This is a genomic window from Candidatus Tenderia electrophaga (assembly GCA_001447805.1).
Classification (GTDB): domain Bacteria; phylum Pseudomonadota; class Gammaproteobacteria; order Tenderiales; family Tenderiaceae; genus Tenderia; species Tenderia electrophaga.
Window position 1 is genome coordinate 3,509,618 of the sequence record CP013099.1, and the last position, 115,343, is coordinate 3,624,960.

The 115,343-nt window shown below is 60.9% G+C and carries 113 protein-coding genes, 1 tRNA gene and 2 pseudogenes (2 of these 116 running past the window's edge); 88 read left to right on the forward strand and 28 right to left on the reverse strand.

Annotation, left to right across the window (positions count from 1 at the left end):
• The 6 genes from hslU to Tel_16070 form a co-directional block, all read left to right on the forward strand.
• Positions 1–726, forward strand: the 3' portion of a protein-coding gene (gene hslU / locus Tel_16045) for an ATP-dependent protease ATP-binding subunit HslU (protein ID ALP54539.1). Its footprint begins 603 nt before the window's first position; 726 of the gene's 1,329 nt are visible here — the last part of the coding sequence; its start codon lies off the left edge, out of view; the stop codon is at positions 724–726.
• Between the two features lie 186 nt (positions 727–912).
• On the forward strand, positions 913–1,314 hold the full coding sequence (locus Tel_16050; GenBank protein ID ALP54540.1) for a 1-(5-phosphoribosyl)-5-[(5-phosphoribosylamino)methylideneamino] imidazole-4-carboxamide isomerase: 402 nt from the start codon (positions 913–915) through the stop codon (positions 1,312–1,314).
• The gene (gene ubiE / locus Tel_16055) at positions 1,311–2,066 is read left to right on the forward strand and encodes a ubiquinone biosynthesis methyltransferase UbiE (protein ALP54541.1); all 756 of its coding nucleotides are present in this window, start codon (positions 1,311–1,313) and stop codon (positions 2,064–2,066) included. Before Tel_16050 ends, ubiE begins: the two co-directional genes overlap by 4 nt.
• A 2-nt stretch (positions 2,067–2,068) precedes the next feature.
• On the forward strand, positions 2,069–2,686 hold the full coding sequence (locus Tel_16060; protein ID ALP54542.1) for a hypothetical protein: 618 nt from the start codon (positions 2,069–2,071) through the stop codon (positions 2,684–2,686).
• Positions 2,687–2,694: 8 nt separating this feature from the next.
• Positions 2,695–4,359 (forward strand): ubiquinone biosynthesis protein UbiB, encoded by a 1,665-nt coding sequence (locus tag Tel_16065; protein ALP54543.1) that lies wholly within the window; start codon positions 2,695–2,697, stop codon positions 4,357–4,359.
• A gap of 81 nt (positions 4,360–4,440) precedes the next feature.
• Complete coding sequence (locus Tel_16070; protein ID ALP54544.1) at positions 4,441–5,274, forward strand: hypothetical protein; 834 nt, start codon at positions 4,441–4,443, stop codon at positions 5,272–5,274.
• Between the two features lie 92 nt (positions 5,275–5,366).
• Here Tel_16070 and Tel_16075 read toward each other — a convergent pair whose 3' ends face one another.
• The 6 genes and pseudogenes from Tel_16075 to Tel_16100 form a co-directional block, all read right to left on the reverse strand.
• Positions 5,367–5,924, reverse strand: a complete 558-nt coding sequence (locus tag Tel_16075; GenBank protein ALP54545.1) for a 4-methyl-5(B-hydroxyethyl)-thiazole monophosphate biosynthesis protein — start codon at positions 5,922–5,924, stop codon at positions 5,367–5,369.
• A gap of 13 nt (positions 5,925–5,937) precedes the next feature.
• Positions 5,938–6,519, reverse strand: coding sequence for a hypothetical protein (locus Tel_16080; protein ALP54546.1), 582 nt, complete (start codon positions 6,517–6,519; stop codon positions 5,938–5,940).
• A gap of 414 nt (positions 6,520–6,933) precedes the next feature.
• Positions 6,934–7,641, reverse strand: a pseudogene (locus Tel_16085) (hypothetical protein).
• Positions 7,642–7,701: 60 nt separating this feature from the next.
• On the reverse strand, positions 7,702–9,033 hold the full coding sequence (locus tag Tel_16090; protein ALP54547.1) for a peptidase S41: 1,332 nt from the start codon (positions 9,031–9,033) through the stop codon (positions 7,702–7,704).
• A 154-nt stretch (positions 9,034–9,187) separates the two neighbouring features.
• On the reverse strand, positions 9,188–10,318 hold the full coding sequence (locus Tel_16095) for a hypothetical protein (GenBank protein ALP54548.1): 1,131 nt from the start codon (positions 10,316–10,318) through the stop codon (positions 9,188–9,190).
• Positions 10,319–10,386: 68 nt separating this feature from the next.
• On the reverse strand, positions 10,387–11,949 hold the full coding sequence (locus Tel_16100) for a 2,3-bisphosphoglycerate-independent phosphoglycerate mutase (protein ID ALP54549.1): 1,563 nt from the start codon (positions 11,947–11,949) through the stop codon (positions 10,387–10,389).
• Positions 11,950–12,195: 246 nt separating this feature from the next.
• On the opposite strand from Tel_16100, the gene Tel_16105 reads away from it, so the two are divergent.
• From Tel_16105 to Tel_16135, 7 genes are all read left to right on the forward strand, one after another.
• Complete coding sequence (locus tag Tel_16105; protein ID ALP54902.1) at positions 12,196–12,513, forward strand: ArsR family transcriptional regulator; 318 nt, start codon at positions 12,196–12,198, stop codon at positions 12,511–12,513.
• A gap of 69 nt (positions 12,514–12,582) precedes the next feature.
• Positions 12,583–13,008 (forward strand): hypothetical protein, encoded by a 426-nt coding sequence (locus Tel_16110; protein ID ALP54550.1) that lies wholly within the window; start codon positions 12,583–12,585, stop codon positions 13,006–13,008.
• Between the two features lie 26 nt (positions 13,009–13,034).
• Positions 13,035–13,505, forward strand: a complete 471-nt coding sequence (locus tag Tel_16115) for a preprotein translocase subunit SecB (GenBank protein ALP54551.1) — start codon at positions 13,035–13,037, stop codon at positions 13,503–13,505.
• Positions 13,506–13,514: 9 nt separating this feature from the next.
• Entirely contained in the window at positions 13,515–14,519 is a 1,005-nt protein-coding gene (locus tag Tel_16120; protein ID ALP54552.1) for a glycerol-3-phosphate dehydrogenase, read from the forward strand.
• A gap of 41 nt (positions 14,520–14,560) precedes the next feature.
• Positions 14,561–15,235: a mannose-1-phosphate guanylyltransferase gene (locus tag Tel_16125; protein ID ALP54553.1), complete on the forward strand. Its 675-nt coding sequence runs from the start codon at positions 14,561–14,563 to the stop codon at positions 15,233–15,235.
• 2 nt (positions 15,236–15,237) lie between these two features.
• Entirely contained in the window at positions 15,238–16,689 is a 1,452-nt protein-coding gene (locus Tel_16130) for a glutamate--cysteine ligase (GenBank protein ID ALP54554.1), read from the forward strand.
• Between the two features lie 13 nt (positions 16,690–16,702).
• Positions 16,703–17,737 carry a peptidase M14 gene (locus Tel_16135; protein ID ALP54555.1) on the forward strand — a complete coding sequence of 345 codons (1,035 nt, stop codon included), beginning with the start codon at positions 16,703–16,705 and terminating at the stop codon, positions 17,735–17,737.
• Positions 17,738–17,795: 58 nt separating this feature from the next.
• Here the strand turns inward: Tel_16135 and Tel_16140 are convergent, their stop codons facing one another.
• From Tel_16140 to Tel_16150, 3 genes are all read right to left on the reverse strand, one after another.
• Positions 17,796–18,035: a hypothetical protein gene (locus Tel_16140; protein ID ALP54556.1), complete on the reverse strand. Its 240-nt coding sequence runs from the start codon at positions 18,033–18,035 to the stop codon at positions 17,796–17,798.
• A gap of 226 nt (positions 18,036–18,261) precedes the next feature.
• Positions 18,262–19,482: a 2', 3'-cyclic nucleotide 2'-phosphodiesterase gene (gene cca, locus Tel_16145; GenBank protein ID ALP54557.1), complete on the reverse strand. Its 1,221-nt coding sequence runs from the start codon at positions 19,480–19,482 to the stop codon at positions 18,262–18,264.
• A 10-nt stretch (positions 19,483–19,492) separates the two neighbouring features.
• Positions 19,493–20,464 (reverse strand): hypothetical protein, encoded by a 972-nt coding sequence (locus tag Tel_16150; protein ALP54558.1) that lies wholly within the window; start codon positions 20,462–20,464, stop codon positions 19,493–19,495.
• 150 nt (positions 20,465–20,614) lie between these two features.
• Between Tel_16150 and Tel_16155 the strand changes: the two genes are divergently transcribed.
• Positions 20,615–21,979, forward strand: a complete 1,365-nt coding sequence (locus Tel_16155) for a succinate-semialdehyde dehydrogenase (protein ALP54559.1) — start codon at positions 20,615–20,617, stop codon at positions 21,977–21,979.
• 15 nt (positions 21,980–21,994) lie between these two features.
• Here Tel_16155 and Tel_16160 read toward each other — a convergent pair whose 3' ends face one another.
• The 6 genes from Tel_16160 to Tel_16185 all read right to left on the reverse strand — a co-directional run bounded on the left by Tel_16160 (position 21,995) and on the right by Tel_16185 (position 28,478).
• On the reverse strand, positions 21,995–22,717 hold the full coding sequence (locus Tel_16160; GenBank protein ID ALP54560.1) for a hypothetical protein: 723 nt from the start codon (positions 22,715–22,717) through the stop codon (positions 21,995–21,997).
• A 101-nt stretch (positions 22,718–22,818) separates the two neighbouring features.
• Positions 22,819–23,850: a hypothetical protein gene (locus Tel_16165; GenBank protein ALP54561.1), complete on the reverse strand. Its 1,032-nt coding sequence runs from the start codon at positions 23,848–23,850 to the stop codon at positions 22,819–22,821.
• 150 nt (positions 23,851–24,000) lie between these two features.
• Complete coding sequence (locus Tel_16170) at positions 24,001–25,581, reverse strand: hypothetical protein (protein ALP54562.1); 1,581 nt, start codon at positions 25,579–25,581, stop codon at positions 24,001–24,003.
• Positions 25,582–25,933: 352 nt separating this feature from the next.
• Positions 25,934–26,194 carry a hypothetical protein gene (locus tag Tel_16175; GenBank protein ID ALP54563.1) on the reverse strand — a complete coding sequence of 87 codons (261 nt, stop codon included), beginning with the start codon at positions 26,192–26,194 and terminating at the stop codon, positions 25,934–25,936.
• A 288-nt stretch (positions 26,195–26,482) separates the two neighbouring features.
• Positions 26,483–27,988 carry a hypothetical protein gene (locus Tel_16180; GenBank protein ID ALP54564.1) on the reverse strand — a complete coding sequence of 502 codons (1,506 nt, stop codon included), beginning with the start codon at positions 27,986–27,988 and terminating at the stop codon, positions 26,483–26,485.
• Positions 27,989–28,052: 64 nt separating this feature from the next.
• A complete protein-coding gene (locus Tel_16185; GenBank protein ID ALP54565.1) occupies positions 28,053–28,478 on the reverse strand; it encodes a hypothetical protein in 426 nt (141 codons plus the stop codon).
• 304 nt (positions 28,479–28,782) lie between these two features.
• Here Tel_16185 and Tel_16190 point away from each other — a divergent pair, with 304 nt between their 5' ends.
• From Tel_16190 to tldD, 6 genes are all read left to right on the forward strand, one after another.
• Positions 28,783–29,400 carry a hypothetical protein gene (locus tag Tel_16190; protein ID ALP54566.1) on the forward strand — a complete coding sequence of 206 codons (618 nt, stop codon included), beginning with the start codon at positions 28,783–28,785 and terminating at the stop codon, positions 29,398–29,400.
• A gap of 3 nt (positions 29,401–29,403) precedes the next feature.
• Positions 29,404–30,855 carry a ribonuclease G gene (locus tag Tel_16195; GenBank protein ID ALP54567.1) on the forward strand — a complete coding sequence of 484 codons (1,452 nt, stop codon included), beginning with the start codon at positions 29,404–29,406 and terminating at the stop codon, positions 30,853–30,855.
• 46 nt (positions 30,856–30,901) lie between these two features.
• Complete coding sequence (locus Tel_16200; protein ID ALP54568.1) at positions 30,902–34,822, forward strand: hypothetical protein; 3,921 nt, start codon at positions 30,902–30,904, stop codon at positions 34,820–34,822.
• Positions 34,823–34,975: 153 nt separating this feature from the next.
• The gene (locus tag Tel_16205) at positions 34,976–35,506 is read left to right on the forward strand and encodes a hypothetical protein (GenBank protein ALP54569.1); all 531 of its coding nucleotides are present in this window, start codon (positions 34,976–34,978) and stop codon (positions 35,504–35,506) included.
• A 2-nt stretch (positions 35,507–35,508) separates the two neighbouring features.
• Positions 35,509–36,324 carry an acyltransferase gene (locus Tel_16210; protein ID ALP54570.1) on the forward strand — a complete coding sequence of 272 codons (816 nt, stop codon included), beginning with the start codon at positions 35,509–35,511 and terminating at the stop codon, positions 36,322–36,324.
• Positions 36,325–36,354: 30 nt separating this feature from the next.
• Entirely contained in the window at positions 36,355–37,806 is a 1,452-nt protein-coding gene (gene tldD / locus Tel_16215) for a protease TldD (GenBank protein ID ALP54571.1), read from the forward strand.
• On the opposite strand, the gene Tel_16220 is transcribed toward tldD, so the two are convergent.
• Positions 37,803–38,306 carry a hypothetical protein gene (locus tag Tel_16220; GenBank protein ID ALP54572.1) on the reverse strand — a complete coding sequence of 168 codons (504 nt, stop codon included), beginning with the start codon at positions 38,304–38,306 and terminating at the stop codon, positions 37,803–37,805. The two genes, tldD and Tel_16220, sit on opposite strands and share 4 nt — an antisense overlap.
• Positions 38,307–38,444: 138 nt before the next feature.
• On the opposite strand from Tel_16220, the gene pmbA reads away from it, so the two are divergent.
• From pmbA to Tel_16325, 21 genes are all read left to right on the forward strand, one after another.
• Positions 38,445–39,749, forward strand: a complete 1,305-nt coding sequence (gene pmbA, locus Tel_16225; protein ID ALP54903.1) for a peptidase PmbA — start codon at positions 38,445–38,447, stop codon at positions 39,747–39,749.
• A gap of 18 nt (positions 39,750–39,767) precedes the next feature.
• Complete coding sequence (locus Tel_16230; GenBank protein ALP54573.1) at positions 39,768–40,598, forward strand: ABC transporter ATP-binding protein; 831 nt, start codon at positions 39,768–39,770, stop codon at positions 40,596–40,598.
• Positions 40,595–41,371, forward strand: a complete 777-nt coding sequence (locus tag Tel_16235) for an ABC transporter permease (protein ALP54574.1) — start codon at positions 40,595–40,597, stop codon at positions 41,369–41,371. Before Tel_16230 ends, Tel_16235 begins: the two co-directional genes overlap by 4 nt.
• A gap of 11 nt (positions 41,372–41,382) precedes the next feature.
• The gene (locus Tel_16240) at positions 41,383–41,856 is read left to right on the forward strand and encodes an outer membrane lipid asymmetry maintenance protein MlaD (protein ID ALP54575.1); all 474 of its coding nucleotides are present in this window, start codon (positions 41,383–41,385) and stop codon (positions 41,854–41,856) included.
• A gap of 8 nt (positions 41,857–41,864) precedes the next feature.
• Complete coding sequence (locus tag Tel_16245; protein ID ALP54576.1) at positions 41,865–43,202, forward strand: hypothetical protein; 1,338 nt, start codon at positions 41,865–41,867, stop codon at positions 43,200–43,202.
• Positions 43,199–43,807, forward strand: a complete 609-nt coding sequence (locus Tel_16250) for a hypothetical protein (protein ALP54577.1) — start codon at positions 43,199–43,201, stop codon at positions 43,805–43,807. The genes Tel_16245 and Tel_16250 overlap by 4 nt, the downstream gene beginning before the upstream one ends.
• The gene (locus tag Tel_16255) at positions 43,804–44,112 is read left to right on the forward strand and encodes a hypothetical protein (protein ALP54578.1); all 309 of its coding nucleotides are present in this window, start codon (positions 43,804–43,806) and stop codon (positions 44,110–44,112) included. Before Tel_16250 ends, Tel_16255 begins: the two co-directional genes overlap by 4 nt.
• Before the next feature lie 87 nt (positions 44,113–44,199).
• The gene (locus Tel_16260; protein ID ALP54579.1) at positions 44,200–44,442 is read left to right on the forward strand and encodes a BolA family transcriptional regulator; all 243 of its coding nucleotides are present in this window, start codon (positions 44,200–44,202) and stop codon (positions 44,440–44,442) included.
• On the forward strand, positions 44,443–45,702 hold the full coding sequence (locus Tel_16265; protein ID ALP54580.1) for a UDP-N-acetylglucosamine 1-carboxyvinyltransferase: 1,260 nt from the start codon (positions 44,443–44,445) through the stop codon (positions 45,700–45,702).
• A gap of 12 nt (positions 45,703–45,714) precedes the next feature.
• A complete protein-coding gene (gene hisG, locus Tel_16270) occupies positions 45,715–46,368 on the forward strand; it encodes an ATP phosphoribosyltransferase (GenBank protein ID ALP54581.1) in 654 nt (217 codons plus the stop codon).
• A gap of 11 nt (positions 46,369–46,379) precedes the next feature.
• The gene (locus Tel_16275; GenBank protein ALP54582.1) at positions 46,380–47,687 is read left to right on the forward strand and encodes a histidinol dehydrogenase; all 1,308 of its coding nucleotides are present in this window, start codon (positions 46,380–46,382) and stop codon (positions 47,685–47,687) included.
• A gap of 53 nt (positions 47,688–47,740) precedes the next feature.
• On the forward strand, positions 47,741–48,841 hold the full coding sequence (locus Tel_16280; GenBank protein ID ALP54904.1) for a histidinol-phosphate aminotransferase: 1,101 nt from the start codon (positions 47,741–47,743) through the stop codon (positions 48,839–48,841).
• Positions 48,842–48,958: 117 nt separating this feature from the next.
• Entirely contained in the window at positions 48,959–49,552 is a 594-nt protein-coding gene (locus Tel_16285; GenBank protein ALP54583.1) for an imidazoleglycerol-phosphate dehydratase, read from the forward strand.
• 36 nt (positions 49,553–49,588) lie between these two features.
• Positions 49,589–50,239 carry an imidazole glycerol phosphate synthase subunit HisH gene (gene hisH / locus Tel_16290; GenBank protein ID ALP54584.1) on the forward strand — a complete coding sequence of 217 codons (651 nt, stop codon included), beginning with the start codon at positions 49,589–49,591 and terminating at the stop codon, positions 50,237–50,239.
• A 25-nt stretch (positions 50,240–50,264) separates the two neighbouring features.
• A complete protein-coding gene (locus tag Tel_16295; GenBank protein ID ALP54585.1) occupies positions 50,265–50,996 on the forward strand; it encodes a 1-(5-phosphoribosyl)-5-[(5-phosphoribosylamino)methylideneamino] imidazole-4-carboxamide isomerase in 732 nt (243 codons plus the stop codon).
• The gene (locus Tel_16300; protein ALP54586.1) at positions 50,996–51,763 is read left to right on the forward strand and encodes an imidazole glycerol phosphate synthase subunit HisF; all 768 of its coding nucleotides are present in this window, start codon (positions 50,996–50,998) and stop codon (positions 51,761–51,763) included. The genes Tel_16295 and Tel_16300 overlap by 1 nt, the downstream gene beginning before the upstream one ends.
• Positions 51,760–52,146: a phosphoribosyl-AMP cyclohydrolase gene (gene hisI / locus Tel_16305; GenBank protein ID ALP54587.1), complete on the forward strand. Its 387-nt coding sequence runs from the start codon at positions 51,760–51,762 to the stop codon at positions 52,144–52,146. Before Tel_16300 ends, hisI begins: the two co-directional genes overlap by 4 nt.
• Positions 52,147–52,153: 7 nt before the next feature.
• Positions 52,154–52,516 (forward strand): phosphoribosyl-ATP pyrophosphatase, encoded by a 363-nt coding sequence (locus tag Tel_16310; protein ALP54588.1) that lies wholly within the window; start codon positions 52,154–52,156, stop codon positions 52,514–52,516.
• The gene (locus tag Tel_16315) at positions 52,516–52,773 is read left to right on the forward strand and encodes a hypothetical protein (GenBank protein ALP54589.1); all 258 of its coding nucleotides are present in this window, start codon (positions 52,516–52,518) and stop codon (positions 52,771–52,773) included. The genes Tel_16310 and Tel_16315 overlap by 1 nt, the downstream gene beginning before the upstream one ends.
• 17 nt (positions 52,774–52,790) lie before the next feature.
• A complete protein-coding gene (locus Tel_16320; protein ID ALP54590.1) occupies positions 52,791–53,159 on the forward strand; it encodes a hypothetical protein in 369 nt (122 codons plus the stop codon).
• A complete protein-coding gene (locus Tel_16325; GenBank protein ALP54905.1) occupies positions 53,143–53,931 on the forward strand; it encodes a twin-arginine protein translocation system subunit TatC in 789 nt (262 codons plus the stop codon). The genes Tel_16320 and Tel_16325 overlap by 17 nt, the downstream gene beginning before the upstream one ends.
• A 10-nt stretch (positions 53,932–53,941) precedes the next feature.
• Here the strand turns inward: Tel_16325 and Tel_16330 are convergent, their stop codons facing one another.
• Positions 53,942–55,108, reverse strand: coding sequence for a hypothetical protein (locus tag Tel_16330; protein ALP54591.1), 1,167 nt, complete (start codon positions 55,106–55,108; stop codon positions 53,942–53,944).
• Positions 55,109–55,168: 60 nt separating this feature from the next.
• On the opposite strand from Tel_16330, the gene Tel_16335 reads away from it, so the two are divergent.
• The 9 genes from Tel_16335 (at position 55,169) to Tel_16375 (ending at position 65,687) form a co-directional block, all read left to right on the forward strand.
• Positions 55,169–55,918: a metal-binding protein gene (locus Tel_16335; GenBank protein ALP54592.1), complete on the forward strand. Its 750-nt coding sequence runs from the start codon at positions 55,169–55,171 to the stop codon at positions 55,916–55,918.
• A 540-nt stretch (positions 55,919–56,458) separates the two neighbouring features.
• Positions 56,459–57,085, forward strand: a complete 627-nt coding sequence (locus Tel_16340; GenBank protein ID ALP54593.1) for a hypothetical protein — start codon at positions 56,459–56,461, stop codon at positions 57,083–57,085.
• A 69-nt stretch (positions 57,086–57,154) separates the two neighbouring features.
• The gene (locus Tel_16345) at positions 57,155–59,374 is read left to right on the forward strand and encodes a hypothetical protein (GenBank protein ALP54594.1); all 2,220 of its coding nucleotides are present in this window, start codon (positions 57,155–57,157) and stop codon (positions 59,372–59,374) included.
• A gap of 140 nt (positions 59,375–59,514) precedes the next feature.
• Positions 59,515–61,242: a hypothetical protein gene (locus Tel_16350; GenBank protein ALP54595.1), complete on the forward strand. Its 1,728-nt coding sequence runs from the start codon at positions 59,515–59,517 to the stop codon at positions 61,240–61,242.
• Positions 61,232–62,077, forward strand: coding sequence for a 4Fe-4S ferredoxin (locus Tel_16355; GenBank protein ID ALP54596.1), 846 nt, complete (start codon positions 61,232–61,234; stop codon positions 62,075–62,077). Before Tel_16350 ends, Tel_16355 begins: the two co-directional genes overlap by 11 nt.
• 54 nt (positions 62,078–62,131) lie before the next feature.
• A complete protein-coding gene (locus tag Tel_16360) occupies positions 62,132–63,541 on the forward strand; it encodes a polysulfide reductase (GenBank protein ID ALP54597.1) in 1,410 nt (469 codons plus the stop codon).
• A gap of 2 nt (positions 63,542–63,543) precedes the next feature.
• A complete protein-coding gene (locus Tel_16365; protein ID ALP54598.1) occupies positions 63,544–64,071 on the forward strand; it encodes a hypothetical protein in 528 nt (175 codons plus the stop codon).
• Entirely contained in the window at positions 64,068–64,613 is a 546-nt protein-coding gene (locus Tel_16370) for a hypothetical protein (GenBank protein ALP54599.1), read from the forward strand. The genes Tel_16365 and Tel_16370 overlap by 4 nt, the downstream gene beginning before the upstream one ends.
• A 42-nt stretch (positions 64,614–64,655) precedes the next feature.
• On the forward strand, positions 64,656–65,687 hold the full coding sequence (locus Tel_16375) for a hypothetical protein (GenBank protein ALP54600.1): 1,032 nt from the start codon (positions 64,656–64,658) through the stop codon (positions 65,685–65,687).
• Between the two features lie 51 nt (positions 65,688–65,738).
• Here Tel_16375 and Tel_16380 read toward each other — a convergent pair whose 3' ends face one another.
• Positions 65,739–66,707, reverse strand: coding sequence for a hypothetical protein (locus Tel_16380; protein ALP54601.1), 969 nt, complete (start codon positions 66,705–66,707; stop codon positions 65,739–65,741).
• A 112-nt stretch (positions 66,708–66,819) separates the two neighbouring features.
• Here Tel_16380 and Tel_16385 point away from each other — a divergent pair, with 112 nt between their 5' ends.
• The 8 genes from Tel_16385 to Tel_16420 all read left to right on the forward strand — a co-directional run bounded on the left by Tel_16385 (position 66,820) and on the right by Tel_16420 (position 74,989).
• Positions 66,820–67,506: a ribulose phosphate epimerase gene (locus Tel_16385; GenBank protein ALP54602.1), complete on the forward strand. Its 687-nt coding sequence runs from the start codon at positions 66,820–66,822 to the stop codon at positions 67,504–67,506.
• Positions 67,507–67,512: 6 nt separating this feature from the next.
• Complete coding sequence (locus tag Tel_16390; protein ALP54603.1) at positions 67,513–68,184, forward strand: phosphoglycolate phosphatase; 672 nt, start codon at positions 67,513–67,515, stop codon at positions 68,182–68,184.
• Positions 68,185–68,303: 119 nt separating this feature from the next.
• On the forward strand, positions 68,304–69,788 hold the full coding sequence (locus Tel_16395; protein ALP54604.1) for an anthranilate synthase: 1,485 nt from the start codon (positions 68,304–68,306) through the stop codon (positions 69,786–69,788).
• Positions 69,789–69,797: 9 nt separating this feature from the next.
• Positions 69,798–70,382 (forward strand): anthranilate synthase, encoded by a 585-nt coding sequence (locus tag Tel_16400; protein ID ALP54605.1) that lies wholly within the window; start codon positions 69,798–69,800, stop codon positions 70,380–70,382.
• 12 nt (positions 70,383–70,394) lie between these two features.
• Positions 70,395–71,417 carry an anthranilate phosphoribosyltransferase gene (trpD, locus tag Tel_16405; GenBank protein ID ALP54606.1) on the forward strand — a complete coding sequence of 341 codons (1,023 nt, stop codon included), beginning with the start codon at positions 70,395–70,397 and terminating at the stop codon, positions 71,415–71,417.
• Between the two features lie 4 nt (positions 71,418–71,421).
• Positions 71,422–72,216 (forward strand): indole-3-glycerol-phosphate synthase, encoded by a 795-nt coding sequence (gene trpC / locus Tel_16410; protein ID ALP54607.1) that lies wholly within the window; start codon positions 71,422–71,424, stop codon positions 72,214–72,216.
• Positions 72,217–72,321: 105 nt separating this feature from the next.
• Complete coding sequence (locus tag Tel_16415; protein ALP54608.1) at positions 72,322–73,581, forward strand: hypothetical protein; 1,260 nt, start codon at positions 72,322–72,324, stop codon at positions 73,579–73,581.
• Positions 73,582–73,804: 223 nt separating this feature from the next.
• Positions 73,805–74,989, forward strand: coding sequence for a hypothetical protein (locus tag Tel_16420; protein ID ALP54609.1), 1,185 nt, complete (start codon positions 73,805–73,807; stop codon positions 74,987–74,989).
• Between the two features lie 15 nt (positions 74,990–75,004).
• Here Tel_16420 and Tel_16425 read toward each other — a convergent pair whose 3' ends face one another.
• A complete protein-coding gene (locus Tel_16425; GenBank protein ALP54610.1) occupies positions 75,005–75,646 on the reverse strand; it encodes a cyclic AMP receptor protein in 642 nt (213 codons plus the stop codon).
• A gap of 105 nt (positions 75,647–75,751) precedes the next feature.
• Between Tel_16425 and Tel_16430 the strand changes: the two genes are divergently transcribed.
• From Tel_16430 to Tel_16445, 4 genes are all read left to right on the forward strand, one after another.
• Positions 75,752–76,192 carry a hypothetical protein gene (locus Tel_16430; protein ID ALP54611.1) on the forward strand — a complete coding sequence of 147 codons (441 nt, stop codon included), beginning with the start codon at positions 75,752–75,754 and terminating at the stop codon, positions 76,190–76,192.
• Complete coding sequence (locus tag Tel_16435) at positions 76,179–76,577, forward strand: glyoxalase (protein ALP54612.1); 399 nt, start codon at positions 76,179–76,181, stop codon at positions 76,575–76,577. The genes Tel_16430 and Tel_16435 overlap by 14 nt, the downstream gene beginning before the upstream one ends.
• Before the next feature lie 92 nt (positions 76,578–76,669).
• Positions 76,670–77,479: an S-adenosylmethionine decarboxylase proenzyme gene (locus Tel_16440; GenBank protein ALP54613.1), complete on the forward strand. Its 810-nt coding sequence runs from the start codon at positions 76,670–76,672 to the stop codon at positions 77,477–77,479.
• Between the two features lie 346 nt (positions 77,480–77,825).
• Positions 77,826–78,944, forward strand: a complete 1,119-nt coding sequence (locus Tel_16445) for a hypothetical protein (protein ID ALP54614.1) — start codon at positions 77,826–77,828, stop codon at positions 78,942–78,944.
• Positions 78,945–79,020: 76 nt separating this feature from the next.
• Here the strand turns inward: Tel_16445 and Tel_16450 are convergent, their stop codons facing one another.
• The 3 genes from Tel_16450 to Tel_16460 all read right to left on the reverse strand — a co-directional run bounded on the left by Tel_16450 (position 79,021) and on the right by Tel_16460 (position 82,897).
• Positions 79,021–79,665 (reverse strand): 2-octaprenyl-3-methyl-6-methoxy-1,4-benzoquinol hydroxylase, encoded by a 645-nt coding sequence (locus Tel_16450; GenBank protein ALP54906.1) that lies wholly within the window; start codon positions 79,663–79,665, stop codon positions 79,021–79,023.
• A 17-nt stretch (positions 79,666–79,682) separates the two neighbouring features.
• Positions 79,683–81,545, reverse strand: a complete 1,863-nt coding sequence (locus Tel_16455) for a hypothetical protein (GenBank protein ALP54615.1) — start codon at positions 81,543–81,545, stop codon at positions 79,683–79,685.
• A 125-nt stretch (positions 81,546–81,670) separates the two neighbouring features.
• Positions 81,671–82,897 (reverse strand): hypothetical protein, encoded by a 1,227-nt coding sequence (locus tag Tel_16460; protein ID ALP54616.1) that lies wholly within the window; start codon positions 82,895–82,897, stop codon positions 81,671–81,673.
• 65 nt (positions 82,898–82,962) lie between these two features.
• Between Tel_16460 and Tel_16465 the strand changes: the two genes are divergently transcribed.
• From Tel_16465 to Tel_16560, 20 genes and pseudogenes are all read left to right on the forward strand, one after another.
• The gene (locus Tel_16465) at positions 82,963–83,271 is read left to right on the forward strand and encodes a 2Fe-2S ferredoxin (GenBank protein ID ALP54617.1); all 309 of its coding nucleotides are present in this window, start codon (positions 82,963–82,965) and stop codon (positions 83,269–83,271) included.
• A 13-nt stretch (positions 83,272–83,284) separates the two neighbouring features.
• Complete coding sequence (locus Tel_16470) at positions 83,285–84,193, forward strand: hypothetical protein (protein ID ALP54907.1); 909 nt, start codon at positions 83,285–83,287, stop codon at positions 84,191–84,193.
• Positions 84,186–84,965 (forward strand): nodulation protein NodJ, encoded by a 780-nt coding sequence (locus tag Tel_16475; GenBank protein ALP54618.1) that lies wholly within the window; start codon positions 84,186–84,188, stop codon positions 84,963–84,965. The genes Tel_16470 and Tel_16475 overlap by 8 nt, the downstream gene beginning before the upstream one ends.
• Positions 84,966–85,042: 77 nt before the next feature.
• Entirely contained in the window at positions 85,043–85,471 is a 429-nt protein-coding gene (locus Tel_16480) for a 50S ribosomal protein L13 (GenBank protein ID ALP54619.1), read from the forward strand.
• Positions 85,472–85,492: 21 nt separating this feature from the next.
• A complete protein-coding gene (locus tag Tel_16485; protein ALP54620.1) occupies positions 85,493–85,885 on the forward strand; it encodes a 30S ribosomal protein S9 in 393 nt (130 codons plus the stop codon).
• Between the two features lie 420 nt (positions 85,886–86,305).
• Positions 86,306–86,379 (forward strand) — tRNA-Gln (locus tag Tel_16490).
• Positions 86,380–86,911: 532 nt separating this feature from the next.
• A complete protein-coding gene (locus Tel_16495) occupies positions 86,912–87,973 on the forward strand; it encodes a hypothetical protein (protein ALP54621.1) in 1,062 nt (353 codons plus the stop codon).
• A gap of 209 nt (positions 87,974–88,182) precedes the next feature.
• Positions 88,183–88,971 carry a hypothetical protein gene (locus Tel_16500; protein ID ALP54622.1) on the forward strand — a complete coding sequence of 263 codons (789 nt, stop codon included), beginning with the start codon at positions 88,183–88,185 and terminating at the stop codon, positions 88,969–88,971.
• 60 nt (positions 88,972–89,031) lie between these two features.
• Entirely contained in the window at positions 89,032–89,997 is a 966-nt protein-coding gene (locus Tel_16505) for a hypothetical protein (protein ID ALP54623.1), read from the forward strand.
• Positions 89,998–90,057: 60 nt separating this feature from the next.
• The gene (locus Tel_16510; GenBank protein ID ALP54624.1) at positions 90,058–91,872 is read left to right on the forward strand and encodes a hypothetical protein; all 1,815 of its coding nucleotides are present in this window, start codon (positions 90,058–90,060) and stop codon (positions 91,870–91,872) included.
• Positions 91,873–91,945: 73 nt separating this feature from the next.
• The gene (locus Tel_16515) at positions 91,946–92,368 is read left to right on the forward strand and encodes a hypothetical protein (GenBank protein ALP54625.1); all 423 of its coding nucleotides are present in this window, start codon (positions 91,946–91,948) and stop codon (positions 92,366–92,368) included.
• Positions 92,369–92,421: 53 nt separating this feature from the next.
• Positions 92,422–93,120: a hypothetical protein gene (locus Tel_16520; GenBank protein ID ALP54626.1), complete on the forward strand. Its 699-nt coding sequence runs from the start codon at positions 92,422–92,424 to the stop codon at positions 93,118–93,120.
• A gap of 288 nt (positions 93,121–93,408) precedes the next feature.
• On the forward strand, positions 93,409–94,779 hold the full coding sequence (locus tag Tel_16525; GenBank protein ID ALP54627.1) for a hypothetical protein: 1,371 nt from the start codon (positions 93,409–93,411) through the stop codon (positions 94,777–94,779).
• Positions 94,780–94,882: 103 nt separating this feature from the next.
• Positions 94,883–95,482 carry a hypothetical protein gene (locus Tel_16530; protein ALP54628.1) on the forward strand — a complete coding sequence of 200 codons (600 nt, stop codon included), beginning with the start codon at positions 94,883–94,885 and terminating at the stop codon, positions 95,480–95,482.
• 11 nt (positions 95,483–95,493) lie between these two features.
• Entirely contained in the window at positions 95,494–96,819 is a 1,326-nt protein-coding gene (locus Tel_16535) for a hypothetical protein (protein ID ALP54629.1), read from the forward strand.
• Between the two features lie 14 nt (positions 96,820–96,833).
• Positions 96,834–97,946 carry a hypothetical protein gene (locus Tel_16540; protein ID ALP54908.1) on the forward strand — a complete coding sequence of 371 codons (1,113 nt, stop codon included), beginning with the start codon at positions 96,834–96,836 and terminating at the stop codon, positions 97,944–97,946.
• Positions 97,888–100,533 (forward strand): annotated as a pseudogene (locus tag Tel_16545) (hypothetical protein). The gene Tel_16540 and the pseudogene Tel_16545 overlap by 59 nt, the downstream one beginning before the upstream one ends.
• A gap of 68 nt (positions 100,534–100,601) precedes the next feature.
• Positions 100,602–101,630, forward strand: coding sequence for a hypothetical protein (locus Tel_16550; protein ID ALP54630.1), 1,029 nt, complete (start codon positions 100,602–100,604; stop codon positions 101,628–101,630).
• On the forward strand, positions 101,627–102,484 hold the full coding sequence (locus Tel_16555) for a hypothetical protein (GenBank protein ID ALP54631.1): 858 nt from the start codon (positions 101,627–101,629) through the stop codon (positions 102,482–102,484). Before Tel_16550 ends, Tel_16555 begins: the two co-directional genes overlap by 4 nt.
• Complete coding sequence (locus Tel_16560) at positions 102,485–103,159, forward strand: hypothetical protein (protein ALP54632.1); 675 nt, start codon at positions 102,485–102,487, stop codon at positions 103,157–103,159. It begins immediately after the preceding gene.
• 265 nt (positions 103,160–103,424) lie between these two features.
• Here the strand turns inward: Tel_16560 and Tel_16565 are convergent, their stop codons facing one another.
• The 6 genes from Tel_16565 to Tel_16590 are packed head-to-tail and all read right to left on the reverse strand — an operon-like array spanning position 103,425 to position 110,064.
• Positions 103,425–105,032: a hypothetical protein gene (locus tag Tel_16565; GenBank protein ID ALP54633.1), complete on the reverse strand. Its 1,608-nt coding sequence runs from the start codon at positions 105,030–105,032 to the stop codon at positions 103,425–103,427.
• 14 nt (positions 105,033–105,046) lie between these two features.
• Positions 105,047–106,783: a hypothetical protein gene (locus Tel_16570; GenBank protein ALP54634.1), complete on the reverse strand. Its 1,737-nt coding sequence runs from the start codon at positions 106,781–106,783 to the stop codon at positions 105,047–105,049.
• The gene (locus Tel_16575; protein ID ALP54635.1) at positions 106,780–107,751 is read right to left on the reverse strand and encodes a hypothetical protein; all 972 of its coding nucleotides are present in this window, start codon (positions 107,749–107,751) and stop codon (positions 106,780–106,782) included. Before Tel_16575 ends, Tel_16570 begins: the two co-directional genes overlap by 4 nt.
• Positions 107,745–108,191 carry a hypothetical protein gene (locus tag Tel_16580; protein ID ALP54636.1) on the reverse strand — a complete coding sequence of 149 codons (447 nt, stop codon included), beginning with the start codon at positions 108,189–108,191 and terminating at the stop codon, positions 107,745–107,747. The genes Tel_16575 and Tel_16580 overlap by 7 nt, the downstream gene beginning before the upstream one ends.
• Positions 108,188–109,072 (reverse strand): hypothetical protein, encoded by an 885-nt coding sequence (locus Tel_16585; GenBank protein ID ALP54637.1) that lies wholly within the window; start codon positions 109,070–109,072, stop codon positions 108,188–108,190. Before Tel_16585 ends, Tel_16580 begins: the two co-directional genes overlap by 4 nt.
• Positions 109,072–110,064, reverse strand: a complete 993-nt coding sequence (locus Tel_16590) for an AAA family ATPase (GenBank protein ID ALP54638.1) — start codon at positions 110,062–110,064, stop codon at positions 109,072–109,074. The genes Tel_16585 and Tel_16590 overlap by 1 nt, the downstream gene beginning before the upstream one ends.
• Positions 110,065–110,161: 97 nt before the next feature.
• On the opposite strand from Tel_16590, the gene Tel_16595 reads away from it, so the two are divergent.
• The 6 genes from Tel_16595 to Tel_16620 all read left to right on the forward strand — a co-directional run.
• Complete coding sequence (locus Tel_16595; GenBank protein ALP54639.1) at positions 110,162–110,971, forward strand: hypothetical protein; 810 nt, start codon at positions 110,162–110,164, stop codon at positions 110,969–110,971.
• Positions 110,972–111,173: 202 nt separating this feature from the next.
• Positions 111,174–111,794 (forward strand): heme ABC transporter ATP-binding protein, encoded by a 621-nt coding sequence (locus Tel_16600; protein ALP54640.1) that lies wholly within the window; start codon positions 111,174–111,176, stop codon positions 111,792–111,794.
• Between the two features lie 3 nt (positions 111,795–111,797).
• Positions 111,798–112,466 carry a heme ABC transporter permease gene (locus Tel_16605; protein ALP54641.1) on the forward strand — a complete coding sequence of 223 codons (669 nt, stop codon included), beginning with the start codon at positions 111,798–111,800 and terminating at the stop codon, positions 112,464–112,466.
• 21 nt (positions 112,467–112,487) lie between these two features.
• On the forward strand, positions 112,488–113,246 hold the full coding sequence (locus tag Tel_16610; protein ID ALP54642.1) for a heme ABC transporter permease: 759 nt from the start codon (positions 112,488–112,490) through the stop codon (positions 113,244–113,246).
• Between the two features lie 157 nt (positions 113,247–113,403).
• Positions 113,404–113,856: a cytochrome C biogenesis protein CcmE gene (locus Tel_16615; GenBank protein ALP54643.1), complete on the forward strand. Its 453-nt coding sequence runs from the start codon at positions 113,404–113,406 to the stop codon at positions 113,854–113,856.
• Positions 113,856–115,343, forward strand: partial view of a cytochrome C biogenesis protein gene (locus tag Tel_16620; GenBank protein ALP54644.1) — the 5' portion only. 519 nt of this gene lie beyond the right edge of the window; the window shows 1,488 of its 2,007 coding nt (coding positions 1–1,488); its start codon is at positions 113,856–113,858; the stop codon falls past the right edge of the window. The genes Tel_16615 and Tel_16620 overlap by 1 nt, the downstream gene beginning before the upstream one ends.

Sequence of the window (115,343 nt, forward strand, 5' to 3'; positions counted from 1 at the left end):
TTTCAGAACATGGGCCCGGGCAAGACCCAGCGCCGCAAGGTGCCCATCAAGGAGGCCTTTAAACTGCTGGCCGATGAGGAAGCGGCCAAGCTGGTCAATGAAGAAGACATCAAGACCCAGGCGTTGCAGAACGCCGAGCAGAACGGCATCGTCTTCCTCGATGAGCTGGACAAGATCGCCAAGCGCGGCGAAACCTCGGGCACCGATGTCTCGCGCGAAGGGGTGCAGCGTGATCTGTTGCCGCTGGTGGAGGGGTCCACCGTGTCCACCAAGCATGGCATGCTCAAGACCGACCACATCCTGTTCATCGCCTCAGGTGCGTTTCATCTTTCCAGGCCCTCTGATCTGGTGCCGGAGCTGCAGGGCAGGCTGCCCATCCGGGTCGAGCTCGATGCCCTGGAAGTGGGGGATTTCGTGCGTATCCTCACCGAGCCGGATGCCTCCCTGACCCAGCAATACTCGGCCCTGCTGGCCACCGAGGGGGTGACGCTCAGCTTTACCGAGGACGGCATCGCGCGCCTGGCCGAAGTGGCCTGGCAGGTCAACGAGCGCACCGAGAACATCGGCGCGCGGCGCCTGCATACGGTGATGGAGAAACTACTCGAGTTGATCTCGTATGAGGCGCCGGACAAGGCGGGCGAACAGCTGACCGTTGACGCGGCTTACGTCAATGCCCAATTGGATAAGCTGGCCCAGAACGAAGATCTGAGTCGTTATATTCTGTAAACCAATGCCGCTCATCCCCCAGTCTTCAGTGTGCCATCATACAGCTTCCCCCTTGTCTAAAGGCGCCCACAGATCGGGCATAAAGGGACTGAGGGGGATTTCAGCCGTGGTGAACATCGACAGGTTGTTAAATCCCCCCCTGCCCCCCTTTTCCAAAGGGGGGAATAACACCGTTTGCGAGGATAGATCATGAACACGCCCGCTCCCACCGACATCCGTCTGCATCAGAAATCACGCTATCTGGAAATCAGCTTTGCCGACGGCCAGACCTTCAAACTCCCCTGCGAGTTCCTGCGCGTGCATTCCCCCTCCGCCGAGGTGCGCGGCCACGGCCGGGGCCAGGAGGTGTTGCAGGTGGGCAAGGAAGACGTCAATATCGTGGCCATCGAGCCGGTAGGGCAGTACGCGGTGAAACTCTTTTTCGATGATGGCCACAACTCGGGCTTGTTCGACTGGGGCTTGCTGCACCGCTATGGGGAACATCAGGATGAGATGTGGCAGGCTTATCTGGAGCGCCTCAAAGCCGCCGGCCACGAACGCCGCGCGTCCGGTCCGGCGCCGGTCCAAACCGAAGAGTCAGACTCATGAGTGACGAACAACACAAGACCACCCATTTCGGCTACCAGGAGGTGCCGCTGGCCGAGAAGGCCGGCAAGGTACGTGAAGTGTTTGACTCGGTGGCGGACAAGTACGACGTGATGAACGATGTCATGTCCTTCGGCATCCACCGGTTGTGGAAGCGTTTTACCCTGGAAATGACCGGCTTGAAGCCGGGTCAGCGCGCCCTGGATCTGGCCTCCGGCACCGGCGACCTGGCCGCCAAGTTGGCGCAACAGGTGGGCGGCACGGGCGAGGTGGTGTCGTCGGACATCAACGGCGCCATGCTCGGCAACGGCCGCGATCGCTTGCTGGACATGGGGGTGGTGGGCAATGTCCGTTTTGTCCAGGCCGACGCCCAGCAGCTGCCGTTTCCCGACAACACGTTTGACTGCGTCACCATGGCCTTCGGCCTGCGCAATGTCACCGATAAGGATCAGGCGCTGCGCGCCATCTATCGCTGCCTTAAGCCCGGCGGCCGCCTGCTGGTGCTGGAGTTCTCCAAGCCGACGGCGCCGGGGTTGAAGCCGGTCTACGATGCCTATTCCTTCCGGCTGTTGCCTTTGATGGGCAAGTTGATCGCCAATGATGCGGACAGTTATCGCTATCTGGCCGAATCCATTCGCGTGCACCCCGATCAAAAAGCATTGCAGGGCATGATGGCGGCGGCCGGTTTCGAGCGCTGTGATTTTCATAACATGAGTGGAGGCATTGTGGCCCTGCATCGAGGCTACAAATTCTGACCATGGTATTACCCATGATGGCGAACGCGGCGCTGGAAAAGGCGCTCAACCAGTGTCTGCGCATGGACCCCGAGACCCTGGCGCGGGTGACCCGGCTCGAGGGCCGGGTGGTCGCCCTGGAGATCGCCGGGCTGGCACAGACGCTCTACCTGCTGCCCACCGCCAGCGGCCTACGGGTGCAAAGCGTGTTCGAGGGCGAGCCCGATGTCACTCTCCGTGGCGCCCCCTTCAGCCTGGCGCGCCTGGGGCTGAGCGAGCATCCCACCCAGGTGTTCGGCGATGGCGTGGAGATGAGCGGCGACGTGCAGCTGGGGCGCAAGATTCAACGCATTCTCGACGGTCTCAAACTGGATTGGGAGGAACAACTCTCCCATGTCTGCGGCGACGTGCTGGCCCACCAGCTGGGCAACGGTCTGCGCGGCCTGATCGATTGGGGGCGCCAGGCCGGCGATACGCTGGGCCGCGATGTGGCCGAGTACTTCCAAGAAGAGAGCCGCGACTTGGTGGTGCGCGCCGAGCTGGCGCCGCTGCTCGACGCCGTTGATGAACTGCGCGCCGATCTCGACCGGCTCACCCAGCGCGTGCAGCGCCTGCAGGCACGGCTGCGGCCAAAGGAATAGACACAGGGATGATGGGATTCAAACAGGCCCTGCGCCTATTAAACATTAACTGGGTATTGGTGAAGCACGGCCTGGACGAGGTGGTATTCGCCACCCATCTGTTCCGCCCGGTGCGTTTCCTGCTCTATTTCTGGCCGCCGCACTGGTTCCGCCAGGACAATGCCACGCGCGGCGAACGCATCCGCCGCGCATTGGAAGAGCTGGGGCCGCTGTTCGTCAAATTCGGCCAGCTGCTTTCCACCCGTCGTGATCTGCTGGCCGACGACATCGCCGACGAACTGGCCAAACTGCAGGACCGGGTGCCGCCGTTTCCCGGATTGCAGGCGCGTCAGTTGATCGAGGCGGCCTATAAACAAGACATCCACGCCGTATTTGCCGAGTTCGACGAGACGCCGCTGGCCTCGGCCTCCATCGCCCAGGTGCACGCCGCGCGGCTGTTGGACGGCAGCGAGGTGGTGGTGAAGGTGGTGCGACCCGGCATCAAGCGCGTCATCGAACGCGACGTCAGTCTGCTTTACATCGTCGCCGGCCTGGCCGAGCGCTACTGGCCGCAGGGGCGCCGGCTGCGGCCGCTGGAGGTGGTGCGCGAATACGAAAAGACCATCCTCGACGAACTGGACCTGATGCGCGAGGCGGGCAACGCCTCCCAGCTGCGGCGCAATTTCATCGACTCGCCGCTGCTTTACATCCCCGGGATCTACTGGCCCCATTGCCGCCGCGGCGTGATGGTGATGGAGCGCATCAGCGGTATCCCGGTGAGCAACGTGGACGTGCTCAGACGCCGCGGCGTGGATTTTAAACTGCTCGCCGAGCGCGGCGTGGAGATCTTCTTCACCCAGGTGTTCAAGCACAACTTCTTTCACGCTGACATGCACCCGGGCAATATTTTCGTCTCGCCCGAGGGCAAGTACCTGGCGGTGGACTTCGGTATCATGGGGTCGCTCAGCGCCGAGGACCAGCGCTATCTGGCCGGCAATTTCGTCGCCTTCTTCAATCGTGACTACCGCCGTGTCGCCGAGCTGCATGTGGAGTCGGGCTGGGTGCCCAAGGGGACCCGCATCGACGAAATGGAGGCGGCGATTCGCACCGTCTGTGAGCCTATCTTCGAGCGGCCCCTGAAGGACATCTCGCTCGGCCACCTGCTGATGCGTCTGTTCCAGGCCGCGCGCCGCTTCAATATGGAGGTGCAGCCCCAGCTGGTGCTGTTGCAAAAGACCCTGCTCAATGTGGAGGGGTTGGGGCGCCAGCTCTATCCCGAGCTCGATCTGTGGCAGACCGCCAAACCTTTTCTCGAGCGCTGGATGAGTGAGCAGCTGGGCAGCCGCGCCTTACTCAAGAATCTCAAGGCCAACCTGCCGTTGTGGGCCGAGACCCTGCCGCGACTGCCCACTCTGTTGCATGACCTGGCCAAGCGCGCCGAAGAAGGCGAGCTGGAATTGCAGTGGCGCTCGGATGAAATCGCCAAGTTGCGCCGGGAAGTGCGCAGCGCTAACCGGCGCAGTTTTGCCGCTATCAGTGCCGCCGCGCTGATCGTTTCTGCCGCCGTCATCCTCGGGCTGGACGGTTACGCCCCGCGCATGCTCGCCGACGCACCCCTGATCAGCTGGGTGCTGGGGGGGATTGCGCTAGCAATATTAATATCTTACTGGCCCTCGGGGACGCAGCGCGATTAGTCCGCGGCGGCGCTGGCAACCTTTTTGCACTTGTCAGAGAACTTGTTAGCGAATTCAATATAACGGGTCTGATTATTGGATATGTGGTTGTTCTCAACATACGCAGTCAAACTGCCGCGGCCGCTGCTGGTGCGCTCGGAGACGGGCGACGCCGTGTCGATGTTGGTCAACGTCAAGGGCTGGGACGCCGAGGTCAGGCTGATCCCCGCTACCCGCCTCGGACGTATCCGACCGCCCGCCAGCGGCGGCTGGCACTACCCGGTGTCGCAGCTGGAGATCACGGTGGCGCGCGACGGTGAGCTGGGTGATGAGATGGTGCATGAGGAGGGCGCGCGCGCCGTGGTCGAGCGACTGCTGGTATTTCTGCAGCTGCGTCTGCGCCATTCTTTGTTTGAGGCCATCGAACGCTATCAGCAGTTTTACGCCGATGCCGATCCCGCTTCTGGCGCCGCGCGCGATTGGATCGAGATCACGCCGCAGCTCAGCCGGGTGGCCGATTACGCCGAACGCAACAATATGCATGACTATATGTGCGAACTGTTCAGCAAGGCCTTGTGCCGCGGCCTATTGAGTGACGCCGCCAGCTCCATCGCCCACGGCCGCAGCCGGCGCGCCTGTCTGGAATTGACCATGGCCTGTGAAACGGCCCTGGGGATGCGGTTGGAAGCCGCCGGCCTGGTCAAGGCCGGCATCGGTTCGGTATTCAGGAACCAGCACAGCGAGGCGGCGGATGAGATCGTACGGCTGTTCCAGGCCCGCGATGCCATGCGCCACGCCGGCGACGGCCTGTTCCGGTTTGTATCGGCGGCGAGATGGCGTGAGATCGAGGCCAATTTGACCCGGTGGCAGGCTGCGGTAGAATGTTTAGCCGATTGGCTGAATGCGATGAATCAAGGTCTGCAGGAAGCATTATAACAAGCAACAGGGGTGGATGAGGAACGTGATCCGCCACGGACGGTATGCTAAGCCGCTCACTGAGCGGCTTTTTTGTTGTCTACGCCTGCGGGTTAATCCCGCAACAGGGGCTGTTCCACCGAGTGTTTCAGGGCCGTGCCGCCCAGCGCCTCGATCAGGGCCAGGGCGAAATCCATGGCCGGGCCGGGGCCGCGGCCGGTGATAATCCTGCCGTCGACGGTGACGGCTGCGCCGGTGTAGGTCATGCCGGCAATGTCCATCGTGTCCAAGGTGCCCGGATAGCTGGTGGCGCGTTTGCCTTCCAATACGCCGGCGCGCGCCAATACCCGCGGCGCGGCACAAATGGCGCAGATGTATTTGTCCGCCGCCGCCATTTTCTGTACCAGCTGGATGATGCGCTCGTCGTCGTTGAGATTATCGGCACCGGGCAGACCGCCGGGCAGGGCGATCATGTCGTAGTCGTCCTGCAAGGCCTCATCCAGGGTGGTGTCGGGCAACAGCTGGGTGCCGCGCGCGGCCTTCACCGGACTGAGCTGAGTTTCCAGCCCGGCGGTGGTGACGCTGATCTGGCCGCGGCGCAGCAGATCGATCATGGTCACGGCTTCGATTTCTTCACATCCCTGTGCCAGGGGTATCAGGACTTTGCTCATGCTGGGGTCTCCTTTAAAAGCTCAAATCGAGCTGTTCCTGATCGAGCCGATCATAGATGGGCAGTCGGTCGCGGCTGCGTGCCAGCGGGTTGAAGCGGTGTTCCCAGCTGAGATTGGCTTCGATTAAATGGATGATGCGCCAGTCGCGTAGCCACAGGTAGTCGGCGATCATGCGGCGGTGACATTGATAGGGGTCGCGTTCGGCGCACATGATGGCCACGGTCTGGTGGCCGGCCAGGCTTATCAGCCGTGTCATGCCGGTCTCGAATAGGCCGCTGGCCATGTGGTCGGCATAGGCCCGGAAGCCGTCGCTGGCCAGGGCGGTATGTGGCGAATCGGTTTTTTCGCGGCGCCGCCCGCCCAGTTCGCGACCCAGCCAGGCGTAGGCGATGCCTTCGTCCTGCAGTGCCAGCTTGAGACTGTTGCGGTTAAATACGGGAAAACGGCGCGAACTCGGGTGGCTGCGCACATCGACCAGTTGGACCACGGCGGCGCCCTGCAGCAGGTCGATTAACTCGTCCAGGCTGCGATTGCTGTGACCGAGGGTGTACAGCGTTCCCGCCGGTTCCTTGGCTGGATAGTGCGTTTCGACCACGGGTGCGTCCGCCTTGGGTTGTCGAAAGGTGAGTGTGTAGAGAGGGATTCTAAGGCCTTTTATCCGCGCGTATCAAATCCCTTCCGGAGGCCGATTTTCGCCGAAATATTGACACATTATGTCAATAATTTGGCTTTATAGTCAAAATAATGGCGCAGGAAGACAAAAAAATAGGGCACTTATTGACGGTGCCCTATAGAAGGAGGGTAGGAAGAGATGACTACAGTGTCTCAGCAAGACACTGCTAATTATTTAGCACATTGTGTGCCAATATTAAAGAAATCGGCGCAAGTGCCGGGGGAGGGTGGTTTAGGGGGTGTTGTCGCCGGCGCTTTCCGATAACCCGGAGGTGTTGTAAACCAGCGGACCGGGTGGCGCGCCCGCGGGCCGTGCCCACTGCGTATCGGGACTGTCTTGCAGCAGCGTGCTGACCGGTACCAGTGCAATACCGGCCCGGGCCAGTTGCGGGATCATCACGCTCAATACCGTCAGCGTGCTGTCATAGGGGTGACCGATACCGATGGCGCTGCCCTGGCGGACCGCCTTGTTGATCAGGCGTTTGAACTGATGGAGGATGGCGTCGGGGCTGGGGTCATCATCCAGAAACACATCGCGCTGGCGCGCGGGGATGTTGTGTTCCCGGGCCAGTTGAGCGGCCACGCTATGGTGAGTGGTGCGGCTGTCAACGAAATAGAGCCCGACGCGCTGCGTCAGTTCTTCCATCAGCCATTGCATGTGGCCCGGGTGGCGGGTTAACAGACTGCCCATGTGGTTGTTGATGCCGGCCACATGGGGGACGGCGTTCAGGTCTTGTCGCAGGGTGGTGCGAAACTGGTGTCTGCTCATGTCCAAGGTCAGGGCGCCGGGACCGAGAAAGTGGTTCGATTCCATGGCCTGCATGGGCAGGTGCAGCATGACCTCTTTGCCGAGTCGGTGAGCGCTCTCGGCCAGTGAGCGGGCGTGGGGCGTGTGGGGCAGAAAGGCGTAGGTGACGGCGCCGGGCAGGTCCAGGGCGCGCAGACCGGCTTCACGCTGGTCGCCCATGTCATCGATGATGATGCTGATGCGCATTGTAGCGGCGATGTCCGTTTCGGCCTGGGCCGAAAGGGTGAACAGCAACAGCGCAACCCCGCCCGCTAGGCGGGCGAGTCTGCGCCGTCTGCGAAGGCCGAAGCGCAAGATTTATCTTTGCAGGATCTCCAGCCCTTTCAGCAAATTGAGTGCCTCATAGAGCTGGTAATCGCGCTTGGCCAGGGATTCTTCTTTTTTCTCGTCATCGCTTGCGGCGTCGCTGGCCCCGTCCTCGATGGCGTCCTGCGTGTCACCGTCGCCGTTTTCCAGATGGCGCGACAGGTTGGCCTCCTTGATGGGTTCGAAGGGGGAGGGCTCAAGCTCGGCCAGCTTGACGTTTTCCAGCGGGATGTCGGGCACGATGCCTTCGGCCTGGATGGAGCGGCCGGACGGGGTGTAGTAACGCGCCGTGGTCAGTTTGAGGGCGGCGCCGTTGTGCATGGGCAGGATGGTTTGCACCGAGCCCTTGCCGAAGGTGGTGTGGCCCATGATGATGGCACGCTTGTGATCCTGCAGGGCGCCGGCGACGATCTCGGAGGCGGAGGCCGAACCGCCGTTGACCAACACCACGATGGGGGCGCCCTTCATGATGTCGATGGGAGTGGCCTTGAATTTCATTTCCGAATCATCGATGCGACCTTCGGTGTAGACGATCAGGCCGTCTTCCAGGAAGGCGTCGGACACCGCCACGGCGGCGTTCAGAACCCCGCCGGGATTATTGCGCAGATCCAGTACGATGCCTTTCAGCTTGCCCTCGTTGTCGCGCTTGAGTTCGCTCAGGGCATTGATCAGGTTCTCGCCGGTATTGGATTGGAACTGGGTGATGCGGACATAGCCGAAGCCCGGTTCCAGCATGCGCGATTTGACGCTGTTGACCTTGATCACGGCGCGGGTGATGGTGATTTTGAGCGGCCGGTCTTCGCCTTCGCGCACCACGGTAAGCACGATCTTGGTGCCGGGTTTGCCGCGCATCAATTTCACCGCTTCGCCAAGCGACAGTCCCTTCACCGGCGCGTCGTCGATGCGAATAATAAGGTCACCGGGCTCGATGCCGGCGCGTTCGGCCGGGGTGTCATCGATGGGTGAGATAACCTTGACGAAACCGTCTTCCATGCCCACTTCGATGCCCAGGCCGCCGAACTCGCCGCTGGTGCCGACCTGGAGCTCCTTATAGGCCTCGGGGTCCAAATAGGTGGAGTGGGGATCGAGGCCGGAGAGCATGCCGCGGATGGCGCCTTCCAGCAGGTCGCCGTCCTCGGTGGATTCGACGTAATCCGATTTGATCTTGCCGAAGACCTCGGTAAAGGTCCGCAGTTCATCCAGCGGCAGCGGCATTTGGCGCGCCTCTTCGCGCTCTGCCAAAACCCCTTGGCCTATGGTTAAGGAAACGCCGAGGATCAGGCCGAGGCTGACGAGCAGAAGGTTGCGCGTGGAAAATGTCATTTATTAATTGCTCCAATCGAAATGGGTGTGTGGCGTCGCCGTGTCAAGGGAGGATACTCTTTAATAACGTGCACTTACAAGACTATGACCGCTCCAGCCCGTTTTTGTTGCGGCCTGTCGAGCGTGTCTTTTTGGGCACCTTCTCGATACCGGGCTAGCGGCACCATGCTTCCGGATTGATCGGTTTTCCCTTGTGGCGCATTTCAAAATACAGCGCGGCGCTGTTGTTGCCACCGCTATTGCCCAATGCCGCGACCGCCTCGTTGGCCGCCACACTGTCGCCCGCATCTTTATACAGACTTTGGTTGTGACCGTAGAGGCTCATGAAGCCGTTGCCATGATCGACGATCAGCATTAGACCGTAGCCGCGGATCCAGTCGGCGAAGATCACTTTCCCGGGGGCGATGCTGCGTACCTCCTGGCCCTCGGCGGCGGCGATGGTAATGCCCTGCCACTTGAGCCGACCCTGGCCGCGGGTCTCACCGTAATGATTCTGGATACGTCCCTGTGTCGGCCATTTGAGCTTGCCCTTGAGTTGGGTCAGGTCGCGAAAGTCCTGGGGCACGGCGCCGGGCGCCGGTGTCAGGTCGCGCAGCAGCTCGCTCAGCGCTTGCTCGTCTTCGAGCAGTTTGCCGAGCCGTTGTTCCTTGCTGTCGATTTCGCGATTGAGCTTGGCGAGTACGGTTTTGCGCTCGCCGCGGCGCTGTTGCAAGGCTTCACTTTGGCGCCGTTGTTCCCGTTGTAGTTGCTCCAGGCGTGCGCGGCTTTGGCGCAGGCGGGTCTCGGCATTGTCGAGCTGTTCGATATTGCGCCGGGTCTGTTCCACCGCCTCCAGTTGGGCACGGGTGAAATAGCCGTAGTAGGTCAAGATGCGGCCCGCCGCGCCGGGGTCGGTCTGGTTGAGCAACATCTTGAGCGCCTGTTGCTGGCCGGCGCTGAAACCGGCACGGACCTGTTGGCTCAAGCTGTCGCGCTGTTCGGCCAGTGTGTTGCGCAGGGTGCGGGCCTCGTGCTCCAGTTGTCGTTGCGCCTGTTGTTGTTCTCTGAGTTCGGTTTCGGTCCGGCGTTGCGTGCGGCTGACGGCGGCGATGTCTTTCTCGATGCGGCGGAGTTCCTCACGGTAACGCTGCAGCTGTTGTTTGTCGCCGCTTAGGTGTTTTTGCAGCTGGCCGATGTCCTTGCGCATCTGTTCCAGGCGCTGCTGTGAGTCCGCGACTGCGCTGGCGCTGAGAATGAGGCCGGGCAGCAGAGCGATGAGGCACGCATGTAGGGTGGGTGTTTTCAAACCGGTGCGAGCATTGTTTGTCGAAGCGATAGGCCGATTATGTGGCCGCGGCGGTGGGCCGGCAAGGCTTACTCGTGCGCATCGTCCTGTAGGCGCATCAACGGGTGGCCGCGCATATTGTCGGGAATCTCCAAGCCCATCAGGTAGAGCATGGTCGGGGCCACGTCGGCCAGGCTGCCCTGGCTTTCGTCCGCCGTGGCGGGGCGTCCGACATAGACGAAGGGCACGACATTATGGGTGTGGGCGGTATGGGCCTGGCCGGAATCGTGGTCGCGCATGCGCTCGGCATTGCCGTGATCGGCGGTAATCAAGGCCTCGCCGCCCACTTGTTTGAGGGCGCTGAGGACCTTGCCCAGGCACGTGTCGATGGTCTCGATGGCCGTGATCGTGGCATCGAAGTTGCCGGTATGGCCGACCATGTCGGGATTAGCGTAATTGCAGATGATGGTGTCGTATTTGCCGCTGCGGATGGCCTCGCACAGTTTGTCGGTGACTTCGTAGGCGCTCATCTCCGGCTTTTCGTCATAGGTGGCGACGTCGGGCGAGGGGATCAGGATACGGTCCTCGCCGGCAAAGGCGATTTCGATGCCGCCATTGAAAAAGAAGGTGACGTGGGCGTACTTTTCCGTCTCCGCGATGCGCAGTTGGTGCAGGCCGATGTTGGAAATGTATTCACCGAAGCCGTTGCTGATGTCCTCCGGCGGGAAGGCTACCGGAATGTGGAATTCCTTGTGGTACTCGGTCAGGCTGATAAAGCCGGCCAGCTTGGGTCTGGCGGTGCGCGCAAAGCCGTCGAAGTCGTCCTCGATGAAGGCGCGGGTGATCTGACGGGCGCGGTCGGAGCGATAGTTCATGAACACGATCACGTCGCCGTCTTCGATGGTGACCGGCTTGGTGTCTGCCGGGACGATGGCGGTGGCCTTGACGAACTCGTCATTCTCGCCGCGCTCATAGGCCATGTTCAGACCGGTGATAGCGTCGGGGGCGCTGAACTCGCCCTTGCCCTGGGTCATCAGGTCATAGGCGGCCTGAATGCGCGGCCAGCGGTGGTCGCGGTCCATGGCGAAATAACGGCCGACAATGGAGGCGATACGCCCATGCCCAAGTTCCTGAAATTCCTTTTCCATGGCCTTGATCGAAGCGCTGGCGCTGCGCGGCGGCGTGTCGCGGCCGTCCAGGAAGGCGTGCAGGTAAACCTTGTCGGCGCCGCGATCCACCGCCAGTTTAATGAAGGCCTGAATGTGTTCTTCATGGCTGTGGACGCCGCCGGGCGACAGCAGGCCGAGCACGTGCACCGCCTTGCCATTTTCGACGGCCGTGTCCACCGCCTGGGTCAGGGTATTATTGCTGAAAAACGAACCGGTCTTGATGGAGCGGCTGATGCGGGTGAATTCCTGGTACACCACCCGGCCGGCGCCGAGGTTCAGGTGGCCGACCTCGGAGTTGCCCATCTGGGAGGCGGGCAGGCCGACTTCGGGGCCGGAGCAGCGTAGAAAGGTGTGCGGGTATTCCTTCCAGATCCGGTCCCAGACCGGGGTATTGGCATGTTGGATGGCGTTGAATTCCGCTTCTTCGCTGTAGCCCCAGCCATCCAAGATGATCAGGGTCATAGGTTTTACTGAGTCCGGCATGATTATTAATGTTGTTCAGGGGGTTAAGAGTCGTCGTCCGGCAAGAGAAGTCGTGCCCGGTGACAGGGGGCATATTATGACATTAACCACCGTTTCATGATAGCGTACGCCGTTACGCGGCATAAATGCTACTTAATACATAATTATATAATGTTTTTTTTAAAACAAAAACCTATAATTCCAGGGGTGTGCACTGGGTGGGCTATTATTGGGTGTGGGCAGTCATAGTGATTGGGGGTGATCGATATGTTGCAATTGGATAACGAAGGTCTGTTGGACAAGGATGAAGACATCGATTTGGCGGCGCGTTCGCTGAAGGCCATGTCGCATCCCATTCGCCTGAAGATACTCTGTACCTTGAGCGACGGCGAGGTGAGCGTGCAGGAGATTGTCGACAATGTCGGCACCTCGCAAAGCAATATCTCACAGCATTTGGCGATATTGCGCGACAAGGGGATTCTGATGTCACGGAAAGACGCGAATCGTGTATATTACCGCGTCGGCGATCGCCGAACCTTGCGCCTGATCAGCATGATGAAAGAGCTGTTCTGCGACGCTGAATAAGGCCGTCCCCGGTGGCGGCGATCTCCAGAATTCATCAAGTAGTCAAATTAAGGTGGGATAATCGACTCCATGGGGCAGTATTTGGAATTTGCGCGGAATCATCCGCTGTTGATGGCTGCGCTGGTTCTCGTCATCACCCTATTAGTGATGAACGAGTTCAAGCGCAAGCTGCTCGGTTTTAAAGAAGTCGGCGCCAATGAAGCGGTGCGGCTGATCAATCATGACGATGCGTTGGTATTGGATGTGCGTGAAGACAAGGAATTTCGTGACGGACATATCCTGCATGCCAAAAACATCCCGCTCGGTTTGCTGGAGAGCCGCCTCGACGAGCTCGAGGCGCACAAAGATAAACCGGTGGTCGTGTACTGCCGCACCGGTCAGCGTGCCGCCAAGGCGGGCGCCGTGTTGCAGCGCCAGGGCTTCAACTCCGTTTACAAACTCAAAGGCGGCATGCTGGCCTGGACCGATGCCAATATGCCGCTGAGTCGCAAGTAATCCATTCAACAAACAGGAACACAACCATGGCAGAAGCAGAAAACCCGGCCCAGGGGCAGTTTTCCATTCAGAAGATTTACACCAAGGATGTCTCCTTTGAGACACCCAATTCGCCGGCGATTTTCGCCGAGCAAAAATGGGAACCCGAGGTCAATGTGCAGCTCAACAGCCGCGCCGGCAAGATGGAAAACAATATGCACGAAGTGGTGTTGTCGGTGACCGTGACCGCCAAGGTTGGTGAGCAGACCGCCTACCTGGTGGAAGTGCAACAGGCCGGGGTGTTTCAGACCACCGGTTTCGATGATAAGCAGACGGGGCATCTGCTCGGCTCATTTTGTCCCAATATACTGTTCCCCTATGTACGCGAAACCATTTCCGATCTGGTGACCCGCGGTGGTTTTCCGCAAATGCTGCTGCAGCCGGTCAACTTCGATGCCATCTATGCCCAACATCTGCAACAACAGCAGGCCGAGGGGCAGAAAGAGGTGGCGCACTAAAGCCCGGCGATGAGACAGATCGCCACCACAGTCATTGGCGCGGGTGCCTGGGGTACGGCGCTGGCGGCTCTGCTGGCGGACAACGGTCAGTCTACCCGTTTGTGGGCACGCGACCCGGAGCATCTGCGGCGCATGGCCGACACGGGTGTCAACGAAGACTATCTGCCCGACATCACCTTGCCGCCAAGCTTGCAGTTCGAGCCCGACCTCCATGCCGCCGTGAGTGCGGCCCGCGATGTGTTGCTGGTGGTACCCAGTCATGCCTTTCGACAAAGCCTGGACGCGATTCGGCCGCACATCAGCGGTGACACCCGCCTGATCTGGGCCAGCAAGGGCTTCGAGCCGGAGAGTGGTCGTTTGCTGCATCAGATCGTCGAGGATGTGGTCGGCGCCGACCGTCCCATGGCGGTGATCACCGGGCCGACCTTCGCCCTGGAGGTTGCCCGCGGCCTGCCCACCGCCCTGACTGTTGCTTCCGCCGATCAGGACTTCGCCGCCGAGATTGCCGCACACCTGCATAACGACTCGTTTCGAGCCTATACCTCGCCCGATGTGGTGGGCGCGGAAGTCGGCGGCGCGGTGAAAAACATCCTCGCCATCGCCGCCGGCATCGCCGACGGGTTGGGCTTCGGCGCCAACGCCCGCGCCGCCCTGATCACCCGCGGCCTGACCGAGATCATGCGTCTGGGCGAAGCCCTGGGCGGTCACAAGGAGACCTTGATGGGTCTGGCCGGGTTGGGCGATCTGGTGCTCACCTGTACCGACGATCAATCACGTAACCGTCGTTTCGGTTTGGCGCTCGGGCGCGGGCAATCCATTAGCGCGGCGCGCGCCTCGATCAAACACGTGGTGGAAGGGATCGACGCCACCCGCGAGGCGCGGCGCCTGGCGGCATCCCTGAATATCGAGATGCCCATCACCGAACAGGTCTACCAAGTGCTCTTCCACGACCTTGCGCCGCGCGCGGCGGTGCATCATCTGCTCACCCGCGAGCAGAAGGCCGAAATGATTTAACCCCTTCTGTTCGGCTGCAATAGCCAATACAATCATCTTTAATGAAAGCCATGATTCTTGCCGCCGGTCGCGGCGAACGCATGCGGCCGCTCACCGATCATACGCCCAAGCCCTTATTGCAAGTGGGTGGGCGGCGCCTGATCGAATACCACATTGAGAACCTGGTCGCCGCCGGTATTCGTGAGCTGATCATCAATCAGGCCCATTTGGGTGATCAGATCGAGGCCTTCCTCGGCGACGGTGCCCGCTATGGCGCGTGCATCCAATACTCGCTCGAAGAGGCGGCGCTGGAAACCGGCGGCGGCATCTTCAGGGCCCTGCCCGTGTTGGGGCGGGCACCCTTCGCCGTCGTGAACGGCGATGTCTGGTGCGATTATCCTTTTCAGCGTCTGCCCCGAGCCATCAGCGGCCTGGCTCATCTGGTCTTGGTGGACAATCCCGGGCATCATCCATCAGGTGATTTCCATCTCAACGGCGCCCAAGTCAACAGCGAGGGCGAACCCAAGCTCACCTTTAGCGGCATCAGCGTGCTGAGCCCGGCCCTGTTCCAGGGCTGCACCCCGGGCGCCTTTGCCCTGGCGCCCATGCTGCGCCGCGCCATGGCGGATGCACAGGTGAGCGGCGAACACTACACGGGTGAGTGGTGGGATGTGGGCACGCCGGCACGGCTGCAGGCCCTGGATCGACAACTGCAACATCGTGCCGCGTCGGAGTAAGCATGGGCCAGGAGATCGATTCAAGCCGTTTCAATCATAAAGATTTTCAGCGCTTTGATGCCAAACTGCGCGACGAGACGCGGCTGTTGGGCGAGTGGTTCGCACAGGATCGTTTCTGCAGCGGCGGTAAGGTCGGCGGTTTCGAACTGGAGGTGTGGTTGGTGGATGACAGCGGTCATCCCAAGCCGGTGAACGATCAATATCTGCAACTGACCGAGGCCCGACATCTGCCCGTGGTGCCGGAGTTGTCACGCTTTAATGTGGAGTTGAACAGCGCGCCGCGTCAGTTGCAGGGCGACGTGTTGAGCCGCATGCGCGCCGAGCTGGACGATACCTGGCGCCAATGCTCGCAGTTGGCGCGCCAGATCGATGCCGGCTTGTTGATGATCGGTATCCTGCCCACGGTGCGTGATGACCAGCTCACCCTGGCCAATATGTCCGACGTTAAACGTTTCCGCGCGCTCAATGAACAGGTGTTGCGGCTGCGCGGCGGTCATCCGCTCAACATCGATATCGATGGGTTTGAAGCGCTGCACCTCAGCCACGGTGATGTCATGTTCGAGTCCGCCGCCACTTCGTTTCAACTGCATCTGCAAGTCGAATTGGATCGGGCGGCGCGCTATTACAACGCCGCCCATATCCTGGCGGCCCCCATGGTTGCGGCCAGCGCCAACTCGCCCTTTCTGTTCGGTCGCAACCTGTGGGATGAAACGCGTATCCCTTTGTTCGAGCAGGCGGTGGCTTTGGAGGATGTCTACGGCGGCGAGCAATGCGGCGTGGCCGGCCGGATCGGCCGCGTCACCTTCGGCGCCGCCTATGTGCAGGATTCGGTCTACGAGTCCTTTTTGCGCAACCTGGAGTGTTACCCCGTTCTGTTGCCGGCACTCAGCGACGAACCGTTCGAGACTCTGCCCCATTTAAGGCTGCACAACGGCACCATCTGGCGTTGGAACCGGCCGTTGATCGGCTTCGACGCGGCCGGCGAACCGCACCTGCGTCTGGAGCACCGCGTGGTCCCCTCGGGGCCGACGGTGGTGGATGCCATCGCCAACGCGGCGCTGTTCTTCGGCGCCGTCGACAGTCTGGCCAACAGCGAGATCCCGCCCGAAGCGCGGCTGGATTTCGAACAGGCGCGCGGCAATTTCTACGCCGCTGCCAAACACGGACTGCGCGCCGAGCTGGTCTGGCTCGACGGCAAGCGCGTGTCGGTGCTGGATCTATTGCAGCAGGAGGTCCTGCCCCTGGCGCGACGCGGCCTGCAGGCATTGGCCCTGGCCCCGGCGGACATCGATCTCTACCTTGGCATTATGGAAAGTCGTCTCGACAAACAATGCAATGGCGCCGTCTGGCAGCGCCGTTATGTAGAACAACACGGCGCCGACATGACGCGGCTCACCCAGGCCTATCGCGAGCGCCAGCAGCAGGGCGAACCCGTGCACGACTGGTCTCTATAAAAAGGGGATGGCTATGTTGAAGATCTATCACGATCTGCCTGAAGGCTTTGACGAAGCCGGGCCTGAGGAGTTACAGGCACTGCTGGGCGGCCCCAGCCTGATCCATTTGCCTGGCCGGCGCGAACCGGCGCTGTTCGTCTCGCTGATGCTGCACGGCAACGAGCCCACCGGCCTGTATGCCGTCCAGACCCTGTTGCGCGATTACGCCGGCCAGCGCCTGCCGCGTGCCTTGTCCATCTTCGTCGGCAATGTCAGCGCCGCGGCCGAGAAGCTGCGCCGACTCGACGGCCAGCCCGATTACAATCGCGTCTGGTCGGTGGCCGGCGATCTGCCCGAACAGCGCATGATGGCCCAGGTGCTGGCCGAGATGTCCGAGCGCGGCGTCTTCGCCAGTATCGACATCCACAACAACACCGGCATCAATCCCCACTACGCCTGCTTCAACAAACTGGAACCGCGCTTCCTGCAATTGGCCGCCCTGTTCAGCCGCACCGTGGTCTACTTTACCAAGCCTGTCGGAGTGCAGAGCATGGCCTTTGCCGAACTCTGTCCCGCGGTCACACTGGAGTGCGGCCAGCCGGGCCAGGAATACGGCACCGAGCACGCCGCCGATTATCTCGAGGCCTGCCTCAACATGCACGAGATTCCCGATCACGCGCTGGCGCCCCACGACGTGAGCGTGTTCCACACCGTCGCCATCGTCAAAGTGCCCGAGGCGGTCAGCTTCGGCTTCGGCCCGCGCGAGGTGCAGCTGCGCTTTATCGACGACCTGGACCATTTCAACTTCAGCGAAATGCCGGCCGGCACCTGCTTCGGCTGGCAGCGCGATCCGGCGGCGCATTTGGAGTGTTGCGATGAGCACGGCAACGAGGTAGGCGAGCGTTATTTTGTATACAAAGACGGCAAGATCGAACTCGCCGCCGCGGTGATGCCCTCCATGTTGACCCGCGATGAACGTGTCATCCGTCAGGATTGCTTTTGTTATCTCATGGAGCGTTTGGAGCTGCCCCCGCATCTGCAGCAGCGGGCGCCGCAATCAGAGGCATAAAAAAGCGCGCCCGAAGGCGCGCAATGCATGTCTCGTCCATAGGGATCGAGACTGTCAGTCAGCGCTTGGTAATCATGGAGTAGAGACGGTCCTTGAGTCTCAACCGCTCTTTCTTGAGGAATTCGACATAATCATCAGTGACCGGCCGGCTCTGGGCCTCGATGCCGTAGATCTTCTTGTCGGTTTCGTCGTAGCGGGATAATAGGGTGGCAAACTGCGGGTCGCTTTTTTTCAGCGAGCTGATGGTTCCGGAAAAGTTGGGAAACTCTTCCTGAAAGTGATGACGAACTCCGTACATAGGCTTTTCTCCTTACGAATTGAGTAACTCACCATCAGCCCCGGCTGGATGCCTTTCGACCGGGGTGAATTTCCAGATTGTCACGAATCTTTAATTCAAGTCAACTGCCCCCGCCGCCCCGGGTATTTGGGTTAATGGCTTGATTATCTTAATAAATATAGCCCTGCATAGAGCGCGCCAGGGGCGCAAAGTAGTTGTATTTTCGAAGCTTTTTTGCGGTGGGGATTTATTTGGCCAGGGCCGCGGCGATGGCCTTGCTGCGCAGTTGGCGCAGGCGTTGGGCCAGCTTGTCGCCCGCCAGGCCTTGCTGCGCCAGGGCGGCGGCGTCCACCGTCAGGGCGGCCTGGCGGGCGCGGCGCAAGATGTCGGCCTGGGGATAGGCGCGCCCCTCGTAGCCGCTACGGCCACGATAGTCGGCCTGGCAGGCCAGCAGGAACTCCTCGAAGCGTTGCGGGCGCCGAAAGGCGTCCAGGCCCTGCAGGGTATCGAGCAGGGTGGTCGGGCGCAGCTCGGCGGCGCGGTGGCAATGGCCGTGGTAGCGTGCCGCCAACAGGGCCAGGTCGCGGTAGTCATTGGGCAGGCGCAACCGCTGACTCAGCTGCTTCACGAGTTTGACGGAACGCCCTTCGTGGCCCTTGTGGCTGGGCCATTCCGCTGGGGGGGTGGTGCCCTTGCCCAGGTCGTGCAGTAGCGCCGCGCAGCGTATGCGCGGCGCCGGACTCAGCGCGCAGGCCTGGTCCAGCACCATCAGGGTGTGCAGGCCGGTGTCGACCTCGGGATGATAATCGGCCCGCTGCGGCACGCCGAACAGGGCGTCCAGTTCGGGGAAGATGGGCGCCAGGGCGCCGCAGTCGCGCAGCGCCTCGAAGAAGGCGCGTGGCCGCTGTTCGCCCAGGGCCCGTTGGGTCTCCTGCCAGACGCGTTCCGGCACCAGGGCGTCCACCTCGCCGTTGTCCACCATGGTGCGCATCAGGGCTAGGGTCTCGTCGGCAATACGAAAACCCAGAGGGGCGAAGCGGGCGTAAAAGCGTGCCACACGCAGGATGCGCACCGGGTCTTCGGCGAAGGCGGGGGAGACATGGCGCAGCAGCTTGTTGTCCAGGTCTTGCCGGCCGTGGAAGGGATCGATGAGATTGCCGGCCGCATCCATGGCCATGGCGTTGATGGTGAGATCGCGCCGCATCAGATCGTCTTCCAGACTGACGTCGGGAGCGGCGTGGAAGGCGAAGCCCTTGTAACCCGGTCCGGTCTTGCGCTCGGTGCGCGCCAGGGCGTATTCCTCCTGGCTCTCGGGATGCAGGAACACGGGAAAGTCCTTGCCCACCTGGCGATAGCCGCGCGCCAACATCTCCTCCGGTGTGGCCCCCACCACCACCCAATCGCGATCCTGGACCGTTAGGCCCAGCAGTGTGTCTCTGACAGCGCCGCCGACCTGATAGATCTGCACGGGACCTCGTTCAGCGCCCGCTGAGCGAATCTTTGTCACGCGCGGCGCGGCGGCGCAGGGTGTGATAGCGGCCGCGCATATCGGCCCCCCCGATGTACTTGGGTACGATGCTTTCGATGGTCTTGGGCGTCACGCCGAAGCGCGCCGGAAAGGGATTGCTGCACACCGCCGGCGTCTGCAGGCTCAGGTAATTGTCGTAGGTAAAGGGTTTGTAGGGCAGCTTGCCCATGATCCGCCCCATGAAGGCCGACATGCCGTTACCCAGCGGAATCACCGGGCGCCGCAGCCCGGTGAGGCGATTGGTGTAGTCGACCACCTGCCTCAGGGTGCAGATATCGGGGCCGCACAGCTCGTAGGCCTGGCCGTAGGTGTCCTTGTCGTTGAGGGACTTGACCATGACCTCGGTTACGTCGCCGACATAGATCGGCGCCATGCGGCTGTCCGGGCAGGTCAGCGGGAATACCGGCAGCCAGCGCAGCAGCCCGGCGAAGCGGTTGAAGAAGTGGTCCTGCTCGCCGAAGATCACCGCGGGGCGGAAGCTGGTGACGTGCAGATCGTCCGCGGCGTGGGCCAGCCTTTCGCCCGCGCCCTTGCTGCGCAGATATTGGCTGCTGCCCTGATCAGCGTCGGCATTGAGGGCGCTCATGTGCAGCAGGCGCGTGACCCCGGTGCGGCGGCAGGCCTGGGTGATGCGTTCCACCAGATCGACGTGCACGCGCTTGAAATCGCCGCGCTTGTTTTCGTTGAGAATGCCCACCAGATTGATCGCCGCATGGCAGCCGACCAGCAGGGCGTCGAGGCTGTCATCATCATGGATACTCGCATCCACCACCTCCACCTTGGGCAGTACCTGCAGGGAGCGGTGCCGTTCCCGGTTACGTGACGGCACCACCACGTAGTAACCGGCCCGGGTCAGTTGGGACGCCAGGTGATGGCCGACGAAACCCGTGCCGCCGAGGATGCAGATGGTTTTAGATAACATGCGAAATCCCTGTTCAAATCCGAAAGTGGCGCAAATTTTCCCGTCTTTTCCTAACCTTGGTCAAGTTTTTTGCGGCCCGGGCAAGGTTCTGGACGATGGGGTCAAACCCCTTACGCTATACTCAACTGCTATACAGCAAAGGAGTCGCATATGCCATTTGTTTCGCAAAATCCCGCTACCGACGAGGTCATGGAGGAATATTCCGACTGGAACGACGAGCAGCTCGAAGAGGCTATGGTTGAGGTCGCCATCGCCACCCCCAAGTGGGCCGCCACCCCGGTCAGCGAGCGTTGTGAGCACGTGCGCCGGCTCGGCCAGGTGCTCACCCAGCAGCGCGACCGCCTGGCCGAGACGGTCAGTCGCGAAATGGGCAAACTCATCGGCGAGGCGCGCAGCGAGGTGGAGAAATGCGCCTGGGTATGTGACTACTATGCCGACAACGGCGCCGAGTTCCTGGCCGATGAAGTGATCGAGACCGATGCCGGCAAGAGCCTGGTGGCCCATCTGCCCATCGGTACAGTGTTGGCGGTGATGCCGTGGAATTTTCCCCTCTGGCAGGTGTTCCGTTTTCTTGCCCCAGCCCTGGTGGCGGGCAATACCGGCGTGCTCAAGCATGCCTCCAACGTACCCCAGTGCGCCCTGGCCATCGAAGACCTGGTGCGTCGCGCGGGCCTGCCCGCGGGGGTATTCCGTACCCTGATGATTTCGTCCAAGCAGGTGGCCGGGGTGATCGAGGATGCACGCATCCGCGCCGTCACCCTCACCGGCTCCGAACCTGCCGGGCGCCAGGTGGCCGCCTGCGCCGGCGCCAATCTGAAAAAGACCGTGCTGGAGCTGGGCGGCTCCGACCCCTTCATCGTGCTCGAGGACGCCGACCTGGACTGGGCCGTGGAGCAGGGTGTCACCTCGCGCTTCCTCAACGGCGGTCAGAGCTGCATCGCCGCCAAGCGCTTCATCGTGGTCGAAGCGGTGGCCGACGCCTTCCTGGCCAAATTCAAACAGGCGGTGGAGGCGCGCCAGCCCGGCGACCCCCTGGATGAGGCCACCACCCTGGCGCCGATGGCGCGCAAGGACCTGCGCGATGAGCTGCACCAACAGGTGCAGACCAGCCTGGACAAGGGCGCCGTCGCCGTCACCGGCTGTGCGCCCATCGATGCGCCGGGGGCCTATTACCAACCGTCCATTCTCGATGGCGTCAAACCCGGCATGCCGGCCTGGGACGAGGAATTCTTCGGTCCGGTGGCCATCATCATCCGCGCCCGCGACGAGCAGGAGGCGGTCAAGATCGCCAATGGTTCCGACTTCGGCCTGGGCGGCAGCGTCTGGACGCGCGACAGTGAACGCGGCGAGCGCATCGCCCGCCGGGTGCAGTCCGGCGCGGTATTCGTCAACGGCCTGGTGAAAAGCGATCCGCGTCTGCCCTTCGGCGGCGTCAAGAACTCGGGTTACGGCCGCGAGCTGTGCCACCATGGCATGATGGAGTTCGTCAACCAGAAAACCCTCTGGATCAAATAGCGGGAGGCGAACAGACTATTTATTTGCCGCCACCAGTTCGGCCACGATGTTGCTGGTGATCCTGTCGCGCTCCACCATGCCGATGAGCTGCTTTTTCTCGTTGACCACCGGCAGTTCGGAGAGATTGTTGTGCGACATCAGTTGCAGGGCCTTCTCCTTGCTGCTGCCCTGCTCGATTGAGGCCGTCGTGATATCGCCCAGCGTGGTGACGTTGCCGCTTTCCAGGCGGGCGACGATGTCGAGATTGTTTTCGCGCATTTCAAACAGCAGCTGCGAGGCGTCCATGATGCCCATGAATTCGCCGCTGGTGCGGGTGAACAATACGTACTTGAAGAAGGGGTAGGGCGTTAGCGCCTGCAGATACTGTTTGATGGCCCAGTTGCTGTAATAGTTGGGCTTGTTGATGTTCAACCTCAGGGCGGCGACCTTTTTCTCGACGAATGCGGGGATCTTGCTCAAGCCCTCCTTTTCGTTGGCGGAGATCTGTTCCGGCTCGATCAGGCTGCCTTCCTGCTGCAGCGACACCGGCAGGGCGGTGGCCTGATTCAGTTTAAAGGCCAGGCCGAAGCCGTTGAACTCCGCCAGCTGACCGGTGGCCAGCAGCCAGATCACCACCGGCGCCAGTCCCAGCGCCAGCCATGAGGTCTCGATCTTGAACTCCTTGTTGAGGCGATAGTGGATCAAGGCGAGCACAAACAGAATGGCGAAAAAGACGGCGACGAATATCCACATGGTCATGGTATGACTCCCGTGTCGTAGAAACCGGATACGTCTACTTGTATGTTGATAGCGTGAATCACGGGCGGTTGTGATTACAACCGCCCGTTGAGAAGGGCGGGCTAGTGGCCCTCCAACGCCAATCCCATGGCCAGGTCGTCAGTATAAAAACCGTCCACCCCGAGGGAGGACAGGAACAACCACTCGGCGTCCGAATTGACCGTGTACACCAGGCCGGCGACGCCCAGATTGTGTAACTGCTGGAGCATCAACGCACCGCTGCCGGGTGTCATAAATTCCAGCTGCTGCAAGACATCCTTGTCCAGCGCCGCGGCGCGGGATTCCAAGGCCGTCAATGTGCCCACGAATTGGAATACCGACTCATAAATCGGCACCCTGAAAATGGGGCCGACCTGCACCCATTGCAGGCCCAGGCCCACGTCCTTGTCCAGCAGGGTCACGGGCAGGCCGCTGGCCGCCTCGAGTTGTGCCGGCGTCAGCAGTTGCAGCAGGTCGAGCGACAGAATGCGCGGCAGTTGCGGTTGTTGTTGCTTGACCAAGGCCACAATCTCGGGCGAGAAGGACTCGATCAATACCTGCCTTTGCATCTTGGTGTGATTCACCTCGTCCAGGGTGGCGGCGACCAGGGCGGGCACGGTGCCGTCCTCCGGGTCGCACAGCGGCGCCGGGGTCTTGATCTCCAGGATCACCTGGCCGCTGGGACGCTCGTCGTGGCGTTTGATGGTATAACTGCGGGCGACCTTGAGGATATGCTTGAGTCGGGATGCTTCCCTGAAGCGGTGCCGCAGCTCGGAAAAGCTCAACTGGTTGACGCAGGTGAAGTCATCGAGAAAATCATCATGCAGGGCCACGGCGATGTGATCCTTGGTCATCACCACATCCACCTCGACAATCTGCGCGCCCGCGCGAAAGGCGCGCCGCACCGATTCGATGGTGTTTTCGATGGGCTTGTCCGGATGCTCGCCCAGATTGGCGCCGAAGCCGCGATGGCCGATGGCGAAGGGCTTGAGGTCCGCGCCCAGGACGTCTTCGATGGTCCAGCGATTGTCCTTGTCCGCGGCGGCGTGGGCCGGCAGCGCCACGCACAACAACAGCAATGATGTGAAAATAAAACGTGTCAGATAAGTCGGCATTACGTCACTCTCCCTGATAGTTATTATTCGGTGCGTCTACACGTCGATGCCTGCGCGCGTGCAGAGTTACATGATAGTCAATTCTCGCGCTGCTGTGGTGACGGGTAAGGAGAGGTTGCTGGGGATGGAGTGGTGACGTGCCGGCGGCGCTTATAAGTCGATATCGAGTTTGTCCAAGCGGTAGTGCAATTGCCGTGGCGTCATACCCAGGGTACGTGCCGCCAACGTCTTATTGCCCCGGGTTTTGTCGAGCGCCTGCAGGATCGCTTCTCGATCGCCCGGGTGGACCTTGCTATAGGGGCGGGGCATCAGATCGGCGGGCTGGCCCTCTTGGAAACTTGACATGGCGTTGATCTGGCCGCCTTCTTCCAGGGCAACGCCGGACTCCTCATTGAGAATGCCCCGGATGGTTTGTTCGCTGATCAGATCGTCATCGCTCATAATCACCAGGCGTTCAACCACATTTTCCAGCTGGCGCACATTGCCCGGCCATTCGTAGCCCTTCAGCTGGGCGAAGGCGGCATCGCTGAGCATGACGTTGCGTGTGTGCATCTGGTTGCAGCGGTTAAGAAAGTATAGCGCCAATAGTTCGATATCATCCTTGCGCTGGCGCAGCGGTGGCAGGGTGATGCGGATGACATTCAAGCGATAAAACAGGTCGAGGCGAAACCCGCCGTTGTTGACGGCCTCTTCCATACGCTGGTTGGTGGCGCTGATAATGCGCACGTCGACGGCGGTCTCCCGGTTGCTGCCGATGCGCTGCACGCAGCGTTCCTGCAGTACGCGCAGCAGTTTGGCCTGCAGGTCCAGGCTCATGTCGCCGATCTCGTCGAGAAACAGCGTGCCGCCGGCGGCGATCTCGAACTTGCCGGGCCGCGCGTTCGTGGCGCCGGTGAAGGCCCCTTTCTCATGGCCGAACAGTTCGCTCTCCAGCAGGTTGGCGGGAATGGCGGCGCAATTGATGCAGACGAAGGGTTTCTCGCGCCGCTCACTGGCCAGGTGAATCATGCGCGCGAAGCGTTCCTTGCCCGAGCCCGATTCACCCACCAGCATCACCGTGGCTTGCGACGCCGCCGCCTTGCGGGCGCGCTCGATGGATTCGCGCAGCGCTCCGCTCTTGCCGATGATGCCGTGCACAGCGTTGTGTTCTCGTCGCTTGACGCGCAGGGCCCTGTTTTCCTCTTTCAGTTCGCGCGTCTTTTGCTCGATCAGATCATGGATATGCAGGGTCTGGCCGATCATCGCCGCCATGATCTGAAGGATGTATAAATCACTGTCGAAGTGGCCGATGACGGTCTTCAGGCAATGCACCGCCAGCACGCCGATGGGGGTGTCGTCGCGCATAATCGGCACGGCCAGATAGGCCACGCGTTCACCCGGTGTCGGTTTGGCTGCCGAGACGTGAGCGACATAGGAAGGTTCCTTGCTGACATCGGGGATCAGGGCGATTTCACCTGTCGCCATTACCCGACCGGTCACGCCCTCGCCCACGGCATAGGTGCCGCGGTCGATTTCACCCTTGCTGAGGTCGTGACTGTAGGCGATATGCAACATGCGGGTGTCGGGAGCCGGCAACACAACGCGGCCTCGTGTCAGGCCGAGTTTGTTCGACAACAAGGCCAAGATACCCTGGATGGAATGATGGGGATCGAGGGTTTGTCCCACCAGCCGTGAGGCATCCTGGATCACTTCAGCGATCTGGGGACTAAACGCCGGGCATTGATTGGGCATTGCAGCGGTACTCCTGATGAACTCAGCGCCTGTGAATGTTGCTCGTAGAAGAGTAAGACGCCTTGGTTGCAGAATCATTGCATCACTATAGATGGGCGCGGATCTGCACACATCAAGTGATATGCACGTATTATTTGCATATTGTGTTCCACTTGGTGTGAATGTCTCGATGGGGGGTTTTGTGCGCGATCATTGCGCTTTCAAGGTATGGCAGGTGTGCTGCGCGCCCGGCTAAAGTGCGACAGCGGCGCGTACTGCACCAATCGATGGAGAAAAATGAGCCCCGAAGGCAGGGAAGGTCTCGGGGAGGGGGAGGAGCCTTGTTTCCTCCAGGGCTCAAGAACGCTTCAATTTAAGCGGGCGCATGGCTGAGCGGTTTGCTCTTGCGCGGTGCGGGTGACGGCAGTTGTCCCAGCATGGCGTAGAGCGGATCCCAGGCCATGATTGCGGTCATCACCGGATACACCGAGGCCAGGGTGATCCAAGGGTTGCTCGCAAACGAGGTGGCGATGCTGGCACTCGAGCTAAAGATGAGTGCGATCATTGCGGCGCCCAGCACTAAACGGGCGAACCGCTCTAACGGATGAATATTGTCATAAGGTGTCTTCAGCATGATGTTGTCTCCTGTACAGCGGTGGTTGGGGTGCAGGCCCTTTTGCGCCTACGTCCAAGACTGTGCAGGGGGCGTGCCAGACATGGCTTGCTGTGAATAAACCGAGCTCATACAGTGGCTTGTGTTTATATGCCGGATGTTTCTGTGCCTCGGACAAACAGCGCAAAGGCGCAACAATGTCGACATTGTTCACAATGTTCTTGTGCGCCGCGCCTGGTCGCCATTCTCTTGGCTCTGGGCGTGCCCTGGTCATGGCTGACTGATTTTGAAAGTACGACAACCGTGACGCTACCACTCCACCGCGCCGAAGCCGCTACTGCCCAGATAGGTGTAAGCCAGGCTTATGGCCCGCACGTTTTGCCGTGTGGCGGGCTGAGTGGGATAGTGGGCGTCGCGGCTGGAACTGCTGTAGCGCAGGGTGATGCTGTGACGTTGATGCAGGCGTATGGTCAGGTCAATGCGGGCACGGCCGATGTGCTCTGTGCCATCGGGTTCGCCCGCGCCCAGCTCACTGACGTAGTGGTGACTCAGTTCGACGTCCAGGGCGGCACGGTCGGCGAAAACCAGGCGCGAGGTCAATAGGCCCTGCGGGGTGACGCCATCGTGATAATCGTAATCGCCGGCGCCGCGCAGCGTGCCGGCCACGCCGTAACCGATACCGACATAGGCCGTACCCTGCAACGCTACATAGCGCGACAACCACCATTGATTGGTGCTGCCGAGGCCGACCGAGGTGCTGGAAACGCGGAAAAACTGCGGCGCGATATAGTCATAGCTGCCGTAAACGCCCCAGACGCCGCGGTGCGCTGCGCCCATGGCATAGCCGCGGCCATAGAGCAGGCCGCGGCTATGTATATTTTCAAAGACATTGCTGTTGACGGCGCTGAACTGGAAATGGAAATAGTCGAACGGGCGCCGGTAGCGATAACCGGGTTTGCCCGGAAGGCCGTAAGACATGGCGACGTCCGCCAAGACCTCGCCCTCTTGATAGCTTTGCGGAATGGGTTCGGCGTCGGCGTCTGGATTCAGGTTGATATTCGAGTGCATGTCGGCGTTTATATTTACACCGAGCTGGGCGCGGATATAGATCGCCGGGTGTCGGCTGGAGAAGATGCCGCTAAAGCGATCGCCGAAACCGACTCGGTTGAAACCCGTGGCTGGCGACAGCGCGGCGGCGCCCAATTCCCGCCAGACGCCTGCGGGGGTGTCGCCGCTTTCCAGCAGCAGGCTGGCCATGCGAAACAGGGATTCGCCCAGAATGCTGCCGCCGACGCTGGTGGTGAGCAGATCATTAATAGAGGGCTGGCTGGTTTCGCCGGCCATCTCCCACATCAGACTGCCGGCCGTGGTATAGCCCATGGACGACCAAAAGCCGTGGCCGGTGGAGCGGGCGGCACCGAAATAGATGGTGCCCCCATAGGGATGCAGAAACTGATTGATGGCAAAGGGGTCATTGTCATACGCCCAGCCGCGTTCCAAGTTGTTCTTGAACGAGCTGAAGTCCGAGTGGTAAACCTCGGAATCGAGAAAATGCCGATCATATTGGTTCATGGCGAGATTGAAACCCACCACCTCCAGGGCCGCGATCAGATCGCTGTTGGCCTTGCCCTCGCCCCAGCCGAGGACCACTTCCGTTTGTTGAGCTGCCATTGTTTCCGTTGGCACGCTATCGAACGGTCGCCCAGGCGGCGTCGCCTCTTCGGCCAGGGGCATGATCGGCATTGACACGAAAAGTGCCATAACGGCCGTGATAAATTTCCCGCGAGTCGATCTATTGCCTACACGGGCACGCATTTTTCCCAGGTGTTATTGCCGCGTCCGGCGTGACTGCCCGGGCCTTGTGTCTTTGCTCGGGGCCTCACTTGAGCGCGGCCTGCAAGGTGATCTCCACGCCCTTCAGGGCCTTTGATACCGGGCAATTGGTCTTGGCCGACTGGGCTAACTTTTCGAATTCCGCCGCCTCGAGTTTGGGTACCTGGGCCTGGGTGTCGAGTTCGATGCGGGTGATGGCATAGCCGTCCTCTTGTTGATCCAGCTGCACTCGGGCACGGGTATCGATGCGCTCCGGGGTATAGTGGGCCTGTTCCAACATCAAGGCCAGGGCCATGGAAAAGCAGCCGGCGTGGGCAGCTCCGATTAACTCCTCCGGATTGCTGCCCGACTCGCTTTCAAAACGTGAGGCGGCGGAATACCGGGTTTCAAAGGCCCCGCTTTCCACCTGCATTGTGCCTTGGCCAGATTTCAACCCACCCTTCCAGTGGGCCTGTGCGGTACGTGTGGACATCGTCTTCTCCTCCTTGGATTGGGATTCTCAAGCGCAGACCACCCAGTGGCTCGGCGATCACGGGCTAACATCAAGGCTAACAAAACGGGTTTTAGATTCATTGAGAACTATCAATCGCGCGTCAGGCGCAGTGGAGACGCGGCCGATCACCGCGTTTACGCCGCTTATACTGTACATGCCGAATCGCGCCGCTGACGCTATGCGCCTGTGCCGCGAGGCCGATAGCGTCGGCAGGCCCCGCGCTGTTTGCCCTTTACAGCCCGTCCTAGTATCTTCCGGACTCTAGCACTGTGAGTGATGATTTATGACCAAGCCTATGATTTGTCTGGGCTCCGCCTCGCCGCGGCGGGCCGAGTTGCTGGCTCAGATCGGCGTGTCCTTTAAAGTGGCGACGGCGGATATCGACGAGTCGCCGCAACCCGGCGAGGTGCCGGAAGTCTATGTGTTGAGGATGGCGCGGCATAAGGCCGCGGCGGTGTCGGCGCAACATCCAGACCTGCCGGTGCTGGCGGCCGACACCACGGTGGTGGTGGACGGCGAGATCCTGGGCAAGCCGCGCGACGCGGCCGACGGGCTGGCCATGCTGGAGCGCCTCTCGGGTCGCGCCCACCAGGTATTGACAGCGCTGGCCGTGGTTGAAGCGGGCGTGGCGGCGCGCCGCGCCAGCCGGCTTAACGTAAATAAGGTAGTATTCCGGGCCACGACGGCGGCGGAGCGCCTGGCCTATTGGCGCACCGGCGAAGCGGCGGACAAGGCCGGCGCCTATGCCATCCAAGGGCGTGCGGCGGCGTTCATCGAACATCTGGAAGGCAGCTTTTCGGCGGTGATGGGGCTGCCGCTGTTCGAGACCGCCCAACTGTTGGCGGAATTTGGAATCAATGTCTGTGATCACTGGTCTGACAACGGGGGCGAAGGCGCGTAGTTCATGTCGATAGAAATCCTGATGAATGTGACACCTCATGAGACCCGCGTGGCGGTGGTTGAGAACGGCGTGCTGCAAGAGGTGATTATCGAGCGCGAGCGTCGCCGCGGCCTGGTGGGTAATATATATAAAGGTAAGGTGTCGCGGGTGCTGCCCGGCATGCAGGCGGCCTTCATCGACATCGGCCTGGACCGTGCCGCCTTCCTGCATGCCTCGGACATCGCTCAAGCGGGCGAGGCGGAGACGCACAGCGACAACATCACCCACTTGCTGCGCGAGGGCCAGGAGGTGCTGGTGCAGGTGATCAAGGACCCGCTCGGCACCAAGGGCGCGCGTCTGACCACCCATATCACCGTTCCGTCACGCTTTCTGGTGTTTACCCCGGAGGTGTTTCATGCCGGCGTCTCGCTCAAGATCGAGGACGAGCTGGAACGCCGACGCCTCAAGGATGTGATGTCGGTGTTGATGCACGGCGCCGCCGGTGGCTACATCGCCCGCACCGCCGCCGAGGGGGTGCCCATCGCGGCCCTGCGCGCCGATACCGAGTTTCTCAACAAGCTGTGGGAGTCCATCAGCGAGCGCAGCGCCGCCGCCCGGGCGGGCGAGATCGTCCACGAAGACCTGCCGCTGGTGATGCGTATCCTGCGCGACGTGGTGGACGGCGAGGTGGAAAAACTGCGCATCGATTCGCGCCGTGCCACGCGTCGGGTGAGCCAGTTCGCCGAGCAGTTCATGCCCGAGCTGGCGGCGCGGGTGGAGCACTATCCGGGCGAGCGCCCCATCTTCGACCTCTACGGCGTGGAGGACGAGATCCAGAAGGCGCTGGAGCGCAAGGTGCATCTCAAATCCGGCGGCTATCTGATTATCGATCAGACCGAGGCCATGACCACCATCGACGTCAACACCGGCGCCTTTGTCGGCCACCGCAATCTGGAAGAGACCATCTTCAAGACCAACCTGGAGGCCACCCAGACCATCGCCCGCCAGCTGCGGCTGCGCAACCTGGGCGGCATCATTATCATCGACTTCATCGATATGATCGAGGAGGAACACAAACGCCAGGTGCTGCGTTCGTTACAGAAGAACCTGGAGCGCGATCGCGCCAAGAGCCATATCACCGAGGTCTCGACCCTGGGCCTGGTGGAGATGACGCGCAAACGCACCCGCGAGAGCCTGGAGCACGTGCTGTGCGAACCCTGCCCGGTATGCAGCGGTCGCGGCACCCAGAAGACGCCGGAGACGGTGTGCTTCGAGATCTTCCGCGAGATCCTGCGCGAGGCGCGCCAGTTCGACGCCCAGCAGTACCTGGTGCTGGCCTCGCAGGAGGTGGTGGATATCCTGCTCGACGAGGAGTCCACCAGCATCGCCGAGCTGGAAGAGTTCATCGGCAAGCCCATCAAACTGCAGGTGGAGTCGCTCTACAGCCAGGAGCACTTCGACGTGGTCATGATGTGAGCCGCGGCGCGGTCCCGGGCTGCGTCATCTTCTATGCTTAGTATCTGTGAACGTCAGCGTTAAAATCATTCGCTTCATTTCCCGGCACACCTGGTGGTGGACGGCCGGCTTCATCATCCTGCTGGCCGTGCTGCTCACCGCCGCGCGTCTGCTGTTGCCGCAATTGGGCGGCTACAAGGCCGAGCTGGAGCAGCAGATCAGCCAGGTCTTGGGCCAACCGGTGCAGGTGCGCGATTTCGAGGTGGGCTGGCACGGCGACGGTCCGCGCCTGTATCTGCACCAGGTGCGGCTGCTGGACCAGGCGGGCACGCAGACCCTGTTCGGTTTTGACGAGGCCTATATCGATGTCTCCCTGCCCCTGACCCTGTATCGCGGCCAGATTGCCCTGCATGACCTGACCCTGAGCGGCATCGAGCTGAGCCTGGTGCGCCAGGCCGACGGCGAAATCACCCTGGGCGAAATGAGTTTTCCCAGCGCCGGCCAGCACAACGGCGATGGCGCTGCGGTATTCCGCTGGCTGTTCCGGCAGAACAGTCTGGCGATCGAAAACAGCCTCCTGCACTGGCGCGACCATCGCCAGGGTGACTACCAGGTCACCATGCGCGATGTGAATCTGCTGCTGCGCAACAGCGGCGAAAAACATAGTCTCAGCGGTCGGCTGGCCCTGCCGTCCACCCTGGGCGGCCAGGTGCGGGTGATGGCCGAAGCGCGCGGCGGCGTGGATGATTTCAGCGACTGGACGGTGGACATGTATGCCGAGGGCGCCGGCCTGGAATTGGTGCAGTGGCTGGTGGACCGGCCCGGCCTGGGCATGCGCATGGTCAGCGGCCAGGCCGAATTGGAAGTGTGGGCCGGCTGGCGCGACAACCGGCTCGACACGCTCAAGGGCTATGTGTTCCTGCGCGACGCCTATCTGGCGCCGGATCAGCCGGTGCCCGAGATGCCGCAAGATGTGCAGCGGGTGTCCTCCCTGTTCGGCGAATTCGCGTGGCAGAACCGGGATCACGGCTGGACCCTGGACGTGGACCGCTTGCGCCTGGAAATGGACGGCGTCGCCTGGACGCCGGCCCGCGTGCACGTGGCGCAGACCCCCACCGAGCGCGGCAGCCGGCTGGAGCTGGCCACCACGTTCGCACGCGTGGACGACCTCTCCACCCTGCTGGCGCTCAGTTCCATGCCCAGTCAGGCGCAACGCCAGATCCTGCTCACCACCAAGCCGCGCGGCGAACTGCGCAACACCTACCTCAGTCTGCAACTGGTGGACGGCAAGATCCAAGACTATTTCGCCCGCGGCGAACTGCAGGATTTCGCCCTGCTGCCGTGGCAAGAATTTCCCGGTTTCGACGGCCTGGACGCCACGCTCAACATGAATCAATCGGGCGGCGTGGCCGACATCGGCACCCGCGGCGCCTATCTCGATGTGCGCCAGTGGTTCCGCGACTTTTTCGCCGTCGACGACATGCGCGGCCGCCTGGCCTGGCAGCGTCGGCCGGACGGGCTGTCGGTCGAGCTGCGGCACTTGGATATCGCCAACCAGGACGCCGCCGTGCGCCTCGACGGCAAGCTGTTTCTGCCCGCCGACGACGCCTCGCCGGTGGTGAAACTGCTGGCCGACTTCAAGCGCGGCAACGGCGCGGCGGCCAGCCGTTACCTGCCCGCCAAGATCATGCCCGAGCAGAGCGTGGCCTGGCTCGACCGCGCCATCGTCGCCGGCAAAGTCACCTCGGGCGGCATGCTGTTGCAGGGGCCGATTGAGCGCTTCCCGTTCACGGACGGTTCGGGGCGCTTTGAGATCCTGTTCAATGTCTCCGACGGCATCCTCGACTACCAGGCGGGTTGGCCGCGAGTCGAGGAGATTGAAACCCAGGTGGCCTTCGTCGGCAAGCGCATGTCCATCGAGGCGGTGGCCGGCAAGGTGCTGGGTGCCGACCTCAAGCACGTGGATGTGCAGATCCCCAATCTGCGCGACAAGCCGGCCATGCTGCACCTGCTGGGGCGTGCCGAGGGCGGCGCCGACGACGTGGTGGATTTTCTCAACAAGAGCCCGCTGCAGCAGCGCTTCGGTGAGTTCACCGCGGGGGCGCAGGCGACCGGCCCGGCACAACTGGACCTCAGCCTGACCATTCCCCTGCAGGCCGACACCCAGGTGGAGACCCACGGCCTGGTGGCCTTCGACAACAGTGGCGTCGATTTCAAGCGCCTGGGGGTGGACCTGGACGCCATCTCCGGGATCGTCGAATTCAGCAACACAGGCGTGTCGGCCAAGTCGGTGGACGCGCAGGTGTTGGGCCAGCCGGCGACCATCGATATCTTCAGCGAGGCGCTGCCGCGCGACAAGACCAATCTGATCTTTGAGGCCGCCGGCGAGACCCGCTACAACGAACTGGGCAAGCGTCTCGACCTGTTCGTGTTTCCCCATCTCGACGGTCAAAGCCGCTGGCAGGCACGGCTGGAGATTCCGCGCAGTCAGCGCGGCGGCATCGTTCAGCCCACCCTCAAGCTCACCTCGGACCTGGTCGGCACCGCGGTGCAACTGCCGGCGCCGCTGCAAAAACAGGCCGCTTCGCCGCGTGAACTGGAAGTGTTCGCGCGCTTCGACGGCCAGGCGCGGCGCTGGTTTTTCGATTACGCCGCCGAGACACTGAGTGGCGTGTTCCTGTTGCAGGGTGATGCGGGTCTGACGCATGGCGAACTCCATTTCAACGGCCCCGCGCAGCTGCCAGAAAAGCCGGGCCTACGCATCGGCGGCCAGCTGGCGCGCTTCGATTACGGCCAATGGCAACCCTTGTTGGAGGACGATGCCGCCGCGGGCGCGGCCCAGGCCCGGAGCACGGCGGAGGCCCGGATATCGCCGGTGAATCAGCTCGATCTCAACATCAGGACCGCCCAATTGTTCGGCCAAACCCTGAGCGACGTCAGGGTGCAGGGCGAGCGCGGCACCTCCCTGTGGACGGTAGATGTCAGCAGCGACCGTCTGGTTGGTAAGATTTGGCTGCCAGAAAAACGCAACACCTTGGTGAAAATGGAATTGGAACGGCTCCATCTGGCCCGCCCGCCCAAGGGTGACGCGCAGCAGACGGCGCCGCAGGAAACGCCTGTCGACCCGGCTGACCTGCCGCCGCTGAGCATGACCAGCCGCCAGACCCGTTACGGCGATCTGGACCTGGGCCGTGTAGAACTGGAAACCCGCCGCCGCGCCAACGGCCTCAAACTGGAGCGCTTGAGTGTGGCCTCGGGCATCGTCGAGGGCGTCATTCACGGCGACTGGCGCAAGGACGAGCGCCACCGCAGCCAGGTGGACGCCGACCTGCGCATTTACAATCTCGGCGCCCTGCTCACCGGGCTTGGCTATGCCCAGAGCATCCGCAACGGAGAGGGCACCGGCCAGCTCGAACTGAGTTGGGACGGCCCCTTGCTGGATTACGACCTGGCCAGTCTCGACGGCACGGTGAATTTCGACTTCAACGACGGCAGCGTGCCGGAGGTGGAGCCCGGCGCCGGGCGCTTTTTCGGCCTGCTCAGTATCTCGGCCCTGCCGCGCCGCCTGAAGCTGGACTTCAGCGATTTCTTCGGCAAGGGCTTCGCCTTTGATTACATGCGCGGTCATTTCGATATCCGCGCCGGCAACGCCTTTACCGAGAATTTTGAAATGGACGGTCCCGCCGCCCGCATCGAACTCAGCGGCCGGGTCGGCCTGGTCCAGGAGGACTACGACCAGCGCGTCAAGGTCGTGCCCCATGTCACCTCCGGGCTGCCGACCCTGGCGGGCATTCTCACCGGCAGCATCGCCCCGGCCCTGGTGATGGCGCTGATCGAAAAGTTGGCCAGTTCGGAAGTGGACAAAGCCACCGGGATTTATTACCAGGTCAGCGGCAGCTGGGACGATCCGAAGATCGAGCCTGTGGACCTGGTCAAGGGCGAAGCCCCGGCCGGAGATTCGGGCGCCAGCAGTCGCGCGCCGCGCTAAGCCGGATGTCTCATCCCTGTTCGTGGCGAGACGGTTCAAGGGGGTGCCATTGGGCCGTCGCAGTAGAAAGGGGATGAGAAATTCGAGCCAAGGCCGGCCCCGCGGCGCACGGCACAGGTGTGAGAAATGTAGGTTAATGATATTCTTGCGCCGATGAAGCGTTTGTTATTTTTACTCTTTTGTCTGATGCCCGGGGCCTGGGCGGCGCAGCAGCCGGTGGCCGAACTGGGGGCCGACTTCTGGTTTACGCCGCGCCATGGCGATGTGATCGCCGCGCGGGCCGACCTCGGTGCCGCGGTCAAACAATTACTGGCCGAGCCCGAGGCCTATCTGGTGTTGCGTTATCCCGAAGGCGAGTCGGGCGAGCTGTGGGGCCAGGAGTTGCAGGCCTGGCTGGTGGCCCTCGGCATCGCCTCGGACCGCATCGAATTGCAGGCCGATCCCGAGCGCCTGGACGCAGTGGCGGTGGTGCTGGTGGATCCGACCCTGCCCGAGCACGCCGAGCCGCTGCAAATCGATGCGCTGCCGGCCGCGGACGAGGCCCGGGTGAACGATCCCGCCGCCGCAAGCCCTGCCGCGCAGCCCATGGATGCCGCGGCGACGCCGCCGGCAGACACGGCTCAGGACGCGCAGGCGCCGCCGGTCGCGGAACAGGGGCAGGAAGAGCCGGTCGAAACGGAGTAGGAATGAATCAAAATCGTGTAGCTGCAGTGCAAATGGCCTCCGGGCCCAATGTGAATGCCAATTTGCTGGAGGCGGGTCGCCTCATCGCCAAGGCCGCGGGCGAAGGCGCCGGCATGGTGGTCTTGCCGGAAAACTTCGCCATTATGGGCGTCAAGGAACAGGATAAGGTGGCCGTGCGCGAACAAGACGGCCACGGGCCGATCCAGGAGTTTCTGGCCCAGCAGGCCGCCCGGCACGGCATCTGGGTGGTGGGTGGCACCGTGCCCATGGCGGCCCAGAGCCCGAGCAAGGTGCTGGCCGCCTGTCTGGTCTATAACGAGGCCGGCGAGCGGGTGGCGCGCTACGACAAGCTGCATCTGTTCGATGTGACTCTGGAAGGCGGCGCGGAAAAATATACCGAATCGGAGACCATCGAACACGGCAAGGACGTGGTGGTGATCGACAGCCCCTTCGGCCGCATGGGCATCGCGGTGTGTTACGACCTGCGTTTTCCCGAGATGTTTCGCAAGATGCTGGATCAGGATATGGAATTATTGGTCCTGCCCGCCGCCTTCACCGCCATTACCGGCAAGGCCCACTGGGAGGTGCTGGTGCGCGCCCGGGCCATCGAGAATCTTTGTTACGTGGTGGCCGCCGCCCAGGGCGGGTATCACGTCAACGGCCGCGAGACCCATGGCGACAGCATGGTGGTCAACCCCTGGGGTGTGGTGATCGACCGCCTGCCGCGCGGTTCCGGCGTAGTCATGGGCGACATCGACCGCGACCAGCTGGCCGCCATGCGCCGCAGCCTGCCGGCCATCAGTCATCGCCGCCTGTAACCGCCGCCCCAACCGACCCTGGAGGTTTTCATGAGTGACACTTTCGACATCGCCCGCACGGTCATCCTGCAACCCGCCGCCATGGACGAGGCGCAGTTGGAGGGGGTGTTGGGCAACATCATGGGCCACCGCGTCGACTATGCCGACCTCTATTTCGAGACCAGTCGCTTCGAGTCCTGGTCCCTGGAAGACGGCATCGTCAAGGACGGCGGTTACAGTATCGAGCGCGGCGTCGGCGTACGCGCGGTAAGCGGTGAGAAGACCGGTTTCGCCTACTCCGACGAGATCTTTTTGCCGGCCCTGACCGAATCGGCCCTGGCCGCGCGCGCCATCGCCCGCAGCGGCGCGCAGGGCAGCCTCAAGGCCTGGTCCGGTCAGCCCGCGGTGCACTCGCTGTATAGCAGCCTGCAGCCCTTCGACAGCCTGTCGGAACAGGACAAGGTGGCCCTCATGGAGGCGGCCGACGCCGCGGCCCGCGCCCAGGATCCGCGCGTCAAGCAGGTCATGGTGAGCCTGGTGGGGACCCATAAAGTGGTATTGGTGGCCGCCAGCGACGGCACCCTGGCGGCGGATGTGCGCCCGCTGGTGCGCATGAGCGTATCGGTGGTGGTGGAGGAGAACGGCCGCCGTGAGCAGGGCTCAAGCGGCGGCGGGGCGCGCCTCGATTACCGCTTTTTCAGCGACGCCGAGGCGCGCGGCCTGGGCTATGCCCGCGAGGCGGTGCGCCAGGCGCTGGTGAATCTGGAGGCCAAGGACGCCCCTGCCGGCAGCATGCAGGTAGTGCTGGGCCCGGGCTGGCCGGGGGTGCTGCTGCACGAGGCGGTGGGGCACGGCCTGGAGGGTGACTTCAACCGCAAGGGCACCTCGGCCTTTTCCGGCCGCCTCGGTCAGCAGGTGGCCTCGGAGTTGTGCACCGTGGTGGACGACGGCACCCTGCTCAACCGCCGCGGCTCGCTCAACATGGACGATGAGGGCACGCCCACCCAGTGCACCACCTTGATCGAAAACGGCATTCTCAAAGGCTATATCCAGGACAAGATGAACGCCCGCCTGATGGGCGGCGTTTCCACCGGTAACGGCCGGCGCGAATCTTACGCCCATCTGCCCATGCCGCGTATGACCAATACCTATATGCTGGCCGGCGAGCATGACCCGCAGGAGATCATCGCCTCGGTGGACAAGGGCCTGTACGCGGTCAACTTCGGCGGCGGCCAGGTAGACATCACCTCGGGCAAGTTCGTGTTCTCCGCCAGCGAGGCCTATATGATCGAAAACGGCAAGGTCACCCATCCGGTCAAGGGCGCCACTCTGATCGGCAACGGCCCGGACGCGCTCACCCGGGTGGGCATGGTAGGGAATGACCTGAAGCTGGACGAGGGGGTGGGCACATGCGGCAAGGAAGGCCAGAGCGTGCCGGTGGGCGTAGGCCAGCCGACCATGCGTATCGACGGGCTGACCGTGGGCGGGACGTCGGCCGGCTAGTGGTCCTTGAGCATGTCTCGTAACAAACGGAACAGGCTGCGCGCCGACGTCGGCGGTTTACCCTGTTTGGCCTCGCGCTGGGCGTTGAGCATGAGCTGGCGCAGTTGTTGGCGGTCCGCCTGCGGCTGTTGACCGACGAACTCATCCAGGGCAGGCTGGCCCTCGGCGAGAATACGGTCGCGCCAGTGTTCCACGGCGTGAAAGCGGGCGCTGGATTGCTGGCCGGTGAGGCGGATGGCCTCCAGGGCCTGCTGGATCGGTTCGGGATCGACGTTGCGCATCAGCCGGCCGATGAACTGCAACTGTCGTTTCAGCGCGCCGTGGCTGTTGATGCTGCGCGCCTGGGCCACGGCCTCGGCCAGCTCGTCGGGCAGGGGAATCTTGGCCAGGTCCTTGGGCGGGAGTTCGACGACGGCCTTGCCCAACGCCTGCAGCGCGTGCATTTCGCGCTTGAGTTGGGATTTGCTTTTGGGGAGTTCCGCATCGTCTTCGTCGTGCATGGGCGCTAAGGTAGCGCAGTCATGCCGAAAAATACAGCAGCGCATGGTGTGCGCGGCGCACCCGACATTCAAAGCAGTGGGAGCAAGACAATGGCGCAAACGCCGGTAATCAAAAATTCGGTTTACAGCCAGGCACAGTTGCAAGCGTTGGTGGAACAGATTCTGGCCGAGGCCAAACAGCTGGGCGCCAGCGCGGCCGAGGCGGCGGTAAGCCTGGAGTCGGGCCTATCGGTGAACGTGCGCCTGGGCGAGGTGGAAACCGTCGAGCATAATCACGACAAGGGGCTGGGGGTGACGGTCTATTTCGATCGTCGTAAGGGCTCGGCCAGTACCACTGATTTCGGCCAGGAGGCAATTCGCGACACCGTCGCCGCCGCCTGCCGCATCGCGCGCTACACCGCTGAAGATCCCTATGCGGGTTTGGCGGATGCCGCATTGATGGCCGGGGAAGTGATTGATCTCGATCTCAATCATCCCTGGGACATCGCCCCGGAACGGGCCATCGAACTGGCCCTGGAGAGCGAGGCGGTGGCGCGCGACTATGACGCGCGCATCACCAATTCCGAGGGCGCCAGTGTCAGCAGTCATCAGGCCTTTCGCGTCTACGGCAACAGCCACGGTTTTGTCGGCGGCTACGGCGGCACACGCCACGGGGTGAGCTGCTGTGTCATCGGCCAGCAAGGCGACAACATGCAGCGCGATTATTGGTACAGCTCCGCGCGCGATGCCTGCAGCCTGGAGGCGCCCGATATCGTCGGCCGCAAGGCCGCCGAGCGCACCGTGAAACGCCTCGGTGCGCGGCGTATGAAGACGCGCCAGGCGCCGGTGATCTTCGCCGCCGAACAGGCCGGCGGTTTAGTGTCCGGTTTTCTCGGCGCCATTCGCGGCAGCGCCCAGTACCGCAATTCTTCTTATTTGCTTAACAGCATCGGCGAGCAGGTGTTTCCGGGGTTCGTCCGTATCGACGAGCGACCGTTGTTGCCGTGCGGTCTCTACAGCGCACCCTTTGATCGCGAAGGGGTGGCCACCCGCGATCGTGACCTGGTCAGCGATGGTGTAGTGCAGGGCTATATCCTGGACAGTTATGCCGCGCGCCGTCTCGACATGCAGACCACGGCCAATGCCGGCGGCACCCGCAATGTGTTTATCTCCCATGGCGATAAGGATCTGCAGGCCCTGTGTCGTGAAATGGATACCGGCCTGTTGATCACCGACATGATGGGGCACGGTACCAACATGGTCACCGGCGATTATTCGCGCGGCGCGGCGGGGTATTGGATCGAGGGCGGTGAAATTCAATACCCGGTGGAGGAATTGACCGTGGCGGGCAACCTGAAACAGATGTTCAAGGATATAATCGCCATCGGCAATGATGTAGACTTGCGCGGCAATGTGCGCAGCGGTTCCATTCTTATCGACACCATGACCATCGCCGGCGAATAGATCTTCGACCACTCAATCATGACGGATGACAATAATCACAACAGCGACGATGTGCTGGTCAAGATTCGCGGCCTGAGTTTCAAGCGCGGTGCGCGCATGATCTTCGACAATATCGACCTGGATATCCAGCGTGGCAAGGTGACCGCCATCATGGGGCCCAGCGGTACCGGGAAAACGACCTTGCTGCGCCTGATCGGCGGGCAGTTGCGTCCCGATGCGGGCACGGTGGAGGTGGACGGCGAGAACGTGCATCGTCTGTCCCAGACGGCGCTGTACACGCTGCGCAAGCGCATGGGCATGCTGTTTCAAAGCGGCGCCCTGCTGACCGATCTCGATGTCTATGACAACATCGCCTTTCCCATCCGCGAACACACTGAGCTGCCGGAAGAATTGATCCGCGACCTGGTGCTGATGAAGCTGGAGGCGGTGGGGCTGCGCGGCGCGCGTGAGCTGCAGCCCAGTGAACTCTCGGGCGGCATGGCACGGCGCGTCGCTCTGGCGCGCGCTATCGCCCTGGACCCCATGATGATCATGTACGATGAGCCGTTTACCGGCCAGGATCCCATCTCCATGGGCGTCATCGTGCAACTGATCCGTAAACTCAATGACGCCCTCGGCCTGACCAGCGTGATCGTCTCTCATGATGTGTCCGAGACCTCGGCCATCGCCGATTATGTCTACGTGCTGTCGGGCGGCAAGGTGATGGGCAAGGGCTCGCCCGATGAACTGGAACGTTCCGATTCCGACTGGGTGCAGCAATTCATCCACGCCGAGCCGGACGGCCCGGTGCCGTTCCACTATCCGGCGCCCGATTATGTCGAGGATCTGATGACAGGGGCGCCGGACTGATGCAGTGGCTGCGCAATCTGGGCCGTTCCGGGCTCGGCTTTTTCGAGCGCCTGGGGCGCGGCCATTTATTTTTTCTGTCCCTGATCGCCGGTCTGCCGAGTTTGCTGCCACGCCTGCGCCTGCTGTTGCAGCAAATGTATTCAGTGGGCGTACTGTCGCTGTTGATCATCGTCGTCGCCGGCCTCTTTGTCGGCATGGTGCTGGGTCTGCAGGGCTACAATACCCTGGTGGATTTCGGTGCCGAGGAGTCCCTCGGCGTCATGGTGGCCCTGTCCTTGGTGCGCGAGTTGGGGCCGGTGGTTACGGCCCTGCTGTTCGCCGGTCGCGCCGGCTCGGCCCTGAGCGCCGAGATCGGTCTGATGAAGGCCACCGAGCAGCTCTCCGGCATGGAGATGATGGCGGTGGACCCCATCAAGCGCGTGGTGGTGCCGCGCTTCGTCGCCGGTATGTTGTCCATGCCTTTGCTGGCGGCCATCTTCAGCGCCGTCGGCGTGATGGGCGGTTATTTCGTCGGTGTCGGTCTGCTGGGGGTGGACAGCGGCGCCTTCTGGTCGCAGATTCAGGACCGCGTGGATTTTTATGAGGACGTGGGCAACGGTGTCATCAAGAGTCTAGTCTTCGGTGTGGTGGTGACCTGGATCGCCGTATTCGAAGGTTACGACAGCGTACCCACCTCGGAAGGGGTGGCGCGGGCCACCACCCATACCGTGGTGCACGCCTCGCTGGCGGTGCTGGGACTGGATTTTGTCTTGACCGCATTGATGTTTGATTAAAGGAACAGCTTATGTTTCAAAACAAAAATGTAGAGATTCTGGTGGGCATCTTCATCGCCGCCGGCCTCGGCGCCTTGTTCGTGCTGGCCATGAAGGTCAGCAATCTGAGCGAGTTCGGCGAGGAGGGCGGCTATCCGCTCATCGCCCGCTTCGACAATATCGGCGGTCTCAAGGAGCGCTCGCCGGTGACCATGGCCGGGGTGCGCATCGGCCGGGTGGAACAGATCGGCTTTGATGAACAGACCTTCGAGGCGGTGGTGACACTCAAGATCCGGGAGCAGTATGACCAGCTGCCGGAGGATACCAGCGCCAGCATTTTCACCTCCGGCCTGTTGGGTGAACAGTATGTGGCCTTGGAGGCGGGCGGTTCCATGGATAACATGCAGCCCAATGATGAATTCAAGATCACCCAGTCGGCCTTGGTGTTGGAAGAACTGATCGGTCAGTTCCTGTTTAAGGCGGCGGGAGGAGGCGGCAGCGAGTGAGAACGTGTTTGGCATTGCTCTGCCTGAGTCTGGCCCTGCCGGCGGCGGCGGAGACCCTCGACCTGGATCAGGCCATCGAGCGTGCCCTGAACAGCGATCCGCGCATTGAAGAGCGGCGTCACTTCGTTGCCGCGGCGCGCGGCCAGTTGGAAGAGGTGGAAGGCCATGGCGGCTGGTTTGTGGAGAGCAACAGTTTTCTCGCCCTGGCGCCGCAGATCGAGGGCAGTATCTTCGAGAACGGCGGCTGTACGCCGGGCAATTGCGAGCTGCGCGACGACCGCTATGAATTCAGAGGCGCCTCGCTGTGGTTGAAGATCGATCTGGCCCTGCTCAAGCCGCTGCACACCTTCGGCAAGTTGGAAAACTACTCTGATGCGGCCCAGGCCAACATCCGTATCAAGGATCAGGATGTGCAGTTGCAACGCAATGCCACCGTGCTGGATGTGAAAAAGGCCTACTACGGCTACCTGGCGGCGCGCGACGGGCGCCTGGTGTTGGAGGACGTGGAAAAACGTCTGCAGGGGGCCATCGACTTGGTGCAAGGGTGGCTGGACCAAGGCGAGGGCGAGGTCAGGCAATCCGATCTCTACGCCCTGCAGTCCGGGCGGGCCCTGGTGGCCAAATACAAGGCCCAGTCCGCGGCCTTGGAAAAGGTGGCGCTGGGCGGCCTCAAGGTGCTCACCGGCATCTCCCAGGACGAGACGCTGGAGCTGGCCGACCGCCGTATTCGCCCGGTGGAATTGCCGGGTGGCAGCATGGAGGAATTGCAGTCCCAGGCCATGCGTCAGCGCCCCGAGATGGCGCAGTTGGAGGCCGGCATGGCGGCGCGCCGCGCCCTGGTGGCGGCGAATAAATCCACCAGCAATCCCGATCTGTACGCCGGGGTGGCGGCCACCCTGTCCTATGCGCCCGAGCGCAACCGGCTGGAGAACCCCTATATCTATGACCCGTTCAATGAGGCGGGCATGACGCCGCTGATCGGTCTGCGCTGGAACTGGAACCCGGGCGTCGCCGACGGCAAGATCACCAGCGCCGAGGCCGAATTGAACGCCTTGATCGCCAAGTCTTCCTTTGCCCGCAAGGGTATTCCATACCAGGTGGCGGAGCAGTATTACCAGGTACAGGGTTACCACAAGGCGGTGCAGCGTCTGGAAGAGGCCAGCCGCTCGGCGCGGCGCTGGATGATCGCCAGCTATACCGATTTCGAAGCCGGCCTGGAAAAGGCGGAAAAGATCATGACCGCCATGCAGGCCTACGTGTTGGCCATGACCGATTATTTGCAAACCACCTTTGAATACAACATGCATGTGGCACGTCTGGAAGATGCCGCGGGGAAGACGCCATGAAACGATTGATGACGATTTTTGCGCTGCTGTTGAGTTTGACAGCGGCGCCCGTGTGGGCCGCCCAGTCGGCGCAGGAGCTGGTCAGGCAGACCTCCGAACGCATGCTGAGCACGCTCAAGCAGGAACAGGCGGTGATCAAAAACAATCCCGAGCGTATCTATGAGCTGGTCAATAAGATCGTCTTGCCCCATTTCGATTTTGAATACATGTCGCAGTTGGTGCTGGGCAAGTACTGGCGCCGCGCCTCGGCGCAGCAGCGCGACGCCTTTACCGAGGAGTTCAAACAACTGCTGGTGCGCACCTACGCCACTTCGCTGAATGAATACACCGACCAGGAGATCAGCTTTCTGCCCTTTAGGGAAGGTGGTGATCCGGAGCAGGCCCAGGTGCGCACCGAGGTGGAGCAGCCCGGCGGTTTCCCCATTCCCATTGATTACAAGCTGCATAAGAGCGGTGACGCGTGGAAGGTGTTCGATGTGGTGATCGACGGCGTCAGCCTGGTGACCAACTATCGCAGCAGTTTCTCCAAAGAGATCCGCCAGGGCGAACTGGACGGCCTCATCGCCACCCTCAGGCAGCGTAACCAGGACGTAATGAAAAAGTGAGTGCCGCCCAACAGCTCAAACGGCAGGCGCCGGGGGCGTTCAGCCTCGGCGGCGAGTTGAGCTTCGCCACCGTGCCCGATCTGGTGGGCGCCGGCGCGCGCCTGTTTGACGACGCCGCCGAGGTGGAAGTGGACCTGGCCGAGGTGGGCCGCAGCGACAGCGCCGGCCTGGCCCTGCTGGTGAGCTGGATGCGCCTGGCGCGGCGTCACGACAAGCGACTCAGTTTTCATCAGGTGCCCGAGCAGTTGGTGGGCCTGGCCAAGGTCAGCGGTGTGGCCCAGCTGCTCGCCCTGGAAACGCCTTAATAAAACCGCCCATTCAGGGTATCCTATGCGGTTCCTGATTTTTCGAATCCGGGACTTTTTCGGGATTCACAACGGACGCGCAAGCAGATGCAAGCACAACAGATCAAACAGATGATAGAGACAGGCCTGCCCGGCAGTGAGGTGCAGGTGTTGGGTGACGACGGTCAGCATTTTGATGCCGTCGTGGTGTCCGAGGCCTTTAATGGCAAGACCATGGTGCAGCAGCACCAGCTGGTCTACGCCACCCTGGCGGGGCGCATGGAGAGTGGCGCGATCCACGCCCTGGGCTTGAAGACCTATACGCCAGAGGCGTGGTCCAAGGCGCAATAGATGGACAAACTGATTATCACCGGCGGTGGCCCGCTGGACGGCGAGGTGCGTATCTCCGGCGCCAAGAACGCCGCCCTGCCCATCCTGGCGGCGACCCTGTTGGCCAGCAGTCCGGTCATGGTGCGCAACGTGCCGCACCTGCACGACATCACCACCACGATGGAATTGCTCGGCCGCATGGGCGTGGAGTTGGTGGTGGACGAAAAGCTCAACGTGGAGGTCAATCCGACCACCATCAACAGCTTCGTCGCGCCTTACGAGCTGGTGCGCACCATGCGCGCCTCCATCCTGGTGTTGGGGCCCATGCTGGCGCGCTACGGCGAATCGGATGTCTCCCTGCCGGGCGGCTGTGCCATCGGCTCGCGACCGGTGAATCTGCACATCAACGGCCTGCGCGCCATGGGCGCCGACATTGAGGTGGAGGGCGGTTACATCCGCGCCCGCGCCAAACGCCTCAAAGGCACGCGCCTGTTCATGGACATGGTAACGGTGACGGGTACCGAGAATCTGCTCATGGCCGCCACCTTGGCCGAGGGCACCAGCGTCATCGAAAACGCGGCGCGTGAACCGGAGGTGGTGGACCTGGCCAATTTTCTCATCAGCATGGGCGCCAAGATCACCGGTCACGGCTCGGATACCATCACCATCGAAGGGGTGGATGAGTTGAGCGGCAGCGAGTACAGCATCCTGCCCGACCGCATCGAGACCGGCACCTACCTGGTCGGCGCCGCCATCAGCGGCGGTCGGGTCAAGGTCAAGAACACCCGGCCGGATCTGCTCGACGCGGTGTTGAGCAAGCTGCAGGAGGCCGGCGGCAAGGTGAGCACCGGCGAGGACTGGATCGAAGTGGATATGCAAGGCCGACGGCCGCGGGCGGTGGATATTCACACCGCCCCCTATCCCGCCTTCCCCACCGACATGCAGGCCCAATTTTCGGCCCTGAATGCAGTGGCGGAGGGTTCGGGGACCATCACCGAGACGGTGTTCGAGAACCGCTTCATGCATGTGCAGGAACTGGTGCGCATGGGCGCCAACATCCGCGTCGAGGGCAATATGGCGGTGATCAACGGGGTCGAGAAACTGCAGGGCGCGCCGGTCATGGCCACCGATCTGCGCGCCTCGGCCAGTCTGGTGCTGGCGGGCCTGGTGGCCGAGGGCGAGACCGTGGTGGATCGCATCTATCACATCGACCGCGGCTATGAATGTATCGAAGAAAAATTGCAACAATTGGGCGCCCACATCCGCCGTAAGCCCGATTAAGGATTGACTGACGTGAGTAGTAATAGTCTGACCATTGCCGTTTCCAAGGGCCGCATCTTCAAGGATGCCCTGCCCTTGCTGGATGGCGCCGGCATCGTGCCCAGGGATGATCCGGAGCGGAGTCGCAAGCTGATCCTGGATACCAGCCGCGACGATGTCAAACTGGTGTTGATCCGCGCCTCCGACGTGCCTACCTATGTGGACTACGGCGCCGCCGATATCGGCATCGCCGGCAAGGACGTGCTGATGGAGTACGAGGGCGACGGCCTCTACGAGTTGCTGGATTTGAAGATCGCGCGCTGCAGGCTGATGGTGGCCGGGCCGGCGGACGGGGCGCGGGATTCCGGCCACGGTCTGCGTGTCGCCACCAAATATGTCAATTCGGCGCGCCGGTATTTCGCCAGCCAGGGCAAGCAGGTCGAGATCATCAAGCTCTACGGCTCCATGGAGCTGGCGCCGCTGGTGGGCTTGGCCGACCGCATCGTCGACGTGGTCGACACCGGCAACACCCTCAAGGCCAACGGCCTGAAACCGCTGGAGCACATCGCCGACATCAGCTCGCGCCTGATCGTCAACAAGGCATCCATGAAGATGAAGCATGCCGCTGTGAAACAGTTTATCGATGACGTGGCCCGCAGTGTGGCCAGATTCAATCCGGATGAATAAGGGAGACTCTGATGACTTCCGTTAGCGTGAAACGCTTGACGACCCAGGACGAAAACTTCTGGTCCGAACTGGACGGGTTGCTGGCCTGGGAGGGCGTCTCGGACGAGCAGGTGGCCGGGGCGGTGAAGGAGATCCTCACCAACGTACGGCGCCGCGGCGACGAGGCGGTGGTGGACTACACCAATCGTTTCGACCGCATGTCGGTGCAGTCCATGGACGAGCTGGACATCCCTCAGGCACGTATGCAAGAGGCCTTGGCGCGCATGCCGGCCGACGAGCGCAAGGCCTTGGAATTTTCCACCCAGCGCCTGTTCGCCTATCACGAATACCAGCGCGCCGAGTCCTGGTCCTACACCGAGCCCGACGGCACCCTGCTGGGCCAGAAGGTGACACCGCTGGACCGCGTCGGCCTCTACGTGCCCGGCGGCAAGGCCAGTTATCCATCATCGGTATTGATGAATGCGGTGCCGGCCAAGGTGGCGGGGGTGGAGGAGATCATTATGGTGGTGCCCACCCCGGACGGTGAGATCAACGACATGGTGCTGGCGGCGGCCGCCCTCGTCGGTGTCGACCGCGCCTTTGCCATCGGCGGCGCCCAGGCGGTGGCGGCATTGGCCTACGGCACCGACACGGTGCCCCAGGTGGACAAGATTGTCGGCCCGGGCAATATCTACGTCGCCACGGCCAAGGGTATGGTGTTCGGCACGGTCGGTATCGACATGATCGCCGGTCCGTCCGAGATCCTGGTGGTGTGCGACGGCGCCACCGACCCTGATTGGGTGGCCATGGACCTGTTCTCCCAGGCCGAGCACGATGAAGACGCCCAGTCTATCCTGGTCTCGCCCGACGCCGCGTTTCTGGACAAAGTGCAGCAAAGCATCGACAGGCTGCTGCCGGAGATGGAGCGCGAGGCCATCATCCGCCAGTCCCTGGAGGCGCGCGGTGCCCTGGTGCTGGTGGAGAATTTGGAGGAGGCCGCCCGAGTGGTCAACTACGTCGCCCCCGAGCACCTGGAGCTGTCGGTGGAGGATCCGGACGAACTACTGGAAAACATCCGCCACGCCGGGGCCGTATTCATGGGTCGCTACACCGCCGAGGCGGTGGGCGACTACTGCGCCGGGCCCAACCACGTGCTGCCCACCTCGCGCACGGCGCGCTTCTCCTCGCCGCTGGGGGTGTATGACTTTCAGAAGCGCTCCAGCCTGATCATGTGTTCGCCCGCCGGCGCCGCCTCGCTGGGCCGGTATGCCTCCACCTTGGCGCGTGGCGAGGGTCTGACGGCCCATGCCCGCTCGGCGGAGTACCGCATGAAAAAATAGCGTCGGGGCTTAATCTTTGAGTAAAATGCTTGTATAAATTAGAGAACACCAATATGGCATCGGTAATCGTGGATAAAAAAGACGAAAAGATCATTCATTTGATCCGGCCCGATGTGCAGAAGGCGCAGATCAATCGCGTGCCCCCCACCCGCGGGCTGATCAAGTTGGATGCCATGGAGAGCCCCTATCCCTGGCCCGCCTATCTGCGCGGCGAGTGGCTGGAGGAAATGCAGGGAGTGACCTTAAACCGTTATCCCGATCCCCAGTCCACCGAACTCAAGGCGGCGCTGCGCCAGGTATTCGACATTCCGGCCAATATGGATCTGATGCTGGGCAATGGCTCCGATGAACTGATCCAGATCATCAACCTGGCCCTGGCCGGGGCGGGACGCAAGGTGATGGCGGCGCTGCCCACCTTTTCCATGTTCCAGATGATTGCCACCTATGTGGGCATGGACTTCGTCGGCGTGCCCTTGCGCGAGGATGATTTCTCCCTCGATATGCCCGCCATGCTGGCGGCGGTGGAAAAACATCGCCCCGCGGTGATCTATCTGGCCTACCCCAATAATCCTACCGGTAATTTGTTCGCCGAGGACGAAATCGTGCGTCTGGCCCAGGCCAGTCACGGCCTGGTGGTGGTGGATGAATCCTATTTGGCCTATGCCGGCGTCAGCGTCATGGAACGACTGCAGCACCACGATAATCTGCTGATCATGCGCTCGCTGTCCAAGATGGGTCTGGCCGGACTGCGCCTGGGGTATCTGGTGGGACATAATAAGTGGATCAGTCAGCTTGAGCGGCTGCGTCTGCCCTTCAATATCAACGTACTGACCCAGTTTACCGCCGAGTTTGCGCTGAATTATTATGATGTGTTCCTGGAGCAGGTGGAACAGATCCGCCGCGACCGTATCTGGGTGGCGGAAAACATGCGTCGCCTGCAGGGTGTGAGGGTATTTCCCTCCGAGACCAATTTCATTCTGTTCCGGGTGGCGCAGGGCCGCGGTGACGCCATCGATGCCAGCCTGAGAGAAAAGGGCGTTCTGTTGAAAAACCTCAATAACAGCGATCCGCTGCTGCACGACTGCCTGCGCGTCACCATCGGTAAGCCCAGCGAAAATGTGGCCTTTCTGTCGGCGCTGACCTCGTCACTGTGAGCGGTCTCGCTTCAAACGGGGCGCGTTTGCGGGTATCCTGGCGGTTTCTATCTGGCTGACTTTAATTAAGTTCGTTCATGACGGGCGCTGATCGTCCGTATTTGGAGATGTTTGCAAATGGCTGAACGCAAGGCCGCGGTGGCGCGCGATACGCTGGAGACCCAAATTCAGGTCACGGTCAATCTGGACGGTGAAGGCAAAGGCGAGTTTGACACGGGGGTGTCCTTTCTCGAGCACATGCTCGATCAGGTGGCGCGTCACGGCATGATCGATCTGGCGGTCAAGGCCCGGGGCGATTTGCACATCGACGCCCACCACACTGTGGAAGACATCGGCATTGCCATCGGTCAGGCCTGCGCCCAGGCGGTGGGCGACAAGAAGGGCATTCGCCGCTACGGCCATGCTTACGTACCCTTGGACGAGGCCCTGTCCCGGGTGGTGCTGGATTTTTCCGGCCGTCCCGGGCTGGAGTTTAACGTGGATTTTCCGCGCGCCGCCATCGGCGCCTTCGAGACCGATCTGTTTTTCGAATTTTTTCAGGGTTTCGTCAATCACGCCCAGGTGACCCTGCATGTGGATGCGCTGCGCGGGCGCAATTCGCATCACATCGCCGAGACCGTGTTCAAGGCCTTCGGTCGCGCGCTACGCATGGCGCTGGAGCCCGATGCCCGCATGCAGGGCGTTATCCCTTCAACCAAGGGGGCGCTGTAAGCCAGTCCGGAGCAGCCCGTTTGAACTGACAGCCTCATGACTTCTATTGCAGTAATCGATTACGGAATGGGTAACCTGCGCTCCGTCGCCAAGGCGCTGGAGCATGTCGCCCCTTCCGCCTCTATCGCCGTGACAGCGAATGCTGAGATCATTGCGGCGGCCGAGCGCGTGATCTTTCCCGGTGTCGGCGCCCTGCGCGACTGCATGACCGAATTACGTCGTCTGGCGCTGGATCAGGTGATCCGCGAACTGGCCGCCTCGGGTAAGCCGCTGCTGGGCATTTGCCTGGGCATGCAGGCGCTGCTCGACTGGAGCGAGGAAAACGGCGGCAGCGCGGGGTTGGGGATTCTTCCCGGCAAGGTGCTGCACTTCGCCGCCGGCCAGACCGATCCGCGCACCGGCGAACCGCTCAAGGTGCCGCACATGGGGTGGAACCAGGTCCATCACAGCGGTGGACATCCTTTGTGGCGCGACATCCCCCAGGACAGCCGTTTCTATTTCGTGCACAGCTATTATGCCCGGCCTGACAATTCGGCCGACTGCGTCGGGACCACCCATTACGGCCTGGATTTTGCGTCGGTGCTGGCGCGTAAAAACGTGTTTGCCGCGCAATTTCATCCGGAAAAGAGTCAGCAGGCGGGGCTCACGCTGCTGCGTAACTTTGCTGAATGGAATGGGACACTATAATGAATGATACGTTGGGAGCGTCATCATGTTGTTAATACCCGCAATTGATTTAAAACAGGGCAAGTGTGTGCGACTGCGGCAAGGACGCATGGAGGACGACACGGTATTCTCCGATGATCCGGTGGCCGTGGCCGGACGCTGGGTCGAGGCCGGCGCCAAGCGCCTGCACCTGGTGGACCTGGACGGTGCCTTCGCCGGCAAGCCGGTCAACGCCGCCGTGATCCGCGATATCGCCGCTGCCTTTCCCGACCTGCCCATCCAGGTGGGCGGCGGTATTCGCGACGAAGAGACCATCGACACCTATCTGGCCGCCGGGGTGCAATACGTCATCATCGGCACCAAGGCGGTGAGTGCGCCGCACTTCGTCGGCGATGTCTGCGCCGAATTCCCCGGTCATATCATCGTCGGGCTGGATGCCAAGGACGGCAAGGTGGCCATCGACGGTTGGTCCAAGCTGTCCCATCATGACATTATCGACCTGGCCCAGCATTTCGAGCGCGACGGCGTGGAGGCCATTGTCTATACCGACATCAGCCGCGACGGCATGATGCAGGGCGTGAATGTCGACGCCACCCGTAAGCTGGCGCGCGCCATTACCATCCCGGTTATCGCCTCGGGCGGCGTCACCGATATGGACGACATCCGCGCCCTGCAGGCGGCCGCGGAGGACGGTATCATGGGCGCCATCCTCGGTCGCGCCATCTATGAGGGCCGTATCGACCTGGCCGCAGCGAACGCGTGGGTGAGTGGCGACTGATGCCCTTGGCCAAGCGCATCATCCCCTGTCTCGACGTAGATGCCGGCCGGGTGGTGAAGGGGGTGCAATTCCTCGGCATCCGGGATGCCGGCGACCCGGTGGAGGTGGCCAAGCGCTATAACCTGGAGGGCGCCGACGAGCTGGTGTTCCTGGATATCACCGCCAGTCACGAAGAGCGCGAGACCATGGCGCACGTGGTGGAGCAGGTCGCCTCCGAAGTGTTCATCCCGCTTACCGTCGGCGGCGGCATCCGCGACAAGGCCGACATTCGCCGCATGCTCAATGCCGGCGCCGACAAGGTGGCCATCAACACCGCAGCGGTCAACCGGCCAGAATTCGTGCGCGAGGCGGCCGAGTCCTTCGGCTCCCAGTGCATCGTGGTGGCCATCGACGCCAAACAGGTGGGGCAGGACCCGCCCACGTGGGAGATCTTCACCCACGGCGGGCGCCAGCCCACCGGCCTCGACGCCGTCGCATGGGCGCAGAAAATGGTCGAGCTAGGCGCCGGCGAGATCCTGCTCACCAGCATGGACCGTGACGGCACCCGCGACGGGTTCGATCTGGCCCTGACGCGCGCCGTGTGCGAGGCAGTGAGCGTGCCGGTGATCGCCTCCGGCGGCGTCGGCACTCTGGAGCATCTGGCCGACGGCGTGCAGCAGGGCAAGGCCGATGCCGTGCTGGCCGCCAGCATCTTCCATTTCGGCGAATACAGCGTGCAGCAGGCCAAGCAGTGCATGGCCGGGCGCGGCATTGAGGTCAGGCTGTGAGCTGGTTGGACGAGATCGAGTGGAGCGCCGACGGCCTGGTGCCGGTGATCGCCCAGGAGACCGGCAGCGGGCGGGTACTGATGTTTGCCTGGATGAACCGCGCGGCCCTGGCCGAGACCGCCGCCGACGGCTACGCGGTGTACTGGTCGCGTTCGCGCCAGCAGTTGTGGCGTAAGGGCGAGCGCTCCGGCCACCGGCAGCGGGTGATCAGCATAAACCTTGATTGCGATGAGGATGTGATCCTGCTGGAAATTGAACAGCAGGGCGGCATTGCCTGTCATACTGGGCGCAAGAGCTGTTTTTACCGCCGTCTCGAGGACGGTGAGTGGAAGACGGTGGAGCCGGTACTCAAGGATCCGGCCGAGATCTACGCGGGCAAGTGAGGCATTAATGGAATCCAGCCAGGTACTGCAGGAACTGGCCCAGCTGCTGGAGTCGCGCAAGGGGGCGGACGCAGATTCCTCCTATGTGGCCGGCTTGTACGCCAAGGGCCTGGACGCCATTCTGAAGAAGGTCGGCGAAGAGGCCACCGAGACGGTGATGGCGGCCAAGGACGGTGACCCGGACAAGTTGGTCTACGAGGTCGCCGATTTGTGGTTTCACACTCTGGTGCTGCTGGCGCAGCAGGGGTTGGCACCGGAGGCCGTGCTTACAGAGCTGGCGCGCCGCTTCGGTATTTCCGGTATTGAAGAAAAGGCGGCGCGGGGTCAGAATAAACAGCTTTCGGCGCGGCGCGATTTTGGAGAAGAGTGATGGGATTTGGTGGCATTAGTATCTGGCAGTTGTTGATTGTTCTGGTGATTGTATTGTTGCTGTTCGGCAGCAAGAAACTGCGCGGGCTGGGCTCGGATCTGGGCAGTGCGGTGAAGGGCTTTCGCGGCGCCATGGGCGAGGCCGAAAAAGACGAAGACAAGCCCAAGGATGAACCGGCCAAGTTGGACCAGGCCGACAGCAGCGAGGCGCGGGTGATCGAAGGCGAGGCCGGCGAGCGGGACAAGAAAAAGGTTTAGCCCGGGCCTGATTTGCCATGTTCGACATCGGCTTCCTGGAAATCGTGCTGATCACCGTGGTGGCCTTGCTGGTGGTCGGTCCCAGCGAGTTTCCCGGCCTGGTGCGTAACATTGGCCGCGGCCTGGGTAAGGCGCGGGCCTTTCTCAGCTCGGTCAAATCCGATCTTGATTACGAAATCGACAAGGCCAACGAGATCAAGCAGCTGATGGAAAAAGAGGCCGAGATCGCCCGGCTCCACGAAATAATCGAAAACAATGCCGCGACCGTGCCCGTTCAGGGTAAGCCGGCTGAAGAACCCAGCAGGGTCGAGAAGTCAGATGAGCTCAGCCAAGCCGAGACCGACCAAGAGTCGCCGCAGCCGGTCAGTGATCGGCGACCGACTTAATACCCGCTCGACGCGCGACCGCAATCAGGAGCAGCAGGGACTGATCGGCCACCTGATCGAACTGCGCTCGCGCCTATTGCGTATCTTCTTGTCCATCGGTCTTATTTTTCTGCCGCTGGCCTTCTTCGCCAACGATCTCTACGCCCTGCTGGCCATGCCGCTGTTGGCGCATATGCCGCAAGGCACCAGCATGATCGCCACCGAAGTGGCCTCGCCCTTTCTGACGCCGTTCAAGTTTGCCCTGGTGCTGGCCATTTTTCTCGGCATGCCGGTGATCCTGTATCACTTCTGGGCCTTTATTGCGCCGGGGCTGTACGTCCACGAACGTAAGATGATGCTGCCCCTGTTGGCGGGCAGCACCGCGCTGTTTTACGGCGGGGTGATATTTGCCTACTACGTCGTGTTTCCGCTGATCTTCGGGTTTTTTCTCAGCGTCGTGCCGCAGGGCGTGGCGGTGATGACCGACATTAGTAAGTATCTCGATTTTGTTCTCAAGATCTTTTTTGCCTTCGGTTTGGCCTTTGAGGTACCCATTGTCACCATCGTCTTGGTCTGGGCCGGCGCCACCACGCCCGAACAGCTGGTCGCCAAGCGTCCTTATGTGATTGTGGGGGCCTTTGTGCTGGGGATGTTGTTTACCCCGCCGGACATGATTTCGCAAACCCTGTTGGCGATTCCCATGTGGTTGTTGTTCGAGATCGGCGTGGTGTTGTCACGCATGGTGGCCAAGCGCCAGGCCGAGCGGGACACGGCCGAAGAGGAACAGTCTTAAGCCGGATTTCTCAGCGGGCTTGCTCCAACAGTGGTTGCGGCCGCTCGCCGATGACCACCTCCAATGTTTGCGTTTGACCCTGACGCAGGATTTCCACCTCCAATACCGTGCCTGGTGCAAGGCTGGCGATGACATTCATTAGTGAGCGACTGCCGCTGACTGGCTCATTGTTGACGCGCACGATGACGTCGCCCGGTTGCAGCCCGGCCTCAGCGGCCGGTCCGTCGGGCTGGATGCCAGCGATCAACGCGCCCTGGATGTCGCCCAGACCGAAGGATTCGGCCAGGCTGTCGCTCAGGTCCTGTACCTCCACGCCCAGCCAGCCACGCAGCGGCCGGCCGTGTTCGATGATCTGTTTCATCACGCCCTTAGCCAGGCTTACCGGAATGGCGAAGCCGATCCCCTGCGAACCGCCGGAGCGGGAAAAAATGGCGGTGTTAATACCGATCAGCTGCCCCGCGGTATTGATCAAGGCGCCGCCGGAGTTGCCGGGATTGATGGCGGCGTCGGTCTGGATGAAGTTTTCGAAGGTGCTGAGTCCCAGTTGCGAGCGGCCGGTGGCGCTGACGATGCCGCTCGTGACGGTCTGACCCACGCCGAAGGGGTTGCCGATGGCAAGCACTACGTCGCCGACGCGCAGGGCCTCGGACTGGCCGAACGTAATGGCCGGGACGTTGCTGATGTTGACCTTGAGCACGGCCAAATCGCTTTCTGGGTCGGTACCGACGATGGCGGCGGCGGCGGTGCGGCCGTCGTGTAGCGCCACTTCGATTTCGTCGGCACCCTGGATGACATGATTATTGGTGAGGATGAAGCCTTGGTCGTTGACGATGACGCCGGAGCCCAGGCTGTTTTCCAGGCGCTGTTGCGGCGCGGGCGCGCGGTCGCCGAAAAAACGTCGAAACAGGGGGTCCTCGAACAAGGGGTTGGCGCGTTGTGTTACCACCTTGCGCGTGTAGACATTGACCACGGCGGGCGCGGCGATATCGACCGCATGGGCATATGAGGCCAGGCCGCTTTCGATTGCCTGGCGCGTGGGAGAGGGGGCTTCAATAAATTCTACGCTTGGTCTACTCTCGAATGCCTCGGGCTTGAACAGCAACAACAACACGAAGGCGAACGCCAAACCGGCGGTGATTGCTTCGGTCGCGAAGGAGAGCAGTTTTCGTAGTTGCATCGTTGGGCGTATCTTGAGTAAGTTGGCAGCCAATGTTAACGCAAAGCGTAGGATAAGTGCATGGTTCAATTGGAAGAGCTGGTAAATTTTTGTGACGAACTGCTGGCCGCGAATAGCTTTGGCGACTATGCCCCCAATGGACTGCAGGTGGAAGGGGCGGTGCAGGTCAACAAGATTGTTTCCGGCGTAACCGCCAGCCAGGCCTTGATCGAGGCGGCGGCGGCCAACGATGCCGATGTCCTGTTGGTGCATCACGGCTTTTTTTGGAAGGGCGAATCGGCGTGTATCACCGGCATCAAAAAACGCCGCATTGCACGCTTGTTGGCGGCCGACATAAGTTTGCTGGCCTATCATTTACCCTTGGATGCCCATCCCGATATCGGTAACAATGCGCAGCTCGCGCGCCGCTTGGGGCTTCAGGTGGAAGGGCGTTTCGGGCGTGACGCGCTTGGCATGGTCGGGCGTCTGCCGCAGCTGATGACGAGCGCCGAACTGATTCAGCATATCAGCGTTAGGCTGGGACGGCAGGCGATCCATCTGGGTGAAGGTGACGCGCAAATCGAACGGGTCGCTTGGTGCACAGGGGCGGCGCAAGGATATATCGAGGCGACACCGGGCTTGGGGGTGCAGGCCTATATCAGCGGTGAAATGTCCGAGCAGACGACCCACTTTGCCAGGGAGACCGGCATCCATTATGTGTCGGCCGGCCATCATGCCACGGAACGTTACGGTGTGCAGGCCTTGGGTGAGTTACTGGCGCGGCAATTCGGCCTGACACATCAGTTTATCGACATCGACAACCCGGTTTGAGTTTCTCGCAGAGCGGCCGTCGCCAGCCCAGTTGAGACCGCCAAAAGAGAAAGTTTTGTACAACTTTTTGGCGCGATTGATGCCCTGATAGTTTGATTTTCAGGGTGGCGGAAAACTTGAGTGCTTAGCGTTGACATTGAGAATAAAAGTGTTCTAGGATGCCGAAACGCTCGATAAAGATGGTCGACTATAACCCGGCAATGGCTGGGGATAAATGCAAAAAATGGCCATAACAAATAAAATCAGAGCTTAATGCCTGGTTATAGAAAATTAGGCCGGTGTTTTGTGTTAAGCTGTGAAATCGGAGAGGGAGTAACGCTGGCCGAGGTACGTCACAGCAAAAAATAACAACAACAGAATAACCTTTCCGTCGGAATATATTAGGGATAGCCAAGTCAGTTTATAAGTTTATAGTGTTGAGCCCGTAACAGGCTGAGTGGTTCGTCCGCTTGTTGGCTGTTTCTCGCTGCGGGGCTTGGCGCTGGTGTGTTTTCTTTCAATTGAAGCCTACGTGGGATCTACAACGGATCGAGGACTGAGATGTTTGTGAGTGAAAAATTTCTCTCTATAGGGGGCGGAAATAAGGCCGGCCATGCGAGTGTCAACAAGGGGCTTGCCGTGTTTTTCGCGATGCTGGCGGCTGCCTTCTTTGTGAATGTCGCGCAGGCGGAAGTGCCGAATGCCGTGCCGCCTAAGGGGACGCATGACGGCGAGCATGTGCCGCAACCCATCGAGTTTCCGCACGACATTCATGCCGACATCAACGACATCAACTGCATGTATTGTCACACCTATGCACGTCGCAGCAAGGTGGCCGGAATCCCGCCCACCAGCAAATGCATGGGGTGCCATTCGGTCATCGCAACCGACAAGGATCGTATCAAGAAGCTTACGGAATATTGGGAAAACAATGATCCGCCGAAGTGGAAAAAGGTCCATGACGTGCCGGATTATGTGCATTTCACTCACGAGAAACATCTGCAGCGATTTGTGTTTAACAACGAAGGTATGAAGGTGGAGAACGTCTCCGAAGTCTGTGCCTTCTGTCATGGCGACGTTAAGAAAATGACTGTGGCGCGCAAGGTTAAGCCGCTGAACATGGGCTTCTGCGTGCGTTGTCATGAAGCGAACGACGGTCCTTTCGATTGCTGGAAGTGCCACAAGTAACCTCGGGTGGGCTGGGGCCTGGCGTCCGGCCGTCAATTTTTAACTAATATATTTAACGGATGATTTGTTATGAGTGGTAACGATATCAACCGCAGAGACTTCCTGAAATTCATGGGGATCGGTGGCGTCGGTGCCGCGACCTTGAGTGGTTGCGACATGCCCACCACCATCACCCTTGAGGAGGGTAAGGAAGACGTGGTTTCCTACCTGGCGCCGGAAGAATATGCGATACCGGGTATTGGCATCTATTTTGCATCCACCTGTCAGCAATGTCCTTCGGGCTGTGGTGTGCACGGCCGGGTTCGCGAAGGTCGTTTGTTGAAGCTGGAAGGCAATCCCGCAGCCATGAACGGCAGGGGACTGTGCCAGATGGGGCAGGCCAGCGTGCAAAGTCATTACAATCCCGACCGTATAACGCAGCCCATGGCGCGTAAAAATGGTGCCTTGACGCCCATCAGTTGGGACGAAGCCTGGCAATTGATGGGCGATAAGGTCTCCGGTGTGGATGCGGGGCGTAGCGCTTGGTTTACCGGGACTGTCAGCGGCCACCAGGCCAAGCTCCTGGAGGCGCTGAACGAGGCCTGGGGTAGCAAAGACCATTACGTGTACGAAGCCGTCAATAACGCGGTGGGCAAGGCGGTCAACGAGGCGGTCCTGGGTGATCCCATGCCGGCGTATCGTATCGACAAGGCCAAGTCCATATTGTCGTTCGGGGCCGATTTTCTCGGCACCTGGATGTCGCCGGTACACTTCTCGCGCGAGTACGTCAAGTTCCGCGGCGGTGACCGAGGTGTGCTGATCCAGGTCGAGCCGAAGATGACCCTGACCGGTGGTAACGCCGACCTGTGGGTGGCGGCCCGGCCCGGTACCGAAGGCGTGTTGGCTCTCGGTATCGCCAACGTGCTGCTGACCAAGAACCAGGTGAAGGGCGACAAATTGCCGCAGGCGGCCTTGGATGAAATCGCCAAGTACGATGTCAACAAGGTGACAGAAATCACCGGCGTGGGTGGCGATACCATGGTACGCATCGCCAATTACCTGACCAATCATAGCCCCAGTTTAGTGTTGTCGGGTGAGTCGGCCCATAACCATGTCAATGGTTATGAGAACGCCATGGCAGCCATGATGCTGAATGTGTTGTTGGGTAATGTGGGTAAAACCATCGAGCCTTCCAATAGCATCGCCTTCGAGGATCTCAAGGCTAAGCACGGCAACAGCCGTGCCCTGGCGGATTTCGCCAAGGCGGTGGACGGCGGCAAGTACGATGTGGTGTTTTTCCACGGTGCCAACCCCGTTTACACCGCGCCGGCGCATCTGGCGATGGCGGAGAAGTTGGCCAAGGTGCCGTTTAAGGTGGCCTTGTCTATGTTCCCCGATGAAACCACTGTGGCCGCCGACCTGGTGTTGCCGCTTTCTTCGCCATATGAAGAATGGGCCACTACGGTGGCGCCCTATCAGCCCAAAGAGGCGGCCATCAGCATATCGCAGCCACTGATGAAACAGCTCTATCCCGAAACTATGGGCCTGGGCGACCTGCTGCTGACCATGCTTAAGCACCATCAAGTCGAAGACTATGCCGATTACGGTGACTATTATGCTTATCTGCGCGCTGCTTTGGAGCAGATGCCGGCATCGGTCAAGGGCGGTAAATCCGGGGGGCAGTTCTGGTCGGCGGCGTTGCAGCAGGGCCTGATCAAGGCGCCGGCCAAGGCTGGTTCGCTCAAGGTGAGCCTGGGGAGTATCAAGCAATCGATACCCCAGGCGGGTAATGATTATCCGCTGCACCTGGTGCCATCCACCAATCAGAACATGTATGACGGTCGCAACGCCAACCTGCCCTGGTTGCAGGAGGCGCCGGATCAAATCAGCAAAGTGTTCTGGGATTCCTGGGCAGAGCTTCATCCCAAAACCGCTGCCAGACTCGGTGTGAAAGAGGGTGACTATGTCCGGGTGGAGTCGGACCAGGGCGCAATCGAGACACAGGTCTATATCCACAAAGGCGTGCATGTGGACGCTGTGTGCGTGCCTATCGGGCGCGGCCATGAGGCATACGGTCGCTATGCCGAGGGGCTCGGTGTCAATCCGCTCAAGATCCTCAGCCCAGCGGTTGAGCAGAAGAGCGGAGAGCTGGCCACCCATGCTACCCGGGTGCGGGTCAGCAAGACCGGCCGCCATGCCGAGTTACCACGCTTAGGGGGCAGCGAAACCCAGGTGGGACGCCGCTTGGTTAGTAGCATCCCAGCTGATGCTTTCAGAAGGACTGAGGGAGGCGATAACAATGTCGCTTAAGAATATACTCGAAAACTGGTCTCAATATCGTAAGGGCCACGAGCAGGGTGGCCATCATGAATACGAACACATGTGGGCCATGGCCATTGACCTGAACCGATGTACTGGCTGTAATGCCTGTTCCGTGGCCTGTTACGCCGATGGAGGCGCTGAACGAGGCCTGGGGTAGCAAAGACCATTACGTGTACGAAGCCGTCAATAACGCGGTGGGCAAGGCGGTCAACGAGGCGGTCCTGGGTGATCCCATGCCGGCGTATCGTATCGACAAGGCCAAGTCCATATTGTCGTTCGGGGCCGATTTTCTCGGCACCTGGATGTCGCCGGTACACTTCTCGCGCGAGTACGTCAAGTTCCGCGGCGGTGACCGAGGTGTGCTGATCCAGGTCGAGCCGAAGATGACCCTGACCGGTGGTAACGCCGACCTGTGGGTGGCGGCCCGGCCCGGTACCGAAGGCGTGTTGGCTCTCGGTATCGCCAACGTGCTGCTGACCAAGAACCAGGTGAAGGGCGACAAATTGCCGCAGGCGGCCTTGGATGAAATCGCCAAGTACGATGTCAACAAGGTGACAGAAATCACCGGCGTGGGTGGCGATACCATGGTACGCATCGCCAATTACCTGACCAATCATAGCCCCAGTTTAGTGTTGTCGGGTGAGTCGGCCCATAACCATGTCAATGGTTATGAGAACGCCATGGCAGCCATGATGCTGAATGTGTTGTTGGGTAATGTGGGTAAAACCATCGAGCCTTCCAATAGCATCGCCTTCGAGGATCTCAAGGCTAAGCACGGCAACAGCCGTGCCCTGGCGGATTTCGCCAAGGCGGTGGACGGCGGCAAGTACGATGTGGTGTTTTTCCACGGTGCCAACCCCGTTTACACCGCGCCGGCGCATCTGGCGATGGCGGAGAAGTTGGCCAAGGTGCCGTTTAAGGTGGCCTTGTCTATGTTCCCCGATGAAACCACTGTGGCCGCCGACCTGGTGTTGCCGCTTTCTTCGCCATATGAAGAATGGGCCACTACGGTGGCGCCCTATCAGCCCAAAGAGGCGGCCATCAGCATATCGCAGCCACTGATGAAACAGCTCTATCCCGAAACTATGGGCCTGGGCGACCTGCTGCTGACCATGCTTAAGCACCATCAAGTCGAAGACTATGCCGATTACGGTGACTATTATGCTTATCTGCGCGCTGCTTTGGAGCAGATGCCGGCATCGGTCAAGGGCGGTAAATCCGGGGGGCAGTTCTGGTCGGCGGCGTTGCAGCAGGGCCTGATCAAGGCGCCGGCCAAGGCTGGTTCGCTCAAGGTGAGCCTGGGGAGTATCAAGCAATCGATACCCCAGGCGGGTAATGATTATCCGCTGCACCTGGTGCCATCCACCAATCAGAACATGTATGACGGTCGCAACGCCAACCTGCCCTGGTTGCAGGAGGCGCCGGATCAAATCAGCAAAGTGTTCTGGGATTCCTGGGCAGAGCTTCATCCCAAAACCGCTGCCAGACTCGGTGTGAAAGAGGGTGACTATGTCCGGGTGGAGTCGGACCAGGGCGCAATCGAGACACAGGTCTATATCCACAAAGGCGTGCATGTGGACGCTGTGTGCGTGCCTATCGGGCGCGGCCATGAGGCATACGGTCGCTATGCCGAGGGGCTCGGTGTCAATCCGCTCAAGATCCTCAGCCCAGCGGTTGAGCAGAAGAGCGGAGAGCTGGCCACCCATGCTACCCGGGTGCGGGTCAGCAAGACCGGCCGCCATGCCGAGTTACCACGCTTAGGGGGCAGCGAAACCCAGGTGGGACGCCGCTTGGTTAGTAGCATCCCAGCTGATGCTTTCAGAAGGACTGAGGGAGGCGATAACAATGTCGCTTAAGAATATACTCGAAAACTGGTCTCAATATCGTAAGGGCCACGAGCAGGGTGGCCATCATGAATACGAACACATGTGGGCCATGGCCATTGACCTGAACCGATGTACTGGCTGTAATGCCTGTTCCGTGGCCTGTTACGCCGAGAACAACTTGGCAGTGGTGGGCAAGGAACGCATGAAAAAAGGCCAGGGCATGCACTGGCTCCGGGTTGAGCGCTACTGGGATGAACCCCAGCTCGGCGGCGATGACAAGGAATATCAAGAGCGGGGCGGCAGCTTTCTGCCGCTGATGTGTCAACAGTGTAACGCGGCTACCTGTGAGCCGGTGTGTCCGGTTGCGGCGACCTATCACACCCCCGACGGTCTGAATGCCCAGGTCTATAACCGCTGCATCGGCTCGCGTTATTGCTCCAATAACTGCCCTTATCGCCTGCGCTATTTCAATTTCTATTCCTATTACGAGGATTCGTGGCCCGAACCGCTGCACATGCAGTTGAATCCCGATCTTAGCGTGCGCGACAAGGGCGTTATGGAGAAGTGCACCTTCTGCGTTCAGCGCATTCGCACCGCCAAGGATACTGCGCGCCGCGAAGGACGCGAGGTGCAGGACGGCGATGTGATTACCGCCTGCGCCCAGACCTGTCCTACCGAGGCGATCGTCTTCGGCGACATACTGGATGAGAACTCCCAGGTGCGTAAGATTTGGCGGGCACAGCAGGTTCAACTCGGCGTCACGGAGCAAGATAAGACAAATCCCGAGTTGCGCGGCTACCGTATATTGGAAGCCTTGAATACCGATCCTTGTGTAACGTATCTCGACAGGGTGCGCGAGGCCTGATTGGGGCAGGTGCTGTTGAGTAAGGCCATGCAAATAAAAAATGTGGTGTGACCTATGCAAACTAAAGATATAAATGAAAATATAGAGTGGGCGAAAATCAACGAGGATGTGCTCCGCAGTATGGAGAATCCTCGGATTGGCTACTGGATCGCCGTTGCCTGTTGTGTCGCGATGGTGATGTGTGCCGTGGTTGCCGAAATTTATCAGTACCAAACCGGTATGGGGGTCGGCAACCTCAACTGGCCGCACATGTGGGATCTTTACATCGCCACCTTCGTATTCTGGATCGGGATGAGCCACTCCGGGACGCTGTTGTCGGCGATTCTGCATATTATCCAGGCCGACTGGCGCAAACCGATTTATCGTTTCGCCGAGGCGATGACCACCTTCTCGCTGATGACCGCGGGCCTGTTCCCGATGATCCACTTGGGCCGCGTCTGGAACATGTATTGGGTGCTTCCCTACGTTTCCGATCGTGGCATCTGGCCCAATTTTCGTTCACCGTTGATCTGGGATGCGTTCGCGATCACTACCTATTTGACTTCGTCAGCACTGTTCCTGTTTATCGGTATGATTCCCGATCTGGCGATTTGCCGGGACAATGCCCGCGGCTGGCGCCAAAAGCTGTATACCGTATTGTCGCTGGGATGGCAGGGGGACGACCGCCAGTGGCGCAATTTCCGCAAAATCTACCTGTTGATGGCCTGCTTCCTGATTCCGCTGGCGGTCTCGGTGCACTCCATCGTTTCGGCTGACTTTGCCATGTCGATCATGCCAGGCTGGCACATCACTTCGTTCCCGCCCTACTTCGTTGCGGGTGCTCTTTATTCCGGCTGTGCCGCGATCATCTCACTGTTCATCATTCTGCGCTATTTCTTCCGCTTTGAAGATTACATGACGATTCCGATCCTGGAAAAGACCTGTAAGCTGACCTTCGCCATTGCCATGGTGTGGAGCTACTTGACGCTGGTTGAGTTCGCCTCTGTCTGGTACGGCCATGACGCTGTGGCCAAGGAGGCCTTGATGGGCCGTTTTACTGGGGCGTATGCGCCCCTGTTCTGGCTCATGCTGTTCTGCGGGATCGTTGTCCCCTTTACCTTGGCCTTCGAAAAATTGAGGCGACATTTGCCTACCATGTTCGTGGTGTCACTCGTGCTCAACTTAGGTATGTGGCTGGAGCGCTATATGATTGTTACACCCACCTTGCAGCTGTCGTACTATCCTTTTGCCTGGGATGTAATGTGGCCCAGCATGGTGCAGTGGGCCATCGTCTTCGGCAGTTTCGGCTGGTTCGGGCTGCTGTTCCTGATCTTCGTCAAGGTGTTTCCGTCGGTCTCCATGTACGAAGTCAAGGAGATGGTGTTTCATCGCCGCCAGCACCACAGTCCGGCGCTGGCTGAGCAACTCCACCGCCGCGCCGGCGACCCGAAACCGGGTGAGCAACCGAGTACAGAAGGAGCTTGACCATGAAGCGTTACTATGTAATGGGGCTGTTTAGTAACTTCGAAGAGGCGTTCGCAACGATTTCCGAGATTCGCGAACACGCCGTTCCGGGTGTGTCCGTGGATGACGTCACACTCAAGTCACCAATCGAGCATCCGGAGATCGAGGAGGTGTTGGGTGACCGGGGTTCTCCCGTGCCCAAGTTCACCCTCTTCGGTGCGATCTTCGGAATTTGCTTCGGCTTTCTGTTCCTGGCGTCGGCCCAGGCAACGTTTCTGGTGCAACCGCAGGGCGGAAAACCGGTGGTGCCGTTGCCGACCAACATCGTCTTGACTTACGAAATGTTGATCCTGTTTGGCGTGATTTCCACGGTGATCGGATTTCTGATCAATGCCCGTTTGATGACCAAACGCCATCCTTTGTACTCGGAAAAGGTCAGCCTAGACCAGGTCGGAGTCATGTTGGAGTTGGATGAGAAGAATGTTGATCCCATCAAAGATTTATTCAAAAGGCACAAAGTATTGGAAATTCGTGAAGAGGTTTCGCAATGAGACTTAAGAGTGTAATTGCAGCGGCAGCGCTGATGATGCCGGCGGCGGCCATGGCCTGGCCCTGGTCTACCGATATGATGAATCAGCCGAACATCAAGCCGCAGGAAGGTGAGATGATCCCGTTCCCCGAGCGCTCTATTCCTGTTGGCGGTATCCCGACGCAAGTGGCGGATCGCGAAGCGGCCAAGCCGATGAAAAATCCCATCGAGGCGACCCCTAAATCGATTGCCCAAGGGCGCACGCTGTTTAAGATTTACTGTGCCGCCTGTCATGGCCTGACCGGGGCGGGAGACTCTCCTGTCAGCGGCAAAATCGGGGCTATCGCACTCAATGATAGCTATGTGCAGGAGAACCTGACCGAGGGATGGGTATGGGGCACGATCACTTTCGGTAGCTATGTAATGCCGGCCTACGGGGTGCCGCAAGGCAAGCGCGGTTCCAACGATTTGAATGTTGAAGAGCGTTGGCATGTGGTGAATTACGTCAAGCACGGTCTGATGAAGGATCATGCGGCGGCGACAAGAACGGCCGCAGCCGAGTAATTCAGTCTATAAAACTAATAGAGATAGAACGCAGGGGTTAGCATGGAAAACTTCGGTTTCTGGTCGGTTGTAATCACCAACTTCTTAATTGTGCTCTACCTGGCCCTAGGTGGAGTGACCTTGTCGGCCGCATTGCATCTGGCAAACGGTAAATGGCGTTTTCAGATTCGCTCGTTGGCATGTTCGCTGGCCGTGCTGTTCCCGATCGCCTTTGTCCTGTTGCTGATCATTCTGACGGCGGGCGAGTCGGCCTTCCCATGGCTGGCGCATGCGCATGACGAAGGTCATCACCTGCCGGGTTGGCACAACTATACCTTCCTGGTGGCGCGTAATATCATCGGGTTCCTGCTGGTGGCGGGCATGTACCTGCTCTTCATTAAATGGCAGTACGAAACCACCGTCGATAGCTCCTATGCAGTGCAGCGGCGCTTCCGTAACCTTGCGCTGATGATACCGTTTGTGTACTTCACTTATGGCACTATGGTGGCGTGGGACTTTGAAATGACCATGCTGCCAAATTGGCATAGTGCGAGTTACGGCGCCTACCATTTCCAAAGTAACTTCCACATGTTTCTGGGCTTTTTTACCATCTTCCTGTTCATACTTTACCGCTCAGGCAAACTGGTGAAACCGTTTGAGGGGTATATCTTCAACTTCATGGCTCAGTTTATGCTGGCGATGACCATTTTGTGGACGTATCTCTACTTCACACAGTATTTGATCATGTGGTATGGCCGTCTGCCTTTCGAGATGGAGCGTTATTGGGACATGATGAGCAACATGAGCGGCCTGTGGTGGTTGTTCTTGGCGCTCAAGTTCGTTATTCCGTTCTGCACGCTGGCGATTACACCCAATCGTCATAATCCACCGGTGATCGTGATGGTGGCGGCGAGCATTGTGCTGGGTACCTGGATCGAGCGCTATACCTGGGTTTCCGGTTCCGTCGACCCGCAGTACTATCACACCCCCATGTCGTCAATCGCCGATATCGTGGTTACGGTGGTGGTCTTTGCGGTCAGTTGGTTTGCAGTGAAATGGAGTCTGACCCGATACGGACTGATGCGCAGCTCATAAGGCGCCGCTGGCGATCACAAAAAAGGCGGGCCAGGCCCGCCTTTTTTGTATCTAGCGGTTGACCGAGACGCCTTTTGCGTGCCGTTCCAGCCAGCCGATGATGCGTCTGGCAAGCATGATTTCGGCGCCGCTGAAATCGTGACTGGCGCCATCGATGCGGATCTGGCGATACGAAATATAGCCTTGTGATTTCTGATTGCTGCTCTTGGCGATTGCCGAATGCCTATAGGCCTCAAGTTGATTGGTGCGGGTGGCGGAGTCGCTTGAGACCTTGGCCGCCAAGGCGCGCTGTCTAGCCGTGCCGGTGACATATTCCAGATCATTGCCGCCGAAGATATCGAGGATCGGAAGATTGATGGTCTCGAGCTGACCCGGGATGGAGTCATCTTTCGCCTGGCCGTGCAGCACGCCCAGGCTGATGGCGACAAAGGCACGGATAAACTCGCTCGACTGGCTGGACAGGTATTGGCTGGCCGCCATGGCGCCGCTGCCGTGACCCAGCAGCACTAGATTGTCGAAGCCGTTATTGCGCATGTAGGTAATGGCGGCGTTAATGCGTTCGTCGATGCTGGCGCGCTGTTTCAGATAGCCGGCAGGCCGGTCCAGCGGCGGCAGCTGGATCGCCAGGGTAGCCCAGCCGTGCAGGGGCAATCGGTCCCGTAAGGGGCGGATGACTTGCGGTTTGTCCGGGTGGCTGTCGGCATCGGGCAGGATGATGACACCCCCCTTGGGTTGCCCGCTCAGGTCTGGATTGAAGACGGCGAAAAACTTTCCCTGGCCGTCGTCCAGCCAGGCCGCCTGCCCGTTTTCCAGCCCTTGCTCGAGGGCCTTCCCCAGTTCTACGGCATTGGACCAAGCCAGCGGCGAGGCGCCCAGCAGGCCCAGGGTGAGGGCCCAGGCGACGCCGGCCCTTGCGGAAATAATTCTTCTAAAACAAATTGTTATGTAAGACGCGCGGCGCCATAGCCAAGCGTTTTGCGCGGTGCCGCCAAAAAAACAGGAATTATTTCGAGAATTCATAGAGTTAAACGCGTGAAAAAATAGCCCCAATCGGTTAAAGTTAGCGGCTATTTTGCCTCCGGGCTTTAAACCGATTCTTGACTTAATTGCAACTATTAAAGAGGCCTCAACCATGCCAGATTACAAAATCGCCCCTTCGATTTTGTCCGCCGACTTCGCCCGTCTGGGCGAGGAAGTCGTCAATGTACTGAATGCCGGTGCCGACATCGTGCATTTCGATGTGATGGATAACCACTATGTGCCCAACCTCACCATCGGGCCGTTGGTGTGCGAGGCGCTGCGCAAACACGGCGTGAGTGCCGATATCGATGTGCACCTGATGGTGAAGCCGGTGGATCGTATTATCCCCGACTTCGCCAAGGCCGGCGCCACGTACATCACCTTTCATCCCGAAGCATCTGAGCATGTCGACCGTACTCTGCAATTGATCAAGGGTGAAGGCTGCAAGTCAGGCCTGGTCTTCAACCCGGCCACGCCTCTGGATGTGCTCAAATACGTCATCGACAAGGTCGATATGGTGCTGCTGATGTCGGTGAACCCGGGTTTCGGCGGCCAGAGCTTTATTCCCACAGCCTTGGACAAGCTGCGCGAAGCGCGCAAGATCATCGATGCATCAGGGCGTGATATCCGTCTTGAAATAGACGGCGGCGTGAAGGTCGACAATATTCGCGAAGTCGCCGCCGCCGGTGCCGATACTTTTGTTGCCGGTTCCGCCATTTTTAACGCGGCGAAAGAGAGCGATCCGAATCATTACGATAGCGTCATCGCCGCTATGCGCGAAGAGCTGGCCAAGGCGTAACCCTGCATGCGTTTACGAAAACCAAAGCTGGTCCTCATCGACCTCGACGGCACGCTGGTGGACAGCGTGCCGGATCTGGCCTACTGCGTCGATGAAATGATGAAGGCCTTGGGGCGGGCGCCCTGGGGAGAAGAAACAGTGCGTGGCTGGGTCGGAAACGGCGTCGATCGTTTGGTCATGCGCGCCCTTACCAATACCCTTTGGGACGACCCGGAGGACGATGAATTCGAGGCCGCTCATCCCATCTTCATGAAGCTGTACGCCGAAAACACCAGCGGCCGCAGTTGCCTCTATGCCGGGGTGGTGGAAGGTATCGACTACCTCAAGGGCGAAGGGCTCAAGGTGGGATGCGTCACCAACAAGGCGGCGGCCTTTACCGTGCCGCTGCTCAAAGCCATGGGCATCTACGAAAAGTTCGACATCGTCGTCAGCGGCGACACCACGCCCAAGAAAAAACCCGATCCCATGCCCTTGCTGCATGCCGCCAATCAACTCGGCGTGAAGGCCGAGAACTGTCTCATGGTGGGCGATTCCATGCACGATGTGGAGGCCGCCCGCAACGCCGGTTTTCAAGTGGTCTGTGTGCCTTACGGCTACAACCATGGTGTGGATATCCGTGAAGCCGGCCCGGATGCTGTGATAGACTCGCTGGCAGAACTGAAAAACCTGTTGAAATAAATCATTGAAATGAGTATTGCCCGTCAAAGACAGCGCCAGATGAATCCCAATAGCAAACGATGGTGATGCCGCGTTTGCAGTGGGATTTGTTTTATCGCTGTATTTGAAAGGTAATGACTATGACACGTGAAGAATTCGATGCCCTCGCCGCCGAGGGCTATAACCGCATCCCGGTGATGCGCGAAGTGCTGGCCGATCTGGACACGCCGCTCAGCACCTACCTCAAGCTGGCCAACGGGCCGTACTCCTATCTGTTCGAATCCGTCGAGGGCGGCGAGAAATGGGGCCGCTATTCCATCATCGGCCTGCCCTGCCGCACCGTGTTGCGCGTGCGCGGCCACAAGATGACCGTGGAGCACGAAGGCGAGGAGCTGGGCACCACCAATGCCGAGGATCCCCTGGCCGCCATCGAAGCCTTCCGTGCCCAATTCAAGGTGCCGGAGGTGGCGGGACTGCCGCGCTTTACCGGTGGCCTGGTGGGTTATTTCGGCTATGACACGGTGCGCTACATTGAGCCGCGCTTGGACCGCAAGGTGAATGCCGATCCGCTCAAGGTGCCCGATATCCTGTTGTTGGTGTCCGATGAGGTGGTGGTGTTCGACAACCTGCGCGGCCGTCTGTTCGTCGTAGTGCACGTTGACCCCTCGGTCAAAGGCGCCTACAAACAGGCGCAACAACGCTTGGACGAGCTGGTGGCGCGCATGCGCCGCCAGGCTCTGCCGATGGAGCCGAAAAGACGCGGCCGCAAGGTCCAGGAACGGGATTTTCGTTCCGGTTTCAAACAGGACAAGTTCGAAGCGGCGGTGGACAAGATCAAGGACTACATCGTCGCCGGCGATTGCATGCAGGTGGTGTTGTCGCAGCGCCTGTCCATTCCTTATAAAAGCGAGCCGCTGGACCTCTACCGGGCATTGCGCAGTCTCAACCCCTCGCCCTACATGTTCTATCTCAATCTGGAAGAATTTCATGTGGCCGGCTCTTCGCCGGAGATCCTGACCCGGCTGGAGGACGGTGAGGTGACGGTGCGCCCCATCGCGGGTACGCGGCCGCGTGGCAAGACGGTAGATGAAGACCAAGCGTTGGAAAAGGAGCTGCTGGCCGATCCCAAGGAGCTGGCCGAACACCTGATGCTCATCGATCTGGGCCGCAATGATGCCGGCCGGGTGTGCGAAACCGGATCGGTCAAGCTCACCGACAAGATGGTGATCGAGCGTTATTCCCATGTCATGCACATCGTCTCCAATGTCACCGGCAGATTGAAGCCCGGCCTGACCGCCATGGATGTATTGCGCGCCACCTTTCCCGCCGGTACGCTCTCCGGCGCCCCCAAGATCCGCGCCATGGAAATCATCGACGAGCTGGAACCGGTCAAGCGCGGCGTCTACGGCGGTGCCGTCGGTTACGTCGGCTGGAACGGCAATATGGACACCGCTATCGCCATCCGCACCGCCGTCATCAAAGACGGCAAACTGCACATCCAGGCCGGTGCCGGCGTGGTGGCCGACTCGATACCGAAAAACGAATGGGACGAAACCATGAACAAGGGTCGTGCAATTTTTCGCGCCGTGGCCATGGCCGAGGCCGGTTTGGACAACGTGGGTTAGGGGGCGACTATGTTGTTGATGATCGATAACTACGACTCCTTCACCTACAACCTGGTGCAGTACTTCGGTGAGCTGGATGTCGAAGTGCGTGTGTTCCGTAACGACCAGATCTCCGTTGAGGAAATCGAGTCCTTGGCGCCTCAATATCTGGTTATCTCGCCCGGTCCCTGCACACCCAACGAGGCCGGCATCTCCATCGCGGCGATCCAGCACTTCGCCGGCAAGATTCCCATTCTCGGCGTCTGTCTCGGTCACCAGAGTATCGGTCAGGCCTACGGCGCCAAGATCGTGCATGCCAAACAGGTCATGCACGGCAAGACCTCCATGGTGCGGCACAAGAATGTGGGTGTGTTTAAAGGGCTGACCAATCCCTTCGAGGCGACCCGCTATCATTCCTTGGTCATCGAGCGCGACTCCTTGCCGGAGTGTCTCGACATTAGCGCCTGGACCGAAACCGAAGAGGGCGGGGTGGATGAGATCATGGGCGTGCGTCACAAGACATTGGCGCTGGAAGGCGTGCAATTCCATCCCGAGTCGATCCTGACTCGGCACGGTCATGATATGTTGAAAAACTTTCTGGAACGAAATAGCTAGGGGGCTCAACCCATGGATATGCAGGCCGCGATTCACGCCGTCACCGAAGGCAAAGATCTGACCACCCCGGAGATGGCCGAGGTGATGCACTTGATAATGACCGGCGCGGCCACCCAGGCCCAGATCGGTGGTTTTCTCATCGGCCTGCGCATGAAGGGTGAGAGCGTCGACGAGATCACCGCTGCCGCCCAGGTAATGCGCGAGCTGGCCACGCCGGTACAGGTCAAGGTCGAGCACCTGGTGGACACTTGCGGCACCGGCGGCGACGCCTCCTGCGCCTTCAATATCTCCACCGCCAGCGCCTTCGTGGTGGCCGCCGCCGGCGGCAAGGTGGCCAAACACGGTAACCGTTCGGTCACTAGCAAGTCCGGCAGTGCCGATGTGTTGGAGTCCGCCGGGGTCAATCTAGACCTGACGCCGGAACAAGTGGCACGCTGTATCGAAGAGGTGGGCGTCGGCTTCATGTTCGCGCCCAGGCATCACAGCGCCATGAAGCACGCCATCGGCCCGCGCAAGGAGCTGGGCGTGCGCACCATCTTCAATGTGCTCGGCCCGCTCACCAATCCCGCCGGCGCGCCCAACCAGGTGCTGGGCGTATTCAGTGATCAGCTGTTGGAGCCCCTGGCCCGGGTGTTGGGACGGCTCGGCAGTCGTCATGTGCTGGTGGTGCGCTCCGACGATGGCATGGACGAGATCAGTATCGGCGCCCCCACCCAGGTGGCGGAACTGAAAGACGGCAAGGTCAGCCGCCACAGCATCATGCCGGAACAGTTCGGCATGACCCGCGCCGCCCTCGATAGCCTGGCCGTGGACGGCGCCGCGGCCAGCCTGGCCATGATTCATGACGTCTTCGACAATCAGCCGGGTCCGGCCCATGACATCGTCGCCTTGAATGCCGGCGCCGCCATTTATGTCGCCGGTTTGGCCGACACGCTCGACCAAGGTGTCAGCCGCGCCCAGCAGGTGATCGCCAGCGGCGCCGCCCGGGTCAAGCTGGACGCGCTGGCCAAGCTGAGTCAGCGCTTGGCGGGGTAAACGAATGAGTGCCCCCGACATTCTGCAAAATATTCTGCGCCGCAAGGTTGAAGAGGTCATCGCGCGCAGCGCCGAGCTGAGCATACCCGAACTGCAACGACGGATCGAAGCGGTGGCGCCGGCGCGCGGTTTCGTGCGCGCCATGGACGAAAAGATCGGCCAGGGCAGCGCAGCGGTGATCGCCGAAATCAAAAAGGCCTCGCCCAGCAAGGGGCTGTTGCGGGAGGACTTTCGTCCCGACGAGATTGCCCGCGCCTATGAACAGGGCGGGGCGGCCTGTTTATCGGTGCTCACCGACGCGGATTTTTTTCAGGGCTCGGAGGACTATCTGAAACAAGCTCGGGCGGCGTGTCAGCTGCCGGTGCTGCGCAAGGACTTTCTCATCGATCCCTACCAAGTCTACGAGGCGCGCGCCATCGGTGCCGATTGCATCCTGCTGATCGTGGCGGCGCTGGGGGACGTCATGCTGCTGGAATTGAGTCAGCTGGCCGGGCAACTGGGTATGGATGTCCTGGTGGAGGTCCACGATGCCCGTGAGCTGGAGCGAGCCCTCAATCTGCCGCTGAAACTGATCGGCATCAATAACCGCAATCTGCGCAGCTTTGACACCTCGCTGCAGACCACCCTCGATTTATTGGCGCAGATCCCCGCGGATCGGCGCGTGGTCACCGAAAGCGGTATCCATAGCGCCGCGGATGTGGCGCTGATGCGTGACCATGGTGTCAACGCCTTCCTGGTGGGGGAGGCGTTGATGCGGGCGCCGGATCCGGGGATGGCCCTGCGCACGCTGTTTGGCTGATATTGCGCTATATTTCTCGTATTGATTCTAAAGCCCGGCAGCGCTGAGTCGATAATTTCAACACGCGATTATCGCTTTGTTCTCCATTGATTAAGGGACAGATTCATGCATAAACAGATTTTGCTGAAAGGGTTGCTGCCGGCGGTGGTGTTGTTTTCCAGTCAGGCGGCGGCGCTGCCGTTCCAGTCGATCGATCCGCGCAGCCTGGGCATGGGCGGCGTCGGGGTCGCCTCGGGCACCAGTTCCAACGCCGCTTTCATGAATCCCGCCCTGCTCTCGGCGGCCCATGAGGATGAAGACTTCAGCCTGGCCATGCCTATCATCGGCGCGCGTTTCCGTGATGAGGATGATTTGATCGAAGAGGTGGATGCCTACCAGGACAATAACCTCGAGGCCAATCTGAACACGGCTATCGATAACTTTAATACCACGCCCAATGACGCCAATGCCGCTGCGGTGGCGTCGGCCTCTCAGGCAATGCTGAATCAGCTGCAGAAATTCACCGCCAAACCCATTCAGGGGGAGGTCATCGCCGGTACGGTAATCGCCGTGCCAAGCAAGAAGATGGGCGCCTCTCTGAGCCTGAACGGCTATGCAGTGGGGGGCGGTCAGTTTGATCTTAGCAGTGCCGATATCGCGCTTATTCAAGGGATTATCGATGATGCCAACACCAGCGCCGCCGCTTTGGCTGCAAACTCCGATGTCGCCGCGCAGGCGGGCGGGAACGACGTCGTCGACAAACTGACCTCCGGCCTGGATGCCCGCGGCGCCCTGATCACCGAGGTGGGGCTGTCCCTGTCGCGGGAGTTCACCATCGGCGGCCATGCCATCGCCGTTGGGGTCACGCCCAAAGTGGTGCAGGTCAAAACCTTCGACTATTTTCTGGATACCAACACCGCCGAGTTTGACGCCGACACCGGCACTAAGGATTATGACGATTTCAATATCGACATCGGGGTGGCCAAGGACTTTAATAACGGTTGGAAGACCGGATTTGTCGCCAAGAACCTGATCGCCAACGATTACGAGACCGTGCGCGGCAACATCGTCAAGGTGGAGCCGCAGTTGCGCGTCGGCGTGGCCCGCGCCAACGAATGGCTGACCCTGGCGGCCGATGTGGACCTGGTGGAAAACGAGCCCGCCGGCTTCGATTCCAAGACCCAGTATGTGGGCCTGGGCGCCGAAGTGGACCTGTTCGACTGGGTCCAGCTGCGCGCCGGTTATCGCCACAACCTGAGCGATTCCGACACCAGCATTCCCACCCTGGGATTCGGCTTCTCGCCCTTCGGCCTGCACATGGATATCGCGGTTGCCGGCAACGGCGATGAAGTGGCCGGCGCTTTCCAGCTGGGATTCCGCTTCTAGACGTGTGTCGGGTTTGACCGCGCAAGCGGGAGAGCGGCCCACCTAAGCCCCGTCCGTTATGGCGGGGCTTTGCTTTTACGGGGCGGATCGAGCGCGGGATTTACGGTAAACTCTCGGGATAGCTATATAAAATCATAATCCCATTAATTAATCTGCCAACACAGAAAGGAAGTCGGGCATGGCAAGACGAAACCCATTATTAGGCGCGCTGCTGTTGCCTGGAATGGTCTTCTTTTCAACGCAGTTGCAGGCGCTGCCCTATAGTGTGATGGACAGCTATTCATTTTCCATGGGCGGCACCGGCGTCGCCTCCGGCACGCGCGGCAATGCGATTTTCTACAATCCGGCCCTGCTGGCGGCGTCAGAAATGCCGCAGAACTACAGCCTGCATGCGCCGGTGCTCGGCGCGCGCTTCTATGATCGAAATAAGGTTCTCGAGGAACTGGACAAGTACCAGTATCTGGGGCTGGAGGCGAATTTCGACGAGGCGCTGACGGCCTACAGTACCGATGTCGGTGCCCTGCAGGACGTGGCCGATGCCACCTCCAGTCTGGGCCAACAGCTGCTGACTCTGGCGGGTGACCCCATGCAGCGTGAATACTTCGGCGCGGTGGTGCTGGGCATTCCCCATCAGCGCCTTGGCATATCACTGACGCTGAATACCCGGGTGGTAGGCGGTGCCGAAGTCAATGTGGTCCAGAACGATCTGGACGAGCTGCAACGCATCTTGACTGCGACCCGTGAAGTTAATTTATCCCAGGCCGAGGCGTTTCGTTCCAACGACCTTGAGTCGCGCCTGCTGGGGCGCGGCTTGGTGATTAGCGAAGTGGGGCTGGCGTTGGCGCAGGATATGGATGTGTTCGGTCACGAGATCAGCGTCGGGGTGACGCCCAAGTATCGTCAGGTGACCAGCTTCGATTACGCCAGCGAGCTTAACAGCGCCGATTTCGAGATCGACCTGGGGGAAAAGGACCACAGCGCCTTCGACGTCGATATCGGCGCCGCCAAGCACTATGGCAACGGCTGGAGTACCGGGGTGGCCATCAAGAACCTGATCGGTCAGGAATATAACACCGTGCGCGGCAATACCATCAAAATAGGGCCCCAGGTACGTTTGGGGGCGGCCCACAGCACCCCCTATACCCGGGTGGCCGTGGACCTGGACGTGAACGAGAGCCGTTCCACAGGCTTTGATTCAAACAGCCGATATATCGCCGTAGGCGCCGAGCTCAATGTTTTCGACATGACCCGGGTGCGTATCGGTTATCGTCATAACATGAGTGATACGAATACCAGTATCGCCACTTTCGGAATGGGGTTTGATGTATACGGCGCCGAGTTGGATCTGGCCGCCGGGGCGAATGAAGATGAGCTGGGGTATTCGGCCCAGTTGGGCTTTGAGTTCTAGGCCTCTGTAGACGCCTTAGCGCGTACCGAAGACCACGATGGTCTTGCCCTTGGCCGAGATCAGATTCTGCTGCTCCAGGTTCTTCAACACCCGCCCCACCATTTCCCGCGAGCAACCGACGATGCGCCCCAATTCCTGACGCGTGATCTTGATCTGCATGCCGTCCGGGTGGGTCATGGCATCGGGCTGTTTGGTCAGATCGAGCAGGGTGCGGGCGACCCGGCCGCTGACGTCCATGAAGGCCAGCCGGGTCGCCATATCGGAGGTGCGACGCAGGCGCAGGGCCATCTGCGAGGCCAGCTGAAACAGCACGTCGGCATCATGCTTGGCCATTTCGCGGAAGCGGTCGTAGCCGATCTCCGCCACCTCGCACTCGCCGCGGGCGCGGATCCAGGCGCTGCGTTGGGGCGTCTCACTGAACAGCCCCATCTCGCCGAAAAAATCGCCGGCGTTGAGGTAGGCCAGTACCATTTCGTTGCCGTCGTCGTCCTCGGCCACCACGCTCACCGACCCCTCGGTGATGTAGTAGAGCGAATCGGGCGTGTCGCCGCCGTGGATGATCACGCTCTTGTTGGGATAGCGGTGACGGTGGCAATGGGATAAAAAGCGTTCGATGGCCGCATTGGCCTGGGGGATCGGTTTCTTGACTAGGCTCATATCGGTCTCTTTGGTTGCAGGTCCATGGATAGCTATCGGCAAACCGGCGCAAGAGTTTGAGTTATCATACGCCCTATCGGTAACTATAGAACCTGGGAGTGAACAATGAAGGCGCGCATCAAATGGGTCGACAATGCCATGTTCGTGGCCGAATCCGGCAGCGGCCATGCCGTGGTCATTGACGGCCCGCCGGACGGCGGCGGCCGCAATATGGGGATGCGACCCATGGAAATGCTGCTCATGGGCACCGGTGCCTGCAGCGCCTATGACGTGCTGCTGATCCTGCGCAAGGGGCGCCACGCGGTGACCGATTGTGTCTGCGAAGTGAGCGCCGAACGCGCCGACGCGGTGCCTGCGGTGTTCACCCAGATCCACCTCCATTTCATTGTGACCGGCCATGATCTCAAGGAGAGCGCGGTCGAGCGGGCGGTGCAGCTGTCGGCCGAGAAGTACTGCTCCGCCTCCATCATGCTGGGCAAGACGGCCCGCCTTAGCCATGATTTTGAGATCATCGAGGCACAGGGGGGGCGGCATGATCAAGCCTAAGCCCACCTCGGGCATGCGCCACGTGGCCATGTTCGTCACCGATCTGGAAGCCTGCGAGCACTTTTATATCGATTTGCTCGGTATGCAGGTGGAATGGCGTCCCGACGCCGACAATGTCTATCTGACCTCGGGTAACGACAACCTGGCCCTGCACCGGGTACCGACGGGTTTTGACGCCAGTGGCGACCAGGTGCTGGATCATATCGGTTTTATTATCGATGAAATGGCGCAGGTTGACGTCTGGTTCGATTTCCTGCGCGGTCACGACGTGCCCATGAAAACCGAACCGCGCACCCATCGCGACGGCGCCCGCAGCTTCTACTGCTTCGATCCGGCGGGCACCACGGTGCAGATCATCCACCATCCCCCGATCGTGAAAAAATAGTTCCCCTGATACCCCGGAATGGTGGATAATCCGCCGTTTTTCCCGTTAGCATTGGGCCGGGAAGCGGGTTTCGAGGCCAGGAGGACGTTTAAATGCCGACACAGATGAGAAAATTGAGACTGCACGGGTTTAATAACCTCACCAAGACCCTGAGTTTTAATATTTACGATATCTGCTACGCCGTGACCCCCGAACAGCGCCAGGCCTATATCGAATACATCGACGAGGCCTATAACGCCGAGCGCCTGACCCAAATTCTTACCGATGTCACCAATATCATCGGCGCCAATATCCTCAATATCGCCCACCAGGATTATGATCCGGAAGGCGCCAGCGTCACCATCCTGATCTCGGAAGAGCCGGTGATGGCTGAGGAACTGTCCAACACCGAGGCTCCCGGCCCCCTGCCGGAATCGGTGGTCGGCCATCTGGATAAGAGTCACATCACCGTGCATACCTATCCCGAGAGTCACCCCGACGGCGGAATCAGCACCTTTCGCGCCGATATCGATGTCTCCACCTGTGGTCGTATCTCGCCGCTGAAGGCGCTGAACTACCTGATCCACAGTTTCGAGTCCGATATCGTCATCATGGACTATCGCGTGCGCGGCTTTACCCGTGACGTGCGCGGTAAGAAACACTTTATCGACCATAAGATCAGTTCCATCCAGAACTACATCGCCAGAGACACCAAAGAGAAGTATCAGATGATCGACGTCAACGTCTATCAGGAGAACATCTTCCATACCAAGATGATCCTCAAGGAATACGACCTGGATAACTATCTCTTCGGCCTCCACCCCAGCGACCTGGCCGACAAGGAGATCAAGGCGATCGACCAGCGCCTGCAGCGCGAAATGGCGGAGATCTTCTATGGCAGAAATCTGCGGCGTGGCTTGTAACGCCCCGGCTGTCGTCGCGCGGCCCCCATTGGCTCATCTCTTACCGCTGCGCGTATACACGCGTAGATACAAGGCGCGCGCGGCGTCCTTGCGCGTCCTGCCTCACATTTAATAAAACCTTCATTGTTTTGTCACAAATCTGTAACCGTCAGCCTTTTAAATACGCTGCACAGGTGAAGTGCAGATGCCCGCACGGCTCCGGCCCCATTGGGCGCGCCAAACGGCTGTGATCCGATCAGGCCAGGGGTGGTGAGGCAATCTTCACGTCGGTTTTTTTAATAGAACTATACAATTGTAAAAAGGGAAATCTATCATGCGTAAACAAGTGGTTACCTCGGTAGCAGTGATGGCTGCTCTGTCTTCCGCCAGCGTTCTCGCCGGTGTCACCTACAAAGACGGCGACAGCTATGTGAAGCTGGGCGGCCGCATCCAGCTGCAATACCATAAGGCGGACCCCGACGGCGGGCAGGCCACCGACGACATCTTTTTCCGCCGTCTGCGCCCCTACATCGAAGGCAGCCTCCACCCCAACTGGAAGGGTAAATTCCAGTGGGATATGGGCAAGGCGGAAGACACCAACGAGATCGCCGTCAAAGACGCCTACATGCAGTACAAGGCTGAAAGCGGCGTCAAGGTTTCCCTCGGTAATTACTCCTTCCCGTTTTCGCGCGAATATTTGACCTCGTCGAAATACCAGCAGCTGGTTGAGCGCACCTTCGTCGGCGACCACAACTACGGCACCCCGGACCGCCAGGCCGGTGTCTATGTTGAAGGCATGAACGCGTCCAAGACCTTTGATTGGGCGGTGGGCCTGGCCGACGGGCGTATCGATCCCGACGACGACAAGATCGATTTCGAACCCGCAGTCAATAACAACAGCGATTTCAACCAGGGAATGATGGTCGGTGGCCGCGTCAGTTTCCACCCCTTCGGCTATCTGAAGATGAAGCAAGGCGATTTCTCCGGCGAGCAGAAGGCCACCGTGAGTCTCGGCGCGTTCAGTTGGAGCAACGATGACGATAACAACACTCGGACCAGTGCCGCCGGTGTCGCGACCGATGTCACCAGGCCCGACCTGGACAGCGTCACCGGCCTGGAGCTGAGTGGTGCCTACCGCAACAAGGGTTTCTCGGTCGACGCCCAGTACAATATCTTCGACGCCGAAACCATCGACGCCAGTGTTACCAGCGGACTGTTCAGAAACGGTGAGACCGAGTTGACCAGTTTCGCCGTCGAAGGCGGTTACATGGTGATCCCGTCAACGCTGGAGCTGGTGGTCGGTCTTTCCAGTCAGGACGCCGACAACTACACCACCGCGTGGGACCGCACCGAGTTCGGCGCCAACTGGTTCGTGCATAAGCACGACGTCAAGTTCCAGTTGACCCTGCGTCAGAACGAAAACGTGGACGGCCAGCAGGGTAATGATCTGGATGAGGTCTTCGCCCAAGCCCAGTACGTGTTCTAAACCCACTGCCGGGAATTGAAAAAGGAGGCCTTAGGCCTCCTTTTTTTTTTGGTTTTTTATGAGGGTGGAGGGTCCCTTAAATTCTATACGCCAACGTAGTCATCACCTTTGACGTCAGCCCCATCAATTTTTTAAGCGGCGCGGGCAGTTGCGCGCCGCCGTGCTGCAGGGCCACCGTGGCATGGTGGGCCTCATCTTGCTTCATCTGTTCGACCACGGCGCGGCTCTTGACGTCCTGCGGCGGCAGGCTGTGTAGGTGGCTGTCCAGATGCCTGACGACCTGATGCTCGGTCTCGGCGACGAAGCCCAGACTCCACTTGTCGCCGGCGGCGCCGGCCGCGGCACCGATGGCGAAGGCGCCGCAGTACCAGAGCGGATTGAGCAGGCTCTTGTGGCTGTCCAGTTCATCCAGGCGCTGCCCGCACCAGTCCAGATGATCGTTCTCTTCCAGCGCCGCGCGCTCCATCTTTTCACGCACGTCGGGCAGGCGGGCGGTCAGGGCCTGCCCGCTGTAGAGCCCTTGGGCCGAGACCTCGCCGGCGTGGTTGACCCGCATCAGTCCGGCGGCATGGCGCTTTTCCGTTTGGCTCATATCGGCCTCGGCAAGGCCTTGGGCGGGATTGGGCCGTTCGGTGATGTGCGGCTGGCCGAACATGGTGCGCATGGCGTTGTCCAGGTTGGCGATCAAGTTGTCCGCCGCGGTGAAATGCCTGTGATTCATGACCATAACCTCGCAGATTATCGTGACTGGGCGGAGCGGCGGTAGCGCTGTCGGCCTGGGCGACCAAACCACCACAGGCAGGCGATCGACAGCGCACTCCAGAGCGACACCGCGCCGCTGCCTCCGCCACTCGAAGATGAAGCGCCGCCCTTGGTCTTGACGATGAAGGCCGCCTGTATGCCGCCGACGCTGACCAGGGCCTGACGCTGGGCACCGAAACTGTTCGAGGCGGTGAGGCGGATCTCCAGCTCGTCCCGGTTGTCGATAGTGCCCGATGCAGAGGTGAAGGCACCGCCGTTGATACTGTATTCGCCGGTGCTGCCGATGATGATGGTGGCCGGCGCGCCCAGGCCGGTGATGGTGACCGGGCTCGAGATGACGACCTCGCCGGGCTCCGCGTCTACCCGCGGTGCAATGGAAAAGACATTGGGCACCGCGTCTCCGGCGGTGGTGACGCTGAAGGTGACACCAAGGCCGCCGATGGTCAGCGTCTTGGTCACGGTGTCGCCCTGGTCGGTGCTGGACAGCAAACGCACCCGGACGGTGCTGCCGTTGGCGATGGTACCGGGGTCGGCCGTGAAGGCACCGCCGTTGATGCTATACGCCGCGTCGTAGGCGATTGCGCCCGATGCATCCGTCCTCTGGTTGGCATTGATGCTGATGGGGGCGGGGGCGATCAGGCCGGTGACGGTGGCGCTATTCGATGTGTAATTGGTGGCCGTGGTGGCGTCGACCACGCTGGTGAAGCTGAACGGGGCCGGGGTCACCGGACTTAGGTTCTGCAGATAGGTGACATTGCCGTTGAGCAGGTTGGTCACCAGCAGCTCGGCATAGCTGTCGCCGTCCAGATCGCGCGCCGCCAGGCCGCTGGGGCCCTGAACGGAGGAGAAGTCGCGGCGCGTGTTGAACACGCCATCGGCGACGCTTTGGTTCTCAAACACCGAAACGGTGTCGGAGGCATTGTTGGTGACGGCGATATCCAGATCCGTATCCAGGTCCAGGTCGGCGAGCACCACGCTGTGGGGCGTGGATTCGGTATTGTAACTGACCGCGCCGGCGAAGCTGCCGTCCAGTTGGTTGATGAGCACGGAGAGGGTGTCGCCGGCGCTGTTGCTGACCACCAGATCGGGAAAATTATCGCCGTTCAGATCACCCGCGGCGATGGCGGTCGGGGTTGAGCCGGTGCCGTAGCCGCCGGCAACGGTGAACGCGCCAGCGCCGTCGTTGAGAAATACGGAAACGCTGTTGTCACCCTGGTTGACCACTGCCAGGTCTATGCCGTTCATTCCGTCGAGATCGGCGGCCGCCACGGCGACGGGGGACGACAGGTTGGTGGTGTAGTCCGTCTTGGCGGGAAAGGTGCCGGTGCCGCTATTGAGAAACACGGAGATGGAGTTGCTGCCGTTGTTGACCGCCACCAGGTCAGTGTTGTTGACGCCGTCCAGTTGCGCCGCCAGCACATAGACGGGGGCGTCGCCGGTTGGGTAGTCGGCTTTTGCCAGGAAGGTGCCGGGCGCAGCATTGTTGTTGATGAAGACCGAGATAGTGTCCGAATCGCGGTTGGCGGTGACCACATCCACACCGCCGGCGCTCAGAATGGCAGTGGCGATGGAATAGGGGGCGCTACCGCTAACGTAGCTGTCGGCGTCCTGGAAACTGCCGTCACCGTTGCCCAATATGACGACCATTTGATCGCTGTCAGTGCCGGTGAAGGCCGCGTCGCCATGGTCGTCGTTGTCGAAATCGGCGCCGCTAATCGCCTGCGGGCTGGTGCCGGGAAAAGCGCCGATGAGCTGATAATCTTGAAACACCGTCGCCCAGCCGCTTTGGCTGGTGAGCATGGCCACGGTCATAAGACTCCCTGCCAGGGTGGCGCGCATTCGTGAAATCTCCTGAAACGGTTTGAATCTAATGATAATAATAATTATGCTGGCAAGTATACCGGATGTTAGCCGGGAATTTGTGCTTCCCAATCAGGACAAATTGTCGGCCGAACAGGGCCTGACTAAAGGGCTATTTGGCGCGCCAGCAGTGTGACGGGATGGACCACTTCAAGCCGCAGGCCGGCGGCGCGGGCACCGGCGGCGATGTGTAGGGCGCAGCCGATATTGCTGCTCACCAGGAGGTCGGGACTGAGCCGGGCAAGGGCATCGGTCTTGTCCTGGCGCAGGCGGTCGGCCATCGCGGGATGCTCGATCATGTAGCTGCCGGCGGCGCCGCAGCACTGTGAATTGCCGGGCAGAGACACCAGGTCCAATTGCGGAATGCGGTTCAGCAGGACGTAGGGGGCGTCGGCCTGTTTGAGCACATTGCGCTGGCTGCAGGGCTCGTGCACGGCGACCCGTTTATTGAGCGGCCGCATGCGCAGGTTGTCGGGCCACTCAATCTGGCTGAGGAAACTGTTGATATCGCACACTGGCAGGGCCTTGCCGATGATGTGCTCATAGTCTCGGAGATACGCGCCGCAGCCGGTGGCGGTGCTGATGACGGCATCCAGTTGCAAGGCGCCGAAGGCATCCAGATTCTGTTGCGCCAGTTGCCGCGCGCTCGCGCTGTCGCCGCTGTGCTGATGCAGGGCGCCGCAGCAGGTCTGGGTGGCGGGCACGTGGACGCCGTAGCCGCAGGCGGTGAGCAGGCTGATGCTGTCGTCCAGGGTGGCCTGGTCGAACATATCGCTGAAGCAGCCGATGAACAGGGCGACCTCGCCGCGCGTCTCGCCGCGGGCGGGGTAGTAGGTCTGCCAATCATGGGGGCGGCGCATCTCGGGGGCCAGTTGTTCGAAACGCGCCAGGCCCAGGGCGCGGGTGAGACCTAAGCCGCGGCCCAATGCACGCAGGCCGGTCTTGTCGGCCAGCCACAGCAACTTGGCGTCGCGGCGTTGGCGCTGCTTGTCGGTGGCCAGCCGATCCAGGGGGATGCGCTGTTCGCTCCGGGGGCGATCCTGCGCCAGGGCGTGGCGGGCGCCGTCCATGAGTGTGCCGAATTCCACCCCCGAGGGACAGACCACCTCACAGGCACGGCACAGCAGGCAGTTGTCCAGGTGGCTGCGCAGTTTGTCGTCGGCCTGCAATTGCTCCCGGGCCAGGCCCAGGATCAGCGAAATACGGCCGCGCGGTGATTCGGCCTCGTTCTGCGTCTTGTTGTACGTCGGGCAGTGGGGCAGACACAGGCCGCACATGACGCAGCGTTCGGCTTGGTGTTGGGTTGCGAGGGTAATCTTCAAGGTGGGCAACGTAAAATATTGATGAATCGGCTATTATAGCGGCTTTTGGCTCTTGTGCATTGAAGAGGGAAAGCATGGCTTATTACACGCGTCACGCCTTTGTCTGCTGCAATCAGACCTCGGACGGCAGTCAGTGCTGCCAGGATCACAACGCCCTGGCCATGGTGAAATACGCCAAGGACCGGCTCAAGGAATTGGACATGTTCGGGCCGGGCAAGGTTCGGCTCAACAAGTCGGGCTGCATGGGGCGCTGTGGCGAGGGGCCGGTGCTGGTGGTCTATCCGGACGAGACCTGGTACACCTATGTGGATCAAGAGGATATCGAGGAGATCATCCAGGAGCACCTGATCAATGGGCGTGAAGTGGCGCGGTTGAAGATTTAGCGTGTCGGCGTGGGTGGTCAAGGCGCGCCGGCTGCGCAAGGTCTACGGCGGCCAGGCGGTGGTGGACGACATCGATTTGGATGTGCGCCGCGGCCACTGTTTCGGCCTGCTCGGGCCCAACGGCGCGGGCAAGACCACCACCCTGCGCATGTTGCTGGGGCTGACGCCGCCCGACGGCGGCGAGCTGGAGGTGCTGGGTTATGACATCCCGCGCCAGGCGCGGCGCATGCATGCCCGCATGGGGCTGGTGCCGCAGAGCGACAATCTCGATCCCGACTTCAGCGTCGCCCATAACTTACTGACCTACGCCCGCTATTTCGGGATTTCAAAGATCGAGCTGGAACAACGCCTGCCGCAACTGCTGGCCTTCGCCGCCCTGGAGCACAAGGCCGAGGCCGGCATCGGTACGCTCTCCGGCGGTATGAAGCGGCGCCTGACCCTGGCCCGGGCGCTGGTCAACGACCCGGAGCTGGTGGTGTTGGACGAACCCACCACCGGCCTCGATCCCCAGGCGCGCCAGCTCATCTGGCGCCGCCTGCGCGAGCTGTTGGCCCAGGGCAAGAGTCTGATCCTGACCACGCACTATATGGACGAGGCGGAGCGGCTCTGCGACCGCTTGGCCATCATGGACAACGGCCGGGTGTTGGTGGAGGAGAGCCCGGCCGAATTGATCCGCCGACACATCGAGCCCCAGGTGGTCGAGATCTATGGCCCCGGCGTGGAGCAGTGGGGCGTGGATCACGGCCGCCGCTTGGCGCAACGGCTGGAGCAGGTGGGCGAGACCCTGTTTTGCTACGCGACGGACGAACAGCCGGTGTTGACCTCCCTGCGCCGGTATGCGCAGCTGCAATTCATCCATCGCCGCGCCAATCTGGAGGATGTGTTCCTGAAGCTGACCGGCAAGGAGCTGCGCGATGCGTGATTTCGCGTTGCCCAGGTTCTCCTCGCGCTGCCTACCGGTCTGGCGCCGCAATGCCCAGGTCTGGCTCAAGCTCTCCGGGCCGTCGCTGGTGGGTAATTTCGGCGAGCCGCTGCTCTATTTGTTGGCGCTGGGCTACGGTCTGGGCGGTTTCATCGGCGAAGTGGACGGCCTGCCCTATATCGTCTTTCTGGCCACCGGCATCGTCTGTTCCAGCGCCATGAACACCGCCACCTTCGAGTGCCTGTACTCGGCCTACACCCGCATGAAGGTGCAGGAGACCTGGTCGGCCATGCTGGCCGCCCCCCTGAGCTTGGATGATATCGTCCTCGGCGAGACGCTTTGGGCCGGCACCAAGAGCCTGATCAGCGCCACAGCCATCCTGCTGGTGGCCGCCCTGCTGGGGCTGGTGGAGGGCTGGCAGGCACTGGGCGTGTTGCCCTTAGCCTTTCTGTTGGGCTGTTGTTTCGGCGCCATGGCCCTGGTGGTGACCGCGATTTCGCCCAGCTATGATTTCTTTCTTTATTATTTCACCCTGGTGATCACGCCCATGTTCCTGCTCAGCGGGGTGTTTTTCCCGCTCGAGAGTGTGCCGGGCTGGGTCCAGGCCGGGGTGCAGTTGCTCCCCCTGTACCATGTTGTCGAGCTGGTGCGGCCGCTGATGACCGGGCGCCCGCTCGAGGGCGTGGTGGTGCATCTGCTGGCACCGCTGCTCTACGGTCTGGCGGCCCTCTGGCTGGCGCTGGGCTTTTTGCGCCGCAGACTCCTCATTTAGGGCTTGTCTGAACCCGGTCCGGCGTGTAAAATTCGCCGTCTTTCCTGAAGAGAACCAAGATTTTGGGGTTTATTTTGATGAAAACGTTTGTTGCAAAACCTGCCGAAGTCAAACGCGACTGGTACGTGGTCGACGCCGAAGGCAAAACTCTGGGCCGTCTGGCGACCGAAATCGCCCGTCGTTTACGCGGCAAGCACAAGGCTGAGTACACGCCGCACGTCGATACCGGCGATTATATTGTTGTTGTCAATGCCAAAAAGGTCGCTGTCACCGGCAACAAGCGCACCGACAAGATGTATCACCGCCACACCGGCTACATCGGCAACCTGAAGTCCATCAGCTTTGACAAGTTGAACGCCAGCAAGCCCGAGCAGATCATCCAGATCGCGGTCAAGGGTATGATGCCCAAGGGCCCGCTGGGTCGTGCCATGCTGAAAAAGCTGAAAATCTACGCCGGCAGCGAACACAATCATTCCGCCCAGCAGCCCAAGCCGCTGGAAATTTAAGCAGAGTAACGGGAACGCAACATGGCAGACATGAATCAACTCAGCACCGGCCGTCGTAAAACCGCGGCGGCGCGTGTATTTGTAAAACCGGGCAGTGGCAATATCACGATCAACAAGCGCACCATCGAGCAGTATTTCGGTCGCGAGACGTCGCGCATGATCGTGCGTCAGCCGCTGCAGGCCGCCGACCTGATCGACAAGCTGGACGTAGTTGTCACCGTCAATGGTGGCGGCGCCAACGGCCAGGCGGGTGCGATTCGTCACGGTCTGGCACGCGCCCTGGTCAACTACGACGAAGAGCTGCGCAGCGCCATGCGCCGCGCCGGCTTTCTGACCCGCGACGCGCGTGCCGTAGAGCGTAAGAAAATCGGCCTGCACAAGGCGCGTAAGCGTCCTCAGTTCTCCAAGCGCTAAACGCAGAGAGAAAAGAAGACAGTATAAGGTAAGGGCAAAGGCAGGGAGGCCTTTGACACGCTCGGGGTTTGGCAAAGGCGCGCGGGCCTCTCTGAAGTATATCGGATGCTGGTTGATTGTAAGGACTGCGGTTTTAAAGACCGGCTATTGCGCTCTTCCTTATCCATTCCCTCTAACATCGCAGAAGGCTGTGAGTGCGGCTCGCCGCATAGGAGGGGTTGTGTCCCCTCCGGGATTGCCATAGCGTCCTGTGCCGAGACGAGCGCTCGGCTTTTCATCGGCGCAGGGGCGGGGATTCATCCGCAGCGGGTTTCCTTCGGGAGACAGTAGGGATCTCAAAGATATTACAGGGTCTCATCAGCAAGCGCGGTGTCTGACTTTAACTTTTCTCTTTACTCTTGTATCTTTTCTCTGAATTTATGGGGAATCGTCTAACGGCAGGACAGCGGACTCTGACTCCGCCAATCTAGGTTCGAATCCTAGTTCCCCAGCCACATATCAGCAAGCCCGCATTAGCGGGCTTCTTTTTGTCTGGCTGGGGTCGCTGGGATGAGAGCCTAGATTCGACAAAATCGCCGGGAACGATATTGAACAGCGGCGCGCAGCGACGCTGGCCCTTTAGGGCGAGGCGCAGGGATGCGCCGAGTAATCCTAGTTCCACCGTAGAATCGCTGCGCGCTTCATTCGGCACGCCTTCGCTTCGTTCAGGTCGCCCAGTCATATATCAGCAAGCCCGCCGTCGCGGGTTTTTCACAGTTTACCTTTGTCACTCCGTGGCTTGTACCCCATTGCCCCCCCCCCATTGTCTGGATACGCTGCAATGGTCAGGGGCGGATCTCTTTTCGGCGCCGCGCAGGGGCGGCGCCAAGACTTTTCTGGATGTTGTATTTTTAATACATAAAGAATTTGTCTTAGTATTTACACGTAAGCCCATGTCAATTAAAAAATATTGTTGCTTTTCCGAGCGCAGTAGTATAGATTTTGATCGTCTTTAAAGACATTTTTACCACACTCAAGGGAGGTTTCATGATGCAGAAGAAATTGATCGCACTGGCGGTGGCCGGAGTTATGGCGGCACCCATGGCGGCCCAGGCGGCTAGCGCCGAGGTCTATGGTAAGGCCCGCGTGTCCGTGGGGGTCGTCGGCAATGACGACTCAACCCCAACTAATGATGACAGCAAATTGAATGTCACCAGCCACCACTCCAATTTTGGTATCCGCGGGGCTGAGGCCCTGGATAATGGGATGGACGCGACTTACCAGCTCGAGGCCCAGGTCTCCTTTGACGATGACAATGCTACGGGCAGCGGCATTTTTGACGGGATGCGCAACACCTATTTCGGCCTGGCCGGTGATTTCGGCGAGGTGCGGGTGGGTAAGCACGATACCCCCTACAAGATGTCGACCTACAGCAAGCTGGATGTCTGGAAGGACACCCACGGTGACTACAATGCCATCATCGGTACCCGCCACGACACCCGCGCGGATAACAGCATCCTCTACCTGTCGCCGGACATGAACGGCTTCAGCCTGGCGGCGGCCTACATTACCGACGTAAACGATGATGAGCTGCCGGTGCCTGAAAACGGTAACGAGGCAGTCAGTATTGCCGGTATGTACGACGCCGGTCCGCTGTATGTCACCCTGGCGTATCAGACTATTGATAATGACACAGGTACTGAGAGTGCCGACGGCGTCAAGCTGGGTTTGGGCTACACCATCGGTAACACCGGCCTGGGCTTTGTCTATGAAAACGACGATGCCGGCGGCAATGACAATGACCAGGACCGCATGTACTTCAGTATCGATCAGGATATGGGCAACGGCATGGCCATCAAGGCTGCCTTGGGGACGGCCGACGATCGCGGTAATACCGCCGACAGCGGCGCCACCTTCTTTGCCCTGGGGGGCACCAAGCAGATGAGCAAGAATGTCGAGATGTATGCCATCTATTCCCAGATCGACAATGACGCTAACGTGAGCGCGGCGAATAGATTCGATCTTGACTATGTAACTGCAGCCGGGACTCCCGAAGCCTCGGCAAACGTCTTTGCCGTCGGTGCCAACCTGAAGTTTTCTTCAATGTAATCACCGTGCCAAAGTGCTAGTGTGAACGGGCGCCCCAGGGCGCCCGTTTTTTGTTTTAAGTGACTGAAATCATACGTGCTTGTGATGTGTCGGGAATGCATAACAACATGTTGTTTTGTTTGACAGTTTTGTGGCCGCTGTGTTAGAAATCGGGCAATGGGCGGAGATTCACATTAATGAGATGGAAGAGATCCTGCCTGCTGGGGGGTATGTCGCTGCTGCTGTTTTCGGCGACGAGCCAGGCGGGTATTTTTAATACCAAGCATAATCTGGGCAGTACGGGTCTCAATGCGGCCAGTACCTATAGCGGCACGCGTGAAATTTGTGTTTTCTGTCATACCCCACACGGGGCCAGCGGCGAGGCGGCGGCGCCTATTTGGAATCGCAACCTCGATCCCACCGGTTTTGCCACCTATGATCAGATGGGCACCACCACCCTGGATGCCGGTGTCGAGCCGGTGGGTTCGGTGTCGCTGGCGTGTCTCTCCTGCCATGACGGCACCCAGGCCATGGATGCCGTGTTGAACGAACCCGGCTCCGGGCGTGACGTGCCGGGATTTTCGCGCGGGCTGTGGAGCGGCCAGGCGGCGCCGGTGGAAGGCCGTATCGGCCCGCCGGATGTGGTGACCAATCTGGGCAAGGATCTGACCAACGATCATCCCATCGGCATTCAATATGCCGGTGGTGGTTACTCCCTGAGTAACCCGGCCGGCCCCGGCTATGACAAGGATTTCCATCCCGCCCGTTCCGAGATTATGGGCACCAGCCGCGTCTGGTGGGTGGATTCCATCGCCCCCATGCCCGGCGGCACCGGCACCTTCGAGCGCACCGATATGAAGCTCTATACCCGGGTGGCGACGCGCGGTGCCTATGCCGGTGAGCCTCAGCCGTATGTGGAATGTGCGTCCTGCCATGATCCGCATGTCGATTACAATCCGACGTTCCTTCGTATCGATCCCGTGGGTAGCCAGGTCTGCCTGACTTGTCATAACAAATAGCGCGGATGATGACGCATGGGCCGTTGTAGGTTGAGGCTGGGAGGGGCGGTTTGCAGTGTGTTGCTGGTGCTGCTGTCGGGCGGCGCTTGGGCTCAGTCGCAGGATGATGTGATCGCCCGTGTCAACGGTGCGGATGTGGTGACGCGGGCCGAGCTGGACACGGCGGTTTATATGACCGCCCGGCAACGCTTTTATCACGGCCGTATGGGCGAGCAGCGGCTGCAGGCCTTGCGCGCCGAAGTGCTGGGCCAGTTGATCGACAGGCGACTGTTGCTCGAGGAGGCGCGGGCGCGAAATATCAAGCGCGCCGCTGAGGTGGAGGCGCGTCTCTTGCGCCGGCTGCGACGCGGCTACAATGTGCAGGCGATGCCGGCCGATCACCGTGCGGAGATCGAGACAGAGTTGCGCCGTCGCGCCGCCGAACAGGCCTTGCTGGAGACGTTTGAGGCCGCAGTCAGGTCGGTCGGAACACCAACGGATCAGGATTTGGAGCTGTTTTATCGGCAAAATCTTGATAAATTTACTACGCCACCAAGATTGCGGCTGTCGGTGATCTTGCTAAAGGTCACGCCGTCCGCGCCGGTCCAGGCTTGGCGGGCTGCCGAGGAGGAGGCGATGCAGTTGCGCGCGAAGATTGAGACCGGCGCAGAATTCGCTGAGCTGGCGCGCCTGCATTCGGGCGACGCCTCGGCCGAAGCGGGGGGCGATCTGGGGTTCGTGCATGAGGGGATGTTGTCTCGCGAGGCGCAACAGGCAGTCGATGATCTGGCCGTGGGGGCGGTATCGGCGCCGGTGGTGTTGTTGCAGGGAGTGGCCTTGTTTCGTATCGAGCAGCGTCTGGAGGCCAAGGTCAATCCGCTGGCACAGGTGGCGGGGCGCGCCCAGGGCTTATGGCAGCGCGCACGGGCCGATGAGGTTTGGGAGGCGTTATTGCAGTCGCTGCGTGCCGAGGCGGATATAGAGATAACGAATAGTGACATAACAGCGACAATGATTTGGGCGCAAAAGGCGGATGTTGTCCAGTAATAACAATAAATATAAGTATGGGGTGCCTGGACGGTGTGTAGGATAAGCCGCCGTCGGGGTGTGGCGCTGTGCGTGGCCGCGTGCTGCGGCTTGGTGGTCGTGGTAACGCCGGAGTTGTCCCTGGCGGCCCTGATCGGGCCGGTGGAATCGTCCGGTTATCTCGCCTATTATTACCGCTCCTTGAGCGAGGATGGCGGACCGGAAAACACCAGCCATCAACTGGGCGGCACGGTGAACGCGTCGACCTTTTTCGGCGAGCCCTGGCTGGCCACCTCTCATATGTCATTGAGTCTGACGCAGGACTCTTCGGAAACATCGAATACAGGCACTCAAGCCAGCACCGATTCCCAGCTGATTACCGGCGATTTCGGCCTGAATGTCCTGCCCCAAAGCCGCACCCCCTTCACCCTGCAGCTGCAGGTGACCGACAGCCGGGTCGACTCGGAAGGCACGGGCTTTATTCCCATTACCTTTCTCGGTCAGGAATACTCGACCATGTATCTGGGGTTGCGCCAGTCCTATTTGACCGACAACGGCGGGCGTTATCTGGCCAATTACGATTATCGTACCTGGGAGTCAAACAGAAGCGGCGAATATGAGGATACTACGCTGGGTTTCGAGGCCGACCTGCGGGCGCCGCGACATCGTCTGTACGGACGCGCCAGCTTGACCAATAATGAGCATTCCATCGCCGATCGTCAGAATGAAACCCTGCTGCTGGATATGAGCCACTTTTATTACCCGGTGCGCCATTTTCGGCTCGACAGCAAGGCCAGCTACTATGATTACGACCGGTCATTTCTGGATCCGAATGCCTCCGATACACGGCTGACCAATTTGAATATCGCTCAGGTATCCAGTAACGCCTTCTGGCGTCCCACCAATTACCCGCTCAGCGTTACCGCCGGGGTGCGGGTCTATGCCATGGATGGCAGCTCCGGCTCGGTGTCCGGCAACGAGGTGCAGAACGTGGCAATGAATGCAGGCCTGTTCTACCACGCCAATCAGAATTTGCGTTTCGATGCCAGCTTTACCTCGCTGTGGGGCGAAATCAGCGGTGTACAGGATGATGTGCATACTCAGCATGTCGGCTTCTTGTATCAGACCGATTGGATGGAAGTGGCCGAGTTTATGTATCAGGCCTATCTGGATGGTGATGTCGGGCATCGCGTCGATGTGGATAGCGATGTCACGGATTGGTCCATGACGGCGGGTCATGGTCTGACTCGCACATGGTGGCCGGCGGAGCGTACTTCGAGTACCTCCCTGCGCATGAATTTGAATCAGGCGCTGGGGTACAGTGCGGCCTCGGGGGATGTGGCGCTTGATTCCGGTACCGGCGTTTCGGTGGATCACTCCATCACCCTGGCGTTTAGTCAGCGCGCCTGGGGCGGTAACTCATTGGCGCAGATTACCGCCGCCGACACGCGCACCTATTCCGAGCTCGAAGACTCGCTCGGCGCCACCACCGAAGTCGACAGCGAGCAACAGCTCGTCAATCTGCAGCTGAGTCGGGATCAGGACTTAGGCCGGAGGAGCTCGATTACCGGTGATATCTCGCTCCAGTACGTGCGTGTCAGGGACGAAACCGCCAGCCCCGGCAGTTCGGTGGCTATCGACGAATTTGATACAACCACCTCCACGGGCCGCTTGATGTTCCAGCATTATCAGCTGCTTGGGCTGCCGCGCTTGCAGTTTGTCTCGGATTACAGGGTGTCCAAGATATCTACAGAAGGCGCCATTGATCGTGAAGACTGGGAAAACCGGCTCGCTTATATGATCGGAAAACTAGAAACAAGTGTCAGTTATCGATTGACTGAGACTGACAGTCGCAATTATGATTTGCTATACTTCCGGCTCATGCGCCGCTTCTGATGCGTGAGCCAAGGGTTTAGGGTTTAAAACAATAATATTATTAAAATATTTTAGCTTGAGGAGAACTTTCGCTATGTCACGTGTGACCAAGCATAGTAAGTGGAGGTATGTTCTACTCGGGGCGATTACGTGGCTAGCCGCGTTTAGCTTGCCTCAGTCGGTACATGCTGAATATGCAGATGTGGTAATCAACAACTACGCCGATGCGGCCGGTATCCGTCCAGTGGTGTTTCCCCATTGGTTCCACCGTATTCGTTTCCGTTGCAAGGTCTGCCATGCCGACCTGGGTTTCCAGTTCAAGGCCGGTGGTAACAAGATCACCATGGCCAAGATCATCGACGGCAAATTCTGCGGCGCCTGCCACAATGGTGAAATTGCCTGGTCAGTTGAGAACTGCGCCTTGTGTCATTCGGGTATTCCCGGCACGCCCACCCATTTTCACGGCAGTACGGTACAGCGCCTTGTCGCGCCTGCCTACAAACCGGTTGAACAATAGAGGGGGGCGGTGTGATGAAATTACGTAGCAAGAGTCTATTTCTTGGTTTTGCCATGTCCCCGGCGGTTTCGGGTCCCGCCTGTTCGCAGGGCTATGTGGAGATCCAGTCCGGCGGCGTTGATGATATGCCCCTGGATTACGCGCCCGAGTATCAGCCGGTGAACGAGGTCGCTCCGCCGGAGAACGAAGTGATCCGCGTGGCTCAGGTTTCAGGTGCCAATGAGTTCAATCGCAACCTTAAGAAAGACAAAATGAAAAACGCGCCGCCCCCCGAGGACGGTATCCACGATCCCGATAACGAAGGTACCTTCGTATTGCAGCCGCCTCTGGAGGCATACGAAGGCTTGCCGCCCAGTGAATTCGGCAACTATGTCGACTGGGTGAAGGCGATCGACGAGGAAAAGATCAATCCCCGCTGGGACCGCGTCGACTCAAGCGAAGAGCCCTTCGTGATGGATATGGATATCGTGCGGGAGGTCAAGGCCTCCGTGCCCGATGTGGTGTTCCCGCATCGTCAGCATACTGAATGGTTGTCATGTTCCAATTGCCATCCCGCCATCTTCATCCCGCAGAAGGGGGCTAACCAGATCAATATGTCGGCCATCCTGCTGGGGCAGAAGTGCGGGGTGTGTCACGGTAAGGTCTCATTCCCCATTACGACTAAGTCCTGTAAGAAGTGCCACTCCAAGCCCAAGCCTGCTGATTGGCAGCCGCCGTTGAGTGAGGCAACTCTAAAGAATCCATGGCGATAACCGTTATCTCCTAGTGATTTTATCTCGCCAAATGAGATGAGATGGCCGCCTCAGGGCGGCCTTCTCAATCTAAGGGTCGGGATAGCAGGCTGGCGTAAAGCGACGGAATGTGCCAGCGGTAAGTTGTGAAATTTACTGTTGAAGGTGACGATGATGAAATCTAAGTATACGATTGTGGCGATTGCGGTCACTACGATTCTGGCAGGATGCAGCGGAACACCCCCGAAGCAGGGTGAAGTGGCTGCGTCATCAACGGAAGCCACTGGCTCGATGGCTGCTGAAGCTCAAATGCCGGCCGAAGAAAAAACGAATCAGGTGGCGCCCGCGCCCGAAGTGGCACCCGTAACCCCCGCGCCCACCGCACCGGTTGCGGCCGCAGCATCCGAGCCCACTCCGGCCAAGGAGGAGACGCCAAAGCGTGAGCTCAAGATTCCCACCGACCCCAACACTTTTTTGATTACCGCGGCGCCGAAGACGCGTGAACATCCCTTTCATGGCCAAGGGCTGGAAACAGGGTTCGAAGTAAATGGCAAGTCCGGTCACGAAGTCGTGGTCACCCGCGGTGAAACATACAAATTCATCGTCGATACGGGTGTCAAGCATGATTTCTATCTCACCACCAATGCTGCCGGCTGGGGCGCTGGTACCTATACCGACGGTGTCGAAGGTCAGTTCATCTATCAGGGTGAGGTGACATTCACGCCGTCCAATAAAACACCTGACCTGCTTTATTATCAATGTCGCAACCATAAGTATATGGGGGGCAAGATCTACGTTCTTGACAAAGGGGAGGATCTGGCCAAGGTGAAGGCGGCGGTGGCCGGCAGTGACGCGGCGGAAGCCACAAGCCGGCGTCGTGCCGCCGTTGTGAGTGAGAGCGGGGTCAAGCAGAAGCTGAGTTATGCCCAGATGGTGCTCGGTTCCGGCAGTGCCAAGCGGGTGCAGGCGAGCGGCAACACAAACGCCATCGCCATGCTGAATGATGCGCGCAGTCAGATCGATGCCGCCAATGCGTCGCTGGATGGCGGCGACTTGCAAACGGCGATGGATCAGGTCAATGAGGGTCTGCGCCTGCTGACGGCGGCATCCCGTGAAATTACCAGCGAGAGTGAAATGGCCGGGGTTAATTACCAGGCCCGTTACGACGAGTTGGCTGGCTCGCTCAAGACCTATGAAGGCTCTTACAAGCGCAACATCGATCGCGCCGCCAAGATGGGTGAGCCGGTCAAATCCAAGCTGGACGAAGCGGAATACAAGCGCTTGGTCGATCAAGGGCATGCCTTGGCAGATAAGAATGATTATGCTCAGGCCGCTAAATCCTTAGAGAAGGCTCAAAATATGATCACGGCAGTATTGACCGATATGCTGCATGCTCAGACTGTCACGTATGACAAGAAATTCGAGACGCCCAAGGAAGAGTACGAGTATGAACTGGCGCGGCTGGAGAACTATGAAGAGCTGGTGCCGCTTGCCATCGAGCAAAAGCAACCGTCCCAACGCGCGCTCGAGTTGATAGACAGTTTTGTGCAGAAGGCCGCCAAGATCAAATCCGAAGGGCGGGACGTTGCCGCCAAGGGCGATTACAAGATGGCGATCATGGCCCTGCAAGCCGCTACCTCGAATCTGCAGCGTGCCTTGCGCATGGCCGGGGTGAACTAGCCTGTTGGCGGAATGTCCAAAAATTAGTGTATAGTGCGGACGACTGCCATCGGTTTCGATGGCAGTCGATCTATTTCGGAGCCCAATTGTAAGATCGGTCGCTATGCTGCGTGCTAAACGTTACAAAACCTTTGCCATTGTTTTGGCCGCTTTTTTTTTGGCCATGTTGTTGCCGCGTCTGGCCTATGTCCAGGAAGATAAGTTCCAGGGTGATTTCTGGAATGAAGGCGAACATTTTCAGCTCGATAGCGACGTTGTACCTGTGTCTGAAGACGGCATCCATGACCCGACCAATGACGCAGTGAAGGTTTTGCAAGCGCCGGTCGAGGCGATGGAGAATTTTCCGCGCGATAATTCCGGTGTCATCGATTGGGTGAAAGTGTTGCGTCAAGGCCTGATTGCGCCTCGAAAGGGGCTTTACGGCGATGAGGAGATGCATGCAGTCGATTTCGATGTGATCTTTAAGAATACCGGCTCCATGCCGTTTGTGCGTTTTCCTCACCGCCCGCATACCGAATGGCTTACCTGTAAAAACTGCCATCCCAAAATCTTTCTACCGCAAAAGGGCGGCAATCCCGTGACCATGTCCGGGATCATGCAAGGTAAGTATTGTGGCGTCTGTCATGGTAAAGTTGCCTTTCCTCCAACCAAGAATTGTGGGCGATGCCATTCCGTATCTCGAGACACCGTCGGCTTAAGATAATTGCTTGTCTCTTGGGTGCGGCGCAGCTTATCGGATGCGCCACTACCGAGCAGACTGCTACCGCCCCTGGGCTCGAGACCGACCAGGCGGCCAGCGAACTTGCCGAGTTGTTCGAGGGGATGGGGGACGAACCGGCGTCGCAGGACCAGCAGGCAGCGGAATCAGCCCCTGCCGCGCCCATTTCAGAACAGCAGCCGAAGGATGTGATCGAAGAGGCCATCGACGAATCCGTCGACCCCTTGGATCAAATCGCCGCCTCCGCCCCCCAGCCCGTTCTTCCCACTCCCCAAGGCGCCGCCAATATTCAGGTGTTTGATTGGCGGGTGATCGGTAGCGCCCCGGTCGGCAATTTTTTTACCGGTGTCGCGCACCATGATTTTATCCGCCCGGTGGCGATCGCCGTGCAAAGCGAATACCTCTATGTCGTCGATGACGGTGCGGATATTCTCTATCGTTTCGACCTCGCCTCGAGGCGGCTCGAGGCCTTGCTCGACTTAAAGGCCGAGATGAAAGGGGAGGTTGCCGATGTCTATGTGGATAAGGATTTTTCGTTTTATCTGACCGATACCGAAGCGGGTCGGGTGGTCCACTATGATCGCCACGGGCGTGTGCTGCAGGTGTTTCGCGACCATTTCAACCTGGTCAGGCCGGTGGCGGTGACGCGTCTGGAAAACGGCGATGTCGTGATTGCAGACGGTCATTATGATCACCTGCTGCAATTCAATAGCATGGGTAAATTGGTCGCCGCCCATGGTGGCCGTGGTACCGGAGTGGCGGAATTCATCAATATCATGACCATGGCCGAGGGGCCCGATGGTTACTACGTCGGCGCCCGTGTCGGGCGGCGTCTGCAGGTTCTCGGTCGTGACGGCAATTATCTCTATGCCTTCGAGGAAGGGGCGGTGGTATTTCCCGCCGCCATCGCGGTGGATCGCAACAACCGCAGCTATGTGGCGGACTACATGGATAACACCATCAAGGTATTCGATCGCGGCAGTTTGATTGGCACTATCGGGCGTTTCGGCACCGGTGCCGGTCAATTCAAACGGATTACCGATTTGTGGTTGGACGGTAATCGGCTCTATATCGTCGACAGCCTCAATCAACGCATCCAAGTGGCGCAGTTGGCGCCCAATGCCGCGCCCGTTCCCGGGGCAATGTTCGACCCCGAGACCGAGCCATTGCAGGAATCCGTCCCGGAGACACAAGCCCCGCCGTCGAGCGGCTCGGTGGACGAAATGAGGGAAGAGCCTGTGCCTGGCCCGCCAAGCGATTCCGTCCCCCAAGCAACAGAGCAATCCGCCGCGGATAGCCCTCCCGACAGCAGCGGCCAATGATCATGCCGCGAGGTTTGTTGGCGGCGCTTTGCTGTCTCTCTGTGCTGTCCCTTGTGTCCGGCTGTGCCCGTCTTCCCACCGTATTTGAGTATCGTTCCGTCGAGTCGGGCGAGTTCGAGCGCGTATGGCCCGACGCGCCGGAGACGGCTCGCTATCGCTATGTCGGCGAGCTCACGGGCGAGGACAATTTTCCCCGCCCCGGTGCACAGACCCTCAATGTCGGTACGCGCTTTCTGCGCTGGCTGGTGGGTCTGGTCGGTCACGGTGAGCAGCCGATCATCCTGCAGCGGCCGCAAGCAGTGGCCAGCAATTCCCAGGGGCGGATTTTTGTCAGCGATGTCAGCCGCCAGGCGGTGTATGTGTTCGATACCGCGCAGGCTGAACTGTTGGTATGGGAATACGCCGCCGCCGACGTGCGCTTCGAGCTGCCCATCGGCCTGGCGCCGACGGCCGATGGCGGGGTGTGGGTCGCCGACGCCTCCTTGGGCGTGGTAACCCGTCTCGGGGCGGACGGCGAGCCGCTGGATTATTTCGGTCTTGATCAGCTTCAGCATCCCACCGGTCTGGCCTGGGACGCGTCGCGCCAGCGTCTTTACGTTGCCGACCGGGGTGCCAACAACATCAAGGTCTACGACGCGGCCGGCGGCTTGCAGTTCGAGTTCAGTGAGTTCGGCGAGGCCGACGGCCAGCTCAACGGTCCGACCTACCTGTTCTGGCGTGATGATCAGCTCTATGTCACCGATACCCTGAATTCGCGCATCCAGGTGTTTTCGCCGCAGGGGGAATACCTGTCCGGCTTCGGGCGCCGCGGGCTTTATCTGGGCGACCTGCCACGTCCCAAGGGCGTGGCGGTGAGTCAAGACGGGAAAATCTATGTGGTAGAATCGTATTACGACTATTTGTTAATATTCAACCGTAAAGGTGAGTTATTATTGCCGATTGGCGGCACAGGCCATCAGGTGGGGCAGTTCTATTTGCCCGCAGGGGTATGGGTTGATAACAACTACGTTTATGTCGCGGACACCTTCAACGGCCGCGTAATGATATTTGAATATCTGGGAGAGGGAGATGCGTCGGACGTTGCAGGTGACAGCAGCTCTGATATTGACGACGCTGCTGGGGGTTAGCGCCCAAGCCGAAATAATATCGGATATACGCAATACCAAACATAACTTCTCTGCCACTGTTGTCCCCGCCCTGCCGGACGGCGCCAGCCGCACCGTGCAGGCGCGCTCGGAGTCGCAGATCTGCGCCTTCTGTCATACCCCCCACAAGGCGACCAAACAGGGGCAGGCGCCGATCTGGAATCGCAAGCTCTCCAACGCCACCTACAGCCCCTATACCAGCACCTCGATCAATGCCGTCGATCTGGGCCAGCCCAACACCAAATCCAAACTGTGTCTTTCCTGCCATGACGGCACCCTGGCCATCGGCTCGGTCAACGTCCTCAATCGGGAGGAAGACCCCCAAATTAATATGACGGGTGTCGCCGCTGACGGCACCATGCCGGATGGTCTGGGCGAGCGTACCGGTTTTACCCGCCGCTTGGGCACCGATCTGACCAACGACCATCCTATTTCCTTCACTTACGACGCCTCCCAAGCCGTGCGTGACGGTGAGCTGCGCGACCCCAATGCGGTGACCTTTTTGGGTGAGCGTAATCGCCGTATCAGTCACAACAAGCCCACGTTGCCGCTGGAAGACGGCCAGATGGAGTGTGTCTCCTGCCACGATCCCCATGTACGTAGCACCTCAGGCGAGAACATCAAGTTTCTGCGCGTCAACCGTTTTCAGCAGGCCACACCGGTGGAGGGGACGTTCGACCAGGCCAATGACATCATCTGTCTGGCCTGTCACGAAAAGGCCGGCTGGGCTGATTCGGCGCACGCCAACATGGCCGTCGCCGATGAACGCTACACCGATGCCGCCGCCGAAGTGCGCGAGTTTCCGCAGGATATGCAGGTCTGGCAGGCCGCCTGTCTCAACTGCCATGATCCGCACACGGTGCAGGGCTCACGCCGCCTGCTGCGCGAAGGTACCGACGACGCCGGCCAGCTGGTGAGTGCCGCCAATGACACCATTCGCATCAAGCAGGGCGGCAATCCGGCTATCGAGGAGACTTGTTACGCCTGTCACTCCACTGACGGTAATGTGTTGCAGGGGCAGCCCAACAAGGGTGTGTTCGAGGTGCCGGACATCAAGACCGACTTCACCACCATGCGCATCCACATGCCGATCGCCAGCGCGGACCAGCCGGCCGGCGAGGAACGCCACGCCATCGGCACGCATCCGTCGCCCCAGAATGGCAAGGACTTTATGGAGTCGCAGCAGCGTCTCGGCAAGGGCGATCTGACCAACCGCCACGCCGAATGTACCGATTGCCATAATCCGCACCGGGTGGTCAAGAATCGTCGTTTCAATGACGATCCCAAGATCCCGGACAACGAGGGGACTCATGACCACACCCTGACCCAGCTCGCCGGCACCCCCGAGGGTATGCATACCAATATCGCTTCGGGTGTATTGCGCGGCGCCTGGGGGGTGGAGCCGGGCGGCTGGCCCACCACTGAATTCACCAGCGTGCCGGTGTCCTTCGACGTCAAGCGCGGCGACGCCGTGGTGGGCGGCAGTACCGACGTCAGCGCGCCCTATGTCACCCGTGAATACCAGATTTGTATGAAATGTCATTCCAACTACGGCTATGACACGCCGCCGCCGCTGGGCACCAATCATGCCGGCGGCACGCCGCCGGGGACCAATGCCTTGTTTAATTACACCAATCAAGGCATGGAGTATCAGTCGCCCGACGACCACAAGGGTGAAGGGACTCCGGCGACCCCGACCGGCGCCCTCTCGGGCAGTGTCGGCGAATGCGCCGAGGTCAATACGGGCACCCTGAACACGGCGGCCGATCCCAATTACGACACCTTCATCAAGCGTGCCGGTTATCGGGATTCCTTCGGCAACTGCGTCAACTATGTCACCGACAACCATCGTTCCTGGCACCCCGTGCTCAAAGAGACCGGGCGCACCCCCGCGGTGCGCAACGCCAATGCGGATGACTGGCACGAGCCCTTCAATGCCGCCGTCGGCGTGCAGACCATGTACTGCACCGACTGCCACGGCTCCGATACCGCCCAGGGCACCGTCGTGCCGCGCGGGCTGCAGCCCCACGGCAACGTCTGGGGCCCCCATGGTTCGGACAACGAGTTCTTGCTGAAGGGCAGTTGGAGCGATCAAACCGGGCAGAACACACCGACCGACGGCCTGTGCTTCAAGTGTCACAACTACAATTTCTACGGCCGGGAGTTTCCCACCGGCGTTATCAATGCCAACCAAACCCAGAGCAGTGGTTTTAGCCGTGATCCGGCCTTGGGCGTGGCGGCCTGTCTTTACGTGCCCCAGGTCAATCTGCACACCGGCCATGCCCAGGAACGCCAGGTGGCCAACTTCCGTTGTAGCTACTGCCACGTGTCCATCCCGCACGGCTGGAAGAATAAGAATTTCCTTGCCAATCTCAACGACGTCGGCCCCGAAGTCGGCCTGCCGACGCCGGGCAACCAGGTGCGCAACAATCAGACCAGCCGTTACTACCGCGGTCCGTATTACAACGGCGCCGTGCTGAAGGTGGTGCAGTTCCGCCAAAGCGGTGAATGGATACACAACAGTTGCGGTTCCGCCGGCAATCCGGGCAACGGGCGGGTCGGCGGCAACAACAATTTCGGCAACATTCCCTGGATGACGGATCAGGGGTCAGGCAGTGAGGCCTGTAACCTGCTGCCATGATGTTCGGACTGCGCAGGTTGGCCTCGACCCGGCTGACCTTGGTGGGAATGGCCCTGCTCGCGGTCGGGGCCGGCTTGAGCTATGACAATCCCGATGACGTCTCGGCCTGGGTGCTCACCGCGCCGTTGCTGTTGCTGGCTCTGAATCTGCTCGCCGCCATTATTACCCAGCCCGGCATCAACCGCCGCCCCGGGCTGTTGATGTTCCACATCGGGTTGCTTTCTATTTGTATCCTGGCGGCGCTGGGTCGGCTGACCCATTTCGAATCCCGTGTCGAGATCAGCCAGGACAGCGCCTTCGATCCGCGCGCCATGCAGGAGATCAGTCAGGGACCCTGGCATGCAGATGAACTGGACAAACTCCGCTTTGTCCAACAGGGCTATACCGTGGAGTATCGGCCGGGCCTGGTGCGCGGCAAGACGCGCAGCCAGGTGTTGGTCCCCGACGGGCGCAGCGGCTGGGAGCCGCGGGTGGTCGGCGACGACACGCCCCTGATTCTGGACGGTTATCGTTTCTACACTACCTTTAACAAGGGGTTTGCCGCGGTGCTGAGCTGGATTCCACGGCAGGGCGAGGCGGTCACCGGCACCATACACATGCCGTCGTATCCGCTGTTCGAATACAAGCAGGCCAACAGCTGGATACCGCCGGGCAGTGACGCGCAGATAAAGTTCTGGCTGCGCCTCGACACCGGTTATGACCTGGAGTCGGAATGGTTGTTGGACCACCAGCACACCGAGGGCGTGCTGGTGGTCAACGATGGCGACCGGCGTGTCGAGTTGCAGGCCGGGCAGGGCATCGATCTGCCGGGCGGCCACCTGCGCTATGAGGCGCTGAGCACCTGGATGGGTTACAAGATCTTCTATGATCCGACCCTGAAGTGGCTGTTCATCGCCGCCGTGTGGACGGTGTTCGGGCTGAGTCTGCACTACTGGAGCAAGTTCCGCCATCAGCCCCTGGCCGAATCCGGCGCCAAGCAAGCACAGCAGGACAGTATTATGAACTACAAGGTGACAAACTCATGACTGCCATACCGATCGAAGTCCCCTGGATGTGGGCGGGCCTGGTGGCCTATGCCCTGGCCACCTTGCTGGCCTTCAAGAGCGTCTGGCACTTGGGCGCCGAAGGGCCGGGCGCCGCCATGACCTTGCCCAGCCGCAGCACCGAGCGCTGGATTCTGATATGCATCGCCAGCGGCGTGGCGCTGCTGGCCGCCGCCCTGGCGCTACGCTGGATGCGTCTCGGTCACGGCCCCTTCGTCAATCTGTACGAATTGTTAATAAGTCAGCTGTTCAGTCTCGGCCTGATCTATGCGCTGGTCTACTGGCGCGTGCCCAAGCTGCGCGCCAGCGCGGTCGTAGTGTTGCCGTTGATCTGGATTCTGGGCACCTGGGTCCTGTTCCTGGAGCCTGAAGACAGCCTGTTCCCGCCCACCTATTCCAATAACTGGCTGTGGGCCCATGTGGGCTTCGGCAAGGTGTTTCTCTCTTTTTGCCTGGTGGCGGCCGGCCTGGCCGGCGTCATTTTGCTGCGCGCCATTCCCCGCTTCGCGCGCAGCTTCTCACACATGAGCGATGCCGCCTTGGACAACCTGGCCTGGCGCTTCATGATGCTGGCCCTGATCTTCGACAGCCTGATGCTCATCGCCGGCGCGGTCTGGGCCCAGGACGCCTGGGGCCGCTTCTGGCAATGGGATGCCCTGGAGACCTCCTCCTTCATGACCTGGCTGTCCATCGCCGCGGGCATCCATGCGCGCCTCAGCTACAACATCCCGGTGCGCATCGGGGCAGTGGTCATTCTGGCCATCTTCGGCCTGGCCTTCACCACCTATTTCGGCGCGCCCTTTTACAGTGAAGCGGCCCACAAGGGAGTGATCTGAGTGCACGGCCTGATGGAAAAGACCACCACCTTCACCGCCCTGGCGCTGGTGCTGATGATGCTGGCATTGCTGTCCGGCTTCGCCAATCGCGCCCAGTTCGCCTATCAGCCGCCGAGGCTCGAAAGCGAACCCCCGATCGATGCCCAGGCCGATCCCCAGGGCCACGCCCGTCAATACCGTGCGCGCCTGCTCGATGAGCGTTTCCAGCAGGCGGTGGCCATGTTGCACGCCAAACGCTATGACTTCGCCATCACCGCTCTGCACCGCGTCATCGAGCTGGCCCCCGAGATGCCCGAGGCATATGTCAACATGGGCTACGCCCTGATCGGCAAACAGGATTACCAGGCCGCGGCCGACTTTTTCAGCGCCGCCATCGAACTCAAGCCCTACCAGGCCAACGCCTACTGGGGCTTGGCGGTGTCGCTGGAACAGCTCGAGGATCTGGCCGGGGCCATGGGCGCCATGCGCACCTTTATCCATCTCTCGCCGCCCAACGATCCCTTCCTGCGCAAGGCCCGTTCGGCCTTGTGGGAGTGGGAGTCCACCCTCAAGCGCGGCCCCTTGCCCGAGGCGGAACAGGAATGGATTGAACGACGCAGCGCCGAATGGGACGAGCGCAATAGCCTGGAGGCCGATATGCCCGCGGCGCGAGAGCGCGCCATCGAGGTGAATTAAGCCGTATGCCTCGCTGGCCAGCGCTCTTCTGGGGGGAGAGGGACGTGGCGGCAATCTTGGGCCCGCCCACGCGTTTATTCATAGTCGACTGACAAAGGTGACCTGCTCGTGTGCCAGCAGTGGCGCGAGGTCCGACCGGCGCATGGATCGCTTTTTGTCATCGACGTGAGTGATCGACCCAGACCACGCCAGGCCGACCGCAGACCATTGTTTCCCGTTCACTGAGTAATCACGCAAGGCGTCACGCCCATCCCGATGGTTAGGCCTATGGGCGCTGAGAAAAACTTTCCGCTCGCCATGGGTCGCTGGTGTTTGATTGGCTGGGTACAGGCGTCTTTTTTATCAAGCTCAGCGCCTGTTGTACCTTGGCCTGAACATCTGCTTCGGATTGTTCTCCATGGCCGTAATAAAAGCGCTGCACGGCGCGCACGGCATCGAGCACCACCCGATCGTCGGGCTGATGTTGCAGCCATTGCTGCACGCCTTGCTCCAGGGTTCTGCTGTTCATGGCCGCCAGCAATTGCTGTTGCAGCGGCTGACGCTCGTCCTTGGCCGGCCCGGCCGCCGGGGCCTCCGATAGTGTACTGACTTTGGTCCGATTCGGTTGCCGTCGCCACAGGTAAAGCGTGCTCAGCCACAACAGTGCCAAAACCAGCGTGCTGATGTGCCAAATCCCGATCCCGGAGGGGACCTCGGCGGCAGCCGCGCCGGCTGCGTTCACGGCGGTGTCCGTAATGTCCGACGCCGGTTGCGGCAGCGTGCCGGCGGCGACGCTGATGGTGCGGCCCGGTAGTTCCACCAGCGCGGCTTGGCCGCGCTCAGGATCGAAGTAGGGAACCCGGATGGCGGGCAGCTCGAATTCGCCGGCCGCCAGGGGCATGATGCCCAGGCTGTAGTCGGCCGCGTCCATGATGCCGCTGCTGTCCTGTTGGGTGTGATAGCGCGCCGGGTCGGGGAACAGTTTCAGGCCCGCCGGCAGTTCGATGCCGGGCAGCAGGCGCGGCAGGGTGGTGACGCCCACCGGGGCCTTGAGGGTCAGCGTCCATTCGCTCAGTTCGTATTGGGTGAAGGCCTCGGGCAGCGGCTCAGCCGTGAGTTGCGGCGTGCCGACGATAATGTCGGCGGGCACATCTGGCGGCAGGGCCTGTACCTGAAATTCCAGGCGCTGGTGCGGCAGGCGCAGTTGGGCGCCGGCTTGGGTGGTGACCCAGATGTCGGGCAGCTCCACCGTGAAGGGACCGGCCTGGTTGGGAAACACCGCCCAGGCGCTGCGCTGGACCTCGTAGTCCAGGCCGTCGATGCGTTCCTGGCGTGTCTCCTGCGGCAACTTCCAATTGGGCAACAGCTCGATCTGCACCGGCGCGGTCTCGACGTTGCTGCCCAGCGAGGCCGATTCCAGCGCCACCCGGTGATAGAGATCGACCCAGGCCACCAGCTGCTGGCCGACCCAGGTCGATTCCGATGCTACGTCGGCGCCGCTGCGCACGAAGACCTCATCCGGTAGCGCGGCATCTTGTTTCAATACTTCGATCTCGATCGGCGCGCTGCTCAGGCCGTCGATATGGAAGGCGGGGATGGTGAGGGTGCCGCTGCGAGTGGGAAAGATTTCCACCTGGATTTCGGAGGTGGAGCGCCCCTGGCCGCGATAGATATTGTAGTGGGTGCTGGCCTCGGGACGGCCCACGTCGAAGGCGTCGCCGAGCCGGGTCAGGTCGATGTTGGGGTCGACGCCCTGGGCGCGCAGGCGCGTGTCGCTATTGATCAGCGACAGGGTCAGCAACAGCGGCTCGTGCACTTGCAGCTGGGTACGGTCGACGCTGGCGCGGAATTCGGCGCCCCAAGCCGGCCCCAGCCACAGCACGCAGACGAGCATGGCGACAACACGCCTTACCATGGTTTTTCCTCCACCGTGCCCAGGGCGCGCTTGTCCTCGATCTCGAAACGGCGTTTCAACAAGGTCTGACTATCCTCTTGTAGATTGCGGTACTGCTGCCAGGCCTGGCGCGGCGCTTGGCGCTCGGTATCCGGCCGCTGGCTCCATCGTGCCAGGCTCTCGCGCAGCGCCGCGTCGGTCTTTTCGCGTGCGCCGCGTTGATTGCCTTCGGACGTGCTCAGCTGTGCGGCGTGCTCGCTTTCGCCAGACAGGGGCGTGCCCGTGGCCATGCCGCCGGCGCCGCTGTCCGTTTCGGTCTGGCCGGGACCGGGGCGGGCCTGTTCCGCCTCTGATTGTTGCCGCGCGCCCCATTGCTGACGCGCCCGCTCCAGCAGCAGCAGATTGTGGCTGGCGCGCGGGTAACTACCGCGCAGCTCCAGCGCCCGTTCGAAGGCGGCGACGGCCCGGTCCAGCTGATGCAGCTGGCTCAGGGCCCTGCCCTGGTTATAGGCGGCGCGCGCACGGGCCTCGTCACTATCGGCGCGGCCATAGGCCCCCTCGAAGGCCTGCAATGCCGCTTGCCATTGGCCCAGGCGGTAGGCCGCCGCCCCCTGACCCATGAGTCCGGCATAATTATTGAGTTCACTGTAAGTTTCAAGGGCGCCTCGATTTGCGCCGCTGTGCAGCTGTTGCAGACCCCGGGCCTCGGTCCAGGGGGCGGCCTCGACGGGGGCTGCTGGGATCAGGGTCAGACCGAGCAGCAGCGTGGCCAGCCCCTGGGGACGGCTGACGGTCTGCCAGAACAGGATCAGCAGGGCCGCCAGGATCAGCAGCGGAAACAGCGGCTGGCCGATGCGGGTGTCGATTTCGGCCTTGAATAGGGCCTGTTGCAGGCGGTTTATCTCGGCCTCGAGCTGCGGCCAGATGGCCGCCTGCAGGTCGAAGTAATCGCCACCGCCGGCGGCGGCCAGGCGGCGCAGGGTGTCGCGCTGCAAGTGCGAGGTGAGGATGGCGCCTTGCCGGCGTACCAGCCGCCCGCCCGCCAGGGGCACCGGCGCGCCCTGGACGGTGCCGACGCCCAGAGCGATCAGGGTGTGTCCGGCCTGGCGCAGGTCGGTGGCCGCCGCCAGCGCGGCGGGGTCGTGGATCTCGCCGTCGCTCACCAGCAGTACCAGGCCGCCGGTCCTGGGCGCATTATCCAGGGCCTGGCGCGCCAGGCGCAGGCCGCGGCCCAGGTTGGAGCCGGTGACATAGGCCAGGCTGGGATCGAGTTCATTGAGGAAATGGCGGAAGGCGCCAGTGTCCTCGGTCAGGGGCAGCACGGTGTAGGCGTTGGCGGAGAAGGCGATCAGGGCCAGGCGGTGGTGGTCCAGCCCTTGACTGAAATCGGTGACCATCGTCTGCGCCCGGGCCAGGCGGCTGGGCTGGATGTCCTGGGCGCCCATGGAGGGCGAAATGTCCATCACCACGGCGATGTTGGCCGCCAGTTTTTCGATCTCTTGCGGGTTTTTCTCGACCAGATAGGGGCCGGCCAGGGCCAGGCTGAGCAGCAGCCAGGCGCTCATGAACCCCAGCCGGCGCCGGCGTCCGGCCCGCAGCGGCGCGCTCAGCACGCGCGCCCAGAGATGGCGCTGGATGAACTGCTCCAGGCGCCCATATCGTCGATCCGCAGCCGGCGGCCAAAGCAGCAAGGGCAGGGGCAGCAGGGCCAGCAGCAGCCAGCCGGGGTGAAGCCAGTGCAGCGCGCTCATGCCATCACCTCGCGCGCGCCACGCCGACGCGCCATGGCGAGCAGCAGCAGCCCGGCCAGCAGCGGTGCCGGATACCACTCGAACGGCGGGCTGTCGGTTTGCTCCAGCGGCAGGGTCTCCAGCCGCTCGATGTCGGCCATGATCTGTTGCAAGGCCTCGGTGTCGCCGGCGCTGTAGTAGCGGCCGCCGGTGCTCTGGGCCAGGCGTTCAAGCAGCGCCTCGTCGGTTGGCACGGCAACGAAGTCGGGCTGTTGCGCCGGACCGCGCTGGAACAGCACCTTGCCCGGTTTGCCGACACCGATGGTGTAGATCTTCACCCCCTTGAGTTTGGCGATCTCCAGGGCATTGAGGGGGTGAATGTCACCTGAGGTATTGCTGCCGTCGCTGAGCAGGATCAGATTGCGCGAGCGCGGGTCCAATTGCTCCAGCCGTTTCACCCCCAGGGCGACGGCCTGGCCCAGGGCGGTCTTCTGTCCCGCCATGCCCTGCTTGACCTCGCCGAGCAGGCGCCGGATTAGGCCCAGGTCGCCGCTCAGGGGGGCGAGGGTGTAGGCGTCGTCGGCGAAGACCAGTAGGCCGATGCGGTCGCCGCGGCGCTGGTCGATGAACTGGCCGGCGACGTGCTTGACCGCCTCGAGGCGGTTCACGGCCCGACCGTCGACGACAAAGTCCTGCGCCTTCATGGAGCTGGAGATGTCGATGGCCAGTAAAAAGTTGCGCCCCTGGTGTGCGCCGCCGTCCAGCCACTGGGGCCGGGTCAGGGCCAGCAGCAACAGCGTGCAGCCCAGCAGCCACAGCCAGGGGGCGCGCGCCCGGGTCTGGCGGCTGAGGCGGGCCAGCAGGGCGGCCTGGGGGTGATACAGGGCGGGGGATTCGCGCCTCTTGTCGCGTCGTCGCCGGCCCAGCCACCACGCCAGCCAGGGTAATGGCAGCGCCAGCAGCCAGACGGGGGTGGCCAGGCTCAGCATTGCAGCCATTCCCGGATTTGGTTGAAGGTCTGTTCGCTCAGCGTGGCCTCACGCTGAGGCTGGTAGCGCAGCTGTGCCAGGGCGCTCAGGAGGGCGTGCCACTCGGCCGCTTGATGCGCCAGCTGCGGTGGTGGGGTAGGCTCCAGCTGCCTGAGTCCCAGCCCCAGGCGCAGCAGGGTGGCGAGTTGGTAGGCGGCATCGCGCGCTTCCAATTCGCCTGTTTGCCAAGCGTGTTGCAGTTGCTGCAAACGGTGGGCGGCCTCAGCGGCGGGCGTCTGCTGGGGGCTCAATTTGCGCTTTTGTCGAATCACCAACACAAGGATCAGCGTGCTCAGCGCAATCGCCGCCACGCTCCAGGTCAACGGCCACCAGTCGGGCTCGGGCGGCAGTTCGATGCCGGCCAGGCGCGCATTCAGTTGCTGCCACTGCTGGTCGTTCATAGGGCCCGGGCCAGGGTCGGCAGGGGGTCGCGGTCGGTGAAAAGCTGTTGGTGATGCATACCGCTGCGTTTAAAAAGCTGTTCCAGTTGCTGTTGGTGTTCATTCATGGCGGCAGCGTATTGGCGGCGCAGCTCGGCATCATCGGTGTCGATGACCAGCTCCCGACCGTCGAAGGGGGAGCGGATGTGCAGTCGACCCACCGCGGTTAGGGTTTGTTCTCCGGCGTCCACAATCTGCAGGGCACATACGAGATGGCGCTCGGTCAGTTGCTTCAGCGACGCCAGCAGGGCATCGTCCCAGTGTTGAAAGTCACTGATGAGATAGAGGCTGTCCTGCCGCCGCGCCAACTGGTGCAGTTGTGCCAGCGCCTCGGCGGCATCGACGGCGGGATAGTCATGCCCGGGGGCGCGATTGGCGGCGCCGATCAGGGCCAGGGCGCGGTCGAGGTGGGTGCCGGGCTGGAAAAACTCGGTCTCGCGGCCCGCCACCATGCCGCCGATCTCGGCCCCCTGGCGCAGGGCGGCGAAGCCGATCAGGGCGCAGGCGCGGGCGGCCACGGCGGCCTTGAGTTCACCGCGGGTGGCGAAGGCCATGCCGGGATGTTGCTCCACCAGCACCAGGATGCGCTGGCGTCGTTCGGCGCGGAATACCTTGCTGATGGGGCGGCCGCTGCGGGCGCTGGCGCGCCAGGCGATGTGGCGTACGTCGTCACCCAGCTGGTAGGGGCGCAGATCCTCCAGTTCCAGTCCGGCGCCGCGCTGCCATGCGGTTTGCGGGCCGCTCAGTGGGCTGCTGCCACGGGCGCGCAGGCCGCCGAGGCGGCCGGCCTGAAAGCGCAGCAGCTCCAATTCCCGTGCGCTGAGGAGAGCGTCGACCGCCATCAGGGGATGGGGACGATGTCCACCAGTTGTTGGATGATTTGGCGCGCCGTAATGCCCTCGGCGCGGGCGGCGAAGCTCAGGCCGATACGGTGGCCCAGCACGTCGTCGGCCAGGTCGACGATGTCGGCCGGTTCGACAAAATCGCGTTGACGCAAATAGGCCAGCGCACGGGCACAGCGCGCCAGGGCCAGGGTGGCGCGCGGCGAGGCGCCGTAGGCCAGCCATTCCTTGGCCTCGGCAATCCAGGCGCCGGGATTGCGCGTGGCGTTGACCAAGGTGACGCAGTAGCGTGCCAGCATCTCATCCATATAAATAGCGTTGACCTGGTCGCGGGCGGCGATGATCTCGTCCGGACTCAGCACCGCCAGGCCGCTCTCGCGACCGCCGTGTTGCAGCCGCTCGGTCTCGCGCTTGAGGATCTCCAGCTCGTCGTCCTGTTGCGGATAATCCAGCTCCACTTTCATCAAAAAGCGGTCCAGCTGCGCCTCCGGCAGGGGGTAGGTGCCCTCTTGCTCCAGCGGGTTCTGGGTGGCGATCACCTGGAACACGGCGGGCAGTGTACGCGTCATACCGGCGACGGTGACCTGGCGCTCCTGCATGGCCTCCAGCAGGGCCGACTGCACCTTGGGCGGGGCGCGGTTGATCTCATCGGCGAGGATGATCTCATTGAAGATGGGCCCTTCGATGAATTTGAACTCGCCCGCCTGGGACAGAAAGATTTCGGTGCCGGTGATGTCGCCCGGGATCAGGTCCGGGGTGAACTGGATGCGGCGGAAGCTCAGCGCCATGCCGTCGGCCAGGGTGTGGACCGCGGTGGTCTTGGCCAGGCCGGGCAGCCCCTCCAGCAGCAGATGGCCGTCGGCCAGCAGGCCGATCAGCAGCCGCTCGATCAGGCTGCCCTGGCCGACGATGGTGTGCTGGATGTGGCGCCGCAGGGTCGCCAGTTTGCTGTTCAGGTTAGCGTCTGTTTCGGGAAGAGTTTGCTGGTTCATACGTTTCGACTGGTCGCCTGTTGCGGGGTCACGTTATCATCGCCGCTTCGGCGAAATAGTAACACGGTCAATTCATCGACGCGGAGAGCAGCGAGCAGTGAAAACAGAAGAGCGGCGCGCCATTCAATTGGTGATCGGAGTAGTGGTGGTGCTGGCCCTGGCCGGCGGTCTGGCGAGCCTGGGCTATCAGCAGGTGGCTAAGCGCCAGCAGCTGATGGAGCGGCTCGATGAGCTGGAGACCGTCACCAACAGCATCGGCATGCAGCTGGTCAAGGTGCCGGGCGGCAGCTTTACCATGGGCAGTGAAGAGTATGGCCCCACCCGCGAGGTGCAGGTGATGCCGTTCTATATCGGCACCCACGAGGTGACCCAGGCCCAGTGGCAGGCGGTGATGGGGTATAACCCCAGCCTGTTCGAGGACCCGCGCCGCCCGGTGGAGAATGTCACCTGGCTGGAGGTGCAGGGTTTTCTCGAAGAGCTGAACCGGCGCGAAGGCACCAACAAATACCGCCTGCCTTCCGAGGCGGAGTGGGAATACGCCGCCCGCGCCGGCAGCGAATCACGTTTTTTCTTCGGCGACGATCCGGGGCAACTGCGCCGCTATGCCTGGTTTGGTGTCGACAGCCGCAGCGGTACCGCGCCGGTGGGGCAGCGCCTGCCCAATCGCTGGGGGCTGTACGACGTCTACGGCAATGTCTGGGAATGGGTGCAGGACTGTTGGCACGACGACTACAGCGGCGCGCCCGACGACAGCCGCGTCTGGGGTGGCGGTGATTGCTCACAGCGCGTGGTGCGCGGCGGCGGCTGGGCCAACCGGGCCGGTTATCTGAGTTCGGCGCTGCGCGGCACCTACGAGGCCAAGTTCGAGGATGCCAGTAACGGCTTTCGGGTAGTGATGACGCCTTGAGGGGGTTATGAAACGGCGCAACAGGCGGTGGCGATTGTGCGCGGCCTGTTTGTCTATGACCAATATGTCAATCTGCTTTCAGAAGGTGCCGAGCCCCTGCGCTGAGAAGGGGAATCCGCCGGCCGTCCGGTCCGGGACAAGCGCCCCGTTTAATGTATAATCGTCGGTCTTTTTGGGTCCGGCAGAATAATAATTAAGGTTCATGCTCAATATCGCCAATCTGGAATGCGTGCGCGGGGACAGGCAGCTCTTTTCCGACCTCTCCTTCGCCATGGACGGGGGCAGTCTGCTGCACGTGCACGGCGCCAATGGCAGCGGCAAGACCACCCTGCTGCGTGCCATCGCCGGCTTGGTGTTGCCGGAGGCCGGCGCGATCCAATGGAACGGGGTTTCCACCCGCAAGCTGGGCGAGGACTTCAACCGCGAGCTGCTCTACCTGGGTCATCACGACGGTCTCAAATTCGAGCTCACCGGTTATGAGAATCTGAATATTTTTGCCAGATTGAGCGGTTTCAATATCAGTGCGCGCCAGGTGGAGGTGGCCCTGAAACGCATGGGATTGGCGCGCTGCGTGGAACTTCCGGTGAAAGTGCTGTCTCAAGGACAGAAGAAGCGGGTGGCCTTGGCGCGCCTGTTGTTGCAGCCCGCCAGGCTCTGGATCCTGGACGAGCCCTTTGTGGCCCTGGACGTGGCGGCGGTGAGCCTGTTGCTGGAATTGATCCAGCAGCATGTGGCCGACGGCGGCATGGTGATCCTGACCACGCATCAGGCGGTGGATGTGGACGTGGGCCAATTGCAGCACCTGCATTTGGGCGAGCACTGAGCGATGTTCGCCGCGCTGAAGTGTATTATCGGCCGCGACCTGACCCTGGCCATGCGCCATCGCTCCGATGTCTTGACGACGGTGTTCTTTTTCATCATCGTCGTCTCCCTGTTTCCGCTGGGGGTGGGGCCGGAGGCCGAGTTGTTGCGCGCCATGGCCGGGGGGGTGGTGTGGGTGGCGGCGCTGCTGGCCTCCATGCTGTCGTTGACGCGCCTGTTCGCGGACGACTATAACGACGGCACCTTGGAGCAGTTATTGCTGGTGCCCCAGCCCTTGTCGCTGTTGGTGCTGGGTAAGATCGTGGCCCACTGGATTATCTCGGGCCTGCCGCTGGTGTTGATGGCGCCCTTGCTGGGACTGCAGTTCGGCCTTGGCGGTGACGCCCTGCTGATGCTGGTGCTGACCCTGCTGCTGGGCACGCCGGTGCTGAGCCTGATCGGCTCAATCGGCGCGGCCCTGACCCTGGGTCTGCGTGGCGGCGGGGTGTTGGTGTCGCTGTTGGTGTTGCCGTTGTACATTCCGGTGCTGATCTTCGGCGCCGGGGCGGTGGAGGCCAGCGGCGCCGGTCTGGGTGCGGAGGGGCACCTGTCGTTGCTGGGGGCGATACTGATCCTGGCCCTGTTGCTGACACCCTGGGCCTCGGCGGCGGCACTCAGGATCTCGATAGAGTAATTAAAAGACATAACAAGAAGTATGGCGATTAACTGGTTTAAATATTCGGCACCGTCCAGCTTTTACCCCTTGGCGGGCAAGCTCGCCAAGGGCTTTGCCGTGGTCTCGGTCATTCTGTTGGTGATCGGTTTGTACATGAGTTTTTTCGTCGCGCCCACCGATTATAAACAGGGCGAGGGCTACCGCATCATGTTCATCCACGTGCCGGCGGCCTGGATGTCCATGTTCATCTACGTGGTCATGGCCGGCTGGGCCGCGGCGGGCATGATCTGGCGCACCCGCCTGTCATCCATGATGGCCTCCGCCCTGGCCCCCACCGGCGCCATGTTCACCTTCATCGCCCTGTGGACCGGCGCCCTGTGGGGCAAGCCCATGTGGGGCGCCTGGTGGGTGTGGGATGCGCGCCTGACCTCCGAATTGATCCTGCTGTTTTTGTACATCGGCTTCATGGCGTTGGAATCGGCCATCGACGATCCGCGCCGTGCCGCCCGCGCCAGCGGCCTGTTGGCCCTGGTGGGGGTGGTCAATGTGCCCATCATCTATTACTCGGTGCAGTGGTGGAATACCCTGCATCAGGGTGCGTCCATCAAAATGGGCGAGGGCGGCATGGAGACCAGTATGACCGACATCATGCTCTGGACCCTGCTGATCATGACTTTCGCCTGCTGGTTCTATACCCTTGCCGTGGCTCTGACCCGGGTGCGCAGCATCATCCTGGAGCGCGAGCGCAATACGGTGTGGGTGAAAGAGATGTTGCAGGAGGAAAACGCTCATGGCTGAGTGGTTTGCGATGGGCGGGCACGGTACTTACATCTGGGGGTCGTTCGCCGTGACGGCCCTGTTCATGATCGGCGAGGCGCTGCTGGTGGTGCGGCGGCGACGAACTTTGGTGCAACGGCTGGGTCGTATGATTCGTATGAATTCCGAGGTGAAGTAAATGAGGGCGAGACACAAGCGCATGATGTTCATCGTGGTCGGGCTGGCGGGCCTGGGGGTGGCTGCGACGCTGATCCTGAGCGCTCTGCAGAGCAATATCAATCACTTTTTCAGTCCCACCGAGGTGGCCGCCAATCAGGCGCCCCAGGATCGCACCTTTCGTCTCGGCGGCCTGGTGGAGGTGGGCAGCGTGCAGCGCGAGGACGACGGCCTGACGGTGCACTTCAATGTCACCGACAACGCCGAAGTGGTGGGCGTCACCTATACCGGGATTCTCCCTGATCTGTTCCAGGAGGGCCAGGGGGTAGTGGCCCAGGGTAAACTCGGCAGCGGCGGCGTATTCATGGCCGACGAAGTGCTGGCCAAGCATGACGAGACCTATATGCCGCCGGAAGTGGCCGAGGCGCTGGAAAAGGCGGAACAACAAAAAACATCCTCACAAGGAGGTATCTAATGATTCCCGAGATAGGCCATTTTGCCCTGATTCTGGCGCTGTGTCTGGCCCTGGTGCAGGGGATCATCCCCATTGCCGGTGCTCAACTCAATCTGCGTTCCTGGATGGCGGTGGCACGCCCGGTGGCCCAAGGGCAGTTCATGTTTCTGGTGATCGCCTTCGGCTGTCTGGTGTATGCCTTCGTCAATGACGATTTCTCGGTGCTCTACACCGCATCCCACTCCAATTCGCTATTGCCGGTGCAGTATAAAGTCGCCGGTGTCTGGGGCGGCCACGAAGGCTCGCTGTTGCTATGGGGCATGATGCTGGGTCTGTGGACAGCGCTGGTGTCGGTATTCAGTAAGAAACTGCCGGATGAGATGGTGGCGCGCGTCATCGGGGTGATGGGGCTGATCAGTGTCGGTTTCATCCTGTTCATGCTGCTGACCTCCAATCCCTTCGACCGCTTGCTGCCGGCGGCCCCCGACGGTCGCGATCTGAATCCGCTGTTGCAGGACCCCGGGCTGGTGATCCATCCGCCCATGCTCTACATGGGCTATGTGGGCTTTTCCGTGGCCTTCGCCTTTGCCATCGCCGCCCTGCTGGGCGGGCGTCTCGACGCCGCCTGGGCGCGCTGGTCGCGACCCTGGACCATTGTCGCCTGGGCCTTTCTCACCGTCGGTATCGCCCTGGGCTCCTGGTGGGCCTACTACGAACTGGGCTGGGGCGGCTGGTGGTTCTGGGACCCGGTGGAAAACGCCTCCTTCATGCCTTGGCTGATGGGCACGGCCTTGATCCATTCCCTGGCGGTGACGGAAAAACGCGGCGGCTTCAGGAGTTGGACCGTATTGCTGGCCATCTTCGCCTTTTCACTCAGCCTGCTGGGGACCTTCCTGGTGCGCTCGGGCGTGCTGACCTCGGTACATGCCTTTGCCACCGATCCGGAGCGCGGCGTGTTCATCCTCGGCTTTCTGGTGGTCGTGGTCGGTGTTTCGCTGTTGCTCTACGCTTGGCGTGCGCCCAAGATCGGTCTGGGCGGCAAGTTCGATCTGGCCTCCAAGGAGACCATGCTGCTGAGCAACAATGTTCTTCTGGCGGTGGCCGCGGCCATGGTGCTGTTGGGCACCTGTTATCCCCTGTTTGTAGATGCCCTGGGGCTGGGCAAGGTCTCAGTGGGGGCACCCTACTTCAATGCGATGTTCGTGCCGCTGATGGTGCCGCTGGTGTTCCTGATGGGCTTGGGTCCCATCGCGCGCTGGAAAAAGGCCAGTCTGCCGGACATGATGGTACGGCTGAAGTGGGCCGCGGCGGTGAGCATCGCCACAGCCATTCTGGTGCCCTTCGCCATGGGTGAATGGGTGTCACTGGCGGCGCTGGGTATGTTGATGGCGGGCTGGATTATCGCCACCGCCGCCTACCACACCTACAGCCGCTTCAAGTCCACCAAGCCGGACCAGCCCTGGGGGCTGCGCCTGAAGGCGATTCCGGCCGGTTTCTTCGGTATGCAT

Excerpts from the sequence above, each read along its gene's own strand:
- Tel_16600 (ALP54640.1), top strand. The coding sequence starts at position 111,174 with ATGCTCAATATCGCCAATCTGGAATGCGTGCGCGGGGACAGGCAGCTC.
- Tel_16175 (ALP54563.1), bottom strand. The coding sequence starts at position 26,194 with ATGCTGAAGACACCTTATGACAATATTCATCCGTTAGAGCGGTTCGCC.
- Tel_16210 (ALP54570.1), top strand. The coding sequence starts at position 35,509 with ATGAATCAAAATCGTGTAGCTGCAGTGCAAATGGCCTCCGGGCCCAAT.
- Tel_16485 (ALP54620.1), top strand. The coding sequence starts at position 85,493 with ATGGCAGACATGAATCAACTCAGCACCGGCCGTCGTAAAACCGCGGCG.
- Tel_16155 (ALP54559.1), top strand. The coding sequence starts at position 20,615 with ATGCCATTTGTTTCGCAAAATCCCGCTACCGACGAGGTCATGGAGGAA.
- Tel_16065 (ALP54543.1), top strand. The coding sequence starts at position 2,695 with ATGATGGGATTCAAACAGGCCCTGCGCCTATTAAACATTAACTGGGTA.
- Tel_16205 (ALP54569.1), top strand. The coding sequence starts at position 34,976 with ATGAAGCGTTTGTTATTTTTACTCTTTTGTCTGATGCCCGGGGCCTGG.
- Tel_16100 (ALP54549.1), bottom strand. The coding sequence starts at position 11,949 with ATGCCGGACTCAGTAAAACCTATGACCCTGATCATCTTGGATGGCTGG.
- Tel_16150 (ALP54558.1), bottom strand. The coding sequence starts at position 20,464 with ATGTTATCTAAAACCATCTGCATCCTCGGCGGCACGGGTTTCGTCGGC.
- Tel_16195 (ALP54567.1), top strand. The coding sequence starts at position 29,404 with ATGTCGATAGAAATCCTGATGAATGTGACACCTCATGAGACCCGCGTG.
- Tel_16365 (ALP54598.1), top strand. The coding sequence starts at position 63,544 with ATGAAGCGTTACTATGTAATGGGGCTGTTTAGTAACTTCGAAGAGGCG.
- Tel_16375 (ALP54600.1), top strand. The coding sequence starts at position 64,656 with ATGGAAAACTTCGGTTTCTGGTCGGTTGTAATCACCAACTTCTTAATT.
- Tel_16520 (ALP54626.1), top strand. The coding sequence starts at position 92,422 with ATGTCCCCGGCGGTTTCGGGTCCCGCCTGTTCGCAGGGCTATGTGGAG.
- Tel_16285 (ALP54583.1), top strand. The coding sequence starts at position 48,959 with ATGGCTGAACGCAAGGCCGCGGTGGCGCGCGATACGCTGGAGACCCAA.
- Tel_16565 (ALP54633.1), bottom strand. The coding sequence starts at position 105,032 with ATGCTCGTCTGCGTGCTGTGGCTGGGGCCGGCTTGGGGCGCCGAATTC.
- Tel_16585 (ALP54637.1), bottom strand. The coding sequence starts at position 109,072 with ATGGCGGTCGACGCTCTCCTCAGCGCACGGGAATTGGAGCTGCTGCGC.
- Tel_16190 (ALP54566.1), top strand. The coding sequence starts at position 28,783 with ATGACCAAGCCTATGATTTGTCTGGGCTCCGCCTCGCCGCGGCGGGCC.
- Tel_16120 (ALP54552.1), top strand. The coding sequence starts at position 13,515 with ATGAGACAGATCGCCACCACAGTCATTGGCGCGGGTGCCTGGGGTACG.
- Tel_16105 (ALP54902.1), top strand. The coding sequence starts at position 12,196 with ATGTTGCAATTGGATAACGAAGGTCTGTTGGACAAGGATGAAGACATC.
- Tel_16590 (ALP54638.1), bottom strand. The coding sequence starts at position 110,064 with ATGAACCAGCAAACTCTTCCCGAAACAGACGCTAACCTGAACAGCAAA.
- Tel_16300 (ALP54586.1), top strand. The coding sequence starts at position 50,996 with ATGCCCTTGGCCAAGCGCATCATCCCCTGTCTCGACGTAGATGCCGGC.
- Tel_16310 (ALP54588.1), top strand. The coding sequence starts at position 52,154 with ATGGAATCCAGCCAGGTACTGCAGGAACTGGCCCAGCTGCTGGAGTCG.
- Tel_16610 (ALP54642.1), top strand. The coding sequence starts at position 112,488 with ATGGCGATTAACTGGTTTAAATATTCGGCACCGTCCAGCTTTTACCCC.
- Tel_16185 (ALP54565.1), bottom strand. The coding sequence starts at position 28,478 with ATGTCCACACGTACCGCACAGGCCCACTGGAAGGGTGGGTTGAAATCT.
- Tel_16495 (ALP54621.1), top strand. The coding sequence starts at position 86,912 with ATGATGCAGAAGAAATTGATCGCACTGGCGGTGGCCGGAGTTATGGCG.
- Tel_16475 (ALP54618.1), top strand. The coding sequence starts at position 84,186 with ATGCGTGATTTCGCGTTGCCCAGGTTCTCCTCGCGCTGCCTACCGGTC.
- Tel_16250 (ALP54577.1), top strand. The coding sequence starts at position 43,199 with ATGAAACGATTGATGACGATTTTTGCGCTGCTGTTGAGTTTGACAGCG.
- Tel_16060 (ALP54542.1), top strand. The coding sequence starts at position 2,069 with ATGGTATTACCCATGATGGCGAACGCGGCGCTGGAAAAGGCGCTCAAC.
- Tel_16605 (ALP54641.1), top strand. The coding sequence starts at position 111,798 with ATGTTCGCCGCGCTGAAGTGTATTATCGGCCGCGACCTGACCCTGGCC.
- Tel_16480 (ALP54619.1), top strand. The coding sequence starts at position 85,043 with ATGAAAACGTTTGTTGCAAAACCTGCCGAAGTCAAACGCGACTGGTAC.
- Tel_16385 (ALP54602.1), top strand. The coding sequence starts at position 66,820 with ATGCCAGATTACAAAATCGCCCCTTCGATTTTGTCCGCCGACTTCGCC.
- Tel_16530 (ALP54628.1), top strand. The coding sequence starts at position 94,883 with ATGCTGCGTGCTAAACGTTACAAAACCTTTGCCATTGTTTTGGCCGCT.
- Tel_16165 (ALP54561.1), bottom strand. The coding sequence starts at position 23,850 with ATGCCGACTTATCTGACACGTTTTATTTTCACATCATTGCTGTTGTTG.
- Tel_16320 (ALP54590.1), top strand. The coding sequence starts at position 52,791 with ATGTTCGACATCGGCTTCCTGGAAATCGTGCTGATCACCGTGGTGGCC.
- Tel_16390 (ALP54603.1), top strand. The coding sequence starts at position 67,513 with ATGCGTTTACGAAAACCAAAGCTGGTCCTCATCGACCTCGACGGCACG.
- Tel_16070 (ALP54544.1), top strand. The coding sequence starts at position 4,441 with ATGTGGTTGTTCTCAACATACGCAGTCAAACTGCCGCGGCCGCTGCTG.
- Tel_16580 (ALP54636.1), bottom strand. The coding sequence starts at position 108,191 with ATGAACGACCAGCAGTGGCAGCAACTGAATGCGCGCCTGGCCGGCATC.
- Tel_16515 (ALP54625.1), top strand. The coding sequence starts at position 91,946 with ATGTCACGTGTGACCAAGCATAGTAAGTGGAGGTATGTTCTACTCGGG.
- Tel_16110 (ALP54550.1), top strand. The coding sequence starts at position 12,583 with ATGGGGCAGTATTTGGAATTTGCGCGGAATCATCCGCTGTTGATGGCT.
- hisH (ALP54584.1), top strand. The coding sequence starts at position 49,589 with ATGACTTCTATTGCAGTAATCGATTACGGAATGGGTAACCTGCGCTCC.
- Tel_16090 (ALP54547.1), bottom strand. The coding sequence starts at position 9,033 with ATGACATTTTCCACGCGCAACCTTCTGCTCGTCAGCCTCGGCCTGATC.
- Tel_16265 (ALP54580.1), top strand. The coding sequence starts at position 44,443 with ATGGACAAACTGATTATCACCGGCGGTGGCCCGCTGGACGGCGAGGTG.
- Tel_16500 (ALP54622.1), top strand. The coding sequence starts at position 88,183 with ATGTCGCTGCTGCTGTTTTCGGCGACGAGCCAGGCGGGTATTTTTAAT.
- Tel_16230 (ALP54573.1), top strand. The coding sequence starts at position 39,768 with ATGACGGATGACAATAATCACAACAGCGACGATGTGCTGGTCAAGATT.
- Tel_16550 (ALP54630.1), top strand. The coding sequence starts at position 100,602 with ATGATGTTCGGACTGCGCAGGTTGGCCTCGACCCGGCTGACCTTGGTG.
- Tel_16450 (ALP54906.1), bottom strand. The coding sequence starts at position 79,665 with ATGAATCACAGGCATTTCACCGCGGCGGACAACTTGATCGCCAACCTG.
- Tel_16465 (ALP54617.1), top strand. The coding sequence starts at position 82,963 with ATGGCTTATTACACGCGTCACGCCTTTGTCTGCTGCAATCAGACCTCG.
- Tel_16570 (ALP54634.1), bottom strand. The coding sequence starts at position 106,783 with ATGAGCGCGCTGCACTGGCTTCACCCCGGCTGGCTGCTGCTGGCCCTG.
- Tel_16280 (ALP54904.1), top strand. The coding sequence starts at position 47,741 with ATGGCATCGGTAATCGTGGATAAAAAAGACGAAAAGATCATTCATTTG.
- Tel_16355 (ALP54596.1), top strand. The coding sequence starts at position 61,232 with ATGTCGCTTAAGAATATACTCGAAAACTGGTCTCAATATCGTAAGGGC.
- Tel_16170 (ALP54562.1), bottom strand. The coding sequence starts at position 25,581 with ATGCCCAATCAATGCCCGGCGTTTAGTCCCCAGATCGCTGAAGTGATC.
- Tel_16315 (ALP54589.1), top strand. The coding sequence starts at position 52,516 with ATGGGATTTGGTGGCATTAGTATCTGGCAGTTGTTGATTGTTCTGGTG.
- tldD (ALP54571.1), top strand. The coding sequence starts at position 36,355 with ATGAGTGACACTTTCGACATCGCCCGCACGGTCATCCTGCAACCCGCC.
- Tel_16330 (ALP54591.1), bottom strand. The coding sequence starts at position 55,108 with ATGCAACTACGAAAACTGCTCTCCTTCGCGACCGAAGCAATCACCGCC.
- Tel_16415 (ALP54608.1), top strand. The coding sequence starts at position 72,322 with ATGCATAAACAGATTTTGCTGAAAGGGTTGCTGCCGGCGGTGGTGTTG.
- Tel_16160 (ALP54560.1), bottom strand. The coding sequence starts at position 22,717 with ATGACCATGTGGATATTCGTCGCCGTCTTTTTCGCCATTCTGTTTGTG.
- Tel_16440 (ALP54613.1), top strand. The coding sequence starts at position 76,670 with ATGCCGACACAGATGAGAAAATTGAGACTGCACGGGTTTAATAACCTC.
- trpD (ALP54606.1), top strand. The coding sequence starts at position 70,395 with ATGGATATGCAGGCCGCGATTCACGCCGTCACCGAAGGCAAAGATCTG.
- Tel_16240 (ALP54575.1), top strand. The coding sequence starts at position 41,383 with ATGTTTCAAAACAAAAATGTAGAGATTCTGGTGGGCATCTTCATCGCC.
- Tel_16180 (ALP54564.1), bottom strand. The coding sequence starts at position 27,988 with ATGCGTGCCCGTGTAGGCAATAGATCGACTCGCGGGAAATTTATCACG.
- Tel_16275 (ALP54582.1), top strand. The coding sequence starts at position 46,380 with ATGACTTCCGTTAGCGTGAAACGCTTGACGACCCAGGACGAAAACTTC.
- Tel_16115 (ALP54551.1), top strand. The coding sequence starts at position 13,035 with ATGGCAGAAGCAGAAAACCCGGCCCAGGGGCAGTTTTCCATTCAGAAG.
- Tel_16435 (ALP54612.1), top strand. The coding sequence starts at position 76,179 with ATGATCAAGCCTAAGCCCACCTCGGGCATGCGCCACGTGGCCATGTTC.
- Tel_16525 (ALP54627.1), top strand. The coding sequence starts at position 93,409 with ATGCCGGCCGAAGAAAAAACGAATCAGGTGGCGCCCGCGCCCGAAGTG.
- Tel_16335 (ALP54592.1), top strand. The coding sequence starts at position 55,169 with ATGGTTCAATTGGAAGAGCTGGTAAATTTTTGTGACGAACTGCTGGCC.
- Tel_16615 (ALP54643.1), top strand. The coding sequence starts at position 113,404 with ATGAGGGCGAGACACAAGCGCATGATGTTCATCGTGGTCGGGCTGGCG.
- Tel_16295 (ALP54585.1), top strand. The coding sequence starts at position 50,265 with ATGTTGTTAATACCCGCAATTGATTTAAAACAGGGCAAGTGTGTGCGA.
- Tel_16135 (ALP54555.1), top strand. The coding sequence starts at position 16,703 with ATGTTGAAGATCTATCACGATCTGCCTGAAGGCTTTGACGAAGCCGGG.
- Tel_16340 (ALP54593.1), top strand. The coding sequence starts at position 56,459 with ATGTTTGTGAGTGAAAAATTTCTCTCTATAGGGGGCGGAAATAAGGCC.
- Tel_16425 (ALP54610.1), bottom strand. The coding sequence starts at position 75,646 with ATGAGCCTAGTCAAGAAACCGATCCCCCAGGCCAATGCGGCCATCGAA.
- Tel_16380 (ALP54601.1), bottom strand. The coding sequence starts at position 66,707 with ATGAATTCTCGAAATAATTCCTGTTTTTTTGGCGGCACCGCGCAAAAC.
- Tel_16575 (ALP54635.1), bottom strand. The coding sequence starts at position 107,751 with ATGCTGAGCCTGGCCACCCCCGTCTGGCTGCTGGCGCTGCCATTACCC.
- Tel_16400 (ALP54605.1), top strand. The coding sequence starts at position 69,798 with ATGTTGTTGATGATCGATAACTACGACTCCTTCACCTACAACCTGGTG.
- Tel_16125 (ALP54553.1), top strand. The coding sequence starts at position 14,561 with ATGAAAGCCATGATTCTTGCCGCCGGTCGCGGCGAACGCATGCGGCCG.
- Tel_16395 (ALP54604.1), top strand. The coding sequence starts at position 68,304 with ATGACACGTGAAGAATTCGATGCCCTCGCCGCCGAGGGCTATAACCGC.
- Tel_16360 (ALP54597.1), top strand. The coding sequence starts at position 62,132 with ATGCAAACTAAAGATATAAATGAAAATATAGAGTGGGCGAAAATCAAC.
- Tel_16455 (ALP54615.1), bottom strand. The coding sequence starts at position 81,545 with ATGCGCGCCACCCTGGCAGGGAGTCTTATGACCGTGGCCATGCTCACC.
- Tel_16430 (ALP54611.1), top strand. The coding sequence starts at position 75,752 with ATGAAGGCGCGCATCAAATGGGTCGACAATGCCATGTTCGTGGCCGAA.
- Tel_16130 (ALP54554.1), top strand. The coding sequence starts at position 15,238 with ATGGGCCAGGAGATCGATTCAAGCCGTTTCAATCATAAAGATTTTCAG.
- ubiE (ALP54541.1), top strand. The coding sequence starts at position 1,311 with ATGAGTGACGAACAACACAAGACCACCCATTTCGGCTACCAGGAGGTG.
- Tel_16345 (ALP54594.1), top strand. The coding sequence starts at position 57,155 with ATGAGTGGTAACGATATCAACCGCAGAGACTTCCTGAAATTCATGGGG.
- Tel_16370 (ALP54599.1), top strand. The coding sequence starts at position 64,068 with ATGAGACTTAAGAGTGTAATTGCAGCGGCAGCGCTGATGATGCCGGCG.
- trpC (ALP54607.1), top strand. The coding sequence starts at position 71,422 with ATGAGTGCCCCCGACATTCTGCAAAATATTCTGCGCCGCAAGGTTGAA.
- Tel_16260 (ALP54579.1), top strand. The coding sequence starts at position 44,200 with ATGCAAGCACAACAGATCAAACAGATGATAGAGACAGGCCTGCCCGGC.
- Tel_16445 (ALP54614.1), top strand. The coding sequence starts at position 77,826 with ATGGCTGCTCTGTCTTCCGCCAGCGTTCTCGCCGGTGTCACCTACAAA.
- Tel_16350 (ALP54595.1), top strand. The coding sequence starts at position 59,515 with ATGGAGGCGCTGAACGAGGCCTGGGGTAGCAAAGACCATTACGTGTAC.
- Tel_16420 (ALP54609.1), top strand. The coding sequence starts at position 73,805 with ATGGTCTTCTTTTCAACGCAGTTGCAGGCGCTGCCCTATAGTGTGATG.
- Tel_16220 (ALP54572.1), bottom strand. The coding sequence starts at position 38,306 with ATGCACGACGAAGACGATGCGGAACTCCCCAAAAGCAAATCCCAACTC.
- Tel_16555 (ALP54631.1), top strand. The coding sequence starts at position 101,627 with ATGACTGCCATACCGATCGAAGTCCCCTGGATGTGGGCGGGCCTGGTG.
- Tel_16075 (ALP54545.1), bottom strand. The coding sequence starts at position 5,924 with ATGAGCAAAGTCCTGATACCCCTGGCACAGGGATGTGAAGAAATCGAA.
- Tel_16140 (ALP54556.1), bottom strand. The coding sequence starts at position 18,035 with ATGTACGGAGTTCGTCATCACTTTCAGGAAGAGTTTCCCAACTTTTCC.